The organism is Pseudomonas chlororaphis, from assembly GCF_001921865.1.
GTDB lineage: Bacteria > Pseudomonadota > Gammaproteobacteria > Pseudomonadales > Pseudomonadaceae > Aquipseudomonas > Aquipseudomonas chlororaphis_D.
This window is the reverse complement of record NZ_MSCT01000018.1, coordinates 1-113,083: the sequence shown is the minus strand read 5'-3', so window position 1 is coordinate 113,083 and position 113,083 is coordinate 1. Positions and strand designations below refer to the sequence as shown.

At 62.4% G+C, this 113,083-nt stretch carries 107 protein-coding genes and 3 pseudogenes (1 of these 110 cut by a window edge); 58 read left to right on the top strand and 52 right to left on the bottom strand.

Annotated features, from left to right (window positions below; translation table 11 throughout):
• The 7 genes from BTN82_RS19445 to BTN82_RS19415 all read right to left on the bottom strand — a co-directional run.
• Positions 1-679 carry the 5' portion of a helix-turn-helix domain-containing protein gene (locus BTN82_RS19445; protein WP_075120729.1) on the bottom strand. 290 nt of this gene lie to the left of the window's left edge, so the window shows 679 of its 969 coding nt (coding positions 1-679); it begins with the start codon at positions 677-679; its stop codon lies off the left edge, out of view.
• Positions 680-716: 37 nt separating this feature from the next.
• Positions 717-1,076: a hypothetical protein gene (locus BTN82_RS19440; protein ID WP_075120728.1), complete on the bottom strand. Its 360-nt coding sequence runs from the start codon at positions 1,074-1,076 to the stop codon at positions 717-719.
• A gap of 133 nt (positions 1,077-1,209) precedes the next feature.
• Positions 1,210-1,551: a hypothetical protein gene (locus BTN82_RS19435; protein ID WP_186828421.1), complete on the bottom strand. Its 342-nt coding sequence runs from the start codon at positions 1,549-1,551 to the stop codon at positions 1,210-1,212.
• Positions 1,552-1,791: 240 nt separating this feature from the next.
• Positions 1,792-2,274: a hypothetical protein gene (locus tag BTN82_RS19430; RefSeq protein WP_075120727.1), complete on the bottom strand. Its 483-nt coding sequence runs from the start codon at positions 2,272-2,274 to the stop codon at positions 1,792-1,794.
• The gene (locus BTN82_RS19425; protein ID WP_075120726.1) at positions 2,271-3,092 is read right to left on the bottom strand and encodes a transcriptional regulator; all 822 of its coding nucleotides are present in this window, start codon (positions 3,090-3,092) and stop codon (positions 2,271-2,273) included. Before BTN82_RS19425 ends, BTN82_RS19430 begins: the two co-directional genes overlap by 4 nt.
• A 505-nt stretch (positions 3,093-3,597) precedes the next feature.
• Entirely contained in the window at positions 3,598-4,059 is a 462-nt protein-coding gene (locus BTN82_RS19420; protein WP_075120725.1) for a hypothetical protein, read from the bottom strand.
• A 148-nt stretch (positions 4,060-4,207) separates the two neighbouring features.
• Complete coding sequence (locus BTN82_RS19415; protein ID WP_075120724.1) at positions 4,208-4,882, bottom strand: DUF3313 domain-containing protein; 675 nt, start codon at positions 4,880-4,882, stop codon at positions 4,208-4,210.
• Positions 4,883-5,317: 435 nt separating this feature from the next.
• On the opposite strand from BTN82_RS19415, the gene ggt reads away from it, so the two are divergent.
• Together ggt and BTN82_RS19405 are read left to right on the top strand one after the other, a co-directional pair.
• On the top strand, positions 5,318-7,042 hold the full coding sequence (ggt, locus tag BTN82_RS19410) for a gamma-glutamyltransferase (protein WP_075120723.1): 1,725 nt from the start codon (positions 5,318-5,320) through the stop codon (positions 7,040-7,042).
• 164 nt (positions 7,043-7,206) lie between these two features.
• Entirely contained in the window at positions 7,207-7,557 is a 351-nt protein-coding gene (locus BTN82_RS19405) for a BON domain-containing protein (protein WP_075120722.1), read from the top strand.
• Between the two features lie 146 nt (positions 7,558-7,703).
• Here BTN82_RS19405 and BTN82_RS19400 read toward each other — a convergent pair whose 3' ends face one another.
• Positions 7,704-8,390 carry a phytanoyl-CoA dioxygenase family protein gene (locus BTN82_RS19400; RefSeq protein ID WP_075120721.1) on the bottom strand — a complete coding sequence of 229 codons (687 nt, stop codon included), beginning with the start codon at positions 8,388-8,390 and terminating at the stop codon, positions 7,704-7,706.
• Between the two features lie 337 nt (positions 8,391-8,727).
• Between BTN82_RS19400 and BTN82_RS19395 the strand changes: the two genes are divergently transcribed.
• The 4 genes from BTN82_RS19395 (at position 8,728) to BTN82_RS19380 (ending at position 12,218) form a co-directional block, all read left to right on the top strand.
• Positions 8,728-9,711 (top strand): DUF1852 domain-containing protein, encoded by a 984-nt coding sequence (locus tag BTN82_RS19395; RefSeq protein ID WP_075120720.1) that lies wholly within the window; start codon positions 8,728-8,730, stop codon positions 9,709-9,711.
• A 27-nt stretch (positions 9,712-9,738) separates the two neighbouring features.
• Positions 9,739-10,767, top strand: a complete 1,029-nt coding sequence (locus tag BTN82_RS19390) for a methionine synthase (protein WP_075120719.1) — start codon at positions 9,739-9,741, stop codon at positions 10,765-10,767.
• Between the two features lie 101 nt (positions 10,768-10,868).
• Entirely contained in the window at positions 10,869-11,378 is a 510-nt protein-coding gene (locus BTN82_RS19385) for a flavin reductase family protein (RefSeq protein WP_075120718.1), read from the top strand.
• A 186-nt stretch (positions 11,379-11,564) separates the two neighbouring features.
• Entirely contained in the window at positions 11,565-12,218 is a 654-nt protein-coding gene (locus tag BTN82_RS19380) for an epoxyqueuosine reductase QueH (RefSeq protein WP_075120717.1), read from the top strand.
• Between the two features lie 446 nt (positions 12,219-12,664).
• Here BTN82_RS19380 and BTN82_RS19375 read toward each other — a convergent pair whose 3' ends face one another.
• Together BTN82_RS19375 and gloA are read right to left on the bottom strand one after the other, a co-directional pair.
• Positions 12,665-13,588 (bottom strand): alpha/beta hydrolase, encoded by a 924-nt coding sequence (locus tag BTN82_RS19375; RefSeq protein ID WP_075120716.1) that lies wholly within the window; start codon positions 13,586-13,588, stop codon positions 12,665-12,667.
• Between the two features lie 168 nt (positions 13,589-13,756).
• A complete protein-coding gene (gloA, locus tag BTN82_RS19370) occupies positions 13,757-14,149 on the bottom strand; it encodes a lactoylglutathione lyase (RefSeq protein ID WP_075120715.1) in 393 nt (130 codons plus the stop codon).
• 163 nt (positions 14,150-14,312) lie between these two features.
• Here gloA and BTN82_RS19365 point away from each other — a divergent pair, with 163 nt between their 5' ends.
• Positions 14,313-15,182, top strand: a complete 870-nt coding sequence (locus BTN82_RS19365) for a LysR family transcriptional regulator (protein ID WP_075120714.1) — start codon at positions 14,313-14,315, stop codon at positions 15,180-15,182.
• A 72-nt stretch (positions 15,183-15,254) separates the two neighbouring features.
• Here BTN82_RS19365 and argC read toward each other — a convergent pair whose 3' ends face one another.
• Entirely contained in the window at positions 15,255-16,187 is a 933-nt protein-coding gene (gene argC, locus BTN82_RS19360; protein ID WP_075120713.1) for an N-acetyl-gamma-glutamyl-phosphate reductase, read from the bottom strand.
• Between the two features lie 113 nt (positions 16,188-16,300).
• On the opposite strand from argC, the gene BTN82_RS19355 reads away from it, so the two are divergent.
• Complete coding sequence (locus BTN82_RS19355) at positions 16,301-17,185, top strand: LysR family transcriptional regulator (protein ID WP_075120712.1); 885 nt, start codon at positions 16,301-16,303, stop codon at positions 17,183-17,185.
• Here BTN82_RS19355 and BTN82_RS19350 read toward each other — a convergent pair.
• A complete protein-coding gene (locus BTN82_RS19350) occupies positions 17,182-17,553 on the bottom strand; it encodes a PH domain-containing protein (RefSeq protein WP_075120711.1) in 372 nt (123 codons plus the stop codon). The genes BTN82_RS19355 and BTN82_RS19350 overlap by 4 nt on opposite strands.
• 84 nt (positions 17,554-17,637) lie before the next feature.
• The gene (locus BTN82_RS19345) at positions 17,638-18,690 is read right to left on the bottom strand and encodes an AbrB family transcriptional regulator (protein WP_075120710.1); all 1,053 of its coding nucleotides are present in this window, start codon (positions 18,688-18,690) and stop codon (positions 17,638-17,640) included.
• A 131-nt stretch (positions 18,691-18,821) separates the two neighbouring features.
• On the opposite strand from BTN82_RS19345, the gene BTN82_RS19340 reads away from it, so the two are divergent.
• Positions 18,822-19,709, top strand: a complete 888-nt coding sequence (locus BTN82_RS19340; RefSeq protein ID WP_075120709.1) for a LysR family transcriptional regulator — start codon at positions 18,822-18,824, stop codon at positions 19,707-19,709.
• A gap of 53 nt (positions 19,710-19,762) precedes the next feature.
• Here the strand turns inward: BTN82_RS19340 and BTN82_RS19335 are convergent, their stop codons facing one another.
• Together BTN82_RS19335 and BTN82_RS19330 are read right to left on the bottom strand one after the other, a co-directional pair.
• Positions 19,763-21,025: an OprD family porin gene (locus BTN82_RS19335; protein ID WP_075120708.1), complete on the bottom strand. Its 1,263-nt coding sequence runs from the start codon at positions 21,023-21,025 to the stop codon at positions 19,763-19,765.
• Positions 21,026-21,213: 188 nt separating this feature from the next.
• Positions 21,214-22,107, bottom strand: a complete 894-nt coding sequence (locus tag BTN82_RS19330; protein ID WP_075120707.1) for a LysR family transcriptional regulator — start codon at positions 22,105-22,107, stop codon at positions 21,214-21,216.
• Between the two features lie 125 nt (positions 22,108-22,232).
• On the opposite strand from BTN82_RS19330, the gene BTN82_RS19325 reads away from it, so the two are divergent.
• The 12 genes from BTN82_RS19325 (at position 22,233) to BTN82_RS19270 (ending at position 34,888) form a co-directional block, all read left to right on the top strand.
• Positions 22,233-23,360, top strand: coding sequence for a muconate cycloisomerase family protein (locus BTN82_RS19325; RefSeq protein WP_186828425.1), 1,128 nt, complete (start codon positions 22,233-22,235; stop codon positions 23,358-23,360).
• A gap of 32 nt (positions 23,361-23,392) precedes the next feature.
• Positions 23,393-23,683 carry a muconolactone Delta-isomerase gene (gene catC / locus BTN82_RS19320; protein ID WP_075120706.1) on the top strand — a complete coding sequence of 97 codons (291 nt, stop codon included), beginning with the start codon at positions 23,393-23,395 and terminating at the stop codon, positions 23,681-23,683.
• 51 nt (positions 23,684-23,734) lie between these two features.
• Positions 23,735-24,664 (top strand): catechol 1,2-dioxygenase, encoded by a 930-nt coding sequence (catA, locus tag BTN82_RS19315; RefSeq protein WP_075120705.1) that lies wholly within the window; start codon positions 23,735-23,737, stop codon positions 24,662-24,664.
• Between the two features lie 142 nt (positions 24,665-24,806).
• Positions 24,807-25,763 carry an AraC family transcriptional regulator gene (locus BTN82_RS19310; protein ID WP_075120704.1) on the top strand — a complete coding sequence of 319 codons (957 nt, stop codon included), beginning with the start codon at positions 24,807-24,809 and terminating at the stop codon, positions 25,761-25,763.
• A gap of 346 nt (positions 25,764-26,109) precedes the next feature.
• The gene (benA, locus tag BTN82_RS19305; RefSeq protein ID WP_075120860.1) at positions 26,110-27,471 is read left to right on the top strand and encodes a benzoate 1,2-dioxygenase large subunit; all 1,362 of its coding nucleotides are present in this window, start codon (positions 26,110-26,112) and stop codon (positions 27,469-27,471) included.
• Positions 27,471-27,959: a benzoate 1,2-dioxygenase small subunit gene (benB, locus tag BTN82_RS19300; RefSeq protein ID WP_075120703.1), complete on the top strand. Its 489-nt coding sequence runs from the start codon at positions 27,471-27,473 to the stop codon at positions 27,957-27,959. The genes benA and benB overlap by 1 nt, the downstream gene beginning before the upstream one ends.
• 10 nt (positions 27,960-27,969) lie before the next feature.
• On the top strand, positions 27,970-28,983 hold the full coding sequence (gene benC / locus BTN82_RS19295) for a benzoate 1,2-dioxygenase electron transfer component BenC (protein WP_075120702.1): 1,014 nt from the start codon (positions 27,970-27,972) through the stop codon (positions 28,981-28,983).
• 78 nt (positions 28,984-29,061) lie between these two features.
• On the top strand, positions 29,062-29,835 hold the full coding sequence (locus BTN82_RS19290) for a 1,6-dihydroxycyclohexa-2,4-diene-1-carboxylate dehydrogenase (protein WP_075120701.1): 774 nt from the start codon (positions 29,062-29,064) through the stop codon (positions 29,833-29,835).
• Positions 29,836-29,994: 159 nt separating this feature from the next.
• Positions 29,995-31,332: an MFS transporter gene (locus tag BTN82_RS19285; protein WP_075120700.1), complete on the top strand. Its 1,338-nt coding sequence runs from the start codon at positions 29,995-29,997 to the stop codon at positions 31,330-31,332.
• An 89-nt stretch (positions 31,333-31,421) separates the two neighbouring features.
• Positions 31,422-32,636, top strand: coding sequence for a benzoate/H(+) symporter BenE family transporter (locus BTN82_RS19280; RefSeq protein ID WP_075120699.1), 1,215 nt, complete (start codon positions 31,422-31,424; stop codon positions 32,634-32,636).
• Positions 32,637-33,289: 653 nt separating this feature from the next.
• Positions 33,290-34,354, top strand: coding sequence for a hypothetical protein (locus BTN82_RS19275; RefSeq protein WP_075120698.1), 1,065 nt, complete (start codon positions 33,290-33,292; stop codon positions 34,352-34,354).
• A 180-nt stretch (positions 34,355-34,534) separates the two neighbouring features.
• Positions 34,535-34,888, top strand: coding sequence for a DUF1428 domain-containing protein (locus tag BTN82_RS19270; RefSeq protein ID WP_075120697.1), 354 nt, complete (start codon positions 34,535-34,537; stop codon positions 34,886-34,888).
• An 88-nt stretch (positions 34,889-34,976) separates the two neighbouring features.
• Here the strand turns inward: BTN82_RS19270 and BTN82_RS19265 are convergent, their stop codons facing one another.
• The 3 genes from BTN82_RS19265 to BTN82_RS19255 all read right to left on the bottom strand — a co-directional run bounded on the left by BTN82_RS19265 (position 34,977) and on the right by BTN82_RS19255 (position 37,049).
• The gene (locus tag BTN82_RS19265; RefSeq protein WP_222610218.1) at positions 34,977-35,858 is read right to left on the bottom strand and encodes a hypothetical protein; all 882 of its coding nucleotides are present in this window, start codon (positions 35,856-35,858) and stop codon (positions 34,977-34,979) included.
• 185 nt (positions 35,859-36,043) lie between these two features.
• Complete coding sequence (locus BTN82_RS19260; RefSeq protein ID WP_075120696.1) at positions 36,044-36,250, bottom strand: tautomerase family protein; 207 nt, start codon at positions 36,248-36,250, stop codon at positions 36,044-36,046.
• Positions 36,251-36,314: 64 nt separating this feature from the next.
• Positions 36,315-37,049: an SDR family NAD(P)-dependent oxidoreductase gene (locus BTN82_RS19255; protein WP_075120695.1), complete on the bottom strand. Its 735-nt coding sequence runs from the start codon at positions 37,047-37,049 to the stop codon at positions 36,315-36,317.
• A gap of 115 nt (positions 37,050-37,164) precedes the next feature.
• On the opposite strand from BTN82_RS19255, the gene BTN82_RS19250 reads away from it, so the two are divergent.
• The gene (locus BTN82_RS19250) at positions 37,165-38,085 is read left to right on the top strand and encodes a LysR family transcriptional regulator (protein WP_075120694.1); all 921 of its coding nucleotides are present in this window, start codon (positions 37,165-37,167) and stop codon (positions 38,083-38,085) included.
• Between the two features lie 172 nt (positions 38,086-38,257).
• Here BTN82_RS19250 and BTN82_RS19245 read toward each other — a convergent pair whose 3' ends face one another.
• On the bottom strand, positions 38,258-39,109 hold the full coding sequence (locus tag BTN82_RS19245; protein WP_075120693.1) for a CAP domain-containing protein: 852 nt from the start codon (positions 39,107-39,109) through the stop codon (positions 38,258-38,260).
• Positions 39,110-39,311: 202 nt separating this feature from the next.
• Between BTN82_RS19245 and BTN82_RS19240 the strand changes: the two genes are divergently transcribed.
• The 5 genes from BTN82_RS19240 (at position 39,312) to BTN82_RS31710 (ending at position 45,229) form a co-directional block, all read left to right on the top strand.
• On the top strand, positions 39,312-39,923 hold the full coding sequence (locus BTN82_RS19240; RefSeq protein WP_075120692.1) for a cell wall hydrolase: 612 nt from the start codon (positions 39,312-39,314) through the stop codon (positions 39,921-39,923).
• Between the two features lie 185 nt (positions 39,924-40,108).
• Complete coding sequence (locus BTN82_RS19235; protein ID WP_075120691.1) at positions 40,109-40,801, top strand: GNAT family N-acetyltransferase; 693 nt, start codon at positions 40,109-40,111, stop codon at positions 40,799-40,801.
• 215 nt (positions 40,802-41,016) lie between these two features.
• Positions 41,017-43,143 (top strand): TonB-dependent siderophore receptor, encoded by a 2,127-nt coding sequence (locus BTN82_RS19230; protein WP_075120858.1) that lies wholly within the window; start codon positions 41,017-41,019, stop codon positions 43,141-43,143.
• A gap of 298 nt (positions 43,144-43,441) precedes the next feature.
• Positions 43,442-44,938, top strand: a complete 1,497-nt coding sequence (locus BTN82_RS31715) for a methyl-accepting chemotaxis protein (RefSeq protein WP_075120690.1) — start codon at positions 43,442-43,444, stop codon at positions 44,936-44,938.
• A 243-nt stretch (positions 44,939-45,181) separates the two neighbouring features.
• The gene (locus tag BTN82_RS31710; RefSeq protein WP_315969271.1) at positions 45,182-45,229 is read left to right on the top strand and encodes a hypothetical protein; all 48 of its coding nucleotides are present in this window, start codon (positions 45,182-45,184) and stop codon (positions 45,227-45,229) included.
• Between the two features lie 78 nt (positions 45,230-45,307).
• Here BTN82_RS31710 and BTN82_RS19220 read toward each other — a convergent pair whose 3' ends face one another.
• From BTN82_RS19220 to BTN82_RS19210, 3 genes are read right to left on the bottom strand one after another with little or no spacing between them, the layout of a single operon-like run.
• Positions 45,308-46,603, bottom strand: a complete 1,296-nt coding sequence (locus BTN82_RS19220; protein WP_075120689.1) for a cytochrome c — start codon at positions 46,601-46,603, stop codon at positions 45,308-45,310.
• Positions 46,600-48,882, bottom strand: coding sequence for a xanthine dehydrogenase family protein molybdopterin-binding subunit (locus BTN82_RS19215; protein WP_075120688.1), 2,283 nt, complete (start codon positions 48,880-48,882; stop codon positions 46,600-46,602). Before BTN82_RS19215 ends, BTN82_RS19220 begins: the two co-directional genes overlap by 4 nt.
• Positions 48,879-49,352, bottom strand: a complete 474-nt coding sequence (locus BTN82_RS19210) for a (2Fe-2S)-binding protein (RefSeq protein ID WP_075120687.1) — start codon at positions 49,350-49,352, stop codon at positions 48,879-48,881. Before BTN82_RS19210 ends, BTN82_RS19215 begins: the two co-directional genes overlap by 4 nt.
• A 611-nt stretch (positions 49,353-49,963) precedes the next feature.
• On the opposite strand from BTN82_RS19210, the gene BTN82_RS19205 reads away from it, so the two are divergent.
• Complete coding sequence (locus BTN82_RS19205; RefSeq protein WP_075120686.1) at positions 49,964-50,965, top strand: alpha/beta hydrolase; 1,002 nt, start codon at positions 49,964-49,966, stop codon at positions 50,963-50,965.
• Between the two features lie 67 nt (positions 50,966-51,032).
• Here the strand turns inward: BTN82_RS19205 and BTN82_RS19200 are convergent, their stop codons facing one another.
• Complete coding sequence (locus BTN82_RS19200; protein WP_075120685.1) at positions 51,033-51,995, bottom strand: helix-turn-helix domain-containing protein; 963 nt, start codon at positions 51,993-51,995, stop codon at positions 51,033-51,035.
• Between the two features lie 208 nt (positions 51,996-52,203).
• Between BTN82_RS19200 and BTN82_RS19195 the strand changes: the two genes are divergently transcribed.
• The 3 genes from BTN82_RS19195 (at position 52,204) to BTN82_RS19185 (ending at position 56,664) form a co-directional block, all read left to right on the top strand.
• Positions 52,204-53,316: an NAD(P)-dependent alcohol dehydrogenase gene (locus BTN82_RS19195; RefSeq protein WP_075120684.1), complete on the top strand. Its 1,113-nt coding sequence runs from the start codon at positions 52,204-52,206 to the stop codon at positions 53,314-53,316.
• Between the two features lie 69 nt (positions 53,317-53,385).
• Positions 53,386-55,113: a GMC family oxidoreductase gene (locus BTN82_RS19190; RefSeq protein WP_075120683.1), complete on the top strand. Its 1,728-nt coding sequence runs from the start codon at positions 53,386-53,388 to the stop codon at positions 55,111-55,113.
• Between the two features lie 159 nt (positions 55,114-55,272).
• The gene (locus tag BTN82_RS19185) at positions 55,273-56,664 is read left to right on the top strand and encodes a formylglycine-generating enzyme family protein (RefSeq protein ID WP_075120682.1); all 1,392 of its coding nucleotides are present in this window, start codon (positions 55,273-55,275) and stop codon (positions 56,662-56,664) included.
• A gap of 235 nt (positions 56,665-56,899) precedes the next feature.
• On the opposite strand, the gene BTN82_RS19180 is transcribed toward BTN82_RS19185, so the two are convergent.
• On the bottom strand, positions 56,900-57,802 hold the full coding sequence (locus BTN82_RS19180) for a helix-turn-helix domain-containing protein (RefSeq protein WP_075120681.1): 903 nt from the start codon (positions 57,800-57,802) through the stop codon (positions 56,900-56,902).
• Between the two features lie 622 nt (positions 57,803-58,424).
• On the opposite strand from BTN82_RS19180, the gene BTN82_RS19175 reads away from it, so the two are divergent.
• The 11 genes from BTN82_RS19175 to BTN82_RS19125 all read left to right on the top strand — a co-directional run bounded on the left by BTN82_RS19175 (position 58,425) and on the right by BTN82_RS19125 (position 71,711).
• Complete coding sequence (locus BTN82_RS19175; protein WP_075120680.1) at positions 58,425-59,207, top strand: EAL domain-containing protein; 783 nt, start codon at positions 58,425-58,427, stop codon at positions 59,205-59,207.
• 1,016 nt (positions 59,208-60,223) lie between these two features.
• Entirely contained in the window at positions 60,224-60,769 is a 546-nt protein-coding gene (gene fimA / locus BTN82_RS19170) for a type 1 fimbrial major subunit FimA (RefSeq protein ID WP_075120679.1), read from the top strand.
• Between the two features lie 268 nt (positions 60,770-61,037).
• Positions 61,038-61,823 (top strand): fimbria/pilus periplasmic chaperone, encoded by a 786-nt coding sequence (locus tag BTN82_RS19165; RefSeq protein ID WP_315969270.1) that lies wholly within the window; start codon positions 61,038-61,040, stop codon positions 61,821-61,823.
• 89 nt (positions 61,824-61,912) lie between these two features.
• Entirely contained in the window at positions 61,913-64,537 is a 2,625-nt protein-coding gene (locus BTN82_RS19160) for a fimbrial biogenesis usher protein (RefSeq protein WP_081375497.1), read from the top strand.
• A 10-nt stretch (positions 64,538-64,547) separates the two neighbouring features.
• Positions 64,548-65,078 (top strand): fimbrial protein, encoded by a 531-nt coding sequence (locus BTN82_RS19155; RefSeq protein ID WP_075120678.1) that lies wholly within the window; start codon positions 64,548-64,550, stop codon positions 65,076-65,078.
• A gap of 12 nt (positions 65,079-65,090) precedes the next feature.
• Positions 65,091-65,594 (top strand): fimbrial protein, encoded by a 504-nt coding sequence (locus tag BTN82_RS19150; RefSeq protein WP_075120677.1) that lies wholly within the window; start codon positions 65,091-65,093, stop codon positions 65,592-65,594.
• A gap of 20 nt (positions 65,595-65,614) precedes the next feature.
• Positions 65,615-66,535 carry a fimbrial protein gene (locus BTN82_RS19145; RefSeq protein ID WP_315969269.1) on the top strand — a complete coding sequence of 307 codons (921 nt, stop codon included), beginning with the start codon at positions 65,615-65,617 and terminating at the stop codon, positions 66,533-66,535.
• A 187-nt stretch (positions 66,536-66,722) separates the two neighbouring features.
• Complete coding sequence (locus BTN82_RS19140; RefSeq protein ID WP_075120676.1) at positions 66,723-67,487, top strand: alpha/beta fold hydrolase; 765 nt, start codon at positions 66,723-66,725, stop codon at positions 67,485-67,487.
• Positions 67,488-67,634: 147 nt separating this feature from the next.
• On the top strand, positions 67,635-68,132 hold the full coding sequence (locus BTN82_RS19135) for a sigma-70 family RNA polymerase sigma factor (RefSeq protein ID WP_075120675.1): 498 nt from the start codon (positions 67,635-67,637) through the stop codon (positions 68,130-68,132).
• A 43-nt stretch (positions 68,133-68,175) separates the two neighbouring features.
• A complete protein-coding gene (locus BTN82_RS19130; RefSeq protein WP_075120674.1) occupies positions 68,176-69,171 on the top strand; it encodes a FecR family protein in 996 nt (331 codons plus the stop codon).
• A 95-nt stretch (positions 69,172-69,266) separates the two neighbouring features.
• Entirely contained in the window at positions 69,267-71,711 is a 2,445-nt protein-coding gene (locus tag BTN82_RS19125; protein ID WP_075120673.1) for a TonB-dependent siderophore receptor, read from the top strand.
• 385 nt (positions 71,712-72,096) lie between these two features.
• On the opposite strand, the gene BTN82_RS19120 is transcribed toward BTN82_RS19125, so the two are convergent.
• Genes BTN82_RS19120 through BTN82_RS19110 form a run of 3 tightly spaced genes read right to left on the bottom strand, consistent with a single transcriptional unit; the run spans position 72,097 to position 75,813 of the window.
• On the bottom strand, positions 72,097-73,257 hold the full coding sequence (locus tag BTN82_RS19120; protein WP_075120672.1) for an MFS transporter: 1,161 nt from the start codon (positions 73,255-73,257) through the stop codon (positions 72,097-72,099).
• A gap of 15 nt (positions 73,258-73,272) precedes the next feature.
• A complete protein-coding gene (locus BTN82_RS19115; RefSeq protein ID WP_075120671.1) occupies positions 73,273-74,508 on the bottom strand; it encodes a diaminopropionate ammonia-lyase in 1,236 nt (411 codons plus the stop codon).
• Positions 74,509-74,544: 36 nt separating this feature from the next.
• Entirely contained in the window at positions 74,545-75,813 is a 1,269-nt protein-coding gene (locus BTN82_RS19110; RefSeq protein WP_075120670.1) for a Zn-dependent hydrolase, read from the bottom strand.
• A 136-nt stretch (positions 75,814-75,949) separates the two neighbouring features.
• Here BTN82_RS19110 and BTN82_RS19105 point away from each other — a divergent pair, with 136 nt between their 5' ends.
• Entirely contained in the window at positions 75,950-76,420 is a 471-nt protein-coding gene (locus BTN82_RS19105) for an Lrp/AsnC family transcriptional regulator (RefSeq protein ID WP_075120669.1), read from the top strand.
• A 185-nt stretch (positions 76,421-76,605) separates the two neighbouring features.
• Here the strand turns inward: BTN82_RS19105 and BTN82_RS19100 are convergent, their stop codons facing one another.
• The gene (locus tag BTN82_RS19100; protein WP_075120668.1) at positions 76,606-77,031 is read right to left on the bottom strand and encodes a DoxX family protein; all 426 of its coding nucleotides are present in this window, start codon (positions 77,029-77,031) and stop codon (positions 76,606-76,608) included.
• A 147-nt stretch (positions 77,032-77,178) separates the two neighbouring features.
• Between BTN82_RS19100 and BTN82_RS19095 the strand changes: the two genes are divergently transcribed.
• Complete coding sequence (locus tag BTN82_RS19095) at positions 77,179-78,102, top strand: LysR family transcriptional regulator (protein ID WP_075120667.1); 924 nt, start codon at positions 77,179-77,181, stop codon at positions 78,100-78,102.
• A 100-nt stretch (positions 78,103-78,202) separates the two neighbouring features.
• Here BTN82_RS19095 and BTN82_RS19090 read toward each other — a convergent pair whose 3' ends face one another.
• Positions 78,203-78,919, bottom strand: a complete 717-nt coding sequence (locus tag BTN82_RS19090; RefSeq protein ID WP_075120666.1) for a FadR/GntR family transcriptional regulator — start codon at positions 78,917-78,919, stop codon at positions 78,203-78,205.
• A gap of 353 nt (positions 78,920-79,272) precedes the next feature.
• Between BTN82_RS19090 and BTN82_RS19085 the strand changes: the two genes are divergently transcribed.
• The 3 genes from BTN82_RS19085 (at position 79,273) to BTN82_RS19075 (ending at position 83,071) form a co-directional block, all read left to right on the top strand.
• The gene (locus tag BTN82_RS19085; RefSeq protein WP_075120665.1) at positions 79,273-80,625 is read left to right on the top strand and encodes an MFS transporter; all 1,353 of its coding nucleotides are present in this window, start codon (positions 79,273-79,275) and stop codon (positions 80,623-80,625) included.
• A gap of 22 nt (positions 80,626-80,647) precedes the next feature.
• Positions 80,648-82,003, top strand: a complete 1,356-nt coding sequence (gene gudD, locus BTN82_RS19080; RefSeq protein ID WP_075120664.1) for a glucarate dehydratase — start codon at positions 80,648-80,650, stop codon at positions 82,001-82,003.
• Between the two features lie 75 nt (positions 82,004-82,078).
• Positions 82,079-83,071, top strand: coding sequence for a hypothetical protein (locus BTN82_RS19075; protein WP_075120663.1), 993 nt, complete (start codon positions 82,079-82,081; stop codon positions 83,069-83,071).
• 141 nt (positions 83,072-83,212) lie between these two features.
• Here the strand turns inward: BTN82_RS19075 and codA are convergent, their stop codons facing one another.
• The 8 genes from codA to BTN82_RS19035 form a co-directional block, all read right to left on the bottom strand.
• Positions 83,213-84,466 (bottom strand): cytosine deaminase, encoded by a 1,254-nt coding sequence (codA, locus tag BTN82_RS19070; RefSeq protein ID WP_075120662.1) that lies wholly within the window; start codon positions 84,464-84,466, stop codon positions 83,213-83,215.
• 78 nt (positions 84,467-84,544) lie between these two features.
• The gene (codB, locus tag BTN82_RS19065) at positions 84,545-85,813 is read right to left on the bottom strand and encodes a cytosine permease (RefSeq protein WP_075120661.1); all 1,269 of its coding nucleotides are present in this window, start codon (positions 85,811-85,813) and stop codon (positions 84,545-84,547) included.
• A 226-nt stretch (positions 85,814-86,039) separates the two neighbouring features.
• Complete coding sequence (locus tag BTN82_RS19060; protein WP_075120660.1) at positions 86,040-86,237, bottom strand: helix-turn-helix transcriptional regulator; 198 nt, start codon at positions 86,235-86,237, stop codon at positions 86,040-86,042.
• Entirely contained in the window at positions 86,234-86,608 is a 375-nt protein-coding gene (locus BTN82_RS19055) for a hypothetical protein (protein WP_075120659.1), read from the bottom strand. The genes BTN82_RS19060 and BTN82_RS19055 overlap by 4 nt, the downstream gene beginning before the upstream one ends.
• An 87-nt stretch (positions 86,609-86,695) precedes the next feature.
• Positions 86,696-87,205: a nucleoside 2-deoxyribosyltransferase gene (locus tag BTN82_RS19050; protein WP_075120658.1), complete on the bottom strand. Its 510-nt coding sequence runs from the start codon at positions 87,203-87,205 to the stop codon at positions 86,696-86,698.
• An 11-nt stretch (positions 87,206-87,216) separates the two neighbouring features.
• Entirely contained in the window at positions 87,217-88,041 is an 825-nt protein-coding gene (locus BTN82_RS19045; protein ID WP_075120657.1) for an alpha/beta fold hydrolase, read from the bottom strand.
• 154 nt (positions 88,042-88,195) lie between these two features.
• Positions 88,196-88,552 carry a 6-carboxytetrahydropterin synthase QueD gene (gene queD, locus BTN82_RS19040; protein WP_003190259.1) on the bottom strand — a complete coding sequence of 119 codons (357 nt, stop codon included), beginning with the start codon at positions 88,550-88,552 and terminating at the stop codon, positions 88,196-88,198.
• A 97-nt stretch (positions 88,553-88,649) separates the two neighbouring features.
• Positions 88,650-89,729 (bottom strand): hypothetical protein, encoded by a 1,080-nt coding sequence (locus BTN82_RS19035; protein ID WP_075120656.1) that lies wholly within the window; start codon positions 89,727-89,729, stop codon positions 88,650-88,652.
• Positions 89,730-89,891: 162 nt separating this feature from the next.
• On the opposite strand from BTN82_RS19035, the gene BTN82_RS19030 reads away from it, so the two are divergent.
• Genes BTN82_RS19030 through BTN82_RS19015 form a run of 4 tightly spaced genes read left to right on the top strand, consistent with a single transcriptional unit; the run spans position 89,892 to position 92,498 of the window.
• Positions 89,892-90,200, top strand: a complete 309-nt coding sequence (locus BTN82_RS19030; protein ID WP_075120655.1) for a PepSY domain-containing protein — start codon at positions 89,892-89,894, stop codon at positions 90,198-90,200.
• Complete coding sequence (locus BTN82_RS19025; RefSeq protein WP_075120654.1) at positions 90,200-90,514, top strand: PepSY domain-containing protein; 315 nt, start codon at positions 90,200-90,202, stop codon at positions 90,512-90,514. The genes BTN82_RS19030 and BTN82_RS19025 overlap by 1 nt, the downstream gene beginning before the upstream one ends.
• The gene (locus tag BTN82_RS19020) at positions 90,514-91,182 is read left to right on the top strand and encodes a response regulator transcription factor (protein ID WP_075120653.1); all 669 of its coding nucleotides are present in this window, start codon (positions 90,514-90,516) and stop codon (positions 91,180-91,182) included. The genes BTN82_RS19025 and BTN82_RS19020 overlap by 1 nt, the downstream gene beginning before the upstream one ends.
• Positions 91,179-92,498 carry a sensor histidine kinase gene (locus BTN82_RS19015; protein ID WP_075120652.1) on the top strand — a complete coding sequence of 440 codons (1,320 nt, stop codon included), beginning with the start codon at positions 91,179-91,181 and terminating at the stop codon, positions 92,496-92,498. The genes BTN82_RS19020 and BTN82_RS19015 overlap by 4 nt, the downstream gene beginning before the upstream one ends.
• A gap of 221 nt (positions 92,499-92,719) precedes the next feature.
• Here BTN82_RS19015 and BTN82_RS31925 read toward each other — a convergent pair whose 3' ends face one another.
• Together BTN82_RS31925 and BTN82_RS31920 are read right to left on the bottom strand one after the other, a co-directional pair.
• Entirely contained in the window at positions 92,720-93,475 is a 756-nt protein-coding gene (locus tag BTN82_RS31925; RefSeq protein WP_410002833.1) for a methyl-accepting chemotaxis protein, read from the bottom strand.
• Between the two features lie 102 nt (positions 93,476-93,577).
• Positions 93,578-93,724 (bottom strand): annotated as a pseudogene (locus BTN82_RS31920) (HAMP domain-containing protein); the annotation flags it as partial.
• 1,670 nt (positions 93,725-95,394) lie between these two features.
• Here BTN82_RS31920 and BTN82_RS19005 point away from each other — a divergent pair.
• The 3 genes and pseudogenes from BTN82_RS19005 (at position 95,395) to BTN82_RS31910 (ending at position 98,603) form a co-directional block, all read left to right on the top strand.
• The gene (locus BTN82_RS19005) at positions 95,395-96,711 is read left to right on the top strand and encodes a Na+/H+ antiporter family protein (protein ID WP_186828424.1); all 1,317 of its coding nucleotides are present in this window, start codon (positions 95,395-95,397) and stop codon (positions 96,709-96,711) included.
• Positions 96,712-96,923: 212 nt separating this feature from the next.
• Positions 96,924-97,745, top strand: a pseudogene (locus tag BTN82_RS31915) (cache domain-containing protein); the annotation flags it as partial.
• A gap of 36 nt (positions 97,746-97,781) precedes the next feature.
• On the top strand, positions 97,782-98,603 hold the full coding sequence (locus BTN82_RS31910) for a methyl-accepting chemotaxis protein (protein ID WP_410002832.1): 822 nt from the start codon (positions 97,782-97,784) through the stop codon (positions 98,601-98,603).
• Between the two features lie 112 nt (positions 98,604-98,715).
• Here BTN82_RS31910 and BTN82_RS18995 read toward each other — a convergent pair whose 3' ends face one another.
• From BTN82_RS18995 to BTN82_RS18950, 10 genes are all read right to left on the bottom strand, one after another.
• The gene (locus BTN82_RS18995) at positions 98,716-99,624 is read right to left on the bottom strand and encodes a MurR/RpiR family transcriptional regulator (RefSeq protein WP_075120648.1); all 909 of its coding nucleotides are present in this window, start codon (positions 99,622-99,624) and stop codon (positions 98,716-98,718) included.
• A gap of 106 nt (positions 99,625-99,730) precedes the next feature.
• Positions 99,731-100,495 (bottom strand): ABC transporter ATP-binding protein, encoded by a 765-nt coding sequence (locus BTN82_RS18990; protein WP_075120647.1) that lies wholly within the window; start codon positions 100,493-100,495, stop codon positions 99,731-99,733.
• A gap of 18 nt (positions 100,496-100,513) precedes the next feature.
• Positions 100,514-101,626, bottom strand: coding sequence for a succinylglutamate desuccinylase/aspartoacylase family protein (locus BTN82_RS18985; RefSeq protein WP_075120646.1), 1,113 nt, complete (start codon positions 101,624-101,626; stop codon positions 100,514-100,516).
• 9 nt (positions 101,627-101,635) lie between these two features.
• A complete protein-coding gene (locus tag BTN82_RS18980) occupies positions 101,636-102,331 on the bottom strand; it encodes an ABC transporter permease (RefSeq protein WP_410002831.1) in 696 nt (231 codons plus the stop codon).
• Positions 102,332-102,345: 14 nt separating this feature from the next.
• Positions 102,346-103,035: an ABC transporter permease gene (locus BTN82_RS18975; RefSeq protein WP_075120644.1), complete on the bottom strand. Its 690-nt coding sequence runs from the start codon at positions 103,033-103,035 to the stop codon at positions 102,346-102,348.
• Between the two features lie 89 nt (positions 103,036-103,124).
• Positions 103,125-103,901 (bottom strand): ABC transporter substrate-binding protein, encoded by a 777-nt coding sequence (locus tag BTN82_RS18970; protein WP_075120643.1) that lies wholly within the window; start codon positions 103,899-103,901, stop codon positions 103,125-103,127.
• Positions 103,902-104,208: 307 nt separating this feature from the next.
• Entirely contained in the window at positions 104,209-105,546 is a 1,338-nt protein-coding gene (gene yegQ / locus BTN82_RS18965) for a tRNA 5-hydroxyuridine modification protein YegQ (RefSeq protein WP_075120854.1), read from the bottom strand.
• A gap of 297 nt (positions 105,547-105,843) precedes the next feature.
• Positions 105,844-106,026, bottom strand: a complete 183-nt coding sequence (locus BTN82_RS18960) for a hypothetical protein (RefSeq protein WP_075120642.1) — start codon at positions 106,024-106,026, stop codon at positions 105,844-105,846.
• Between the two features lie 113 nt (positions 106,027-106,139).
• Positions 106,140-106,334, bottom strand: a complete 195-nt coding sequence (locus BTN82_RS18955) for a hypothetical protein (RefSeq protein WP_075120641.1) — start codon at positions 106,332-106,334, stop codon at positions 106,140-106,142.
• Between the two features lie 245 nt (positions 106,335-106,579).
• On the bottom strand, positions 106,580-106,933 hold the full coding sequence (locus BTN82_RS18950; protein WP_075120640.1) for a hypothetical protein: 354 nt from the start codon (positions 106,931-106,933) through the stop codon (positions 106,580-106,582).
• A 255-nt stretch (positions 106,934-107,188) separates the two neighbouring features.
• Between BTN82_RS18950 and BTN82_RS18945 the strand changes: the two genes are divergently transcribed.
• Together BTN82_RS18945 and BTN82_RS18940 are read left to right on the top strand one after the other, a co-directional pair.
• Complete coding sequence (locus BTN82_RS18945; RefSeq protein ID WP_075120639.1) at positions 107,189-108,007, top strand: shikimate 5-dehydrogenase; 819 nt, start codon at positions 107,189-107,191, stop codon at positions 108,005-108,007.
• Between the two features lie 103 nt (positions 108,008-108,110).
• Positions 108,111-108,629, top strand: coding sequence for a cupin domain-containing protein (locus tag BTN82_RS18940; RefSeq protein ID WP_075120638.1), 519 nt, complete (start codon positions 108,111-108,113; stop codon positions 108,627-108,629).
• Between the two features lie 75 nt (positions 108,630-108,704).
• On the opposite strand, the gene BTN82_RS18935 is transcribed toward BTN82_RS18940, so the two are convergent.
• Positions 108,705-109,349, bottom strand: coding sequence for a YceH family protein (locus BTN82_RS18935; protein WP_075120637.1), 645 nt, complete (start codon positions 109,347-109,349; stop codon positions 108,705-108,707).
• A gap of 137 nt (positions 109,350-109,486) precedes the next feature.
• Between BTN82_RS18935 and BTN82_RS18930 the strand changes: the two genes are divergently transcribed.
• Positions 109,487-109,996 carry a DUF1993 family protein gene (locus BTN82_RS18930; RefSeq protein WP_053261899.1) on the top strand — a complete coding sequence of 170 codons (510 nt, stop codon included), beginning with the start codon at positions 109,487-109,489 and terminating at the stop codon, positions 109,994-109,996.
• A 112-nt stretch (positions 109,997-110,108) separates the two neighbouring features.
• Here the strand turns inward: BTN82_RS18930 and sstT are convergent, their stop codons facing one another.
• On the bottom strand, positions 110,109-111,341 hold the full coding sequence (sstT, locus tag BTN82_RS18925) for a serine/threonine transporter SstT (RefSeq protein WP_075120636.1): 1,233 nt from the start codon (positions 111,339-111,341) through the stop codon (positions 110,109-110,111).
• A gap of 282 nt (positions 111,342-111,623) precedes the next feature.
• Here sstT and BTN82_RS18920 point away from each other — a divergent pair, with 282 nt between their 5' ends.
• Positions 111,624-112,778, top strand: a complete 1,155-nt coding sequence (locus BTN82_RS18920) for an MFS transporter (protein WP_075120635.1) — start codon at positions 111,624-111,626, stop codon at positions 112,776-112,778.
• A 6-nt stretch (positions 112,779-112,784) separates the two neighbouring features.
• Here the strand turns inward: BTN82_RS18920 and BTN82_RS18915 are convergent.
• Positions 112,785-113,083 (bottom strand): annotated as a pseudogene (locus tag BTN82_RS18915) (LysR family transcriptional regulator); the annotation flags it as partial.

Genomic DNA, 113,083 nt, shown 5'->3' with positions numbered 1-113,083 from the left:
GCTGCTTTTTTGTATTTTCATGGATGTACTCGATTGCTTCCAATGCAATCTTTCTTCTTGTCGGGGGCTTGAGCGCGGAGCGCCCGACCGGTGTCAGTGCGCGTAGCAGAGAGGCCAGCAGCGCTCTTTCAGTGCCTGAAGTTTCTGAGGGACGGCTCGGCGTTGCAGGTGGCGCATCGATAACGCAAGCATTGATGGCCTGAATGGCAGATTGGATTGACTTGAAGTTTGCAGCCTGGAAGCGGTATTCCCTTCGCTTTGCCAGTAGGTCAATGGTCGAGTGTTCATCGAGGCATTGCGCATAATGTTCTAGCGTCGTGGTCAGAATGAGCAGGGTTTCATTCGGCTCGCAGGTGCAATGTACGGGCTCGCCGCTGTGCAGCACGATGATTTCGTTGGGCCGCAAGGGGTGACTGTTTACCGTGGGGCGGCGAACGGCAGCCAGGGCAATGGCAAAGGTTACGAAGCCATGGGGAACGCAGCCAGTCAGGGTGACGCCTGAATCAAACTCCAGTCGACTGCACTGGAGCCTCGGCCCCTGCACGAGTGTGTGCTGGCGAACGGTCGCTTCATGCTCTAGGGAGGTCAGGTTGATTTCCCACTGGCCAATCGTTCTAGTGGAAGAGGGTACAGGAGCCGGTGTTACATGAAGGGTTTCATCAGGGAGTTCGGTGTTCATGGCATTGAACGCTCTTCAGACAACTAAAGGGACAGTACTAAGTATTTTTTTCAGACACCGATGCCAATGACGCCGGCAGCCGTTCCAGCGCCGCTGAAAAAACGTACGAATCGTTCAAGAGCGGATCCAACAGACTTTGAAGTTTGCCCGGCTCCAGGTGCGCGCCGAAGATGGCCGAATTTTGACTGGCCGGGCCGATGGCCGCCGCATCAAAGACAAAATAATCATCGGCACGGTAGCCAGTGAGAATTTTATAACCGGGGTCTTCGCTGCTCGGCTGGTCTGGGTCGCTTTTAATACACGCCAGGTCGCAGCTATAAGATTCTTTGTCGTTGGCCATGGCCTTGAAAAAAAGCAATACGCCGACTGATACGGTTGTGAGTTTCTTGAGTAGCATTGGCGAGTTTTCCTAGTCAGGGATTTTTCCACAGAGTACCCAGTGCCCATCGTTTCGCTGTCACAGGGTTGGCCTGTTGATAGTCGCGCCCTTTACCACGGGTATTAAAATCAGAAATTCATATTTTCGAGGCTCAAAGTTGAGTCAGCGAAAGATCGCGATCATCCGTCGTATTGAGTGGCGAGGAAGGGGGCGGGTTATCGATGGCGCCTTCATCGTCGTAATGTTCGTTGTCAGCGTAAATTTTCAGGTGGGAGAGTTTTATTTTCTGGTCGGCACTCAACTCTATGACATCCAGCTCAATTTCCGTGCTGCCGATAGAGTATTCATTGTGCGCCATCGAGTAAGCGGGTATTGCCGCCAGCAATAGAACGGCCAGGATCCTGGTGATCATCGATTTGAACGCTCGCAAAAAATAGGTTTTCACGGGCTCCCCTGAAGCAGTTTTCTTGAGCGACTCATGCAACTCAAACATGGTTTTTAAACATGGCTTCGTTGGATGTCATGGGGGCTTCTTGAAGGGGGGAGCCGGATTTTTGTGCTGAGTGACAGCAGGCGTGGCTCCGGGAGCCATGGAGAAGAGACTCTGGCGAGAGGGGGCGTCTGATTCAAATCAGTAATTATTATTTTCTGCTTGAATCAGCGGCAGGAGGGGCGAGGCGCGTCAGGTCCTGTTGATGGATGAATGCAAATGAGCGGCTGGACGGGCGCTGGCTTAATGGCTCATGCAGCGCAAGCGGCTGAGTTCGTGAACGTAAAAACACAGCGTATTTTTATCGGTAACGGGGATTAATTCATAATTCAGGATCGCCCCTTCCTGCAGGACATATTGGCGTTTAAAAAAGAGCTCGGGTGTCTTTTCAATGGCGAACAGTTCGTTGTCCTGACTCAGTTTGACGTTGCTGATTTTTATCTGAACGTGATGATTGCTTTCCCGGATAACCTCCGCCGAAATAGTGGCGTTGCGAATTTTTCCATTCAGGCTTTCCAGGGTGGTTTGTGTCAGCCGACCGTGCCCGATGGTCAGGTACTCTTCAGTCTTGAGCTGATTCGAATCCTCGAGCCACTGCTGAGTGATGCTCTGGTAACTGATGTTTTCCATGTAATAAGACGGTGAGTAATTCAAGGAAAAAATACAGGCGGCGTTAATGACGACAAGCACTGTCCAGTGGGCAATCGAAGAGGTTGTCAGGTTCATAGGGTTGCTTCCAGGCATTGCCGGATCATCAGCGCCAAGTCTTTTTGGCTGCTATTCAATTGCAGGTTTGCTGTGCTCTGGTCCGGACGAATGCACGAAACGGAATAGTTCGATTTGAAGAGGCTCAGCCAGACCTGGCCTTTCAAGTCGGGTGAAGCCTGCTGAACCTGTTTAGCCGAAAGGTCTCTCAGTAATTGAGCGTCCGTGACGCTGTTGGCGACTGCGTGGATGGTCAGTTGGTTTTGTTTGACGCTGGAAATCTCCACTTTCGGCGTGTCGAAGCCCGAGTGGAAACCCGTGTAGACACATACTCCCAGGGTCAAGACATAAGCCACTAAATGAGCTTTGGTGATGTAAGTGGACTTTGTGGTTTTCTCTGGGGACGGCAGGGGACCATCACTGTGGGCGGGCGCAGGCTCTTCGGTCGCGGCCACAGAAGGTGGTGCGGCGTCATCGGCCGGCGCCGGCAAGTCTGTCTGCGCGTCGACGACGTAGTGACGGTTGAAGCAGTACCCTCTTCGAGGCACCGTCATCACAATCTCGTGGTCCCGACTGTCGTTGAGAAGGTTCCTAAGGGAGAAAACCGCCTGGTTCAAACTGCCCGAAGCCACCACGCGGTCGTTCCAGGTGTACTCGATGATCTGCTCACGGCTTTTAGTCTGCCCCGGCTCCCTGATCAGCAGCTCCAGTAGACGCGATTCAGCCCTGCCGATCGTGGAGTTTTGAACCTCGCCATGGGCCGTCGTGATGGAAAGCAAGGCGGTTTCCGGGTCGAAAAGGGCCATCGCACCATTTTTCAAGGTGAAGGCGTAGGGCATGGGAATCCTCCGTTCAGGTGGCTCTGGCTGAGTCTGGAGACGATTTTGAGGGGCAGGATGGACGCCATTCGTTCTTGTCGGAGAGAGAAGCGACTATAAGCGGACAAGCGTGGAAGCTGTAGAGAGAGACACTAGGCAATGCTGGAATAACCCATCAAAGGTCTCACCGGAATCAGTCAAGAGTAGTCCACGGGGTTTCAATCGGGGGCGCTGATGATGCTCGGTACGTGTTCTCTGCGCTATCCGAAAACTGCAAGGCGGGGCAAAGAGCACCGTTTGCGCAAACAGGCATCGGTTCATCCAGGCCTAACGGCTGTGGGGTATGAAGATGCCTGGACATGTGCCTTACGGCGAGGGGCGGGAAGTGAAATCACAGCAGGGGGAGGGCTAACGGGCATTCCAGGACGGGACGCCCAGGCTGAGGGCGGGTGACGCTTGAAGCCAGCGGTTGGCGCTCTCCGGCATGCGCCTGGTCATCCTGCTCTGCCCGTAAGCCGTTGCTGGCTCAAGGCAGAACGTTGTAGCCACGCTGTTGCAGGCAACTGCTGTACACGGAGTTGTTGGCGCTGACGTTCTGCTCGGTGGTGGCAAGGTTCTGCCTGCGTTCCTGGCGTTGCCGGGATGCCCCGATCACCGCGCCGGCCGCCGCGGCGCTGCGGGCATGGTTACGGCGATAGTCTTGCTTGATATCGTCGTCGACCCGGTCGTAGAGGTTGTCATGTTGTTGGCCACGGACCTCGGCGGCGGTGGCCCCGGCGACCGCGGCGGTGGTCGCGCCTTTTATCCGGCCTCCGGACGGCACGGTGTTCTGCAGCGGAAATTGAGCATTGGCTTGTGATTGGCAGGCGCTGGTGTCTTGCTGGATCGTCTGGGACGTCTGGTTTTTTAGCGGAACCACTGTCGCCGCCAGCGTACTGGCGCTGGCGAGCCCTACACAGGCCGACAGGGCAAAGGTCAGTATTTTCATCAAGTCGGACTCTCGTTGGACGTCGTTACCTGGCCCGACGGTTCGGTTCGCCAGGCACAGCCAGGCCCCATGCGCGTCGGCTCGCCACCCGCTCCCGAGACCCGCGGTGGCAGGCCATGCAGCGTCAGCAAGGGGGAGGGCACGGTTGTTACTGCTTGGAAAGCAGTGCCTGCATGTCGTTCGTCATGTCTTTGAAGGCAACCTTGAAGTCATTGGCAGCTATAGGCTGGCTGGCATTTTCCAAGGTTTCGCCGAAGACCTTGCGGACCACCTTGGCGACCGGCAAACCGGTTTTGGCGTCGATCAGATCGGCCTCGAGATACAACTGGGCCGTCTGATCGCGATGGCCGGTGGCGGCTTGTGTCGCCCCGACAACCGCGGCGACCGGTACGACCTCATACCAATGCATGCCCTCGTTGGTCGCGCTGACGTCGGTGATCGCCGCCTGCAGGATCAAGGTCCGGGAAGCCGGCGCTTGCTGGGTATTCGGGGCGATGTCGTAGGCGGGGGCAAGGCCGTTGCGGATACTGTTGCTGGCCATGGCTTGCAGGTCTTCCAGGGTTTGCAGGTTGACGCGTGCGGTGGGTTTGGCCGGGTACAGCTCTACCTGCTTGAACACGACTGTGGAGTAGGCGTGAGGATCGAACCCTGGCGCCACCCAGCGCAGCACCTTGTGTTCACTCGGCGTGGTTTGCTCCTCGAGCCCCTGATAATTGGGCAGGAAGCCCGAATACTGTTCTTGCTGCGTCACCTTCGAGACACAACCGACCTGAAGCGCACAGCTCAAGGCAATTCCCGCTAGCCACTTATTCGACATGCTCATGTGTTCTGTTCTCACGTAATGAAAATGATCATTCAGGTTCCGACCTGGTTTCCCCCGGTACCGACCTCGGCTCCCCAAAACTGGGGCTGGCGCGTCGGTCAATGCGCAGCGCAGGTTGCCCGCCGGGGCTGGATAATCCGAATCAATAATTCTCAAGAACGATTAAATAGCGCTGTCGATGGGGGCCGGGCTGTTGGCCGCTGTGGTTTTTATCGAGCGCTCCGAGCGCGCATGCTCTCCCGCTTCACCCAAGGAAAAACCGGATCCGTCGTACCCCTGGCCTTGGGTTTCGACTGGCGCATTCTGAGTCCGTACTTGGGGCGGCGGCAGGCCTTCGCCATTGCGCCGCTCAGGGCCGGCGAAACTGTCCTACAGTCTCAGGGGTGTCGCTCGCCGGCACGACGCTTCCCTTCCTGACAACAAGAGAGTCGCCCCATGACAGTCAAGCCCTTGGTCAAGTCGCTGATCGCGACGGCCTTCGCCGTTGGTTACGCCTGTGCCCACGCCGCTTCGCAAGCCCCGGTCGCCGCCGAGAACGGCATGGTGGTCAATGCCCAGCACCTGGCCACCCGTATCGGCGTCGATGTGCTCAAGGACGGCGGCAATGCCGTCGACGCCGCGGTCGCGGTCGGTTATGCGCTGGCGGTGGTCTACCCCGCGGCCGGCAATATCGGCGGTGGCGGTTTCATGACCATCCAGCTGGCCGATGGCCGCAAGACCTTCCTCGACTTCCGCGAGAAGGCGCCGCTGGCGGCCACCGCGAACATGTACCTGGACAAGGATGGCAATGTGGTGCCGGACCTCAGCACCAAAGGGCATCTGGCTGTGGGCGTGCCGGGGACGGTGTCGGGGATGGAGCTGGCGCGGGACAAATACGGCACCATGAAGCGCGCCGACCTGATCGCCCCTGCTATCAAGTACGCCGAGGAGGGGTTCACGCTGGAACAGGGCGACGTCGACCTGCTGGAGACCGCCACCGAGCAGTTCAAGCAGGACCAGGATGCGCGCGCGATCTTCCTGCGCGATGGCCAGCCGCTGCAAGTGGGCCAGAAACTGGTGCAAAAAGACCTGGCCAAGACCCTGCGGGAAATCTCCGGCAAGGGCACCGACGGCTTCTATAAGGGCTGGGTGGCCCAGGCCATCGTCGATTCGAGCCAGGCCGGCAAGGGCATCATCACCCAGGCCGACCTGGACAAATACCGCACCCGCGAGCTGGCGCCGATCGAGTGCGACTACCGCGGCTACCACGTGGTTTCCGCGCCGCCGCCCAGCTCGGGCGGGGTGATCATCTGCGAGATCATGAACATCCTCGAAGGCTACCCGATGCCGGCGCTGGGCTATCACTCGGCCCAGGGCCTGCATTATCAGATCGAGGCCATGCGCCACGCTTATGTCGACCGCAACAGCTACCTGGGCGACCCGGATTTCGTCAAGAACCCGGTCAGCCACCTGCTGGACAAGGCCTACGCGACCAAGTTACGGGCCGCCATCGATCCGCAGAAGGCCGCGGTTTCCAGCGAACTCAAGCCGGGGGTGGCGCCCCACGAGGGCAGCAACACCACCCATTATTCGATCGTCGACCAGTGGGGTAACGCGGTATCGGTGACCTACACCCTCAACGACTGGTTCGGTGCCGGGGTCATGGCCAGCAAGACCGGGATCATGCTCAACGACGAAATGGACGACTTCACCGCCAAGGTCGGCGTACCCAACATGTATGGCCTGGTGCAGGGCGAAGCCAACGCCATCGCGCCCGGCAAGGCGCCGCTGTCGTCGATGAGCCCGACCATCGTCACCAAGGACGGCAAGACCGTGATGGTGCTCGGCACGCCGGGCGGCAGCCGGATCATCACCGCGACCCTGCTGACCATGCTCAACGTGATCGACTACGGCATGAACATCCAGGAAGCGGTGGACGCGCCGCGTTTCCATCAACAGTGGCTGCCCGAGGAGACCAATCTCGAAGCCTTCGCCGTCAGCCCGGACACGCGGAAAATCCTCGAAGGCTGGGGGCACAAGTTCACCGGCCCGCAAGACCCCAACCACCTGGCGGCGATCCTGGTAGGGGCGCCGTCGCTGGGCGGCAAGCCGGTGGGCAAGAACCGCTTCTACGGCGCCAACGACCCACGGCGCAACACCGGGTTGGCGGCGGGCTATTAAGCACGGCGCCTGCGCGTCCTGGTCGCCGTCAGCGGCCAGGGCGGCGCACCGGGGGCGGACAGCGGCCGGACTATAATGAAGGGGCGCCTCCGCTTGCCGGTCAGGCAGAGGCCGACCAGCCAGCAGGGCGCAACGTCCCGCGGCTTACGCAAGAGGGCCCCGCCATGAAACTTCATTCCTTCCAGCATTACTCCCAAGGTCTGGAAACGGCCATGCACGACGCGTGGATCACCACCAAGGTGAGGTCGACCCTGACCTTCGCCGAGTCGACCCGCGGCCTGCCCATCCACATCAAGACCCATGCCGGCACCGTCGCCCTGAGCGGCCGCCTCGCCACCCACACACAATGCGAACAAGCCGTCGGCCTGACTCGTACGGTGCAGGGCGTGCTCGATATCGACGCCAGCGACCTGCAGACCCACATGTTCACCCCGGGCAGCCTGCCCGAAGCGCCCAATGCCGAAGAGAGCCGGGAATTCGAGGCGCCGTCGTCGATGAAAAAGGACGATCAATAACCCGCGAGTTGCCACTCGATGTTGCTGCGATGCTGAAAACGCCTTCCTGTGTGGGAGGCGTTTTTTTGCTTGGGGGGAAGGGGCGGCGCAGTGACCTGAACGTCGCTTATCCCAATGATAAGCGGCGCTCCCGCCAGCAGCCCTGGTCAGGCTGTTTGAGCGCCCAAGAGAAAGTCCGCGGGATCGAAGCGCTCGCGGGTGTCCATCCCGATATTTCGCAGGCCCGCTGTTTCCAGGTGCGACGCGTAGAGCGGTTCCGAGAAATAACTTATCAGGATCGAACGCCGGCGCGCGCCGCTGGGGTTCAGGCTGCCGGCATGCACCAGATCGACATCGAACACCAGGATGTCCCCCGCGGTGCCTGAAAGCTGCACCGAGCGCGACTCATCGTGGAAGTCGAAGGGCGGCTCGTCCGGCCCGGGGCGATGGCTGCCGGGGACAATCCGGGTTGCACCGTTTTCCGGCCCATAGTCATCGAAAAAAGCCAGGGCATTGGCGATGTCGCCTGGCCGCTGCGCCGACACGTCACGGTGCAGGCGCTGCTGACCGCCGCCGGCCAACGGCTCGCGACCCTCCACCTGCGACAGAAAGAAACGCTCCCCAATCAACTCGCCCGCCACCGCCAGCACCTGGGGCAAGCGACACACTGCCTGAACCCTCGCATCCGCCTCCAACAGCGAATGGCGCCAGTCCGCACCCCGCGGTACCGGCCATTGCGCCGACGGCCTCACTCCCGCATCGAATACCGCTCGAAGCTCCGCCAGCCACTCGGCGGGGATGGCGCGCCGAAGCAACACATAGCCCTCTTGGTGAAGGTGTTCGCGGTCAATCATGGTGGGCTCCATTCCCTTGGGTGCAGAGTTGCGAGGCGAGTGTTTAAACCAAGGTAGACGAAAATAGGGTTGTGTCTTCTGTGATGGGGGCTGGCAGTAACTCTTAAATGAAGCGGCTTCCAGGCGACCTAGGACGATGCAGTGAGTCCTGCGGGACAGCTTTGCACCCGATCATGAATCAGACTAACGACTTCAATGAAATCAATTCGTTTCCACCCAATGGGTGGGATCCATAAAATGCGTCCTAATTGTGGAGAACATAAAGACTGCTGAGTGAAAGCCAGAAAAATAATAAATAAATTCAGGCTTTATCTCAAAATCAGGGTGCCGGATCAGAATGAAAAAAGAGTTTGAATTTACGATCAAGAGTATTTGTTTCGACGAGAACTATCATCCCTCGGAGAATACGCGTATCACGACTAACTTTGCTAATCTGGCCAGGGGGGAAAGCCGCCAGGAGAATTTGCGCAACACTCTGAGGATGATTGATAACCGTTTCAATGCCTTGGCCCATTGGGATAATCCCAAGGGCGATCGCTACACGCTTGAACTTGAAATCATTTCCGTTGCAATGAATATCGATGCCGAGAGCAGTGGCAATTCCATTCCCTTGATTGAAATATTGAAGACGAATATTGTCGATCGAAAAACCAACGAACGCACCGAGGGCATTGTAGGGAATAATTTTTCCTCTTATGTGCGGGATTATGATTTTAGTGTGCTGTTGCTGGGGCACAATAAGAATCAGCCTGAATTTTGCACCCCGGATAATTTTGGGGACCTGCATGGGAAACTGTTCAAGTACTTCGTGAATTCGAGTGCTTATAAGAACAATTTCAACAAGCTTCCTGTCATATGTCTCAGTGTTTCGAGCAGTAAGACCTATCAACGAACTGAAAACCAGCATCCGGTGTTGGGTGTTGAATATCAGCAAGATGAATATTCCTTGACTGACGAATACTTCAAGAAAATGGGGTTGAAGGTTCGCTATTTCATGCCTGCAAATAGTGTGGCGCCCTTGGCGTTCTATTTTGCTGGCGATTTGCTTGCTGATTACACCAATCTTGAACTGATCAGTACCATCAGCACGATGGACACCTTTCAAAAGATTTACCGTCCAGAGATTTACAATGCCAACTCCGCGGCAGGAAAGTCCTATCAACCAAATTTGAAACACCAAGATTATTCATTAACTCGAATTGTTTATGATCGAGAAGAACGTGGCCGGCTGGCTATTGAGCAAGGACGGTTTGTCGAGGAACATTTTATCAAGCCCTACCAAGCCACTCTTGAGCAGTGGTCCGCTAATTACGCTCTTTGATCAAACCAAGACACAAGGTCGTCCATTATGAAAAAATTGCTCCCCACTTCAACGGCTGGCAGCTTGCCTAAACCTTCTTGGCTTGCCCAACCCGAAACACTTTGGTCGCCTTGGAAGTTGCAAGATGAGGTATTGGTCGAGGGCAAGCAGGATGCGTTGCGTTTGTCGTTGCAAGCACAACAACAGGCAGGGATTGATATTGTCAGTGACGGCGAGCAAACGCGCCAACACTTTGTCACTACGTTTATCGAGCACCTCGGCGGCGTTGATTTTGAGAAGCGTGAGACCGTTAGAATCCGTGATCGCTATGATGCGAGCGTACCGACGGTCGTGGGTGCTGTTTCTCGTCAAAAGCCAGTGTTTGTTGAAGATGCCAAGTTTCTACGGCAGCAGACCAAGCAACCCATAAAATGGGCGTTGCCAGGTCCCATGACCATGATCGATACGCTTTATGATAATCACTATAAGAGTCGTGAAAAACTTGCTTGGGAGTTCGCCAAGATTCTCAATCAAGAGGCCAGGGAACTGGAGGCTGCCGGTGTTGATATTATCCAGTTCGATGAGCCCGCATTTAATGTTTTCTTCGATGAGGTGAACGACTGGGGAGTGGCCGCCCTGGAAAGAGCGGTTGAAGGCCTTAAGTGTGAAACGGCCGTGCATATTTGCTATGGCTATGGCATCAAAGCCAATACGGATTGGAAAAAGACGCTGGGGTCAGAGTGGCGGCAATATGAGGAAGCTTTTCCGAAATTGCAAAAATCCAGTATCGATATCATCTCGCTGGAGTGTCACAACTCTCATGTGCCCATGGATCTTATTGAACTCATCCGAGGTAAAAAAGTGATGGTAGGGGCCATTGATGTGGCCTCCCATACCATTGAGACACCCGATGAAGTAGCCAGCACTTTACGAAAGGCTCTTCAATTTGTAGAGGCTGACAAGCTCTATCCATGCACCAACTGTGGGATGGCCCCGTTACCTCGGCGTGTAGCAAGAGGCAAGCTAAGTGCTTTAAGTGCAGGCGCAGAAATCGTCCGAAGAGAACTCTCGAACTGAAGTCGTGTGCGGAAGGCTTGAAGCGGTGGATTGAAAACTTACCGGCCTGCTTCAAGCCTTTCCTGGCACTTTTGAATTGCGCCTCATATTCAGGACCTACTATGTCACTCCCTAGTACCGCTATCGAGCCATTGAGCTTTCGCGAAGCGCTCGGGCACTACGCGTCCGGTATAACGGTGATTACCTCGCGCATCGATGATGAGCCGATTGGCTTCACTTGCCAGTCGTTCTATAGCGTGTCGATGAGCCCGCCGCTGGTGTCGTTCAGCGTAATGTCCAGTTCGGCCAGTTATCCCAAGATTCGTCAGGCAGGTCGTTTCGCAGTCAATATCCTGTCAGGTGAGCAGGTCGGGATTTCCAATCAGTTCGCGCGTAAAGGCACGGACAAATGGCACGGCGTCGAATGGCAGGAGTCGCCGCTGGGTAATCCGATCATTGGCGGTAGCCTGCATTGGCTTGATTGCGCAATTCACGCAGAGCACGCGGCAGGTGATCACGTGATCGTGATTGGCGAGGTGAGGGCGTTAAACCTGCAAGAGACTACCGCTACGCAGCCACTGCTGTATTTCAAAGGACAGTATTGCAACCTCGCCGGGCATCGCGCGGTTTGAGCGTTTACCGGTGCTGGCCTCTTTACGCTTCGATCGATCGAGCGCCTTACCCTGCCCGTGAGTGCTCTTGGGTCGTTAGAGCGGCACTCAATAAATCCAGCAAATGGCGGGGCGGGGGGGCGATCACCCTTGGGATCCCGGTGCGCCGTTTTTTCATGTCAACCGATTGACCCAGGACACACCGTCATGACCGGTATCAAAAGGCCTCGACTCAGCCTTCCCGATGGCGCAGGCAAGTTGCTGCTGCACTCCTGCTGCGCGCCCTGTTCGGGAGAAGTGATGGAAGCGATCACCGCCTCGGGCATCGACTACACCCTCTTCTTCTATAACCCGAACATTCACCCTGAGCGTGAATACCTATTGCGCAAGGATGAGAACATCCGTTTTGCCGAAGATCACAAGGTGGCGTTTATCGATGCCGATTACGATAAAGACCGCTGGTTCGAGCGCGCCAAAGGCATGGAGCATGAACCCGAGCGCGGCGTGCGCTGCACCATGTGTTTCGATATGCGCTTCGAGCGCACCGCGCTTTACGCCTATGAAAACGGCTTCAGCGTGATCTCCAGCTCCCTGGGTATTTCGCGCTGGAAAGACATGAAGCAAATCACCGACAGTGGCATCCGCAGCGCGCAAAAGTATCCAGGCATTACCTACTGGGACTACAACTGGCGCAAGGGCGGCGGCTCGGCGCGGATGATCGAAATCAGCAAGCGCGAACGTTTTTATCAGCAGGAATATTGCGGTTGCATCTACTCCCTGCGCGACACCAACCACCACCGCAAGGACCAGGGGCGGGACATTATCCGCATTGGCGTCAAATACTACGGGGACGATGAATGATCGCTTCGCCGCTTGCCCTGAGGTTGACTCGAGCGTCGCCTTGTACCGCAGAATCGGTAGGTATTCTTGACCTATGAGTGTTCTGAAAAAGGCGCTGAACGATCAGTCTTTCGTTTGCGTCCTGGAGTTTGTTCCCAAGGCTTCAGCGGAGCGTTTTGCGTCATTTGAAAAACTTTTGACCGCCCAAGACAACGTCCGCGGGAGCGAAGCGCTCGCTGACGGCCTCACCCCCGCCTCCAGATAGCGCTGTTGTCATTTGAACGTTACCGTCCCTCAGATCAGTCACTTATAGCTGACGTCTTCAGGGGTGACCCATTAGCCAGCAACTGCAGAGCATTGGCCGCTGCCAGAGACGTTGGGCCAATGGCACGACTGTTCGGTGAAGTCGAGGTCCGGCCAGCCTATCGATACGCTTTTGATGAAACATGACAGGCTCAAGGCATGGGCTATTTTTTCAACCAGTGTGTTAATTCGAATATCACGCTATCAATCGTTAGTGGGTCTTCATAGAACTGATACTGAACCTGGTCTCCCTCGAACCATATCAATGTCTTATCTTTGCTGGGAATCAAGGAAAACATTTTTTTGGGCGTTGTCGGGCCACTGGCCGCTTTATCGCTGTGGATCATCAAAACAGGCTTTTCAATGAGGCTCATGACTTCGCTTACATCGTAACTCCACACCAGTTCTTCGGACGACTGGGTGATCCGGTTTTCCCAGTTCCCTTTGTATTGCGTAAATGGACTGCGGATAGTCCATGAGCCATACCAGTCGGTGATGTGCTGAAAAGGCATGATTGCCGGAAGATTGTCAGGCCCCGGCCCTATGTTCATATAGGCCACCTCTGCATCCTGTTCAAAGCGCTGCCGCGCGTGACGACCTCTTTTGACCTTCATGTCGAGGTCTTCTTTTGATAGATAGTTTTCCCCCATCGCCGGAGATAAAAGCGCCGACGCGACGAGCATTACTTTTTTGATCCTGGGATCAATCGTAGAGGCTTCGGCAATCCAGTTGGCCCCTTGGCAGATCCCTAGGGCGTAGATTTTATCTTTTTCAACTATTTCAAGTGATGCAAGATAGTCCACCGAGGCGAGAATATCCTCGCAGCGACTTTTTCTGTCTTCATACTGCCGAGGAAGACCATCACTCTCCCCATAAAACCGAGGGTCGTAAATCAAGGTGATATAGCCTTCCTTTGCCAGTCTCGTTGCGTACTGTGTCGGACTTTGCTCTTTTACAAACGCAATCGGACCAAAAATGGTAATGGCACCCTTTGGCTTGGTCGTGGGTACGCACAGCAGGCCGACTATATTGACTCCCTGACTCGGGAAGTTGATTTTTTTAGCGCGGTATTTATAAATGTCAGTCATGATAGGTGTCGTACCCTTTCACGTTAGAGGGGCTGATTTATAGAACATCAATTCGGGTGGTGGATTTAATATTGCCTGGTGCTTTGTGTGCGGTTATGAGCTGACTGTCTTGTGGCTGGCTGTACAGGCTTGAAAGTTGCTCCAGCCATAAGGAACTCACCAGGCTCGTTAGAATTGCGTGCCTCTCTGGATCAGTTCGATCTTGTAGCCGTCCGGGTCCTGGATAAACGCAATAATCTCCGTCCCGTACTTCATTGGCCCAGCTTCACGGGTGATGCGATAACCGAATTTTTTCACGTTGTTACAAGTTTCGGCCACGTCGCTGACTTCGATCGCTATATGTCCATAGGCATTGCCCAGGTCGTAGGCGTGCTGCTCCCAGTTATAGGTAAGTTCCAAGGCCGCCTCTTTACGCTCATCTTGGTATCCGACGAAGGCGAGTGTAAATTGTCCGTCTGGGTATTCCTGTTGGCGTAGCAGTTTCATGCCCAGTGCATTTTGGTAAAAGGCGAGCGACTCGCTCAAGTTCTTGACGCGAAGCATTGTGTGTAACATGCGCATAATTTATCATCCTTCGTCGATGCGTAATGGGGTTCTTGGTTGAGCGTGCCGGAAAGTTCAACGGCTTGAAGTCACTCTTTCTCGAATGATTTGCAAGATAGGCCATCCTGCTGATAGTTAACAGTAACTAAAAGTCAGACCTGGACTTAAAAAAAGTGAACCTATGAAATTATCGCAACTCAGCTTTTTCTGCGCGGTCGTCGAGCACGGCACTATTGCGGCGGCTGCGGAGCAGCTGCACTGCGTGCCGTCAAACATCACGATACGAATTCGCGAGCTGGAACGGTTGTTGGGTACCAAGCTGTTCAGTCGTGAGCGCAACCGGCTCTACGTCACCCCCGAGGGGCGGCTTCTCTACACCAAGGCCAAGGTGCTGCTGAGCCAGGCTCTCGAGATACAGCACCTGTTCGAAGGCAGTGCACGAGCCGGAATGCTCAACGTGGGAGCTCTCGAAGGAGTGCTCAACTATCAGTTGCCCCCCTTTATTGCTCGGTACCGATCCATGATGCCGAACATCGAACTCAACCTGCATTCCGGGCATACATTTTCACTTGAACGCATGTTGACCGACGGTGAACTTGATCTGATCATTTCGGATGGACCGATCGAGCATCCGCTTCTCTCCAGTTCACTTGCGTTTCGCGAGAGCCTGAGGCTCATTACACCGCAGGATGTCATGGCACCTTCGGCAAAGAATATTTCCGCCTTGGAGTTCTATGTGTTCGGCAAGGAGTGCAACTACCGTCAGGTTGTCGATAACTGGCTGGCCGGCTTGGGTATTGCACCCCGCGCAATCCTCGAAATTGAGTCATATCCCGTGATGTTCGCGTGCGTCGCTCAAGGGCACGGCATGGCCTGTGTGCCCGAGAGCTCGCTCTCCATGTACCGGGAAGCCTACTCGGTGAACTCGCACAGGCTTGATAACGTTGGCGCGGTCGATACGTACTTCATTTGGCGCAAGTATCAGGTGTCGAGGTTGACTACCGACTTCATCGACATTGTTTCAGGAACGTATTCGGGAGAACCAAAGTAGGTTTTTATTTTTTGTTGTTATTGGTGAGGTCGGGAAACGGCGTTCGTCGTAACCCACCTCAGGTCCCTAACCTCAACCTATTGACTCACCCCCCACCATCAATCCCAAATTCTCCACCGCTGCTCCCGCCGCGCCTTTACCCAAATTGTCGAATACCGCCGCCAGCAATACTTGCCCCTCACCCTCGAACACCATCAAGCGCATCTCGTCCGTGTCATTCAGCGCCCGCGGATCCAGCCCGGCAAGTTCATGCGCCTGTTGCAGCGACATCACCTGCACACACCCGCTGTCAGCGTAATGCTGCTCCAGACAGGCATGCAGCCGCGCGGCATCCACTCCAGGCGCCAGCAGACGCACTTGCAACGGAACGGTCAGCACAATGCCCTGGCGAAACGCACCGTAGGCCGGGACGAACAGCGGCCGTTCGCTCAGGCCGCTGTGTTGCTGGATTTCCGGTACGTGCTTGTGCGCCAGGCCCAGGCCGTAGATCTGGAAGGGGGCGGTATTGGCGGCGTCCGGGCCTTCGTGGGCATCGACCGCGGCGCGGCCGCCGCCGGAGTAGCCGGAGACGGCGTTGATGCCGATCGGGTAGTCCTTGGGCAGCAACCCGGCTTGCAGCAGCGGGCGCAGCAGGCCGATGGCGCCGGTGGGGTAGCAGCCGGGGTTGCTCACGCGCTTGGCGCTGGCGATGCGTTGGGCCTGTTGCGGGTGCATTTGCGCGAAGCCGTAGGTCCAGTCGGGGTGGGTGCGGTGCGCGGAGCTGGCGTCGATCACCCGCACCGCAGGGTTGCGAATGCTGGCGACCGCGTCGCGGGCGGCGGCGTCGGGCAGGCAGAGCAGGGCGATGTCGCAGGCGTTGATGGCTTCGGCGCGGCGTTGCGGGTCTTTGCGCTGGTCGGCGGCCAGGGTCAGCAGTCGCAGGTCGTGGCGACCGCGCAGGCGTTGGTGGATCTGCAAGCCGGTGGTGCCTTGGTCGCCGTCGATAAATACCAGGGGTGTGCTCATGTGCTGTGCTCGCAAGCGGGAGGAATGGGGTCAATCTTCCGGCGGCTGCTGAAATAGAGAAAGTTGAATTTAATAACGCTAAGCTTCAGTTTTTATGAATTTGGAGCGACCCCATGCGCGAGATCAGCCTCGACCGTTTGCGCACCCTGGTGGCGATTGTCGACCTCGGCTCCTTTGCCGAAGCGGCCCGCGCGCTGAACCTGGCGCCGCCCACGGTCAGCCTGCATATCGCCGACCTGGAAGCGCGGGTCGGCGGTTCGCTGCTGTCGCGCACCCGCGGTCGGGTGCAGCCGTCGGCCATTGGCGAAACCCTGGTGGCGCGCGCGCGGCGCTTGTTGGCCGATGCCGAACAGGCCCTGGAGGACGTACAGCGCCAGGTCCTGGGCCTGGCCGGGCGGGTACGCCTGGGGGCGTCCACCGGGGCCATCGCCCAGTTGTTGCCCCAGGCGTTGGAAACCCTCGGCCAGCGGCACCCGGGCATCGATGTGCAGGTGGCGGTGCTGACCTCCCAGGAGAGCTTGAAGAAGCTCGCCGAGGGTTCGCTGGATATCGGCCTGGTGGCCTTGCCGCAAACCCCGGTCAAAGGCCTGCGCATCGAACCCTGGCGCAAGGACCCGGTGATGGCCTTCCTGCCGGCCCGCTGGCACTGCCCGGACCCGGTCACCCCGCAGTGGCTGGCCGAGCAACCCTTGATCCTCAACGACCGCAGCACCCGGCTGTCGCGCCTGACCTCGGAGTGGTTCGCCAACGGCGGGCAGCAGCCCACGGCGCGCATCCAGCTCAACTACAACGACGCCATCAAGAGCCTGGTGGCCGCCGGCTATGGCGCCACCTTGCTGCCCCACGAAGCCGCTACGCCGCTGCCCGATCCGCGGATCGCCATGCGCCCGTTGCAGCCGCCGTTGTGGCGGCAGTTGGGCATCGCCCATCGGGATGGCGATGGGGAGCGTTCGACGGAGCATGTACTGGAAGTGTTGTGGGGGTTGAGCGCCGATTAGCCCAGCAGGTGCCTGGAGATGTACTTGGAGATTTCCACCATCGAGGTCTTGCCGGTGAACTCGAACTTCACCTTGCCCAGCGACGAGAAGTAGATCTCCAGTTCGGAGTCCAGGTCGAAGGTGCCGGAGGTTTCCACCGAGTAAGCGACGATGTTTTTGTAGGGCAGGGACGTGAAGTCCTTCTTGCTGCCGGTGATGCCCTGCACGTTCACCGCGATGATGCGCTTGTTGGTAAACACCACGCCGTCGCGCATGGCCTTATAGGCGTCGATCACCTGCTCGCCCTCCAGCAGCAGCGCGCTGACCCGCTCGGCGTATTCGTCGTTTTGCTTGAGCTTGAAGAAGCCTTTGTTGTTGAAGTCGATCATCGGGTTCGTCCTTGTGCTTGATGTGTTTCCAGGAGGTTGGCGAGTACTGGCCTGTCGGTCGCGACGATCATGCCGATGTCGGGTCTAGGGTTCCACTTCCAGATTCGGTTTCGCCTCGACGGTTCGTTCCAGCCATCCGTACAGAGGCAAGCACGCCGATTGGATCAGTACCATCCGAATGATCTGCATGGCCGTGACCAGGGTCACCGAGAGCCCCAGGGCCTCGGCGGTGAGGCTCATTTCCGGGGCACTGCCGGGCATCATGCCCAAGGCCAGGGATAGAGAAGGGATGCCCAGCAGCCTTCCCAGCAGCCAGGCAGCTGCCGCTGTGGCGATGACCGACCCGATCAGCAGCAGCAACACCTTCGACAGGAAAGCCGGGGCCCGGCGAAAGAAACTGCGGTCGAAGGTGCTGCCCAGGGCACAGCCTATGAGCAGTTGCCCAAAGCCGCTCATCCAGTCGGGCATGCTGACGGACAGATCGTTGCCGCCCACGACGATCGCGCAGACCAGGAACGGCCCAAACGTCCAGGGATTGGGCAGGTCAAATCGCTTGAATACCAGGGCGACCAGCCACCCCGCCAGGAGAATCGTTGCCAGCCAGGGCCAGAGGACCGGCGCTTTGGCGGCCATAATGGCGTGCGATCCGCTGAACGTAGCGGCGGCGGGTACCGCCAGCAGAATCAGCAGCAGCCGGATGCTGTGCGCGGCAGCAATGAAGCTCGCATCGCCCTGGCGTTGGCGCCCCAGGTGCACCATCTCCGTCGAGTTGGCGGGCATCAAGGCGAAGAACGCCGTGGCGAACGCGACGCCCCAGCGGTACAGGACCAGTACCGACAGAACCGCTAGCAGCAGCGTCAACAAGATGGCCGTGACAATCACCCCAAGGTTCATGAACACCTGTTGCAGCACCGGCCAGGTGAAGTGGCATCCAATCGTTACGGCGACGATCAGTTGGCCCAACTGACGGCCGCGCGGCACCTCCGGGACCAGATATCCGCCACAACGGCTGGCAAGCACCGACAGCAGCGAGCCGATGACCCAGGGCAACGGCCAGCCCACCTTGCTGGCGAGCCAGCCCCCGACGGCGCCAAGACAAAGGGTTGCAAGCCAGGAGTGGAAGAGTCGTCGCACCATGATTCACCGGGAGGCTGAGCCAGGCGAAATACCCGGCGTGGAGAATGATGGCGAAAGGTTATAGAGTTTGATGTATCACAAAAAATATCCATTTGTGATTCGATCAATCACTGTTTGTTATGCGAGTGCCGATGAATCTCAAGGCCTTGAGGTATTGCGTAGAGGTTGCCCGGGAAAGCAGTTTCACCAAGGCTGCCCAGAATCTGCATGTGGCACAACCGGCGCTCAGCATGGCGGTGAGCCGCCTGGAGGATGAGTTGGGCGTTGTGCTGTTCAATCGGGCGACGCGCCAGGTCAGCCTGACCGCGGAAGGCAAACTGTTCCTGGCCCGGGTTGAAAGCTGTTTGCTGGGGCTCGACGGTGCCCGTCGGGAGCTGAACGACCTGAGCCAGCGGCAATCGGGGGAAATCAGGGTCGGTGTACCGCCGATGTACGGCATTCGACACATTCCCGAACTGCTCATGCAGTTTCGCGAGCAGTATCCGGGGATCGCCATGCATGTCGTCGAGGGTAGCGCGCAGGAGATCGGCGAGCGCCTGGCCAAGCGCGATATCGACGTGGCGCTACTGGAGTCGCGACGTGTGGAGCCTGCCTGGGAGTCTATCGCCCTGGGCAACGATGAAATGGTGTTGTGCATGAGCCGGCAGCACCCGTTGTCGAGCGCGTCATCGTTGTCCGCCGCCGAGCTTCAAGACCGGGAGATGTTGGTGTTCGACAGCACCTTCTTGCAGCGCCATTTGCTCGACGTTTTTTGTGCGGCCGCGAAGGTGCAATACCGGATCGCGCTGGAAAGCAATTTTGTATCGCTGGTGGTCGCGGCAACACGCAGCACCATGGGTATTTCCACGCTGCTGCGTTCAGTGCAAGAAAAGGAACCAGGCCTCATCGGGGTGTCGTTCGACCCGCCTCAGTTCATGTGCTTCAACCTGTGCTGGCGGAGCAACGAATATCTCTCGCTGGCCAACCAGACGTTCATCGAAACCGCCCGGTTGTTTTTCCAGCAGCGCGATCCCGCCTGAGTACGGGCATTGCCCTGATCGCTCGGCCAGGGTGCAGCAAGACCTCCCGCTGTTTAAAACAACTTCCAGCTATAACTCAGCAACAACCGATTCTCATTGATATCGGTCCGATAATTCGACCTCGCCACCACGTTCCTCACCTTGATCCCCAACCCGCCCAGCGGCCCGGACTGGATCACATAGCCGATATCCAGGTCGCGCTCCCAGTCCTTGCCTTCGTAGCCGTTGCCGGTGTCGACGTTGTCGCCGCGGATGTAGCGCACGGTGGTGACGAGGCCGGGCAGGCCGCGGGCGGCGAAGTCGTAGTCGTAGCGCAGTTGCCAGGAGCGTTCGTCGGTGTAGGCGAATTCGTAGGTGGGCACTTCGTTGCCCAGTGGGGTGATGTTGGCGAAGACCCGGGGGAAGGCGCTGTCGCCGAACATGCCCTGGTAGCCGAGGTAGAAGGTGTGGCCGCCGCGCTTGGCCGACAGCAGCGAAAAGAACGCCTGGTTGTCGATGGCGCCGAGCAGCTTTTTGCCGTCTTCCTCGCTGTTGTAGTAGCCGAGGTTGGCGCCGAGGATCCAGCTGCCCACCGGCTGGCTGTGTTTGAGGCCGAGGAAGCGCTGGTGGTAGATGTCTTCGAGCTGGCCGTACCAGGCGCTGACGGTGGTGCGCTTGGCGTTGAAGGCGTAGTCGGCGCCGGTGTAGTTGAAGGCGTCGCTGCTGACCGCGCGTTTCGGCACGTGGCCGAGCATGGCTTGCAACTTGTCGTCGCCAGCCTCGTTGCGCAGGCTGGTGGAACGCAGGTGGCCACCTTGCAGGGTCAGGCCGTCGATGTCGTTGGAGACGAGGCTCGCGCCCTGGTAGGACGGCGGCAGCAGGCGGATGTCGCTGAAGCTCAGCACCGGCAGGTTGGGTTGCAGCTCGCCGATCCGCAGTTCGCTTTTCGCCAGCCGCAGTTTCAGTGCCAGGCCGAGGCGGCTGTAGTCGTCGGCGGCTTCGCCATCGCTTTGCACCGGCAGCAGGCCGGTGTTGACCCGGCCCTTGCCGCTGTCGAGCTTGAGCCCCAGGGTGCCGATGGCGTCGAGCCCCACGCCGACGGTGCCGGGGGTATAGCCGGACTTGAAGTTGAGGATGAAGCCCTGGGCCCATTCCTGGGCCATGGATTGCTCGGTGCCGCGGATGTCCGAGTAGTCGCGGCTGAAGAAGTAGTTGCGGGCCTGGAGGGTGGCGGTGGCGTCCTTGATGAAGGCGCTTTCGTCGGCACGCAGGGGAAGGGGCGCACTCAGGCACACCGCGCTGCTGGCCAGCACGGCGAGGGTCTTCGCAGGTTTCATTGCTTTTTACTCTTATTGTTATGGAAAGCAGTTCACTGCCGCGCAGGCTAGGGGCGGGGGAAGGGCGGGCACTATCCGTTGCTTGCAGACCTGTATCCCTTTTCTGCAGGCCGGCCTGGGCAGGGCGGGAGGCGTCGGGGAGGCGGGCGCTACCTTGCGCCGGTAGCGCCGCGAAGGTTCGGCGGGGGTCAGGCGTCCGGGCGTTCGGCGCGCAACTGGTCGATCATCCGCAGGCAGTGGCTGAGCCCGGCGGACACGTCGCCGACCCGACGACTGACGATGATCGGCGAGGTGGCGTTGGCTTCCAGTAGCGGGCTGAAGCCGATGTCGTCGCGGTGCAGCAATTGCACCGAGGCCGGCACCAGGGTGATGCCGATGCCGGCGCCCACCAGGCCGATGGCGGTCTGCAATTCGTTGGTCCACTGCACGATGCGGATGTTCAGGCCATGGGTATTGAACAGCGCGATCACATGGTCGGCGTAGCTCGGGCGCGGGTTGCCGGGGTAGAGCACGAAGGGTTCGTCGGCCAGTTGCGCCAGGCTCACCGGCTGGCCGAGCAGCGGATGGCCGGCGGGCAGGGCGGCCACCAGCCGGTCTTCGGTCTGCACTTTCTGCACGATGGCCGGGTCGTCGATGCGAATACGCCCGAAGCCGATGTCGATGCGCCCGGCCTTGAGCGCTTCCACCTGTTGCAGGGTGGTCATTTCCGACAGCCCCAGCTCCAGGGCCAGGGTTTCGTGGCTGCGCAGGCGGCGGATCAGTTCCGGCAGCAGGCCGTACAAGGTCGAGGGGGCGAAGCCGATGCCCAGCCAGGTCTTTTCACCGTGGCCGATGCGCCGGGTGTTGTCGCACACCTTGGCCAACTGCTCCAGCAGCACGCTGGAGTGCTCGTAGAAAAACCGCCCGGCCTCGGTCAGGCGCAAGGGCCGGCCGCGCTCCAGCAGTAACACCCCGAGTTCGTCCTCCAGTTGCTGGATCTGCCGGCTCAACGGCGGCTGGGCGATGTGCAGGCGTTCGGCGGCCTTGGTGAAATTCAGGGTTTGGCCCAGCACTTGGAAGTAACGCAGATGACGCAGCTCCATAAGGCCTCCATGGATGATGGATGAATACCTTTAAGGTATTGAACCAGACCAATTCTATATTGGAACCCCGGAAAAAGCCGTACGAGAATCGGCCCCATAACGTCAAGAACCTGATGGGTATGGAAATGCTTTCAAGTGCCATTGAATCGATCGAAACGGTCATCGTCGATCTGCCGACCATCCGCCCGCACAAGCTGGCGATGCACACCATGCAGAACCAGACCCTGGTGCTGATCCGCCTGCGCTGTGCCGACGGCATCGAAGGCCTGGGCGAGGCCACCACCATTGGCGGCCTGGCCTATGGCAACGAAAGCCCGGACAGCATCAAGACCAATATCGACCGTTTCTTCACGCCGCTGCTGCTCGGCCAGGACGGCGCCAATATCAATGCCGCGATGCAGCGCCTGGAGCGCAGCATCCGCGGCAACACCTTCGCCAAATCGGGTATCGAAAGCGCCTTGCTCGACGCCCAGGGCAAGCGCCTGGGGCTGCCGGTCAGCGAGCTGCTCGGCGGGCGGGTGCGCGACGCGCTGCCGGTGGCCTGGACCCTGGCCAGCGGCGACACCGCCAAGGACATCGCCGAAGCCGAGAAGATGCTCGACCTGCGCCGCCACCGCATCTTCAAGCTGAAGATCGGCGCCGGCGAAGTGGACCGCGACCTGGCCCACGTGATCGCGATCAAGAAGGCTTTGGGCGACCGCGCCAGCGTGCGGGTCGACGTCAACCAGGCCTGGGACGAAGCGGTGGCGGTGCGTGCCTGCCGGGTTCTCGGCAGCAATGGCATCGACCTGATCGAACAGCCGATCTCGCGCAACAACCGCGCCGGCATGGTGCGCCTGAACGCCATCAGCCCGGCGCCGATCATGGCCGACGAATCCATCGAATGCGTGGAAGACGCCTTCAACCTGGCCCGCGAAGGCGCGGCTTCGGTGTTCGCCCTGAAGATCGCCAAGAACGGCGGCCCGCGGGCGGTGCTGCGCACGGCGGCGATCGCCGAGGCGGCGGGCATTGGCCTGTACGGCGGCACCATGCTCGAAGGCGGCATCGGCACCCTGGCCTCGGCCCACGCCTTCCTGACCCTTAACACCCTGAGCTGGGACACCGAGCTGTTCGGCCCGCTGCTGCTGACCGAGGACATCCTCGCCGAGCCGCCGCAGTACCGCGATTTCCAGCTGCACGTCTCGCGGGCGCCGGGCCTCGGCCTGAGCCTGGACGAAGAGCGCCTGGCGTTCTTCCGCCGCGATAAAGCCTGAACCGCCGTTGATCACGCCTTAAGGAGAACACCATGCTGTTCCACGTCAAGATGACCGTGAACCTGCCGGTCGACATGAACCCCGAGCGCGCCGCCCAGCTCAAGGCCGACGAAAAGGCCCTGGCCCAGCGCCTGCAAGAGCAGGGCAAGTGGCGGCACCTGTGGCGCATCGCCGGGCTGTATGCCAACTACAGCGTGTTCGACGTCGACAGCGTGCAGGAACTGCACGATGTGCTGATGCAATTGCCGCTGTACCCCTACATGGCCATCGAAGTGAACGCGTTGTGCAGGCATCCTTCGTCGATTCATGCCGATGATCGCTGAGCCCGTGCCAGCCCGAGCCACACTCTAATAAATACAAGATGAGGAATAACCATGAACGTCCGGATTTCCCACACTGCCAGCGCCCAGAAGTTTCTCGAGGAAGCCAGCGGCCAGTTCAACGACCAGGGCAACCCGCGGGCCAAGGCGCTGATCTACCGCATCCTGCGTGACTCGGTGAACATCATCGAAGACCTCGACGTGACCCCGGAAGAATTCTGGAAGGCGGTCAACTACCTCAACGTGCTCGGCGCGCGCCAGGAAGCCGGTTTGCTGGTGGCCGGCCTGGGCCTGGAGCACTACCTCGACTTGCTGATGGACGCCGCCGACGAGCAGGCCGGCAAGACCGGCGGCACCCCGCGCACCATCGAAGGCCCGCTGTACGTAGCCGGCGCGCCGCTGAGCCAGGGCGAAGCGCGCCTCGACGACGGCGTCGACCCGGGCGTGACCCTGTTCATGCAGGGCCAGGTGCGCGACACCGCCGGCCAGCCGCTGGCCGGGGCCATTGTCGACGTCTGGCACGCCAACACCGGCGGCACCTATTCCTACTTCGACACCACCCAGTCGGCGTTCAATCTGCGCCGGCGGATCGTCACCGATGCCGAGGGCCGCTATCGCTTCCGCAGCATCGTGCCGTCGGGCTACGGCTGCCCGCCGGACGGTCCGACCCAGCAGTTGCTCGACCAACTGGGCCGCCACGGCCAGCGTCCGGCGCATATCCACTTCTTCATCTCGGCGGACGACCACCGCCACCTGACCACCCAGATCAACCTCGATGGCGACCAGTACCTGCACGACGATTTCGCCTACGCCACCCGCGACGAGCTGATCGCCAGGATCACCTTCAGCGAGGATCAGCAGCGCGCGGCGCAGTACGGCGTCAGCGGACGCTTCGCCGAGATCGAGTTCGACTTCACCCTGCAATCGTCCGCCCAGCCCGAGGAGCAGCAGCGCCACGAGCGGGTACGGGCGTTGGAGGCCTGAGCGGCGGCGGACCGGGAGTCCGGGCCACGGGATACCCCTGGTGTCTCGTGGTTTTTGCCGTTGTCAGGCAGGATGCTGTGCGTGATGGGCCAGCGGCGACGAAGATCGCCGTCCGATAATAAAAAACCAGAGTGACCCGCTTATGGAAACGCTTCTGTTGAGTGAGCGCAGCAGGGTATTCGCCCAGGCCGATCCCTACGCTGTGTCCGGTTACGTCAACCAGCATGTGGGCAGCCACTGCATCCGCCTGCCCAAGGCCGGCAGCCCCCAGGCCAGCCTCAATCACCGGCAGTTCGCCAGCCTCGATTTGTGTTCGATCAGCTACGGCGGCAGCGTGCGCGTCACCTCGCCGGCGCTGGAAACCATCTACCACCTGCAAGTGCTGCTGCGCGGCCACTGCCTGTGGCGCGGCCATGGCCAGGAGCATTACTTCGCCCCCGGCGAGCTGCTGCTGATCAACCCCGACGATCCGGTGGACCTGACCTATTCCGACGACTGCGAGAAATTCATCATCAAGATGCCCACCCGCCTGCTGGAGTCGGTGTGCCAGGAGCAGCGCTGGCTGTACCCGGGGCAGGGCGTGCGGTTTCTGGAAAACCGCTACCGGCTCGCTGAGCTGGAAGGCTTCATCCACCTCCTGAGCATGGTCTGTCGCGAAGCCGAGGCCGCCGAGCGCATGCCGCGGGTGCAGGAGCATTACGCGCAGATCGTGGTGAGCAAGATGCTCAGCCTGATGAAGACCAACGTGCGCCGCGCGGGGCTGGATTCGTCGTCGGCGACCTTCGAGGCGATCGCCGACTACATCGAGCGCAACCTCAAGCAGGACATCGGTTGCGAGCAACTGGCGCAGCAGGCGCAGATGAGTGTGCGTTCGCTGTACGGCCTGTTCGAGCGCAACGCCCGCACCACGCCCAAGACCTACATCCGCCAGAAGAAACTGGAGCGGGTCAACGCCTGCCTCAGCGACCCCTGCTGCAACGTGCGCAACGTCACCGAACTGGCCATGGACTTCGGCTTCCTGCACCTGGGGCGCTTCTCGGAAAGCTACCGCAAGCAGTTCGGCGAACTGCCGTCCGACACCCTCAAGCGCCGGCACTGAGCCTGCCCCACCGCGTTGCCCGCATCGCCAGCAAGCTGGCTCCTACAGGGGCCAGGGCGCCCTGCTTTTTGTAGCCGCTGCCGAGCTTGCGAGGCTGCGTACGCCTGCGCAGCAGGCGCAAAACCTGCGACTGCGTTCGTCCTGGATAAATACGTTGGCCCTGTTGCGACCGCTACGCGGTCGTACGCAGCCTCGCTAGAGCTCGGCAGCGGCTACAGGGTTACAGGCCCATCGCGCTACAGGCCCCTGCAGAAAACGGATAGCGGTCTGCACGCAACGGATATTTTCGCTGTACCGCCCGCCCTAGCATGGGGCTGCCTGAATAAAAACAATGGAGGCGGCGGCCATGTCCCTGCGACCCGAATACCTTCACTCACTGCTCGAAGAAGACCGTGACCGGGGCGTCTACCGCTGCAAGCGGGAGATGTTCACCGACCCGCGGTTGTTCGACCTGGAAATGCAGCACATCTTCGAGGGCAACTGGCTATACCTCGCCCATGAGAGCCAGATCCCCAACAAGAACGACTACTACACCACCACCATGGGCCGGCAGTCGATCTTCATCGCGCGCAACAAGGACGGCGAACTCAACGCCTTCCTCAACGCCTGCAGCCACCGCGGCGCCATGCTCTGCCGGCACAAGACCGGCAACAAATCGTCCTACACCTGCCCGTTCCACGGCTGGACCTTCAACAACTCCGGCAAGCTGCTCAAGGTCAAGGACCCGGCCGCCGCGGGCTACCCGTCGAGCTTCAACTGCGAAGGCTCCCACGACCTGACGAAAGTCGCGCGCTTCGAGTCCTACCGCGGCTTCCTGTTTGGCAGCCTCAACCCCGACGTGCTGCCGCTGGTGGAGCACCTGGGCGAGTCGGCGAAGATCATCGACATGATCGTCGACCAGTCCGCCGACGGCCTGGAAGTGCTGCGCGGCTCGTCCAGCTACATCTACGAAGGCAACTGGAAACTCACCGCCGAGAACGGCGCCGACGGCTACCACGTCAGCTCCGTGCACTGGAACTACGCCGCCACCCAGAGCCAGCGCAAGCAGCGCGAAGCCGGCGAAGAGATCAAGACCATGAGCGCCGGCAGCTGGGCCAAGCAGGGCGGCGGTTTCTACTCGTTCGACAAGGGCCACATGCTGCTCTGGACCCGTTGGGCCAACCCCGAGGACCGCCCGTTGTACGAGCGCCGCGACGAACTCGCCCGCGACTTCGGCCAGGCCCGCGCCGACTGGATGATCGAGAACTCGCGCAACCTGTGCCTGTACCCCAACGTCTACCTGATGGACCAGTTCAGCTCGCAGATCCGCATCGCCCGGCCGATCTCCGTGGACCGCACCGAAATCACCATCTACTGCATCGCGCCCAAGGGCGAGAGCGACGAAGCCCGGGCCATGCGCATCCGCCAGTACGAAGACTTCTTCAACGTCAGCGGCATGGCCACCCCGGACGACCTGGAGGAATTCCGTTCCTGCCAGATGGGCTACCAGGGCAGCGGCAGCGCCTGGAACGACATGTCCCGCGGCGCCGAACACTGGGTCGAGGGCGCGGACGACGCGGCCAGGGAAATCGACCTGCAACCGATCCTCAGCGGCGTGCGCACCGAAGACGAAGGCCTGTTCGTGATGCAACACAAGTACTGGCAAGAAACCATGCTTGAGGCCCTCGCCGCCGAAGTCGCGCGCAACATTCCCGTGGAGGCTGTGTGATGACCATTGCCTACGACACCGTGCGCGACTTCCTGTACCGCGAAGCGCGCTACCTGGACGACAAGGACTGGGACAGCTGGCTGGAGCTCTACGCCCCCGACGCGACCTTCTGGATGCCGTCCTGGGACGATAACGACACCCTTACCGAAGACCCGCAGCGCGAGATCTCGCTGATCTGGTACGGCAGCCGCTGCGGCCTGGAAGACCGGGTGTTCCGGATCAAGACCGAACGCTCCAGCGCGAGCATTCCCGACACCCGCACCTCGCACAACCTGAGCAACATCGAGCTACTGGAGCAGACCGACGGCCTGTGCCGGGTGCGCTTCAACTGGCACACCCTGAGCTTTCGCTACAAGACCGTCGACAGCTACTTCGGCACCAGCTTCTACACCCTCGATGTGCGCGGCGAGAACCCGCTGATCCTGGCCAAGAAAGTCATCCTGAAGAACGACTACGTTCGTCAGGTCGTCGATGTCTACCACCTCTGAGGCGACTGCCATGACTCATCAAATCGCACTCAATTTCGAAGACGGGGTGACCCGCTTCGTTGCCGCCAACGTCGGCGAAACCGTGGCCGACGCGGCCTACCGCCAGGGCATCAACATCCCCCTGGATTGCCGCGACGGCGCCTGCGGCACCTGCAAGTGCTTCGCCGAGGCCGGGCGCTACGACCTGGGCGAGGAATACATCGACGACGCATTGACCGCCGACGAAGCCGAGCAGGGTTTCGTGCTGACCTGCCAGATGCGCGCCCTGAGCGACTGCGTGGTGCGGGTGCCGGCGTCGTCCGATGTCTGCCGTACGGCCCAGGCCACGTTCGACGCTACCATCAGCGCGGTGCGCCAGCTGTCCGACAGCACCATCGCCTTGTCGATCAAGGGCGAGGCCCTGAGCAAGCTGGCGTTCCTGCCGGGGCAGTACGTCAACCTCGGCGTGCCCGGCAGCGAGCAGACCCGCGCCTATTCCTTCAGCTCGCTGCAACACGACGGCGAGGTCAGCTTCCTGATCCGCAACGTGCCGGGCGGCCTGATGAGCAGCTTCCTTACCGGCTTGGCCAAAGCCGGCGACCCGATGCGCCTGGCCGGGCCCCTGGGCAGCTTCTACCTGCGCGACATCCGCCGGCCGCTGTTGCTGCTGGCCGGCGGCACCGGGCTGGCGCCGTTCACCGCGATGCTGGAGAAGATCGCCGAGCAGGGCAGCGAGCATCCGCTGCATCTGATCTACGGGGTGACCAACGATTTCGACCTGGTGGAGATGGATCGCCTGCACGCCTTCGCCGCGCGCATTCCCCACTTCACCTTCAGTGCCTGCGTGGCCAACCCCGAGAGCGCGCATCCGCTCAAGGGCTACGTGACCCAGCATATCGAGCCCCGGCACCTGAACGACGGCGACGTGGACGTGTACCTGTGCGGCCCGCCGCCGATGGTCGAGGCGGTCAGCCAGTTCATCCGCGAGCAGGGCATCGCCCCGGCCAATTTCTACTACGAAAAATTCGCCGCCAGCGCGGCCTGAGGTCAACACCGCTCTTCTGTAGGAGCAGCCGGTCGACGCTCCTACAAGGGGATTGCGGTGGGGCATGGAGGTTTTGAGATGAACAGATTCCAGGAAAAAATCGCCCTGGTGACGGGCGCGGCGCAGGGTATCGGCCGGCGTGTGGCCGAGCGGCTGGCCGAGGAGGGCGCGCGGCTGGTGCTGGTGGACCGCTCCGAGCTGGTGTTCGAGTTGCAGGCCGAACTGGCACCGCGGTTCGAGGTGCTGGCACTGACCGCGGACCTTGAACAGTACGCCGAATGCAACCGGGTGATGGCCGCCGCCGTCGAGCGTTTCGGGCGCCTCGACGTGCTGGTCAACAACGTTGGCGGCACCCTTTGGGCCAAGCCGTTCGAGCACTACGAAGCGCAGCAGATCGAAGCCGAAGTACGCCGTTCGTTGTTCCCCACGTTGTGGTGCTGTCACGCGGCGTTGCCCTACATGCTGGAGCAGGGCCGCGGCGCGATCGTCAACGTCTCGTCCATCGCCACCCGCAGTATCAACCGCGTGCCCTACGGCGCTGCCAAGGGTGGGGTGAACGCCCTGACCGCCTGCCTGGCGTTCGAGACCGCCGGACGCGGGGTGCGGGTCAATGCCACCGCCCCTGGTGGCACCGAAGCGCCGCCGCGACGCATTCCGCGCAACAGCGCCGAGCAGAGCGCCGAGGAAAAGGTCTGGTACCAGCAGATCGTCGACCAGACCGTCGACAGCACCCTGATGAAGCGCTACGGCACCATCGACGAGCAGGCCGCGGCGATCCTGTTCCTGGCCTCCGACGACGCCTCCTACATCACCGGGCTGGTCATGCCGGTAGGCGGTGGCGACCAGGGTTGACCCCCTCGAACCGTCGAGCCGACAAACCCTGTAGGAGCGAGCTTGCTCGCGATCAGCCGACAGGCTTTGCGCTATCGCCATCGCGAGCAAGCTCGCTCCTACAGGCCAGTACCAACGCACATCCGGTTTCTCATAAAACAACAACAAGAGTCAGATGCCATGCGAAACATAGACAGCAATCAATTGATCGACGAGGCGCGGTTCAACGCCTTCCACTGGCGCGTGCTGTTCTGGTGCGCGTTGATCATCATCTTCGACGGCTACGACCTGGTGATCTACGGCGTGGTGCTGCCGGTGCTGATGCGCGAGTGGGGCCTGAGCCCGTTGCAGGCCGGGGCTCTGGGCAGCTATGCGCTGTTCGGCATGATGTTCGGCGCGCTGTTTTTCGGCTCGCTGTCGGACCGCATCGGGCGCAAGAAAGTCATCGCCCTCTGCGTGGTGCTGTTCAGCGGTTTCACCGTGCTCAACGGCTTCGCCGGCACGCCCACGCAGTTCGGCGTCTGCCGCTTTATCGCCGGTCTCGGCATCGGCGGGGTGATGCCCAACGTGGTGGCGCTGATGAACGAATACGCGCCGAAGAAAATCCGCAGCACCTTGGTGGCGATCATGTTCAGCGGCTACTCGGTGGGCGGCATGCTTTCCGCCGGCTTAGGCATTGTGCTGCTGCCGAATTTCGGCTGGCAGTCGGTGTTCTACGTGGCGGCGATCCCGTTGTTGCTGCTGCCGCTGATTCTCAAGTTCCTCCCCGAGTCGGTGGGCTTCATGCTGCGCCAGGGCCGGGAAGAGGAAGCGCGCCAGGTGCTGCAACACGTCGAGCCAGGGTTCGTGCCGCAGCCCGGCGACCGCTTCGTCAGCGCCGTGCCCAAGGCTGCCGGGGCGCCGCTGGTGCAGCTGTTCCGCGAAGGCCGGGCGCTGAGCACGCTGATGCTCTGGGTGGCGTTTTTCTGCTGCCTGCTGATGGTCTACGCGCTTAACTCCTGGTTGCCCAAGCTGATGGCCAGCGCCGGCTACGGCCTGGGGTCGAGCCTGATGTTCCTGCTGGTGCTGAACTTCGGGGCGATCTTCGGCGCGGTGGGCGGCGGCTGGATCGGCGACCGCCTGAAATTGCAGAAGGTGCTGGTGGTGTTCTTCGCCGTGGCTGCGTTGTCCATCAGCCTGCTCGGCTTCAAGAGCCCGACCGGGCTGCTCTACGGGCTGATCGCGATTGCCGGGGCGACCACCATCGGCACGCAGATCCTGGCCTATGCCTGCGTCGCCCAGTTCTACCCGATGGCGATCCGCTCCACGGGCCTTGGCTGGGCCTCGGGCGTGGGCCGCAGCGGGGCGATCGTCGGACCGCTGCTGGGCGGCGCGCTGGTGGCTATCGAGCTACCGTTGCACTACAACTTCATGGCGTTTGCGATTCCGGGGGCGGTGGCGGCGCTGGCGATGTGTTTCGTCTACCCGCGGCCGAGCAAGGCGCTGGCGCTCGGCCAGGCCAGTGCGCCGTCGCTGTAGCGACGGCCATGAGCGGCGCCGGCGCTTGAGCGACTCGCTCGGGGGCCGGCGTCGGCGGTCCAGTCAGGCCCCAGGGCTTCGGAGTGTGCATGCAGCAGTTGATCAGGGACTTTTCATTGTCGGCGCTGGTGGCCGGACTCATCGCCACGCTGATTTCCTACGCCGGGCCGCTGGTGATCGTCTTCCAGGCGGCCAAGGCCGCCGGTTTGCCCCAGGAGGTGTTGTCGTCCTGGGTCTGGGCGATTTCCATCGGCAGCGGGGTGCTGGGCATCGTCCTCAGTTTGCGTTTCAAGGTGCCGGTGGTGATCGCCTGGTCGGCCCCGGGCTCGGCGTTGCTGGTCGGCTTGCTGCCGGGTATCGGCCTGGACCAGGCGGTGGGCGCCTACCTGGTGGCCAGCGCGCTGATTTTGCTGATTGGCCTGTGCGGCATCTTCGACAAGATTATCGGCCGGCTGCCGCCGGCGATTTGCGCGGCGATGCTGGCGGGTATCCTGTTCAGTTTCGGCACCGGGCTGTTCCGTTCGATCCAGGACAAGCCGCTGCTGGTGGGGGCGATGTTCGCCACCTACCTATTGGGTAAACGCCTGGCGCCGCGTTATGCGGTCCTGGCGGTGCTGCTGGTGGGCTGTGCGATCTCCCTGCGAATGGGCGAGATCGACCGCTCGGCGCTGGTGATCGGCCTGGCCACGCCGCACTGGATCAGCCCGGCGTTCAGCTGGAGCGCGGTGCTCAATGTGGCGCTGCCGCTGGTGGTGGTGGCCCTGACCGGGCAATTCGTGCCGGGCATCGCCGTGCTGCGCAACGATGGCTACCCCACGCCGGCCAGCCCGATCCTCACCAGCAGCGCCTTGGCCAGCCTGCTGCTGGCGCCGTTCGGTTGCCATGGCCTGAACCTGGCGGCGATCACCGCGGCGATCTGCACTGGCCGCGAGGCCCACGAAGACTCGGGCAAGCGCTATGTGGCCGGGGTCATGGGCGGGGTGTTCTACCTGTTGCTGGGGATCTTCGGCGCGACCCTGGTCTCGCTGTTCAGCGCCTTCCCCCGGGCGCTGATCGCGGCCCTGGCGGGCCTGGCGTTGTTCGCTGCTATCGGCGGTGCCTTGAGCAGCGCCATGGCTGTGCCGCGGGATCGTGAAGCGGCGTTGATCACTTTCCTGGTGACGGCCTCGGGCATGTCGCTGTTCGGTTTGTCGGCGGCTTTCTGGGGGCTGCTGTTCGGCCTGGCGGCCCATGGCGTGCTCACCTGGCGGCGGCCGTCGGCGCAACTGGCGCCAGGCGAGGTGTCGGCCCAGGCACGCCGTTGACGGCCTGTATCGAAAACCTTGCACAGGCTCGGCGGGCGTCGGCTGCCCTGTCTGCCGGGGGGCGTCGACAAATGCCGTCGAAGCGCCCGGCGACTCCGCGCAAACCTGCGCGGTTTTCGATACAACCCTTACCCATTCTTTACCTTCGTGCGGTGCTGAATGTTGCGCAGGCACTGTCTGAAAGGCCGAGAACGAGGTGGTTCTCGTCCTGAAAGAGAGTGAAGTGATGATGTTGAATCGAGTGGCAAAAGCGGCGGCGCTGGTCGCCTTGTTATCGTCCCTGTCGGGTTGTTGGATGTTCTTTGCGCCGGGCGGCGGTGGCGGTCATGGTGGTAGCGGTGGCGGAGGCGGTGGCCAGCACGGCGGTTTTGGCGGCGGCGGTGGTCCGCGCTGAGCGCCATTGACCTGACTCTGTAGGAGCGAGCTCGCTCGCGAAACAATCCCCAGGGCGACGCGGGGCACCAGGCCCACCCTGTTGCCCCTGGCGCGAGCCATCGAGCGCCGACCGGCTGCCCCGACAGCGGGCGTACCGTGAATCCGGGGCCGGGCCCCCCAAGTCCTATACTCAACCCTGATGGGCGTGCGGTACCCGGTTGAAGCCTGTCCGGTCGCGGACGGGCGGCCGCGGTCGACGCCGTGCGAGGGTTGCCATCGTGTACCTGCGTGCGCTGCTCGTGGTGATGCTGCTGGTGCTGGCCGGATGCGCCGCGTCGCAGCGCGTCCGCGAGGCCGTGGCGCCGGTGGTGGTTTCGCCCAGCACCTGGCGCCAGGTGGACCGGGACCTCGTCCAGGCTTCGCAACAGGCGGTGTTGCAGGTCAAGGTCTTCGCCCGTGGCTCCATGGAGCATTGGCGGGTGCGGGTCTATGGGGTCACGGAAGAGACCTTTATCCCCTGGTTCAGCAGCTACTGGACCCAGGAATGGATGGCCATGAAAGTCAGCTGGTACAGCCTCAGCGCCGGCGACGAGAAGGATGAGGCGGCGACGCGCCTGGCGGCTTACCTGCAAGAGGAATATCGACAACAGGTGCTGGCGCCGGTGGCGGTGGAGATCGACCCGGACGCGATTCTCGCCCAGGCCACGGAATTTTATGTCGACCTGCTGGACAAGCAGACACAGGCCATCGCCCAGCGTTACCGCGTGCCTACTGAGCAACTGAACCAGCACCTCAACGGTATCCGGGCGATTCGCCTGGGGCCGCCGCCGGCCCGCGATGCGTCGCTGTACCAGGTGTTGCGCACGCGGCCGCTGAACAGCTTGCCGGCCTATTCGGCGCTGTACCAGCAGATCCACAGCGCGCCGGCGGGCACCGGGGAGGTATCGTCCCAGGCGGGGATTGTCTCGGTGGCCCGGCAAGCCAGCGAAAAGCTCGAAGCGCAGATGGCCGGCCGCGGCATTGCCGGCGCCGCTGCGGCGGTGGCGGGCAAGGTCGCCGGGGCGCTGATCTCCCTGGGCGCCGCGGGGTTTCGCGCGATCGCCCATGAAAGCGACCGCGCCGAGACCGAGGCGCAGATGCGCCAGAGCCTGGGCAAGGCGTTCGACCAGGCCTGGCTCACACTGCTGAACAACACTGGCAACGGGGTGATGGCCGGGACCTATTACCTGGCCGGGCAGATCGAGGGCGAGCTGGGCAAACGCGCCGCGCCGCAGGCCCCGAGCGAAGTCGCGCCACCCAATGTGGCGCCGCCGGAGGGCCCGTACCGGGTGCCGGAGCCTTGAGCGGCTCTGCCCTCGGCGCCCCCTGTACCTGTAGGAGCATGTGGGATGGGGGCAATACCTTGCATTGGGCGGATTTTTTATCGGACTGTCGATTAGCCGCCCGCCCAGGCGACTAGTTCACAGATCGGCCGGCCACGGTGCCGGTCGAGTCTTCCATTCACATCAAGCAGGAGCAGGACCATGTCCTATGTCGATGGTTGTGTGCTGGCGGTGCCTACCGCCAACCGTGAAGCGTTCAAGCAGCATGCCGAAGTCGCCGCGGCGGTGTTCAAGGCGTTCGGCGCCCTGAGCGTGGTCGATTGCTGGGGCGACGACGTGCCCGACGGCAAGCTGACCTCGTTCCCCATGGCGGTCAAGCTCAAGGCCGACGAGACCGTGGTGTTCACCTGGATCATCTGGCCGTCCCGCGAGATCCGCGACGCCGGCATGCAAAAAGCCATGGAAGACCCCCGGCTCCAACCCGACGCCTGCCCGATGCCGTTCGACGGCCAACGCATGATTTATGGCGGGTTCAAGATGCTGGTGAATGCCTGAGCGGGCGTGATGCTCATGGCGGGCCGATGCGTTTGCCGCTAGTGCGAGGCATCATCGCTTTCGGCTGGGGGGCTCGGACTGAGGGCGGCTACAGGTAGGCGTCCGCCACTCTCTGCAGCAGGGCTGCGTCGGTAGTGCTGTAGTTTATGCGCAGCCAGTGTTGGATCTGGCGGGTTCTTTTCATGCTTCGTTGTTGATTTGTCAGCGCTTTGTATTCTTCGCATTCTTCCAGTTCGGCGATCAGTTGTTCGAAGGAAACTTCGGGCAATTGATCGTAGTAATGCAGGTCTACCGCGCGGGCGCATTTGATGAGCAGGGTAATGAGCGTGGTGCCATCTTTAAGCGTCAGTTTGTCCGTCTTGAAGTCGGCAAGCAGCTGATTGACATCCAGATGATGGAGGTTGTTGTAGATCTCTGTTTTCCTGGACTTGAGGAAGTCTGTCGCGGTGCTGCTGATATTCGCCGTCGACTGGGCGTGCACGATCTTGTTGCGCCAGTGGCAGCTCAGTTCTGTAAGGATCAACCATTCCCGTTCTATCGCGGGAATGTCGGCCAGGACGCTGGAGACGCGTTCGGCCTTGGATGCTTTTGAACTGGCGTCATTGAAGTTGCCCAGGCCGTTGGGCCAGTGCTTGTCGCGGCACATGCCGCCCAGGTACTCGAAGAAACTTTCAACGGCATAAACGATGGCGGAACGAACAGCGAAACGACGGGCATTTCTCGAGCTGTTTTCAACGTTACCCGGCTTCCAGGTGATGTTCAGGCCGTCGGGTGTCACGGTACTGGCTGAAAGATGGGACAGGCCGACGACGATGGTGTTGATGCAATGAACACTGTTGCCGACTTCATCCAGAAAGACTCTTAGATGTTTGCTTTCTTGGGTAGACAACAAGGTATTGGTGGCAGTGTCGGGGCTCGAACCCGCATCTCCAGATTTAAAATGACTTTTAGTTTCCGGTGTCTTGACCAATTAGACGATGCTGCCTTGCTTGTTGGTTGGCTTGATAACGCGCCGGGCATCCTAAGGGGTATCGACAATGTGTCGCAACGGATTTTTATAGCAAAAAGCCATGATTTATCGATTGACGTTCCGTGCCTCGGGTTCAGGCGGAGATTGGCAAGGAAAGGGCGGACCACAGGCTGGCCCGCTCTTGTTCATTGCCCCGTGCGCTGACGGTATTCGGTGGTGGTCATGCCGGCGTAACCCCAATTGTCGGTGTCGACTTCCTCGATGACGATATGGGTCAGTTCCGGGGCTTTGTTCAGCACCCGTTGCAGGGTGTCGGTGATCTCGCGGATCACCTGGGCTTTCTGTTCGCGGGTGACGCCGTCGCGGGTGATGCGGACGTTGACGAAAGGCATGGCTGTACTCCTTGAGGAAGAGGGGGGTGCAAGGGACGGGAGGCACGCGGGCCTCCCGTCGGGTTTACCAGGTGCCGCTGCTCATGCCGCCGTCCACCGGCAGCACTGCGCCGGTGGTGAAGCCGGCGCTGGACAAGTAAAGCACCGCGTCGGCGATTTCCTCGGTGCGTCCCAGCCGGCCGGCCGGTTGCAGGCCGTTGAGGAAGTCGCGGTGCGCCGGGTCGTGCATCGGCGTGTCGATGATCCCGGGCGCTACCGCGTTGACCTGGATATTGAACGGCGACAGTTCCAGGGCCAGGGCGCGGGTCATCTGGTTGACGCCGCCCTTGATCAACACCGGCAAGGCCGCCGGCACCGCCAGGTTCGGTTGCAGCGCGACGCTGGCGCTGATGTTGACGATGTGGCCCTGGCGCCGCTCGATCATGTGCCGCGCGGCGGCCTGGGACATGTAGACCACGCCCTTGAGGTTGGTTGCCAGCAGGCTTTCCAGCTCCTCGGCGCTGTAGTCGATAAACGGCTTGGGCAGGAAGAAACCGGCGTTGTTGACCAGCACATCGACCTGGCCGAAACGGGCCACGGCGCGCTCGACCATTTGCGTGGCGGTGCTCGGGTCGGCGACGTCGCCGACCACGCCGAGAAAACGCTCGGGCTGGCCCAGGGTGGCCGCGGCGGCGTCCAGCCCGGCCTGGGAGCGGGCGTTGCCGACCACGTTGTAGCCGCGGTCCAGGTAAGCCTGGGCCAGGCCGAGGCCGATGCCGCTGGAGGCGCCGGTGACGATGACGGTACGGGGAGTGCTCATGGCGATAATCCTGTGGTGAAAGAGAGGGTTCAGCGCTGTTGGGCAGGACTATATTTGTGTGCCGGATGCTGATAAATAGCGCTTCTGGCATTTCACTTGATACGTGGTGTAACGAATGAGTCGGCAATTCGACGATGTGCTGCTGGGCAGCATCGAGCTGTTCTGCCTGGCGGCGGAGGTCGGCAGTTTTACCGGCGCGGCGCTGGCGGCCGGAGTCACCCCGGCGGCGGTCAGCCGTTCGGTGTCGCGCCTGGAGGCGCGGCTCGGCGTGCGTCTGTTCGTGCGGACCACCCGCAGCATTCGCCTGACCGACGGCGGGCGCGACTATCACCAGCAATGCCGCGGGGCGCTGAACCAGATGCTCGACGCCGAACGCCAGTTGACCGGGCAACAAGTGGCGCCTTCCGGGACCCTGCGCATCAGCCTGCCGACCACCTACGGCCACCTGCGGATTTTGCCGCTGCTGCCGGCGTTTCGCCGGCGTTACCCCCAGGTGCGGGTGGAGATCAACCTGAGCAACCGCAATATCGATTTCGTCGAAGGCGGCTACGACATGGCGATCCGGGTGCGTGCGCAAGCGGATTCCGGGCTGACGGCGCGGTTGCTGGAGGATGCCGCGCTGGTGGTGTTCGCCGCCCCGGATTACCTGGCGCGGGCCGGCACGCCGCAACGGCTCGACGACCTGGCGCAGCACGAGTGCATCCAGTTCGAGCTGCCCAGCAGCGGCCGGCGGATTCCCTGGCTGTTCAACGGCCCCGACGGCCCCTGCGAGGTGCTGGCCGAGAGTGCCTACGTGTGTTCCGAAGACTTGCAGGGCGGCGTGACCCTGGCCAGGCACGGCGCCGGTCTGTTCCAGACCTACCGCTTCATGGTCGAGCGCGAACTGGCCGAGGGTTCCCTGGTGGAAGTGCTCACGCCGTATGCCGGGCGTTCCCGGCCCTTCAGCCTGCTGTACCCCCACGGCCGCCACGTACCGCTGCGCTTGCGCGCGTTTATCGATTTCCTGCTGGAGCAGCAGAAGGGCTGGCAGGGCTGAACGCCCACATCGCCGGCAAACCTGGCGCCCACACCGACTGCGTCAGCCGCAACGCCACCTGGCCTGTAGGAGCGAGCTTGCTCGCGATGGCGTCCGGCCTGACACCCCGCGACGCCCGCATCGCCGGCACGCCCGGCTTTGCTGTAACCCCACCCAGCCTGGAAACCGCTCTTCAGGGCGTGCCGAACATCGCGGTCCAGTAGATGCCGGCGTCGCTTTTCGGGTCGACCGCGTAGGCCGCGCCGAGCTCGCGGTACTGCGGGTTCATCAGGTTGGCGCAATGGCCGGGGCTGGCCAGCCAGCCGTCGACCACCTTGCGCACGCTGTCCTGCCCGGCGGCGATGTTCTCGCCGATCTGCTGGCCGGCGTAACCGGCCAGCTCGGCGCGGTCGCCGGGGGGGCGGCCGTCGCGGTCCTTGTGGTCGAAGAAATTGTTGTTGGCCATGTCCCGGGTATGCTCCAGGGCCGCGTTGGCCAGGGTGGCGTTCCAGGCCAGCGGCGTGGTGGCGGCGAACGCCTGGGCGCCGCATTGGCGCGGCTGGGCGCGGGCGTTGTTGAGGCTTTCCAGGAGTTTCTGGCCTTCGGCCTGCCAGTCGCCGAGGCGCGCGGCCAGCAGCGGCCGGGCGAGGACGATGCGCCACTCCTGGCCGGTGCGGCTGACGCCGATATCGACGAACTGCGGGTCCAGCACCACCTGGCAGAAACTTTCCTGCACCGCCTTCATGGCCGCTTGCGCGTCGCGCGGCCCGGACAGGCTGATGGCTTGCACGTTGACCATCGGGTAGGCGGTGCCGGCCAGGGCCTGTTGCAGGTTGCCGATGCTGTTGGCCGGCAGCACCAGGCGCGGGTCGGCGGCCAGCGGCGGCAGTTCCTGGGACGCCTGCCCGGCGCAGCGCTGGGCCTGGCTGCGGTAGCTGTTGATCGACTCCACCAGTTGCGTCTCGTCGCTCGCCACGGCGGCCGTGGCGAAGGTCAGGCCCAGCGACAATAGGGTCAGCGGCAGGGCGGGTAGTAGGCGGCGCATGGCGGTCTCCCTTGAGCGAATGGCGCCCATGATGCGCGATTTCGCCCCGCTCGAGGCAAGGTCTTTTTAGCGCCGCCGGGCACATTTCATCAGGGCATGGGCGGTTGGCCGCGGCCAACTACACTCAACGCCAGTCGCTGCCGGCGCTGTCTGCCGGCGCGGCGGCATGGGCCCGGGCCGGGCGTGCGGCAGAGGTGTGCAGATGCGCCCGACAACGATTGCCAGCAGTCTTGTAATCCTTGTGTACGTGGGGCTGGCGAGTACCGCGGAACCCGTGGCGGACCCCGCGGCGGCCGTCGACAAGGCCCAGGTCCTGGAGCGCAAGGCCGCGGACCAGCAACAGGCGCCGCGCGACGAAACCCTCACCCCGACCGAAGTCCAGGCGGTGGACCCGGCGGGCGCCGCGCCGCTGGACGATGCCATCACCTGCCTGGCGCGTTCCATCTATTGGGAAGCCAAGGGCGGGGCGAGCGCCGACATGGAGGCGGTGGCCAGCGTGGTGCTCAACCGGGTCGGGCATCCGGGGTTTCCCGATACCGTGTGCGGCGTGGTCAAGCAAGGTTCGCAACAGCATGCCTGCCAGTTTTCCTGGTGGTGCGACGGGCGCGCGGACCAGGTGCAGGAGGAGGAGCCCTATGCCGCGGCCAAGGAAATCGCGCGCAAGGCGCTGAACCAGCAGCTTGCCGATCGCAGCCATGGCGCCCTGTATTTTCACGACCGGCACGTGAGTCCCGACTGGGCCAGGGAATACCGCAAGACCGCCGAGACCGGGAAGTTCCTGTTCTACAAACCCCGCGATGGCGACGCCCGTTAGCCCGCCCACCGCCAGCCCCCTGCAGGCGCGCAGATTGCTCGCGATGGCGTCCCGCCAGGCGGCAAGCCTGGCTCCGAAAGAAGACGAGCGCGGCTACGGCCTCGGGGCGGCGACGGGTTATCATGCCCGGCCTGCCGCCAACGCCTGATGTCCAGGCGCGCCTTCACCCCGGAGCCCACCGCGCAATGCCCCTCTTCAGCCACTACCAGACCCCGTGCCCGGAGGTCGTCAACAGCCAGATCCTGCAGATGGTGGTCGACTACCTGAGCGACATCAGCGCCGTGGCGCTGCCGCCCAGCAACCCGCTGTACAACCTCTATCAGTACGCCATCGGCTATGAAGTGCACCTGTATCTGCAGGCGCTGGACGGCACCCGGGGGATTGCCGTGGAACTGTTGGTGGCCTGCGATGACGACGACCCGCAGCAGGTGCTGGGTTTCCTGCTGTACCTGCCGGTCAAGGACGACCCCGAGGCGTGCGGCGTGGCCTATATGGCGGTGCATGCCGGCCATCGGCGCCGCGGGATCGGCCGGTCGCTGCTGGCGCGGATGCGCGAGCGTTACCCCCATGCCGAGCTGACCTGCGCGGCGGGCAAGGTGCCCTGGTTCGAGGCGCTGGGCTTCCAGGTCCTGGGCACGCGCGGCCCGCAGGTGCTGATGAACACCCGCGACCACGCCACCGACGGCTTGATGGGCCTGCTGGACGCGGCCCCGATCTATCGCTCGCTGGAGGTGCAACAGATTCACAGCTATCTGCTGCAAAAGCATGGCAAGCGGGCGATGCTCGACGCCGAAAAGCAGCGCGACCGCCATCTCGACCAATTGACGCGCCAGGCCCAGGCGCTGGTCCGTGAACGCCTGGGGCAAACGCACCCTTGAACCGGCGTGCCGGCGGCACCCGCCGCCGACCGTTATCGCGGTTGTCTCGCCCAAGCTCCCTCGGCTTTGCAACGGGGGGAACAGAGCCATCCCTAAGATCATGGAGGAACGGCTAAAAAAGCGCTGAGTATGCGGGGGAGGGGGATTTACTGAGAATAAATCGCTCATTACAATGATAATCATTGCCATTAACTTCCCTTCCTCGAGTGCTCATCTTGAAGCCATCCCGTCCGCGTGCCCGCCGAACGACCCTGATCAAACGCCTGTTGCCGACGCTGTCCTGTTGCCTCGTCGCCAGCCCGTTGTGGGCCCAGCAAGCGGTGGAGTTGCCGACCACCGACATCCAGGCCGACCGCCTCAGCCAGGACACCGGCTACACCACCTCGCAAGCCAGCACCGCGAGCAAGGGCAATGTGCCGATCAAGGAGGAGGCGCAGTCGATCAATGTGGTGACCCCGCAGACCCTGGCCGACTATCAGGTGCAGTCGCTGGAGGACGCGCTGAAGTTCGTCAGCGGCGTCAGCCAGGGCAACACCCTGGGCGGCTCGCGCGACTCGCTGATCAAGCGCGGCTTCGGCAGCAACGACGACGGCTCGATCCTGCGCGACGGCGTGCGCTCCAACCTGGGGCAGAACTTCAGCGCCACCACCGAGCGGGTCGAAGTGCTCAAGGGCCCGGCGTCGCTGCTCTACGGCGCGCTGGAGCCGGGCGGCCTGATCAACGTCATCAGCAAGCAGCCGCAATACACCCAGGGCACCACGCTCAGCGGCTCGGCCTACAGCGAAGGCGGCGGCACCCTGGCCGTGGACACCACCGGGCCGCTGGGCGATACCGGCCTGGCCTACCGCCTGGTCGCCGAGCGCGGCCATGAAGACTACTGGCGCAACTACGGGGTCAACGAACACACCCTGGTGGCGCCGTCGCTGACCTGGACCGGCGAGCGCGCCAGCCTGACCCTGAACTACGAATACAACGACTATTCCAACCCCTTCGACCGCGGCACCGTGTTCACCAACGGCCACCCGGCGGACATCGACTACGACAAGCGCCTGGACGAGCGCTGGGCGAAAAGCGTGGGCATCCGCGAAGTGGCCAGCGCGCGCTTCGAATACCAGCTCAGCGACGCCTGGAAGACCCGCGTCACCTACGGCTGGAACAACGACCGCTACAGCCTGTCGATCGCCCAGCCCAACAGCCTGACCGGGAATATCCTGCGCCGCGCCGCCAACGGCGCCCACTACGACGACGAAACCCGCTACGCCAGCTGGGACTTCATCGGCCAGCAGGAGCTGTTCGGCCAGCGCCACGACCTGCTGGTGGGCGTCGACAGCGAGCACTCCGACCAGTACCGCGGCAAGACCTACCGCAACACCGCCCAGGGCGGTTTCAACATCACCGCGCCGGTCTACGGCAAGCTGGCCGAGCCGAGCCTGGTCAGCGCCACGCAAAGCAACCTGCGCAACCAGCTGACCTCCAGCTCGGTGTACTTCAAGGACAATTGGCATCTGGATGACCAATGGATCCTGGTCTTCGGCGGTCGCCAGCAGCATTACGACCAGTACAGCGACCAGGGCCTGGGGCGCAGCTACACGGTCAACCGCGACAGCAACGGCGACGCCTTCGTGCCGTTCCTCGGGCTGGTGTTCAAGGCCACCGACAGCCTGTCGCTGTACGGCAACTACAGCCGTTCGTTCAAGCCCAACGACACCGTGGACGACGCCGGCAACACCTTCGATCCGGAGGAGGGCCGCAGCTACGAAGTGGGCGCCAAGTACGACCCGCTGCCGGGCCTGAACATCAACCTGGCGCTGTACGACATCGAGAAGAAAAACGTGGTGACCACCACCACGGTCAACGGCGTGAGCCTGGCCGAAGCCGCCGGCAAGGTCGGCTCCCAGGGCGTGGAACTGGACGTCACCGGGCGCCTCGCCGAACGCTGGGACCTGATCGGCACCTACGCCTACAACCACACCGAGATCCTCGACGACCCGAGCAACGAAGGCCATCGCCTGGCCAACGCGCCGAAGCACACCGCCAGCCTGTACCTGAGCCACCACTTGAACGTACCGGCCGAATTCGGCGCCTGGCATGCCGGTGGCGGCGCGCGTTACGTCGGCGAGCGCGCGGCCAACAACGCCAACGACTTCTGGCTCAGCAGCTACACCGTGGCCGACGCCTTCGTGCGTTGGGAGTCGCCGCTGTTCGGTTACCAGACCAGCCTGCAGTTCAACGTCGACAACCTGTTCGACAAGCAGTACTACCCGTCGTCCACCGGCAGCCAGTTGCAGGTCAATGTCGGCGAGCCGCGCACCGCGCGCCTGAGCGCCAGCGTGACCTTCTGAGCACACCCGGATCGCGGCGCGTCGCCCAGCTGGGTGGCGCGCCAGCGAGCTTCCCCGCTGTCCTCCTTGCCTCGCACATTCCGCCCCTCATGGCATTCCCGCCAATCTCTCGACTTTGCCCACTTACGGCCCGATTCCGCGTGGCCCATCGTCAAGAAAACCCTGGCCATGTCGATAGTCGAAAGGCGAACTTGGCTATTTGCCACTATCGTTGACAACCGAACCGCTCACAGAAAGCGGCTACCCCTGCCGGCCTTTGCCCGCTGTCTTTCCTCTCACGTACATGGAGTAAGAGTGAATGGCCTTGCCCCCGCGATTTCTTGAACACTACCGTAAAGCCGACCGCATCATGATGGGCCTGATCTGGCTGATGTTCGCCTATGCGCTGGGCCTGGCGTTCTGGCACGACACCTTCGGCCAGGCGTTGGTGGTCGGCGGCGGCACCGCCCTGGTTCTGAGCCTGCTGTACCGCGCCATCAGCGGCACGCGCCTGATGCGCTGCTGCATCGCCGTCGGCTTCATGGTCCTGGCGGCGTTGCACATCAACCAGGCCCAGGGCCTGATCGAGGCGCACTTCGGCATTTTCGTGCTGCTGGCGGTGCTGACCTTCTACCGAGACTGGCTGCCGATCCTCCTGGCGGCGGTGACCATCGCCGTGCATCACGTGGTGTTCCATGTGTTGCAGCACCAGGGTTTTGCGGTCTACGTCATGGCCCACCACGGCGGTTTCGGCATGGTCGCGGTGCATGCCTTCTATGTGGTGGTGGAGACGGTGATCCTGCTGTACCTGGCGCTGCGCAGCCATGCCGACGCCGTGGAGAGCCAGGACATGCTGGACAAGATGCTCGCTGCCACCTCGCAGCTGACCGTCGAGGTTCGCCAGGGCGAGACGGGCAAGGCGCATGTCTCCCTGGCCCAGCGCTTCGATCACTTCATGCAGCAGATCACCGCGCTGGTGGATGGCGTGGTGCACGACACCCACGGCTTGCGCGAACTGGGCCAGGACCTGGCGAAAACCAGCCAGAGCCTGGAGCAGGGCGCCCAGCATCAACTCACGGAAATCACCCGGATGACCGGCTCCATGCAGCGTATGGGCGATGCCATGGGCGACATTGCCGTGCACGTCGAGCAGGCCGTCGAGCGCGCCGGCCTGGCCAGCGCGCAGATCAGCCGCGGCCAGCAGAGCGTCGATCGCGCCCAGGTGGAAATCGTCCAGCTGGCCTCGCGCATCAACGGCACCAACGAAACCGTGCAGCGCCTGGCGGGGCAGGCGGAACAGATCGGCAATGTGCTGGAGGTGATTGGCGGCATTGCCGCCCAGACCAACCTGCTGGCCCTGAATGCCGCCATCGAAGCCGCCCGCGCCGGCGAGCAAGGCCGCGGTTTCGCGGTGGTCGCCGACGAAGTGCGCAACCTGGCCCAGCGCACCGCGCTGTCGACCCAGGAAATCAAGACCATCATCGACGCCCTGCAACAGGGCAGCCGCGAGGCCGCCGAAGCCATGCACGACAGCCGCGAAGGCGCCCAGCGCTGCGTCGAAGACAGCCGCCAGGCTGCGGCGATGTTCCAGGCGGTGGGCGCCGATATCTGCCACATCGACCAGCTCAACGGCCGTATCGTCAGCACCACCCGCGAGCAATCCAGCGCCAGCCTCGAGATCGTCGAGCGCCTGCACTCGGTCCAGTCCATCGCCCAGAACACCGCCGACGACATGGGCAGCCTGTCCCTGAGCAGCCAGCGCCTGCCACCGATCGCGACTCGCCTGGAAGCGTTGGGGCAGACGCTTCATCGCTGAGCGGACCCCGCCCGCACCGCTGCCATGCTTGGCAAGCAGTCACAGACATGGATGACGTATTTCAATGAAGAACAGCATCACTTATCTGAAAGAGCAGCTCGTTGCCAACAAGACGGCAACTGACGAGGTCTTGGACGATTTTCTGGAGCAGTTCTGAGCGATGACTGGCCATCCAGACGGCACTAACCTGATCGACTATCCGGAGGGCGGTTCAAGGACACTGCCGAAGACGTTGCGCGAGTCGTGAACGCATGGCGGGCCGCGAATGGCTTGCCTGGCTTCAAGGCGTGATGCCGAGCCTTGTTGAGCTGTAAACGCAAACGATAAAAAGCCCCGCATTCACGGGGCTTTTTCATGGGCGGGAACCGATCAGCCGGGTGGCAGGCTGGCGCGGATGTGGCCGACGCGTTGTTTCACGCCTTGCCACGTTGCCTGGCCTGCCAGGTCCTGGCGCAGGAAGCCCAGCAGGTCGGCGATCTGCTGGTCGTCGAGGCTGTAGCGAAAGGCCGGCATGTAGCCCAGCGCCGGGTTGGCCGGCTGGGCGATGCCTTCGAGGATCACCCGGATCGCGTTGTCGGGCGTGTCGGCGTAGAGGTTGCTGTTGAGGGCCAGGGACGGGCGCACGCCGGTCAGGGTCGGGCCTTTTTCCTGGGCATGGCAGGCCATGCAGGCCCCGGAGAACAGGCGGGCGCCGGGGGAGGCGAGGGGCTCGGTGCGCTGCTCGGCCTGGTGGTTCAGGGTGGCGGCGTCGGGCTGTTCGCCGGGGGCCGGTTGCAGGCTGTGCAGGTAGTGGGCGATGGCTTGCAGGTCGGCGTCCGGCAAGTGCATCAGGCCGTCGTGGGTCACTGGCGCCATGGGGCCGGCGGCGACGCCGTGGCGCGGGCTGTAGCCGTGGCGCAGGAAGTCCAGCAGGTCCTGCTCGGTCCAGGCCAGCGGCGCGTTGCCGCCGGCCAGGGCATGGGCGCTCCAGTCTTCGGCGATGCCGCCGCTGAGGTGGCGGGCACCGCCGCGCTCGCCGAACAGCGGGTCGCGGGGCGAATGGCAGGCGCTGCAATGTCCCAGGCCTTCGGTGAGGTAGGCGCCGCGGTTCCACAGGGCATCGCGCCGCGGGTCGTCGACCATGGCTCCGGGCCTGAGGTAGAGCCAGTTCCAGGCGAGGATGCCCGGGCGGATATTGAAGGGGAAATGCAGGTCGGTCCGAGGCGGCTGGTGCTTCACCGGGGGCTGGCTCATCAGGTAGGCGTAGAGCGCCTGGAGGTCCTCGTCGCGGGTCTTGGTGAAGGCGGTGTAGGGAAACGCCGGGTACAGGTAGCGCCCGGCGCGGTCGATGCCGTGGCGCATGGCGCGCTCGAAGGCCGGGTAGGACCAGTTGCCGATGCCGGTCTCCGGGTCGGGGGTGATGTTGCTGCTGTACAGGGTGCCGAACGGAATGGTCATGGCCAGCCCACCGGCATTGCGCGCACCCCCTGGCGCGGTGTGGCAGACCGCGCAGTCGCCCAGGGCCGCGAGCTGTTCGCCCTTGGCGATTTGTGCGTGGCTGAAGTATTGCGTGTCGTGGTTGTCCAGCGGCGCGATCGCCGGTTGCCAACTGAGGAAGATCCCAGCGGTGACCGCCAGGCTCAGGGCGATCAGGCTAGCGCCGGCGAGGGTCTTGAAGCGGCTCATGGGCGAGGCTCCTGACGGTTGGAGGCCTGGGCATGCAAGGCCTGCAGCAGCCGTTGTGGGGTGAAGGGAACCTGGCGCAGGCGTACGCCCACCGCGTCGAAAATCGCATTGGCGATGGCCGCGGCGCTCGGCACCGAGGCCGACTCACCGGCGCCCATGGACGGCTCTTCCGGGCGGTCGAGCAGTTGCACGTCGACCTCGGGCAACTCGTCGAAGCGCAGGATCGGGTAGCCGCCCCACTCCAGCGAGGTGCTGCCGGAGCGGTCGAAGCCGACGTACTCCTTGAGCACTCGGCTGCACGACTGGACGATGTTGCCGTGCACCTGATGCCGCACGCCGGCCGGGTTGACCATGCGCCCGCAGTCGTGGCTGACGAAGATCTTGTCCAGGCGGATCTGCCCGGTGCGCCGGTTGACGCTCAGGTCGCAGACCCAGGCGGCCCAGGCGGCGCCGAAGCCGGGGAACTTGCTGTGGAAATAGCGCGCATAGGCAAAGCCGCGCCCCTTGGCCCACTCCTGTTCAGGCGGGGCCGGGTAGCGATGGGCGCTGCCGTCTTGCCAGCCTGCCTGCTGCTTCAGGGCTTCAATCAGCGCGCGTGCGCGCGGGTCGTCCAGATAGCGCAGGCGAAAAGCGATCGGGTCCTGCTGGGCGATGTAGGCCAGTTCGTCGATCCACGATTCGTGGGCGAAGACGTTGGGCAACGCCGACACCCCGCGCAGCCACGACGCGCGGACGATCGGCGCGGCGTCCTGGCAGACGATGCGCATCCGCGGGAAGCGGTATTGCGGGATCGCCGTGCGGTCGCCCATCTGCAAGACCTCGGCCTGGTTGGCGACGCTGCCGGTGAGCAGCAGCGCCAGGGTGCGGGCGCCGTTCGACGGGTAGCAGGTTTTCAACTCGTAGGCGGCGACCCGACGCTTGCTGTCGAGGCCGCCGCGCACCTGCATCAGCTGGGCGGTGCCCTTGGGTTCCCAGCCGGCTTCCTGCTCGCGCATCAGTTGGACCCGCACCGGGCGGCCGACGGCTTGCGCCAGCAGGGCGGCATCGGCGGCGACGTCGTCGGCGCCGTTGCGGCCGTAACAGCCCGAGGCCTCCATCCGGTGGATCGCCACCTGTTGCGGCGCGCGTTTCAGTAACAGGGCGATGTCCTTGCGCAGCTCATGGGGGTTCTGGGTGCCGCTCCAGACCTCGGTGCGCTCGGCGTCGATCCTGGCCACGGCGCAGGATGGGCCGATGGAGGCATGCAGGTGAAAGGGCCATACGTAGTCCACCTCGAGGGCGCTGTTGAGCGTCTCCAGGCTGCGCTCGAAACCGGGGTCGTCGCGCAGCACGCGGTCCTTTTTGGGGTGGGCCAGGAGTGTGGTATGCAAGGCCTCGGGCCGCAGGTCGGGCAGGGCGTCCCAGGGTTTCCACTGCACCTTGAGCTGGCGCATGGCGTCTATGGCCTGCTCCTCGCGCTCAGTGACGATGCCGATGAAATCGCCGATCACCACCAGTTTGACGATACCCGGCAGGTGCGCGATGGAGGTGTCGTCCACCGCGATCAGCGCCTGGCCCAGGGGCGCGCTGGCGTCGGCGCCGGTGTAGGGAGGGCGAACCACGCGGCCGTGGAGCATGTCCTCCAGGCGCAGGTCGTGGACGTAGGTCAACTGGCCGGTGACCTTGGCCGGGATGTCCACCCGCGGCGTGGACTGGCCGACATAGCGGCCGGCGCCGACGGCCTTGAGCTCCGTGCGCGGATCCAGGGCCAGATGCAGGTCCTGCCCGCGCGCCAGTTCGGCATAGCTCAGGCGTCGTCGTGGCTGAACGCTGGCGTGGATCTGCCCTCGTTCGACCTGGAGCCCGGCCAGGGGCTGGTCGAGGATTTCGGCGGCACGTTCCAGCAGTAGTTGGCGCAACTGGGCCGCGGCCTGGCGCAGGGGCAGGGCGCTGACCTGAATCGTCGCGCTGGCGATGGTCGGGCCCTGGTCCGGGGTGCGGGCGGTGTCGCCGAGGATCATCTGCACCTGCTCGAAGTCGAGGTCCAGCTCGTCGGCGACGATCTGCCCCAGTGCGGTACGGACCCCGGTGCCGAGGTCGACGTGACCGCAGAAGGCGGTTACCTGGCCGTCCGCGCCCAGGGCGATGAAGCTGTCGACATGCTCGGCCGTCGGGTCCGCCGGCAAGGTCGCCGGGTGGCCGGCCGCCACGGCCAGCAGCGGTTTGGGCAGCAGGGTGCTGATCATGATCAGGCCGCCGGCCTGGAGCAGGCGGCGCCGCGTCAACGTCAGGTCGTTCATGCTTGGCCTCGCTCTGCCAGCAGCTGGCGGGCCCGGGCGGCGGCCCGCAGGATCTCGAAGTGCGCGCCGCAACGGCAGAGGTTGTAGGCCAGTTCGTTTTTGATCCGTTGCTCGTCGGCCTCGGGTTCGCGCTCGAACAGCGCCACCAGGGTCATGATCATGCCGTTGCTGCAATAGCCGCATTGCGCGGCCTGCTCATCGATAAAGGCCTGCTGCACCGGGTGCAGGCGTTCTTCTTCCATCAGGCCTTCCAGGGTAGTGACGTGTTTGTCCTGCACGCTGGACAGCGGCAGGGTGCAGGAGCGCGCGGCGACGCCGTCCACCAGCACCGTGCAGGCGCCGCATTGCCCCAGGCCGCAGCCGTACTTGGGGCCGTTGAGGGCGAAGTCGTTGCGCAGGACATACAGTAGGGGCGTGTCCGCTGGCAGCGGGTCCAGTGAAAGCGGGCGGCCGTTGAGGGTAAAGGTCATGGCGGCTGGGGTCCTCTGGTGAGTGGCGCGGCGCGTAGAGAGAGCGCCGGCGTCCAGGGCTGGTTCGAGTCGGCAAGGCTTGGCTCAGGGTTGGGCAACAGCGTTGCGCCCGGGTGCCAGGCAGGTTTGCGGGGGGGCAAAGCATGCGGGTTTGTTCTGGGGGGATAAATAAGATGTTTCTGAATGGTGTTCGGAGAAATCCACTGGTTGCAGATTGATCGGGCGGGGCTGTCAGGGCGTTGGGCTTCCGGCAAAGGGCTGCTAATCCCCCGGATACAAGCAAAGACTTTGCGTGCAAGTTCTCCTCGGTTGATTGAAGGAATGCAGGGGTTGGGAGAAGTGGATTAGAGACGAAGAAGAGATGACGTTAGATGGTTTTGGATAAGTTCGATGAGGCGTTACTCAAGAGCGTTGAATATAGATTCCTGATGCAATGAGCGATAAGGAAGCAAATGGCTATTTGTGCTTCCGGACATGCCGATGCGCGAGTTGTAGTGCACGCTCAGGCAATACCCTGTTCTTTTACAGTCAAGCAAGATCGAATCGATGGTCTTTATCATTACTGGATAGCTACTGTTAAAAACCCAGTTGGGTGACGAGACAAGTAACTTATGGAAGTTGAGAAACCATTGCGTGGACAGGTCCACACACCGCTACCGTTCGACCCGGAACTTGCTGTCGCCCTGAAAGCCATCGCGCCTCAGATCCCTGTGTTCGATAGCTTGAGCAGTATCGAGCGGGGCCGAAAATACAGCCTGACCCCGAGTGCTCTGGATTTGACCCGTGATGGCTTGTATCGGGTCGAGGAGCGCAAGATCAAGGGGTTGGTTGGTGCGCCGGATATTTCGCTCTTGTTGTGCCTGCCGGTGGAGCAGACCGCCGATGCACCGCTGTTTTATTATATCCATGGCGGCGGCACGATCAGCGGCGACAACCGCAATGGCATCGAGGCGGCGCTGGAAATGGCCGCTCGATTTGGCGCGCCGCTAGTCTCCGTCGAATATCGCCTGGCGCCCGAAACGCTCTATCCCGGCCCCGTTTCAGATTGCTACGCGGGCTTGGCGTGGGTCAGCGAACAGGCCCGGGAGCTGGGCAGTGATCCATGCCGTATCGTTGTCACAGGTGCCAGCGCGGGCGGGGGCCTGGCGGCAGCCACTTGTCTGTTGGCTCGGGACCACGGTGGCCCGGCGATTGCCGCGCAACTCCTCATGTATCCGATGCTGGATGATCGTAATGACAGTATTTCGGCATTTCAGATGGAAGGACGCGGTGTTTGGGATCGAGTTTCCAACCATACCGGTTGGACGGCATTGCCGGGCTCGTCACGGGGTGCCGCCAATGTCTCCGCTTACGCGGCGCCCGTTCGTGCGACCGATTTATCACACTTGCCGCCGACATTGATCGATGTCGGGTCGGCCGAGACTTTTCGCGACGAGGCGGTGAGTTACGCCAACCAGATCTGGTATGCCGGGGGCGAATGCGAGTTGCATGTCTGGCCGGGTGGGTTTCATGGATACGACAGCTTCGTGCCCGATGCCGCGCTTTCGCGCGATACCCGAAACGCGCGTATTCGCTGGCTCGTTCGAGTGCTGGGCCACCGGCAATCCTGCTGAGTTTTTACCGCGGCATGATCGATTGACCAGGGCGCTGTCGGAACGGCCTGGTTATGCCGTGCGCCGATCAGCCTTCCCCACTGGCCATGCTTCGAAAATCGCGGGGACTCATGCCGACGGCAGATTGAAACAGCCGACTGAAGTGCGCAGAACTCTTAAACCCAAGGGAGTGGGCGATATCGGTGATCGAGCGATGGGCATTGGCCGGTGCCGCCAGCGCCCGCCGTGCAGCATCTACACGTTCCTTCCAGATCCAGGCATTGAGCGTGGTCGGCTGGCTGTCGAACAGGGCATGCAGGTGGCGTTTGGAAAGCTGCAGTGCAATGGCGATGCGCTCCACGCTCAGGTCCGGGTCGGCCAGGTGGGTTTGAACGTACAAGCGCAAACGTTGCAGATGGTACTGCTGCAGGCTGCTGTTCAGAGGTATTTCATCCATTGGTGTGGCGAGCAGGGCCGCGCATAGCAGGTCAACCGTGGCATTGGCCACTGAAGAGGCACTGCGCTCATCCAGTTCGGGCAGGGTCGTGCGCAATGAATCGATAAAACTCATGAACAGTCGGCCCGCGCCTTTCTGATTGGGCACGGCCAGCGCCGTGTAGCGTTCTGGCGTGCGTAAAGCGTGACGCATGATGTTGCCGGGAATCATCAGCACGTCATGGTGGAACGCGAGGGGCATATTCATCGAATAAGGGCTGCAACTGTGACACAACACCAGGTCACCGGGACGCATCAGAACCGAACGGCCGGCCTGCTCGATCTGGCTGGTGCCGTGGCGTTGGATCAATAACAGGTAGTAGTCGTCATCGCCATCCATCTGGCCCGGTACTTTGCGGACAACGGTATGCCCGTCTGAAACTACTTCGGAGAAGGTAATCGGGCCGTCGGCATGTTGAATGAACTGGGCAGCGAAAGAGGGCGTCTCGCTATTGAGCTTCATATCGAAACGTATGAAGTAGTCATTGATCGCTTCGCGCCAGAACTCCAATTGAAGATCAGCGGGAATACCATCGGTAGATACCTTGTGAACCATGACATCACTCCTGGACAAGTTTCAGCACATCCATGGACAAGCATGGGGTACGGCGAATGATTACTCTCTTCTGCGCTATAGCAGTGTGCCTTGCATATTACGGGAAAAAGATTTTCCGAACATTTTTAATTGAATAACGGATTGCTCTGATGGAGCGCCGTATTTATTCAGAACACCTATAACCTGATAGTCGACAAGTGGACAGACCATGAAAATTCTTGCCGCAGTGGCAGAGCAGAAACAACAGGCTCTGGCAATCCGTACGCTGGATCTTGAAGAACCGCGAGACAGCGAAGTGCGAGTGAAAATCGTCGCCGCCGGCATCTGCCGTACGGATCTCGACGTGCGTGACGGTTACCTGCCCACTCCGCTTCCAGTCGTGCTCGGACATGAGGGCGCGGGCATCGTCGATAAGGTCGGCGCCGCTGTCACTGGGTTCCAGCCTGGCGACCATGTGGTGCTTTCGATTGGCCGGTGCGGCCAATGCGAGCCGTGCAAGCAGGGGCAGCCGGCGTTCTGTGTTCACCACATGGAACTCAACTTCAGCGGCGCGCGCCGTGACGGTAGCGCCTGCCTGCACAATGGGGCGAGTGCGGTGCACAGTCACTTCTTCTGTCAGTCGTCGCATGCGACCTATGCCGTGGCTGATCAGACCTCGCTGGTAAAGGTGCCCAGGGAGGTCGATCTCAAATTTCTGGGGCCATTGGCCTGTGGCGTGATGACTGGCGCCGGTGGGGTACTCAATACGCTCAAGCCCACCGCCGACAGCAGCGTCGCGATCTTTGGCGCAGGCACCGTGGGACTCAGTGGACTGATGGCGACGCGAATCATTGGTTGCGCACGTCGCATTGTGGTGGACAACAAGCAGGCGCGGCTGGACTTGGCCAAGGAGCTGGGGGCGACCCATACCGTGCTCTCCGAGCCTGGCGTCGATGTGGCGTCGAAGCTACGCGAGCTGACCGATGGCCAGGGTGTGCACTATGCCTTTGAGTCCAGTGGTGTGCGTCCAGTCATTGCTACCGCCTTCGACAGCCTCCGCGAGATGGGCACCCTGGTGATGACCGGTGTATTGCCGCAGGGTTCGACGGTTGAGTTCGATGCCTGGAAGCTGCTCCGCGGACGCAAGGTCATTGGCAGCGTCATGGGCGACACCGACCCGGACACCTTCATCCCGCAGTTGGTGGAGTACTACCGTAAAGGACAACTGCCGCTGGAAAAAATCAGCCGGATCTACCCGCTCGAGTCGATCAACGAGGCCATCGCCGACGGCATCAGCGGCAAAGTGGTAAAGGCCATCGTGACCATGCCCCATGAGCATTGATCGCCCCTGATTCACCTCTACCCCCCGCGTTCCCTTTCTTGCCTGCACTGAATAACAGGAGACTTCGGCATGTCCGATAATCAAGAGTTGCACCTCGACAATCCATCCAACGCCGATATCAATGCCCGTGAAGATCGTCGTGACTTCATCAAGCGTTCGATGGTGGTCATGGCTGCTGGCGCGGTAGTCGCTGGAGGCGCGACCGATATCGCTTCGGCCAGCCCGGCAGTGGCTCCCGTCAGTCGTCTCAAGCGCAAAGAGGCCATCGGCAATACGTTCGATTACCTGATCCTGGGCGGGGGCTCCGCGGGCGCGGTGCTGGCCGCACGACTGAGTGAAAATGGGAAGAAGAGCGTATTGCTGGTCGAGGCCGGTCCTTCATTCGACCCGGAGCAATATCCGGAAGAGCTGTACAGCAGCAATATCATCGCGGCCAATGCCGACCCGCGTTACGAGTGGGGATACTACGCGCTGCCGGATAAACAGGAACAGCCGGTATACACCCCGCGAGGCAAGGTCATCGGCGGCAGTTCCGCCATCAATGGTGCCGTTGCTTGTCGTGCGCTGCCTTACGATTTCGAGCGAATTACCGCCAAGGGCCTCAAGGGCTGGAGCTACGAGGAGGTCCTGCCGTACTTCCGCAAAATGGAGACCTATCACACGGGGCGTGACGAGATCCATGGCCGTAACGGCCCTTTCCCGATCCACCAGTTGACCATGGACTACATCACCCCGGTGCAGAAGGCCATGGTCGAATCTTCCTGGAAACTGGGTTACGCCAAGGTCAGTGACTTCAACGATCCGACCGCCAACAACGGTGCCGGGCCCAACCCTATGAATGTCGTCAACGGGGTGCGGGTCAACACCGGCATGGCCTACCTGAGCCGCGAGGTGCGCGATCGGAGCAACCTGACCATCCTTTCCGACGCCTTGATCGACAAGCTGCGGTTCAAGGGCAATCGGGCACAGGCGGCGTTGCTGGCCGACGGCCGCGAAGTGTTCGGTAAACAGGTGATCCTTTCTGCCGGTTCCTATGGCACAACGGCAATCCTGTTGCGTTCGGGCGTCGGTCCCAAGGCGGACCTCGCCGCGATGAATATCCCCTTGGTAAAAGATGCTCCGGTGGGAACCCAACTGCTGGACCATGCGTTTTACTGGATGAATTTTGCCGCGCGCGCCGAACTCAAAGGAAAAGAACATCCGGTCGTGGGCGCCCAGGTATGGACGCACTCATCGTTTGCCAGTTCGGCACGTGAGCTGGACATCGCCGTTTCTCCTTCGCACTTGCTCGATCCGGCCATCAGCAAGACGGGCGTGGCGTTTTCCCTGGGCCTGGAACTGATGAAGGTCAAGTCCACCGGTACAGTGAAGCTCAAGAGCCGTGATCCGAAAGAGGCGCCAGTCATCCAGTTCAATCACCTGAGCGACAAGGACGACATGCGGCGCATGGTCGAGTGCTTCCGCCTCGCCCGCAAACTGGCGCGTACCGAACCGCTCAAGAGCCTGATCGTGGAGGAGATCTATCCGGGGCCTTCCGTTGGCGACAGCGACGCGCAAATCAGCGAGGCGCTGGCCAAGGGCGTCGGCACCTTACAGCATCCTTGCGCCACCGCACGCATGGGCCTGGCCAGCGATCCGCTCGCGGTAGTCGATGGCGAAGGCCGGGTTCATGGGCTGGAAGGGCTGCGGATCGTCGACGCGTCGATCTTTCCGGAAATCCCCCTGATCAACCTCAACCCCAACGTGATCATGATGGCGGAGAAAATCTCCGACCGGATTCGCGGTGAAGAGGCCTGATTGAGCTGGCGTGGCCGGGGACGGTCGCGCCTGTTTCTCTATGCACGAGAAGCTATTTTTATTTTTTCAATGGTGAATACAGCGGTCTGAGCCTTTTAAAAACACTTGAGTTCATCGAGTTAGCGCTTGCTTCACCATTGTCGTAAAGGGCTAATTTTTATGAAGTTGCATAATTTGATGGCAGTGGCGGCATCCTCCGTTGTCCTGTCGGCATGTAACGATCACCATGGGTTCAACGAAGACTTTAAAAGTGCGGTGGGCAGGGAGCTAAGCGGCCTTTCTAGCGCATTGAAGTGGAATGGATTGGCGCAGTGCGGTTCGACCAATTCCGCTATATCCGTGGCCGCGCAGGCAGCGAGAAGGAACATTCATCTGCATCGCCAGCGCATCGGTATTTCTGTGCAAACGACTAACTTCGTCGATCGTGACATCTTGCCTTCGCTCCAGAGCCTGTCCGAGGAGTCAGCGTTTCTGGCGCAGCGCTGCGCAGCTGCGGACTATGACAATACGGGGTTCAGTCCGGAGCGAGAGATTCGGTTGCAGCAATTTGTCCAGGAGTGGAGGAGTGCAATCGATTTTTTCAGCCAGGGGATCGAGGAGGACTACAGCTATAACTTGGATGGGAAGTCGGGCCGGCAGGCAAAGAAACTTCCTGTAGTCATGCCGACCAAGTCATTTACCGATTGCGACGAAGCGGTGTGCGAGCGAATGGTAGTTATCCCGACTGGTCAGTTCGTGATGGGCGGATCTGCCGAAGAACACAAGGAGTTTGACATCACGCCACAGACCGTCGCCTGGGAAACGCCCCAGCACCCGGTACAGGTCACCCAGGCGTTTGCCTTGGGCGCGCATGAAGTGAGCCTCGGGAATTTTCTAACGTTCATGCAGGAAACTGGTTATCGGATTCCGGATGGGTGCACTCAGCTCAAAGGGGATCCGTTGAGCCTGGTATTCGAAAGCCGCGCAAATTTGAAAAACGTCGGGTTCCCGCAAAATAACGATCAACCCGTTACCTGTGTCCGTCGCCAGGATGCCGAAGCCTATACCCAATGGCTGTCCAGAAAGACCGGAGAAACCTACCGCTTACCCACGGAGGCAGAATGGGATTACGCCGCTCGCGCCGGAACACAGACTGCTTATTTCTGGGGTAGCAAAGCCGACTCACAAGCGTGCAAGTTCGCCAACGTCTACGATCTGGAAAGCGATGAGGTCAATCAGTTTGGCTTCGCTCATTTTCCGTGTACGGATGGTTATGCCTATCTGGCTCCGGTCGGCAGTTTTCAACCTAATGATTTCGAGTTGTTCGACATGATTGGCAATGCGCGGGAGTGGGTGGCGGATTGTTGGCATGGCAATTTTGTCGGGGCTCCGGCCAATCAACGCGAGTGGGGCAGCGAGGAGGGCGGCCTGTGCCATTTTGCGGTCTTGAAGGGTGGAGCATGGCCCTACAACACATTTAATGACCGGATCGCTTACCGTGATACGTATTACTCGTCTCAGTTCCGTGCCTACATGTATGGCTTCAGAGTCGCACGGGATATCCATCCATGACGCTAAACAGTGCGGTCCTGGTCAGAGAGCTGCGTTGAACATCCTTGCTTGAGTTCTGGATGTTCAGGCATGTCGCCTATGCCTGAGGCCCGCTCCTGCTGATGGGGGTGAATACCGCCTTCGGGAGAAGCTTGGGCCCGACAGTTGGGCAGGTCATTCGCTGCGACTGAAATGTGTCATGGGCCGGCAATGCTCATCAGTACTCAGTGGGCCGGGGAGCCCTCCGGAGGGAGACTCATATCAATGATTGCCGTCTTCTGAACTCGATGGGCGAGACACCCTTGTTTTTCTTGAAGGCGTAGCTGAATTGCGAAGCACCCTGGAAGCCACAGGCCAGAGCGATATCGATGATCGGTTGCAAGGTATGGACCAGAAGTATTTCAGCCCTTATAAGGCGTCTCTGGATGATGTACTGGTAGGGCGTAAGATTGAAAGAATTTCTGAACAGGCGAATGAAATGGAAGGTGCTGATCTGAGAAAGTTCAGCCAGATCGGCGATCTTTATTTCAGCATCCAGATACTCTTCGATGTAGTCTGCCAACATATCCTTGAGGTGTTTCGGCAAAACACCCTGTCCACTATGGCTGCTTTCGGTTTGAAGCTGAGTGGAATGGGAGAGGATCGTCAACGCCAGTGTTTCTTTAAGCAAGGCAGAGTCGGTTTTGACAAACTCGCCGCAGGCGGCGAGCAGGAATTTGTCCGTCATGTAGAACCTGGCCCTGATGAGGAACAGGTCGCGTCGGGATGGGATCAACGAGATAAGCTCATCCGAAAAGCTTATGGCGGTCAAACGTATTGGTGGGCCTATATAAGTACTTATGTATTCGGCATCTTTGGGGATAAGGTCCATTTTGCCGCGTAGTACTCCCCGTCGATAAACAGGCTTGCCATCGAGCGTGGCCCGGCCTCGCTCGTTTTCCCCGTCTTCGAACACGAAAATAGTGTGGTTGTTTCTCGTGACCTTAACGTCGTGATCGCCCTCGACCACAATCTGGTCGGTCCTGCCAAAAGACCATTGGGTGGTGCGCGTGATGAGTTTACAGTCGGAGTCATAAACTATGCCTGCCAAATCAAGTGATCTGGCACTGGGGTGATGGATGGGCTGATTGCTCTCTTGTATAAGTTTTTTTTTCTTCATGGGGGGGTTGTTCCTGGCACAGCAGAGGCGAAAACACCTTGTTTTTACATGGTGGTCGTTTTTTTATCGAGATTAGTGGAGGTTTTGAGTTGCGGTAGTGAAGCTGGGGTAAAAAAGGGCCGGTACTCTATCAGAAGTAGCAGCAGTCAGGTGGTTGTTAATGATGAGTTGCAGTTCCGTTGTAATGGACTTGAAGTTGATCGGCTAGTCAAGAATTAGCATGTGTGTTGCGGCGGCTATAAAGTTGTAAGGGTTGGTATGATTGTCTGGCAATAAAAAAGAGAACCAATATTATTGCGGGGCTTGTGTGTATGAATGTGATTGACCAGCAAGAGTAGATAAGATGGATTTGCTATAAGGTGTGAAGCGATGGTCAGGTATCCGGAGGGCTCGCCTCCAATGTGACTAAATAGATGGTTCACGAGGCAGCGCAAATATTATGCAATCATCACAATAATTATAAAGGAGGGGAATGTTACTGCTGTTATGATTCGCCAAATCCAGCACGCAGTCGATGATGTAAATCATGGGTTTTTTGTAGTTTATTTTAATGTGCAAATAATTGATTGGCGATTTACAGAGTTGGCTCGGCTGAAGGTTTGCAGAGGGCGATGAAAAAAAGATGTTTAGCGAGAGAGATATTTATCTGGGGTTGCAACGCAAGGAATTTTTGCCTTATTTACAACCGATATTTGATTTGATTGATGGCAGTTTTATCGGGGCCGAAGTACTGGCGCGCTGGATTCATCCCGAGCGCGGGATGCTCATGCCCTCGGCTTTTCTCGATACGGTGATTGAGAAGGGCATGATGGATGAGGTGTTTTTCGAGCTGTTGGAGCAGGGCTTGGATGTGCACCGCTACAGTACCTATGGCGCGCTCCCGATGAAACTGGCCTTTAATGTCCATCCGGTGCAGCTTGCCAACAAGGGTTTTGCCATTCGGGTCAATTCTGTTTTACGCAGCCACGCCGTTTCTGCGTCGAATGTGTCTTTTGAACTGACCGAGTCTGGATCGCTGGATGATGACTCCAGTACTTTTGAGAACCTGTACAATCTCAGGGTCATGGGTTGTGGACTGGTAATCGATGACTTTGGTGTGGGTTACTCATCATTACAGCGGTTGTTCGAGTTGCCGTTCACTGAACTGAAGATCGATGCGTCATTCGTAGCCAGTATTCTCACTTCTCCGCGATGCTCCGATATTGTCGAGTCGATTCTAGCGTTGGCTAACACTCTGGAAATGACCGTGATCGCGGAAGGTATCGAGACAGAATGCCAATTGAGCAAGCTCAGGGAGCTGGGTTGTGCTTTTGGGCAAGGTTATCTGTACTCCAAGCCGTTGAGCCCTGATGAAATGTTGTGTTGGCTGGAAGAAGGGGAAGGGCGTGCCTGGCTACCGTTGTAAGGTTGCTGTTATGGAAAAGGCAGGGGTTATGATAACAACCCGACTTTCCTTTCCCATGAATAGAGCATGCGCTGCTCCTGAGATTGATATCCGTCCTATGGTTGTTCCTGGCGTTGGGCAAGTCAGGATTGTCGAATCGATTCGAATTTTTCTGATGCCCTGATCATTGTGTAATGCCTCGCACTCGGTACCTGTGCTGCAGCCATTTTGATGTGGTTAAGCGCGTTGTTTTAGGTATCTTGCCATGTGCTGGGAATTTTCCGCCTGATATATCTTGTTGTAGAACTGGTGTGTCAAGATTCTCGTGTGACGCGACTGTTATCGTCCTCAATGATTCATGCAAGCCTTTACCGGGCCTGCAATAATCATAATTCTCCCATTCTCCCATTCTCCCATTCTCCCATTCTCCCATTCTCCCATTCTCCCATTGCGAGTGTTTGATCAGGTTCATTTCTTGATCATTCACAGGGGGGGGCATGGTGTCTTTTTTGTAAATTCCTATGAACATCATCCTTCTGCCGAATGGTCAGCTGGGAGTTATCTATGGATTGTCCGATATTTCTGGTTTGCCTATGCGAAATGGATTGGTGTGGTGATTGATTGCAGTCAGAAATTCAAGATCCAATGAATAATATCCATGGATTTGATAGGGCTGGCTAAAGCAATTTTTATAAAATTTTCGCAGTTATTCTAAAGCACTCTTTTGCGAGATCTATAATATTGTCGTCACAGCTTGGTATTGAGCAACGACTCTTCTATTAATATGAGGCTCCTTGTGCTGTTTGCTTTTTTTGCGTTCAGCAATGCGTGGGGTTATGTGCAAGTTAGGCTGGAAAAATTCCAGATTGCTCGTTGGTTATAGAGAGTCGAGCGCCATCTGTAAGAGCATGTTGTATCCCAATTAAATAAATATTGGGGGTGTGCGCTTTCGGTAGCTTCGGTATCTGGTGCGATATTGCATTCGTTGCTGTAGCTACTGGTTTAGTTGAAAAATAATCTATTGAAAGGAATGTGCTATGAAAATCAAAGGTTCGGCAATTCTCATGCTGTCGGCTCTGTCCCTGGGTTCTACGCTGGCTCACGCTACCACCACTACTAGCGGTGGTACTGTACACTTCAAAGGCGAAGTCGTTAATGGCGCTTGTGCGGTCGATGCGGGGTCTATTGATCAAACTGTTCAATTGGGCCAGGTACGTTCCGCGTCACTGGCCGCTACAGGGCAAACCAGCAGCGCGGTGGGGTTCAATATCCAGCTGAACGACTGTGATATTACGACCCTCAAAACGGCAGCCATCGGTTTTTCTGGCGCTGCTGTTAATAGCACTAACCCGAATATTCTGGGGCTTCAAGGTTCTGCGGCCGGTGGTGCAACCAATGTTGGGGTACAAATTCTCGACAACACTGGCAGCCCGATGACTCTGGATGGCAGTGCCGCCGGTGCTAAATACACCCTTAGCGAAGGCACCAACATTCTTCCCTTCCAGGCACGCTACTTCGCAACAGGCGTCGCCACCGCTGGTACTGCTAATGCGGATGCCACCTTTAAAGTTCAATACGATTAATTAGTTCGTCAGGCAGGGAGGAGCGGCCAGGGGGTGATAACGATGCTGAGAGTGTATCGAGCCTGGCGGTTTCCCTGCTGACGTCTCTTGCACCGATAAGTAATCATTAGGCGGGCATTATTATTGAGTTTTTTCATGTTCAGTTGAGAACCCGAAAGATAATGGTTGATATGGCCAGATAAGTTGCCGGTTTCACTCGGCAGAGGATACTAAGTTTGCCCTCCTGATATTTATTTACTGCAGCGGCCCACGGTCCACAGTGGTACTGATGGCCTACCCATCCTTCAACGATACGATGGAAGAGGCTGGCCGAAAGCAGGAGTCAGTGGCAACAACAAAAGGTGAAAATGTGAGCAAAACAACGGCGATAACTCGCTGCTTATTAGTGATGTTACTAGTGACTTCCGTAACCGGATATACAACCGGTGCCGCAGCAGGCGTGGCGCTGGGGGCTACTCGGGTAATCTATCCCGCGGGACAGAAGCAAGTACAATTACCTGTCACCAATAATGACGAAAAAAGTACTTATCTTATTCAGTCCTGGGTGGAAAATGCCGGCGGCCAGAAAGATGGACGTTTTGTGATTACTCCTCCACTGTTTGCCATCCAGGGAAAAAAAGAGAACACGCTGCGTATTATCGATGCAACCAATAATCAGTTGCCTCAGGACCGCGAAAGCCTGTTCTGGCTCAATGTCAAGGCTATTCCTTCCATGGACAAGTCAAAGTTGAGTGAGAATACACTACAGCTGGCGATTACCAGCCGTATCAAACTTTATTACCGCCCAGCGAAACTGGATTTGCCTGCGGACCAGGCGGCGAGTCAACTGCGTTTTCGCCGTAGCACGAGCAGCTTGCTATTGATCAATCCAACACCCTACTTCCTGACGGTCACGGAGCTCAGGACGGGTACCCAGGAATTGGAAAATGCGCTTGTTCCCCCAATGGGGGAAACGTCGGTCAAGTTGCCATCAGGCTCTAGCGGCGAGATCAGCTATCGCACCATTAATGACTATGGGTCATTGACCCCGCGGGCGAATGGCGTGACGCAGTAGTCCGAGCGGGACCGATACCGCACCTAACCGAGTGAAAAGAGGAACCAAATTCCGGACGATAGAGTCGGCCGGGAAGAGGCATTTCATATATGAAAAAAAGTTACTGGCTGTTTGGGCTTCGGGAGGAATGCCTATGCAAACGTTATCTGTCTAGTGTTGGTGTTGCGCCGATATCGCTTGCCTGTTTTATCACGTTGCCGATTGTTCCGGTACAGGCAGAACTCTATTTCAATCCTCGTTTCTTGTCAGACAACCCCGATGCGGTGGCGGATCTGAGTGCATTCGAAAGTGGTCAGGAAGTTCCGCCGGGCAAATACCGAGTTGATATCTATCTGAATAGCGGGTTTATGGTCACTCGCGATGTGGTCTTTAACGCAGGCGAGAAAGGCCATGTTTTAGTACCTTGTTTGACCCGTGGGCAATTATCCGGCATGGGCGTGAACACCGGGGCGGTGCCCGGAATGGACGAGATCGCACTCGATGCCTGTGTGCCATTGGCCGACTTGATCAAAGATGCTACGACTGACTTTAACGTTGGCCAGCAGCGATTGAACCTGACCATCCCGCAGGCGCTTATGGGGAATCAGGTGCGCGGTTATATTCCGCCAGAGTTGTGGGATCATGGGATCAACGCGGGGCTGATCAACTACAACTTCACCGGTAATAATGTCCATCTTGATAATGGCGGAACTACCAACTATGCCTACCTGAGCCTGCAGAGCGGGATCAATCTGGGGGCGTGGCGGTTACGCAATAACACCAACTGGAGTTATAACGATGGCGGCGGATCGGCAACCTATGAAAACAAATGGCAGCATGTTAATAGCTGGCTTGAGCGTGACATTACGCCGCTGCGCTCGCGACTGACGCTCGGAGACCGTTATACCAGCGGTGATGTTTTTGAAGGTATCAACTTCCGTGGCGTGCAGTTGGCGTCCGAGGAAAACATGCTGCCAGACAGCCAGAAAGGTTTCGCGCCGGTGGTTCGCGGCATCGCGCACGGCACGGCACAAGTGTCTGTCAAGCAGAACGGTTACGAGATCTACCAAAGTACCGTTCCACCCGGACCGTTCACCATTACTGACCTCTATGCGGCAGGCAGCAGTGGCGACCTGGAGGTCAGCATCAAGGAGGCCAATGGCAGTGCACAGGTCTTTACCGTGCCCTATTCCTCCGTCCCGCTGCTGCAGCGTGAGGGTCATACACGCTACTCCCTGACCGCGGGTGAATACCGCAGTGGAGTGGATGAACAGGAAAAACCCAAGTTCCTGCAAAGCACCGTATTACAGGGCCTGTCGGACGGCTGGACAGTGTACGGCGGTACACAACTGGCGGACCGTTACCACGCGCTTAACCTGGGCGTAGGCAAGAACATGGGCAGGCTGGGCGCCATTTCGCTGGACATGACCCAAGCCAATGCAACGCTGCCCGATGACAGTAAGCACCAGGGGCAGTCGGTGCGCTTTCTGTATAACAAGTCGCTCGATACGGGCACTAACATACGATTGGTGGGCTATCGCTATTCCACCAAGGGTTACTACAACCTGGCCGATACCACTTACAAACGGATGAGCGGTTATAACCTGGAGACCGAGCCGGGGGTAATCCAGACGAGACCGAAACTTACTGACTATTACAACCTCGCTTACAACAAGCGTGGCAGGGTCCAAGCCAGTGTCACCCAGCAAATAGGGAGCAAGTCCACGTTTTATCTGAGTGGCAGTCACCAGACCTATTGGGGCAGTAACAAGGCCGATCAGCAGTTGCAGGCCGGATTGAACACTACGGTTGGCGATATCAGCTGGACGGTGAACTACAGCCTGACCCAAAGCGCCTGGCAAAGCGGGCGTGACCAGATGCTGGCGATAAACGTGAACATTCCGTTCAGCCACTGGACCCGATCTGATAGCAAGTCCGCCTGGCGCCATGCGAATGCCAGCTACAGCATGTCGCATGATCTTAAAGGGCGGATGACCAATCTGGCCGGGGTGTCCGGCACGCTACTCGAGGATAACAACCTCAGCTACAGCGTGCAGAGTGGCTATGCCGACGGCGGGAACGGCGGCAGTGGCGATAACGGTTATGCGGCGATGAATTACCGTGGGGGGTACGGCAACGCGAATGTCGGCTACAGCCACAGCGACGGCTATGACCAGTTGTACTACGGCTTGAGTGGCGGAGTATTGGCCCATGCTGATGGCGTCACTTTCAGCCAGCCGTTGAACGATACGACTGTCTTGATCAAGGCCCCTGGTGCGAAAAGCGTGAAAGTGGAAAACCAGACCGGTGTCCGCACCGACTGGCGCGGTTATGCGGTCCAGCCTTACGCCACGGAATATCGGGAAAACCGAATAGCCCTGAACACCAATACGTTGGCCGACAACGTGGATCTGGATGACGCCGTAGTAAGCGTCGTGCCTTCCCATGGCGCCATTGTACGGGCCGAGTTCAAGGCGCGGGTGGGGATGAAAGTGCTCATGACGTTGACCCGAAACGGCGAGCCTGTGCCCTTCGGCGCCACGGTAGTTGCCGACAACAACCAGAGCAGCATCGTGGCCGATAGCGGGCAGGTCTATCTGAGTGGCATGCCGCTGGCGGGACAGGTCCGAGTGAAATGGGGAGACACCGCGGGCACCACCTGCGTCGCCGATTATCGTTTGCCAGAGGAAAGCCAGAAGCAGGCATTGAGCGAATTGACGGCAGCCTGCCTCTGAGGAACCAACCATGAAGAAAAAACACTCTGTTCTTTCGGGACTCGCATTGTTGCTTGTCGCAGGCCACAACCTGGCGGCGGACAGCACCCTGACGGTCACCGGTCGGGTCCGGGATAACGCTTGCGCGGTAGCGACGGCATCGAAAGATTTCAGCGTCGATTTGCTGGAGAACACGACGAAGCAATTCCATAGCGTTGGAGCCACTTCTCCCATGGTGGCTTTTCGTATCGTGCTTTCACCCTGTGGCGCCGCGACCACGGCGGTAAAGGTCGGGTTTGCCGGGGCGGCGGATAGCGACAATACCAACCTCCTGAAGTTGGATGGCGGCAGCTCGCACGCATCGGGAATGGGCATCCAGATACTGGACAGTACTCAAGCGGCGCTACCGCTCAATGCCGCGTCGTCAACGCTGCCCTGGACGACGCTGAAACCCGGCCAGGCCAATACATTGGGCTTCCATGCCCGGCTGATGGCCACCCGGGTGCCAGTCACCGCCGGCCACGTCAACGCAACAGCGACATTCACGCTCGAGTTCCAGTAACCGGAGGCTGATATGAAACGGACCCATGCAAAGTGGTGGGTGGCCGGGATCCTGGCCATGGCTTCCACCGTATTACAGGCGGCCGATGTCACTATTACCGTCAACGGCAGGGTGGTGGCGAAGCCATGCACGGTTTCTACCACCAACGCGACCGTCGACTTCGGCGATCTTTACACCTTCAGCCTGTCTCAACCGGGCTCCGCCTCGGCCTGGCACAGCGTGTCGTTCGATTTGACCAACTGCCCGGTCGGGACCAGCAAGGTCACGGCCACCTTCAGCGGCACGACGGACAGTACCGGCTATTACAGGAACCTGGGGACGGCGGGAAACATCCAGCTGGAGTTGCAGGACGATGGCGGTACGACGCTGAACAACGGTACGAGCAAAACGGTACGGGTGAACGAGTCGACGCAGTCCGCTCGCGTTCCGCTGCAGATCAGGGCATTAACAGTGAACGGTCGTACTACCCAGGGAAGTATTCAGGCTGTGATTAACATTATTTATACCTGGGCATGAACCAAATAATGAGGTTGCACATGAACTGTGCTCGAAGAGTTTTAGCTGATTTTAATTTTTACATTATGATGTTGGTGATTGCATGTTGGTCATCCAGCGGATGGGCATTCACTTGCCAAGCTCTGGGGAAAGCTATCAGCGGTTCTGGAACTCTTAGCGTTTATGTGAACTTGCAGCCAGCGATAAGCCCAGGCCAAAATCTTGTTGTTGACTTATCTCAATCTATTCAGTGTAAAAATGATATGCCTTCTGTTTATAAAGATCCTATCAGGGTAGGAAGTGGATCGGCGTATGAGGGGGTTCTCGCTTCGTTTAGCGGGACTTTATCTTATCATGGGGCAAATCAGCCATTTCCTCTAAGGTCGCCAACTTCATGGGTTAATACGCCTTGGGGTACATTTCAGGGGTGGAGAACTGTTTTATATCTGACGCCTGTAAGCTCAGCCAGTGGGGTGGTTATCCAGGCTGGGCAGTTATTTGCTTCGCTATCCCTTCAAAAACAAGGGCCTGGGGGTAGTATTTCACAAACAATTATCTGGAACCTGTATGCAAATAATAGTGTTGTGGTTCCTACTGGCGGCTGTGATGTCTCTGCTCGAAATGTAACGGTGACACTACCGGATTATCCAGGGTTGGCTGCCATTCCAGTGGCTGTACACTGCGCAAAAAGCCAAAAGCTGGCTTACTATTTGTCCGGTACGACGACTGATACTGCCAATACGATATTTACCAATTCTGCTTCTGCTTCAGCAGCTCAAGGTGTGGGTGTGCAGATTTCCCGTAATGGCAGTGTGCTTGCGGTAAACAATACGGTATCCCTCGGCTCTGTCGATACCTCGCCAGTCAATCTTGGGCTGAGTGCTAGTTACGCCCGCACCAGTGGGCAGGTTGCCGCCGGTAATGTGCAATCTATTATTGGTGTGACTTTTTTATATGAGTAGCTGGCTCGCTTGTTGCTCGGGATGCGAATGCTTGTTTGTCAGTAGGTTTGTGCCTAATTGATTTTATTCAAGTGCTCTTCAGGAACAAGGGTTATTCAGGCGGTAAGTTTGGTTTTGCAGGAAATTACAAAAATTGCTTGGTGGCTTCAGATGCATTGAGTGTGAATTGAAAATATAGAGAGTCTGTATGATAGAACATATAAAACTCGGCAATGGTCCCAGGCGAGTCATCCTATTACACGGTTGGTTTGGCGATCATCAAATCTATAAGTCGATTTTCCCTTACCTGGACATAGAGCGTTATACCTACGTCTTTCCCGATGTACGTGGCTATGGGTTGTCCTGGCACATCAAGGGACAATTCACCTGCGAGGAAATACTCGCGGATGTCATGGCGCTGGCCGATAACCTGGGCTGGAAACGTTTTCATTTCGCCGGCCATTCGATGGCTGGCAAAGTGGTGCAACTGGCGTTGGCTCGTTATCCCGCACGTATTATCAGCGGCGTAGCGATTACGCCGGTACCGGCCTGCGGTGTGCCTTTCAATGCCGAACAGTGGAGCCTGTTTTCCGCAGCGGTGGACGATGACGAGTTGCGCTACAAGATTATCGATGTAACGTCCGCCAGTCGCTTGCCTCAGCGATGGATTCAAGCATTGGTCAAGCACTCGCGACTGACTAGCACGCGACCGGCCTTCGAGGGCTATCTGCATGCCTGGGCGCGCGAGGACTTGAGCGCGGGGCTTGCCGGAATGACGCCGTTGTTGGTGCTGGTGGGCGACGCCGACCCGGCGCAAACCCAGGCGATCATGCAAGAAACCTGCATGGCATGGTTTGCCAATGCGTCGTTGCAGGTTATTCCCGGCAGCGGGCACTACCCGATGGAGGAGGTGCCGCTGCACTTCGTCAAGCTGCTGGAGGATTTCCTTGCTCGGCATTCCGCCCAATCCTGAGCCCGTACCGCTCGGGCTGGCGGGGTGACGGTCCGGTGCTGGGGGCCTGGAGGTGGGCACGGGCGATAAGGATCTCTCCTCGAATCCATTGCCCTCTCTTAATAAGAAGCATTACTATTCACGCCTCCCCACCCTCAGCACGCCGCAATGACCCCCAAGCCTTCTGGCCGACCAGGCTTTTTCGAGCACTACGAAGAGTTGATCGGGACCTGGACGCGTCGGCTGAAGAACCGTTCGCAGGCCGAGGACCTGGCCCACGACACCTTTGTCCGGATGCTGGAGTCGGACGCGGCGGCGGTCGAGCAGCCGCGGGCGTATTTGCATCAGACGGCGCGCAATATCGCGGTGGATGCCTATCGGCGCGAGGACCGGCGCGGTGCCCTGGAGCTTGAGGCGGTGTATCAAGGCACGTCGCCCGGCGACGACCCGGAGCATTTCATGCATGCGATCCAGCTGGCCGACTCCATCGAACGGGCCCTAGGCGAATTGCCGTTGAACTGCCGCAAGGTGTTCGTCTGGCAGAAGATCGAAGGGCTGACCCAGGCCGAGATTGCCCAGCGCCTGGGGTTGTCAAAAAACATGGTGGAAAAGTATATGATCCGCACCCTGCGGCATCTGCGCGAGCGTGTGGACGGGCCGTATTGATGATCGCCCTGACTTTTTCACTTCCAGCCCAACAGGATGTTCCATGACGCAGATTCGTGAGTGCGCGTGCGGGCAGGCGACGGTTCGCGACGAGGCGGCGCTGTGGTTTGTGCGCCTGCAAGAACCGGCGATCGATGCCGAGCAGCGGCAGCGTTTCGACGCCTGGCTGGCGCAGCACGACGCGCATCGGGACGAATTCCAACTGCTGCAATCGCTGTGGGCGGCCACCGACCTGGTGCCCAGGGAACGTTTGCAGGCCCTTTGTGCTACCGCGGACGCAACTCCCGTCGTTTCCCTCAAGCGCCGTCCGTTGCTGCGTTACGCGGTGGCCGCCAGTGTGTTGGCGGTGGCGCTGGGCCTGGGGCTGTTCAGCGGCCTGGGCCGCTCCGGCGTCTACAGCGCCGAGTTCGCCACGGCCCTGGGCGAGCGCCGGCATGTGGCCTTGCCCGACGGCTCCCAGGTCGACCTCAACAGCCGCAGCCGCTTGCTGGTGCGCTTTGAAAAGGGCCAGCGCAGCGTCGAACTGAGCGAGGGCGAGGCGATGTTCAGCGTCGAGCACGACAGCAGTCGGCCCTTCGTGGTGGCGGCAGGCCCGGGCAAGGTCACGGTCACCGGCACGCGTTTCGACGTGCGCCGCGATGCCACGCAGACCCGGGTGGCGGTGGAGCAGGGCACGGTGAAGGTCCAGGGCCGCGAAGCCGCCGACGGCGAGTTCGTCAGCCTGACCGCGGGCCTGGGCACCTCGGTCGATGCCCAGGGGCGGGTGGCCGCGGCTTATGCGGTCGATGCGCAAGCGTTGACGGCATGGCGCAGCGGCAAGCTGGTGTTCAACAACGCCAGCCTCAGCGAGGTGGCCGCCGAAGTCTCGCGTTATCGCCAGCAGCCGCTGCGGGTCGGCAGCGAGGCGGTGGGCCGCTTGCGCCTGACCAGCGTGTTCAAGGCCGACGACACCGACGCGCTGCTCAAGGCCTTGCCGAGCATCCTGCCGGTGGCGGTGCAGACCCATGCCGACGGCAGCCAGGAAATAATTGCGCGATAGATTCAGGTTTTTTTCGAGTTCTTCGTCTTCTGTCCAACTGCAACTGGTTTGCATTAACAGCCGCATCTTCTTGCGATCAACAGGACTGCTCGAACTTGAAACGCCTCGACCTGAATAACAACAATCCGTCTCTGTCTTCCACTCGCTGGTTGCCGCTGGCCCTGGCCCTGGCGGTCAGCGCCGCGCTGCCCCAGGCCTATGCCGAGCAGGCGCCGAGCGCCATTCATATCCAGGCCCAGCCCCTGGGCGAGGCGCTGAGCCAGCTGGGGCTGCAAACCTCGCTGCAGGTGTTTTTCAGCCCCGAGCTGGTGGCCGGCAAACAGGCCCCGGCGGTGGACGGCAACCTGTCGCCGGAGCAGGCGTTGCGCCAGTTGCTGCAAGGCAGTGGCCTGCAATATCAGATCGACGCCGGCTCGGTGACCCTGAGCCCGGCGCCGTCGGCCGCGGCGGGCGCCCTGGAGCTGGGCGCCACCAGCATCAGCGTGGTCGGCGACTGGCTGGGCGATGCCAACGAGGCGGTGGTGCAGAACCACCCCGGCGCGCGCACGGTGATCCGCCGCGAAGCCATGGTCGAGCAGGGCGCGATGAACGTCGGCGACGTGCTGCGCCGGGTGCCCGGGGTGCAGGTGCAGGAAGCCAACGGCACCGGCGGCAGCGACATTTCCCTCAACGTCGGCGTGCGCGGCCTGACCTCGCGCCTGTCGCCGCGCTCCACCGTGCTGATCGACGGCGTGCCGGCGGCGTTCGCGCCTTACGGCCAGCCGCAACTGTCGATGGCGCCGATTTCCTCGGGCAACCTCGACAGCATCGACGTGGTGCGCGGCGCCGGTTCCGTGCGTTATGGGCCGCAGAACGTCGGCGGGGTGATCAACTTCGTGACCCGGGCGATTCCGGAGAAGGCCACCGGGGAAATTGGCACCACCCTGGAAACCTCCCAGCGCGGCGGCTGGAAGCATATCGACACGGCATTCCTCGGCGGTACCGCGGACAACGGCATCGGCGCGGCGCTGCTGTACTCGGGGGTCAACGGCAACGGTTATCGCGGCAGCAACAACGGCAACGACATCGACGACGTGATCCTCAAGACCCATTGGGCGCCCACCGACCAGGACGATTTCAGCCTCAACTTCCACTACTACGACGCCAAGGCCGACATGCCCGGCGGCCTGACCCAGAAGCAGTACGACGCCGACCCGTACCAGTCGGACCGCGACTGGGACAACTTCAGCGGCCGGCGCAAGGATGTGTCGTTCAAGTACCTGCGCCAGATCGACGACCGCACCCAGTTCGAGGTGCTGACCTACTACTCCGACAGCTTCCGCGGCAGCAACATCGCTGCTCGCGACCAGAAGACCCTGGGCTCGTTCCCGCGCACCTACTACACCTTCGGCATCGAGCCGCGGGTGTCCCATGTGTTCGACCTCGGGCCGACCACCCAGGAAGCCAGCGTCGGCATGCGCTACCTGAAGGAAGGCATGCACGAGCAAGCCAGCCGCCTGGCCCTGGTCAACAACCAGCCGGTGGTACGCCCGGGTTCCGACGGCCACGTGTACCAGGACCGCACCGGCGGCACCGAGGCCACGGCTTTCTATATCGACGACAAGATCGACGTCGGCAACTGGACCGTCACCCCGGGCATCCGTTTCGAGAATATCCGCACCGAATGGCACGACCGCCCGGTACTCGGCACCAACGGCGTGCCCGTCGAGGAGAAGCGCCGCGAGATCAACAGCAACGAGCCGCTGCCGGCGCTGAGTGTGATGTACCACCTCTCCGATGCGTGGAAGCTGTTCGCCAACTACGAGACGTCGTTCGGCAGCCTGCAGTACTTCCAGCTGGGCCAGGGCGGGGTGGGCGACCAGACCGCCAACGGCCTGAACCCGGAGAAGGCCAAGACCTACGAGATCGGTACGCGCTACAACGATGAAGTGTGGGGCGGCGAGTTGACGGCGTTCTACATCGACTTCACGGACGAGTTGCAATACATCAGCAACGATGTCGGCTGGACCAACCTCGGGGCGACCAAGCACCAGGGGATCGAGGCGTCGGTGCACTATGACCTGGCCGCGCTGGACCCGCGCCTCGACGGCCTGACCGCCAACGCCGGCTTCACCTACACCCGGGCGACCTACGAAGGCGGCAGCTCGGCGTTCAAGGACCGCGACCTGCCGTTCTACTCGCGCCAGGTGGCGACCCTGGGCCTGCGCTACGACATCAACCGCTGGACCTACAACGTCGACGCCTTCGCCCAGTCCAAGCAGCGTTCGCCGGGCAGCATGGTCAACGCCGATGGCAGCTTCAACAACAACTACATCACCGAAGGCACTGCCGACGGCCAGTACGGCGACATACCGGGTTACGTCACCTGGAACCTGCGCGGCGGCTATGACTTCGGCTCGCAGCTGTCGAACCTCAAGCTCGGCGCCGGGGTGAAAAACGTCTTCGACAAGCAGTACTTCACCCGCTCCAGCGACAACAACGCCGGCATGTACGTCGGCGCGCCACGGACCTTCTTCGTCCAGGCCAGCGTCGGCTTCTGACCGACCGCATCGCCCCCATCGCGGGCAAGCCTCGCTCCTACGGAGATGTGGTTTGTCCGCGATTTTTTATGCCTGTCACCTAACCCTGTAGCCGCTGCCGCAGGCTGCGATCGAGCGACACGCTCGTGGGGACCTCAAGGACGCTGGAGACCCTTCGGGTCTAGCGCAGGCTGCGCCAGCGGCTACAGGGAATGGCGACACCCTCGATATTCCGTCATGGCCGATGCGTGTGGCCGCTGCCGCAGGCTGCGCCAAGGCCCGCAGGGCCTTTCAGCGATGGTGAAGCCACGGCCGGGTGTGTCGGTTGGACGGGCTTTCGCGAGCAAGCTCGCTCCTACAGGTCAGTGGCGTGTCTTTGTAGGAGCGAGCTTGCTCGCGATGGGGTTCAGACCTTCAACACCTTGCCGCTGGCCGCCACGCCGATCAGCATTGCCGCGATCAGGCCGAAGGCCAGGCTCAGGCTGCTGGCGTGGGCGATAAAGCCGATCACCGCCGGGCCGGCGAGGATGCCGGCGTAGCCCAGGGTGGTGATGGCCGGCACGGCGATGGCCTCGGGCATCAGGGTCTGCTTGCCCACCGCGGTGTACAGCACCGGCACGATGTTCGAGCAACCGGCGCCCACCAGCGCGTAGCCCACCAGCGCCGCCTCCCAGGCCGGCGCCAGGGTCGCCAGCAGCATGCCCGCCGCGGCCAGCGAGCCGCCGATCACGATCACCCGCTTGGCCCCCAGCTTATGCACGATGGCATCGCCGGTCAGGCGGCCGACGGTCATGGTCAGGGCGAAGGCGGCATACCCCAGGCCGGCATAAGCAGCGTCGACCTTGCGTTCGGCGCTGAGGAACACCGCGCTCCAGTCCAGCACCGCGCCTTCGGCGAGGAACACCACGAAACACAGGCAGCCGATAAACAGCACCACGCCATGGGGCACGGCGAAGGCCGGGCCGGAACTGCGGCTGCCGTAGGGCAGCATGTGCGGCGCGGCCTTGAGCAAGGCGACGACCAGCAAGGCCACCACCATCAGGGTCGCGCCCAGCGGCGACAGGCCGAGGCCGAGCAGGGCGCTGACTCCAGCCGCGCCGACGATGCCGCCGAGGCTGAACATGCCATGGAAGCCCGACATCATCGGCCGGCCGCTGGCCCGTTCGACGATCACCGCCTGCAGGTTCACCGTGGAGTCCACCGTGCCCAGCCCGGCGCCGAACAGAAACAGCCCGACCACCAGCAGCGGCAGGGTGCTGACCGTCGCCAGCAGCGGCAAGGCCAGGCAGATCATGAGGCTGCCGGCGGCCATCACCCGGCGGCAGCCGAAGCGCCCGGCGAACACCCCGGCGATCGGCATCGCCAGGATCGAGCCCACCCCAAGGCACAGCAGCAACAGGCCCAGGGTGCCCTCGTCGAGCCCGGCCCGGGCCTTGGCGTAGGGCACCAGCGGCGCCCAGGCGGCGATGCCGAAACCGGCGATGAAAAAGGCGATGCGCGTGGCCATCTGTTCGAGGCGGCCGGGGCGGATCTGTTGGGGCGTGGCGTGGGTGTCGAGGGCTGTCATAAAAATCCTTGGCGGTCATCCCGGAGCGTTTGGCGCCTGTCGCCATTGCTGCTGCCGCTGGAGGACCGAATGTGCCGTTTCACCGACCAATTGTTGATACACCGTCGGCGACGTGGCGCCTTCGGTGTTGATAAGCAGGACGCGCGAATGGGCGTCGAGGTGCACGGCTTTGCGCCGCGCGACATCCTGGCACATCAGGCTCAGCCCCGCGAGGCCCGCGGCGCCGGATTCGCCGGCCACCAGGGGAATGTCCCCGGCGCTGCCGGCGGCCAGTCGGCGCATGGCGTCGACGGCGAGCGCGTCGGGGATTGTGACAAAACAATCGATCGAAGGTTGCAGGAATCGCCAGGCCAGGGGCGAGGCGGCGCCGCACGCCAGGCCGGCCATCAGCGAATCCACGCTGCCGCTGGCCCGCGCCGCGTGGCCGGCCCTGGCGCTCTGGTACAGGCAGTCGGCCTGTTCGGGCTCGACCACCAGCAACCGCGGCCGCGCGGCGCCGTGGAATTGCCACAGGTAACTGGCCACGCCCGCCGCGAGGCCGCCGACGCCGCCTTGCAGCAGCACATGGCTGAACGCCGGCTGCGCCGGCTGGCTGGCGCTCTGTTCGAGGACCTCGGCCGCCAGCGTGCCGTAGCCTTGCATCACGTCGCAGGGGATCTGCTCGTAGCCGGCGTAGGAGGTGTCGGCAATCGCCTGCCAGCCATAGGCCGTCGCCAGCCGCGCGGCTTCGGCGACCGACTGGTCGTAGTTGCCGCGGATCCGCACGATATGCGCGTCATGGGCGGCAATCGCCAGTTCCCGCTCCAGGCTGACCTGGGCATGCAACACGATCACGCAGCGGCAGCCGATGCTCTGCGCGGCCGCCGCCAGCGCCCGGCCGTGATTGCCGTCGGTGGCGCTGATCACCGTGAAGTCCTTGAGCCGCGCGCGGTATTCGCCGCTGAACAGCCCGGGCGCGCTCAGGCCCTGGTCCGGCCAGCGTTCGAGGATCTGCCGGACCAGGGCGACCGGCGCGCCCAATGCCTTGAAGCTGCCCAGGATCGAGCGCTGGCTTTCGTCCTTGACCCAGAGCTGCGCCAGCCCCAGTTGCCGGGCCAGGTCCGGCAACGGATGGAGCGGAGTCGGCAGCGGGTTGAGCAGAGAGCAGTTGGCCAGCCAGTCGCGGCTCTGCGCGGCGCGTTCGATGCTCAGCCACTGCCGCAGGTTTTCGGGGTAGGGCGCGCGGACGGCATGAGGGTTGACGTATGGCATGGGGGCTCCTTGAGGTGGCAAGGGGAACGGTGCGCTTCAGGCCTGTTCCAGGCGTCGCTGGACTACGGCCAGCAGCACCTGGGCACCGTCGAGCAGTTGCTGGTCGTCGGTGTGCTCCCGCGGGTTGTGGCTGATGCCGCCGCGGCTGGGTACGAAGATCATCGCCGCCGGGGCGATGCGCGCGATCATCTGCGCGTCGTGGCCGGCTCCTGAGGTCATGGGCCGCTGGCTCAGGCCCAGTTCGCGGGTGCAGGTCGCGATCAGCCGCGTCAGCCCGGGGTCGAACACCACCGGTTGGAAACGCGCCAGGGTTTCATGGGTAACCGTCACCCCTTCGCCGGCCGCGGCATCCGCGAGAAACCGCGCCAGGCGTTGTTCGGCGGCCAGCAGGCGCTGCTCGTCGGGGTCTCGCAGGTCGACGCTGAACACCGCCCGGCGTGGGATGACGTTGATCACATTGGGTTCCAGTTGCAGGCAGCCGACGGTGGCCAGGGTGGTGCCGGCGGAGTCCTGGGCCAGCTCGCGCAGGAACACCGTGGTGGCCGCGGCCACCCAGCCGGCATCGTGGCGCAGGTGGGTAGGGGTGGTGCCGGCGTGATTGGCGCTGCCCTGCACAGTGATCTGCTGCCAGGAGATGCCCTGCAGGTTCTCCACCACGCCGATCTGGCAGTTTTCCGCCTCGAGGATCGGCCCCTGTTCGATATGCAGTTCCAGGTATTCGTGGGGCCGCAGCGCCCCGGGCTCCATGTCTCCGGCATAACCGATGCGCGCCAGTTCATCGCCCAGCCGGCTGCCGTCAGTGCCGACCAGGTCCAGCGCCTGATCGATGTCCAGGCCGCCGGCGTACACCAGCGAGCCGAGCATGTCGGGCTGGTAGCGCACGCCTTCTTCGTTGGTGAAGGCGGCGATGCAGATCGAGCGCCGTGGCGTCACCCCGGCTGCGCGATAGGCGCGCGCCACCGCCAGCCCGGCGAGCACGCCATAACAGCCGTCCAGCGCGCCGGCGTTGGTCACGGTGTCGATATGCGAGCCGATCATCAGCACCGGCTGTTGGCCCAGGTCGCCGTCGGCGCGCAGGGTGCCGAAGATATTGCCGATACGGTCGATGCGCACCTGCAAGTCCAGGGCGCGCATCCAGCCGACCAGCAGGTCGCGGCCGGCCTTGTCGGCATCGCTCAAGGCAATCCGGGTGCGTCCGCCTTGTTGCGGGTCGTGGCCGATGGCCGCCAGTTCTTGCAGTTGCTGGAGCAGGGTCGCGCCGTCGAGGCGCAGGGTAGGGGTGGTCGACAAAGAGGCGGCAGGCATCTCAGGCAGGTTCCAGGTGGCGGGTGGGAAAAGGGACCCGGAAATAATATTGCGTGGCTGGCGAATTTATTTCGCATAATCGCCCGTCTTTGCACAATTTCATTCCATTGTTTTCCGCCCACGGATTGCCCGCGCCATGACCACCAGCCTGGATACCTACGACCTGAAACTGCTCGCCGAGCTGCAACGCGATGCGCGTACCCCGCAAAGCGAACTGGGGTTGCGGGTGAACCTGTCCACCGCGGCGGTCAACCGACGCCTCAAGCGCCTGGCCGACGAAGGGGTGATCGAACGCTACAGCGCGATTGTCGCCCCGCAGGCGCTGGGCTATGAGCTGAGCATCATTGTCGAGGTGGAGGTGGAGAGCGAACGCATCGATCAGCTCGATGCCCTCAAGCGCAGCTTCCAGGCCTGCCCGCAAGTGCAGCAGTGCTACTACGTGGCGGGGGAGTGCGATTTCGTGCTGATCTTCGCCGTGCGCAACATGGCCCAGTACAACGAGCTGACCCGCGAATTGTTCTTCGAGAACAACAACGTCAAGCGCTTCAAGACCCTGGTGGCGATGAGCCGGGTCAAGGTCGGCCTGGACGTGCCGATCGCCCCTTGAAACACCTTGATTCCTTGTAGGAGCGAGCTTGCTCGCGATCAGCCGCCAGGCTGAAAGACATGGCGCTGTATGCGGAATTTTTATCGCGAGCAAGCTCGCTCCTACGGGAGGGCCAGGGGCTCTTGTCACGAAACAGAACGACGACGCGGCGCCCTTGGGCGCCGCGTCGTCGTGATCGGGATCGATCAACCCTGGCGGCGGGCATCCAGGCTGAAGCGACCGGCGCCGAAGGCCACCACTTGCAGCAGGCCGCCGGCCATGGCGATGTTCTTGAAGAAGTGGATGAACTGGTTCTGGTCGCCCAGGTTGTTGTGGAACGCCAGGGCGGTGGCCACGCTGAACACGGCCAGGCCCAGGGCTACCAGGCGGGTGCGGTAGCCGGCGATCAGCAGCAGGCCGCCGCCCAGTTCCACGGCGATGGCGATGCCCAGGGCCAGTTGCGGGAAGGGCAGGCCGACCGACTGGATGTAGCCGACCATGGCGGCCGGGGCGGCGACTTTCGAGAAGCCGGAAAGAATGAAGATCGCGCTGAGCAGGATGCGCCCGATCAAGCTGATGCTGGCATTCGTGTTCGAAGTTGCGGACAGTGCGTTGTTGGCGATAGCGGTCATGAGGTTGCTCTCTGAAGTTTCGGCCTCACCACCCTTGGTGCGCCGTGATGGAGGGAAGTTTGCCACTGGCGTTACGACCGCAATAGCCGAATAATTTCGAGTATCAGGTTCGATTTTCCAGAACATAACGCTCGCGAGAACGCCACCATGTCCAGCAACCCCGGCACGCCCACCCTCGATCAACTGCGGATTTTCCTGACCATCGTCGAGGTCGGCAGCTTTGCCGGCGCGGCGCGCAAGCTGCACCGCGCAACTTCGGTGATCAGCTACGCCATGGCCAACCTAGAGGCGCAGCTGGGGGTGAGCCTGTTCGACCGCAAGACCACCCGCAAGCCGCAGCTCACCGACGCCGGGCGCACGGTACTGGCCGAGGCGCGCAGCATCTACAACGGCATCGACGGCCTGCGGGCCAAGGTCAAGGGCCTGTTGCAGGGGCTGGAAGCGGAAGTCCACCTGGTGATCGACGTGATGTTCCCGGCGGCGCGCATCGTCGATGCGCTGAAAAACTTTCGCCGCGAGTTCCCCACGGTGCAGTTGCACTTGCACATGGAAGCCTTGGGTGCGGTGCCCGAGATGGTGCTGGAGGGGCGCGCGGCGATTGGGGTGGGCGGCATGGTGCATCGCAGCGTTGCCGGGATCGAGCGGGTGCAGGTCGGGTTCGTCACGCTGGTCCCGGTCGCCGCCCCGCAGCATCCCCTGGCGCAAGCGCCGGCCAACCGGCCGGGGGCCGCTCGCGAGCATGTGCAACTGGTGCTGTCGGACCGCTCCAGGTTGACGCGCAACCAGGATTTCGGCGTGGTCGGCACCCACAGCTGGCGCCTGGCGGACCTGGGTTCCAAGCACATGCTGCTCAAGGAGGGGATCGGCTGGGGCAACATGCCGATGCCGATGGTCGAGGAGGACCTGGTCGCCGGCCGCCTGGTACGGCTCGACCTGCCGGGGAACCAGGGCCTGCCGTATGGCTTCGACGCCATCTACCGCCTCGACACGCCGCCGGGGCCGGCGGCGTCCTGGCTGATCGACTGGTTGGCGGCCCAGATGAAGGCCGAGGCGGGGCCGGCGCAAGGTTGAACGGTTCGCCGCCGCGCGGCATCGCGAGCTCGCTCCTACAGGAAATGGGTTGTTGTAGGCGCGCGCTTGCTCGCGAGAAAGCCGGCCCATTCCGCGGGGATCACCCCGCCGAAAACCGCTCCCGGCTATTGCTCAAATGCGTCCACATCGCTGCCCGCGCCGCGTCCGGGTCCTGGCGGCGGATAGCCGCATAGATGGCTTCGTGTTCGTGGCTGGCCAGGGTCGCCAGTTGCGCCAGGTCGACGTCGCCGCGCTCGGCGGCGCGCACCCGGGTGCGGGGGATCAGGGCGTTGCCCAACGATTGCAGGATCTGCACGAAATACGGGTTGCCGGTGGCTTCGGCGATCAACAGGTGGAAGCGCTGGTCGGCGTCCACGCAGCTGTCGTTGTTGGCCAGCGACTGTTGGTAGGCGTCCAGCGCCTGGCGCATCTGCGCCAGTTGTTCGGCGCTGCGCCGGCGGGCGGCGAGCGCCACCGCCTGGGTTTCCAGGCCCAGGCGCAACTCAAGGATGTCGCGTACGCCGAGGGCGGTATCGACGTTCAGTCGCAGGCCGTGGGTGTCCTGGCGTTCGAGGACAAAACTGCCGACGCCGTGGTGGGTCTCCACCCAGCCGGCGGCTTGCAGCTTGGAGATGGCTTCGCGCACCACGGTGCGGCTGACCCCATGGGCGCGGACGATGGTGCTTTCCGACGGCAGCTTGTCGCCCGGCTTGAGCAGGCCCCGCAGGATCTGCTGGGTCAGGTCGCTGACCAGGTCATGGGCCAGGTTGGTGGAGGGGCGGCGACGGCCTGGGGCGATATCGGATTCGGTGCTCATGGAAAGGCCGGTGTGAGGAAAGCCGGCAGCTTATCACCGAAGGCCCGGGGCAGGCGGTCACTTGTCTGACATGTATGACAAGTTGTCGGATGAGTCGTTAGTTGGGCTTCGTGAAAATTCCCGATGGGGAGATATCTGAAAAATATTCGTCTCGCTGGAATTTTTATTTAATCGAATAAAATCAATAAGTTGATTTTATTAAAAGCAATATTTTTCACTTCGCTAGCCCTTTTTCGAGCCTGTTTCTCTCCGGCATCGACTTGTGAGGCTATTTTTCTACTTGTATGATGACTGTCAACTGCGGCGCTCGCCCAGTCACCCGCACACAACAACAAACACGTGGGAGAGGCATCGTGAACACCACCCTTAATCCATCCGGGGACGATTCCCCGCTGGCCAGCGCCGTGGCCAAGGTCAAGCGCCATGTGCTGCCGCTGTTCGTCGTCATGTTCATCGTCAACTACATCGACCGGGTCAACATCGGCTTCGTGCGTACCCATCTGGAACACGACCTGGGCATCGGCGCCGCGGCCTATGGGTTTGGCGCTGGCTTGTTCTTCATCGGCTATGCGCTGTTCGAGGTGCCGTCCAACCTGCTGTTGCAGCGGGTTGGCGCGCGGATCTGGCTGACCCGCATCATGTTCACCTGGGGGCTGGTGGCTACGGCCATGGCCTTCGTGCAGAACGAAACCCAGTTCTATGTGCTGCGTTTTCTCCTGGGCGTGGCCGAGGCCGGGTTCTTCCCCGGGGTGATCTACTACTTCACCCGCTGGCTGCCCGGGGTGGAGCGGGGCAAGGCCATCGCGATTTTCCTCAGTGGTTCGGCGGTGGCCTCGCTGATTTCCGGGCCGTTGTCCGGAGCCTTGCTGCAGATCGAAGGCCTGGGCTGGCACGGCTGGCAGTGGATGTTCATCGTCGAAGGCCTGGCCTCGGTGCTGCTCTGCGGTTTCGTCTGGTTCTGGCTCGACTCCACGCCCAGGGACGCCAAGTGGTTGAGTGCTGTCGAACAGGAAGCGCTGGTGCAGGCCATCGACAGCGAGCAGCGCGAGCGCGAAGCGGCGATGCCGGTCAAGCCATCGCTCTGGACCCTGCTCAAGGACCGGCAGATCCTGCTGTTCTGCCTGATCTACTTCTGCATCCAGCTGACCATCTACGCCGCGACCTTCTGGCTGCCGAGCATCATCAAGAAGATGGGCGACCTCAGCGATTTACAGGTGGGTTTCTTCAACTCCATTCCCTGGCTGATCTCGATCATCGCCATGTACGCCTTCGCCGCGGCGTCCGGCAAATGGAAGTTCCAGCAGGCCTGGGTCGCCACGGCTTTGCTGGTGGCCGCCGCGGGGATGTTCTTGTCCACCACCGGCGGGCCGGTGTTCGCCTTTGTCGCCGTGTGCTTCGCCGCCATCGGCTTCAAGTCGGCGTCCTCGCTGTTCTGGCCGATTCCCCAGGCTTACCTGGATGCGCGCATCGCCGCTGCGGTGATCGCCCTGATCAACTCCATCGGTAACCTCGGCGGCTTCGTCGCGCCGGCCACCTTCGGCCTGCTGGAGCAGCGCACCGGCTCGATCCAGGGCGGCCTGTACGGCCTGGCGGCGACCTCGATCCTGGCTGCGATCATCGTGTTTTTCGCCCGCACCCGACCCAAGGCCAATGCCGCGCCGGCGCCCCAGGGCGAGGCCGGCTCGCTGTTGAACAAATCCCACTGACCTCTGCCGACAGGAACCGCCCATGACTCTTCTTTCTTCCCCCGCGACGGCCGGACAGGCGCCGCTCATCACTCGGCTGCACGTAGTGCCGGTGGCCGGACACGACAGCATGCTGCTCAACCTCAGCGGCGCCCACGGCCCGTTCTTCACCCGCAATATCGTGATTCTCACCGACAGCGCCGGTAACACCGGGGTCGGCGAGGTGCCGGGCGGCGAGCGGATTCGCGCGACCCTGGAAGAGGCCCGCGACCTGCTGGTCGGCCAACCCATCGGGCATTACCAGAAGATCCTCAATCAGGCGCGCCAGCGCTTTGCCGGGCGCGACGCCGGCGGTCGCGGCCAGCAGACGTTCGACCTGCGCGTGGCGATCCATGCGGTGACCGCCCTGGAGGCGGCGCTGCTCGACTTGCTCGGCCAGTTCCTCGGCGTGCCGGTGGCGGCGCTGCTCGGCGAAGGCCAGCAGCGCGAATCGGTGAAGATGCTCGGCTATCTGTTCTACATCGGCGACCGGCGCGCCACCGACCTGGCCTACCGCAACGAGGCCGAGGCCGACGACGCCTGGCTGCGCCTGCGCCACGAACCGGCGCTGGACGCCGAGAGCATTGTGCGCCTGGCCGAGGCGGCCCAGGCGCGTTACGGCTTCAACGACTTCAAGCTCAAGGGCGGCGTGTTGCGTGGCGAAGAGGAGATCGAAGCGGTCGCCGCCCTGGCCGAGCGTTTCCCCCAGGCGCGCATCACCCTCGACCCCAACGGTGCCTGGTCGCTGCAGCAGTCGATCGCCCTGTGCCGCGACCAGCATCAAGTGCTGGCGTATGCCGAAGACCCCTGCGGCGCGGAAAACGGCTACTCCGGGCGCGAGGTGATGGCCGAGTTCCGTCGCGCCACCGGGCTGCCCACCGCGACCAACATGATCGCCACCGACTGGCGCGAGATGGGCCATGCGATCCAGCTGCACGCGGTGGACATTCCCCTGGCCGATCCGCATTTCTGGACCATGCAAGGCTCGGTGCGGGTGGCGCAGATGTGCCATGAATGGGGCCTGACCTGGGGTTCCCACTCCAACAATCACTTCGATATTTCCCTGGCCATGTTCACCCACGTGGCTGCCGCCGCGCCGGGCGAGATCACCGCTATCGACACCCACTGGATCTGGCAGGACGGCCAGCACCTGACCCGCAACCCACTGCGGATCGTTGACGGCTGCGTGGCGGTGCCGCAGACCCCGGGGCTGGGGGTGGAACTGGACCTGGATGCGCTGGCCCGCGCCCACGAGCTGTACAACGCTCGCGGCCTCGGCGCGCGCGACGACAGCCTGGCGATGCAGTTCCTGGTCCCGGGCTGGCGCTTCGACAACAAGCGGCCGTGCCTGGTGCGCTGAGCGAGCCGCGGGGCTTGGCCGGGCCGCTGCATTCGCAGTACTGTCAGCGGCCCGTCTGCTTATGGAGCCCTGGCAATGACCTCTTTCTACGATGCGCGCGGCAATCTTTACGGCGTGGTGGCGCCCGAGGCTGTGCGCCGGTTGGGCATCCCCTTGCCGGCCAGCGCGGCCGAGGCGGCGCAGGGCCGTGCCAGCTGGAGCGTGCAGGCTGTCGAGGCCTTGTGCGGCTGGGCGCCCGGCACCCGGCCGGAAGGGGCCAAGGCCCATCGCAGCGACGGCTTGCTGGTCGGGCCGTTCCAGGACGCGCCGCCGTTCGACCTGCTGATCGTCAACACCGACGGCACCCTGGCCGAGCGCAGCGGCAACGGCTTGACCATCTTTTCCCAGGCCTTGAGCGAGCAGGGCTTGCTGCCTGCCCAAGGCGCCAGCGAACTGCGGGTGCATCACGACAAGCCGGGCGCAGGCTCGCCGGTAGCGACCCGGGTCGAGCCGGCCCGGGTCGCCGATGACCAGGGTTTCTGGCTGGAGCTCGGGCAACCGGCTTTCGGTCCGCAAGCGGTAGGCGCCGAGGAAGGGGTCGACAACGACGGTTCGAGTTGCGTCGACTTGAGCCGGGTGCGCGGTCTCGCGCAGTTGCACCCGGGCTGGCAACGCAGCCAGTTCGTGCGGATCGGCAACCCGCACTGCGTGACCCTGGTGGACGATGCCAGCGCCTTGCCGAGCAACCGGCAGATGAGGGATGCGCCCCTGGCCGCGGCCTTGACCCGCATCGCCTACGCCATGCCCGTCGGCGGCGGCGAACCTTGCCCGGCGGGGGTGAACCTGCAATGGGCGTGGCTGGAAGAGGCCCAGCGCATTGCCGCCCGAGTGTTCGAGCGCGGCGAGGGGCCGACTGCGTCTTCCGGCACCAGCGCCAGCGCGGTGGCCTGCGCGGCGTGGCGGGTCGGCTGGATCAAGGCCGGCGATGTCGAAGTGGCCATGCCCGGCGGCACCGCGCCGCTGCGCCTGGAAGAGCGGGGCGGGGAGTTGGTGCGGGTCAGCCTGTTCGGCACGGCGCGGGCCCTGTAGCCGCTGCCGCAGGCTGCGTAAAGAGCCGCAGGATCTTCCGGCGTCCTTGAGATCGCTATCGCGAGCCAGCTCGCTCCTACAGTGGACACGATCGACGCCACCTTGTAGGAGCGAGCTTGCTCGCGATGGCATCAGCGGCCGTTACACAAACCCCGCGTCACCCGGCAGCTCCACCTGGGGCATCTGCCGCTTCATCAGCACCTTGCCGTCGCGGATCGAATACAGCGGCAGGCCCTGGCTGCGGATCATTTCGTAGTCGCTGTCGGCCGAGAGGATCAGCAGGTTGGCCGGGCGGCCTTGTTCCAGGCCGTAGCGCTCGCCCAGGGCCAGGGCCTTGGCGCTGTTGTCGGTGACCAGGTCGAGGGCGCTCTGCAGGTTGCGGTAGCCGAGCATGTGGCAGATGTGCAGGCCGGCTTCGAGCACCCGCAAAATGTTGCCGTTGCCCAAGGGGTACCAGGGGTCGACGATCGAGTCCTGGCCGAAACACACGTTCATCCCGGCCTCCAGCAGCTCGTTGACCCGGGTCACGCCGCGGCGTTTGGGGAAGCTGTCGAAGCGCCCTTGCAAGTGGATGCTCTCGGTGGGGCAGGACACGAAACTGATCCCCGAATGGCCCAGCAGGCGGAACAGCTTGGCGCAGTAGGCGTTGTCGTAGGAGCCCATGGCGGTGGTGTGGCTGGCGGTCACCCGCGCGCCCATGTCGCGGCTGCGGGTTTCTTCGGCCAGCACTTCGAGAAAACGCGATTGCGGGTCGTCGGTTTCGTCGCAATGCACGTCCACCAGGCAGCCGGTGCGCTCGGCCAGGTCCATGAGGAATTTCACCGAGCTCACGCCCTGGTCGCGGGTGTACTCGAAGTGCGGGATGCCGCCCACCACGTCGGCGCCCAGGCGGATCGCTTCCTCCATCAGCTCGCGGCCGTTGCGGTAGCTTTCGATGCCTTCCTGGGGAAAGGCGACGATCTGCATGTCCACCAGGTGCGCGCTTTGCTCGCGCACTTCGAGCAGTGCCTTGAGCGCGGTCAGTTGCGGGTCGGTGACGTCGACGTGGGTGCGCACATGCTGGATGCCGTGGGCGGCGAGGGCGCGGATGGTTTTCCGGGCGCGGGCCTTGGTGTCTTCCTCGGTGATGGTGGCCTTGCGCTCGCCCCAGCATTCGATGCCCTCGAACAGCGTGCCGCTCATGTTCCAGCGCGGTTCGCCGGCGGTCAGGGTGGCGTCCAGGTGAATGTGCGGCTCGACGAAGGGCGGCACCACCAGGTTGCCGCCGGCGTCGAGGTCGTCGGGGCCCAGGATCGGGGCCTCGGTCTGCCGGGCGATGCTGGCGATGCGGCCGTTTTCCAGGTGCAGTTCGTGCAGGCCTTCACGGTTGCGCAGGCGGGCGTTGATGATGAGCATTGGCGCGGTTCCTTGTTCGATCCAGGCGGTCAGGGTACGGCCCTCGGGCCGGCCGCCGCAACGTCGCGTGGCCCGGGCTCATGCCTGGATATCCAGCGCCGCGGCGCGCGAACCGAGCAGGCTGCACAGCAGCATGTAGCTCAGGGCGGCGGCCGCGATGCCCACCAGCGGCGCGATCCACGGCGAGCCGAAGGCGGCCACGGTGCCGATGGCGTAGGCGCCCAGGCCCGCCCAGTTGAAGGCCGGCAGGCGGCTGTCGGCCAGGCGCGGGTACTGGCCGCGATAGCGGTAGAAGAAGTCGGCCATGATCACCCCGCCGATCGGCGGGATCACCGTGCCCAGCAGGATCAGGTACGGCACTAGCAGGTCGTACATGCCCAGCAGCGCCAGCAGGGTGCCGAGCACCGCGCCGGCCAGGGTCACGGTCTTGCGCCGGTCGGTGCGCAGCAGGTTGCAGCCGGCGACGGCGAAGTTGTAGATGGTGTTGTCCTGGGTGCTCCAGATATTCAGCAGGAGCATGGCCATGGCCGCCATGGCGAAGCCCTGCAACAGCAGCACTTCGACCACGTCCGGCTGCTGGTAGACGATGGCGCCGTAGGCGCCGATCAGCACCATCAGGCCGTTGCCGATGAAAAAACCGATCAGGCTGGCCAGCACCGCGACCCGGGCCGAGCGCGAAAAACGCGTCCAGTTGGTGGCCTGGGTGGCGCCGCTGACGAAGGTGCCGAACACCAGGGTGATGGCCGTCGACAGGTCGAGGCTGGCGCTGGGCATCACCGCCAGCAGGCCGTCGAGGCCGCCGACCTTGACCGTGGCCACCCACATCGACAGCAACAGCAGCAGGGCCATGGCCGGCACCGCGATCCAGGAGAGGATTTCCAGGCCGCGGTAGCCGACGTAGGCGGTGGCGCAGAACACCAGGCCGAACAGCACCATCAAGCCCAGCACCGGGCCCTGGCCCAGCTCGAAATACTTGCCCAGCACCACCGCCGCGGTGGCGGTGCCCCAGGCGTACCAGCCGATCTGGGTGAAGCCGAGGATCAGGTCGCTGAGCTTGCTGCCCACCTCGCCGAAACAGAAACGCCCCATCAGCACCGAGTTGAGGCCGCTCTTGAAGGCGATATAACCCAGCCCCGCGGCGTAGAGGCCCAGCAGCAGGTTGCCGAGGACGATCACCCCGAGCATCTGGCCGAAACTGAAGGCCACGCCGAGCTTGCCGCCGGCGAACATGGTGGCGGTGAAAAAGGTGAAGCCCAGCAGCACCATGGCCGTCGAAGCCAGGCCCTTGCGGGCGTTCATCGGCACTTCGCTGAGCGGGTAGTCGTTGCCTGGAGCGTTCTGCGTCATCGGTCTTCCCCTGATCGGCCCGGGCGTTGCCCGGTGCGTAAGCGACGCAGGCCCGTTGCAGCCGCCGTGCCAATGCCCGCGAGGCCAGGGAAGGCCCGGCCGGCGTTGCGCAACCTGCAGTGGATTTATAGACAAGCAGAGGATTTTTGCGTTGTGGCGGGGCCGATTCACCCGGGGCCGGCGCAAAAGCGGTGCGCCGGCGAGGGCCAATCGGGTCGTTGGCCGCTCAGTCTTCGGGGGCCTGGAAAATGCCTTCGATGGGCAGGCCGAAGGCTTTGGCGATCTTGAAGGCCAGGGGCAGGCTGGGGTCGTAGCGCTCGGTCTCGATGGCGTTCACGGTCTGCCGCGAGACGTCCAGGCGCGCGGCCAGTTCCGCCTGGGACCAGCCTTGCGCGGCGCGCAGTTCGCGCAAACGGTTGATCACTGGTAGCGCCTGTTGCCCAGCAGCGTGGCGATCAGCCACACGCTGCCCATGATCGGCCAGACCATGAACATCGACAGCCGCGGCAGGCCGGCGATTTCCAGGAAACCGTAGCTGAAGGTGATCAGCGCGGTGCAGACGAAGGCGATGCCCAGGGCGTTGAGCTGGATGCGCTGGGCGAGTTCGTCCAGGCGCCGCAGTTGACGGATGACCACCACCGCCATGGCGATCATCGGGGCCACCGGAATCAGTGACACCGCGATGCGTCCGGCGCTGCTGTCCATGCCCGTCACCAGGTAAGTACTGAGCACCACGGCGACAAGGTACGCCAGCAGGGCGAGGGTGAATTCCACGAGGTAGCGTTTGGCGCACATGGCCGACTCCTGAAGTAAAGGGTGCTTTACATTAGGCAGTCGATTTTGCGATGTCAAGGACGCTTTACATGCGTGCCAGCCCCTCTCCTACACAGAGGGTGCTTGATTCTGGGCGAGGTAGGCGGCCAGGCGCGGCAAGGCTTCTTCGGCGCTGCGGCTATGGCCGGCCCAGGTGCAGGCCAGCATCAGGTTGCGCGGCAGGTTGAAGTCTTCCACCAGGAAACCTTCGGCGTCGCGGCCCTCGGGGTCGTGGGGCACTTGCTGGCGCAAGGTCGCGGCGGCGTCGAACCAGGCCCACACCGGCTTGCCCAGGGCCACCGCCATGCCCACCTCGAAGGCGGTGCCGGAGTCCGGCTCCAGGCCGCGAAAGTCGTTGAGGTTGGCCAGCACCGCATCGCAGTCGCGGATCATCTGCAGGTTCTGCTGGCAGATCAGCCGGGCGGTCTGTTCCGGCGTCGATTGCGCCGGCACCTGATTGTCGAAGGGGTAGAGGCCTTGCAGGCCCTGGGCGCGGCACAACTGCTTGAGGTCGTCGCCGCGGGCAATGGCATCGCGGCGAAACACGTCGAAGCCGGCGAGGTAGATGCGTGGAGGCATGGGGGCTCCTGTCAGGTGCGGGGCAGAAAACGCAGCAGCGCCGCGACCACGGTTTCCGGCGCGTCCTCCTGCAACAGGTGGCCGGCGTTGGGCACCGCTTCAAAGCGCGAACCGGGGATCAGGCGGTGCAGCTGGCGCCCGCGCTCGATGGGAATCCATTGATCGTCCTCGCCCCAGAGGATCTGGGTCGGGCAACGGATCTGCGGATAGAGCCCGGCCACCTCCGTGGTGTAGCGCTCGTCCATCTGCGCGATCTGCCGGTAGAACGCCGCCTGGCCGGTTTCGCCGAGCCAGGGCTGGACGTAGGGCGCAAGCTCGTTGTCGGGGATCTGGCGCTGGATCGCCCCGCGAATGTAGGCCGGCACTATGGCGCGCTGGATGTAGTCCGGCACGCCGGCGAAGGCCGGTTCATGCTGGCGCACGTGCTGCACGAACGGCGAACCCCAGGGCGACAGGGCCACCGGGTCGAGCAGGGTCAGGCTGCGGTAATCCTTGCCGTCGAGCAGGTGGGTGCGCAGGGCGGTGGCGCCGCCGAAATCGTGGGCCACCACGTCCGGACGCTCCAGGCCCCAATGCTCCAGCAACTCGGCCAGCAGCCGGTTCTGCACGCCCAGGGACACATCCTGGCCGGCCGCCTGTTCCGACTGGCCGTAGCCCAGCAGGTCGAAATAATGCACCCGGTGGCTGGCGTGAAAGTGCGGGGCGATGCGGTGCCAGACGTAGGAGGAAAACGGCGTGCCGTGGACGAAGACCAGGGGCGGGCCGTCGCCATGGATGGCGTAGCGGACGGTGTGGCCGTTGAAGCGGTATTGCTGATCGAGCAGCCAGTCGGTCATGGCGATGTTCCTCCGGGCACAAGAGGAACAATCATAGGCCAAAACGATGGGTTATCTGTAGGAGCGAGCTTGTTCGCGATAAATCTACGAGGGCGATGCGGTTTTCGAGGGCCTCATCGCCAGCAAGCTGGCTCCTGCAGGGGCAGGCTGTGGGTTACTCGCCGCGATAGATGCAGCCGCTGGTGCAGGTTTCGTGGATGCGGATCGCGCTCAGCTCCGGCAGCAGGGGTTTGAGCTCGTTCCAGATCCACTTGGCCAGCACTTCGCTGGTGGGGTTTTCCAGGCCGGGAATGTCGTTCAGGTAGTTGTGGTCCAGGCGCTCGTAGAGCGGCTTGAAGATGGCCTTGATTTCGGAAAAGTCGCGAATCCAGCCGGTGTGCGGGTCGAGGTCGCCGCTCAGGTGGATGGCCACCTTGAACGAGTGGCCGTGCAGGCGTCCGCACTTGTGGCCTTCGGGCACGTGGGGCAGGCGGTGGGCGGATTCGAAGGTAAATTCTTTGAAGATTTCCACAGTATCGGTCAGCTCGGTCAGGTGGCTATCGCCACGGGCGATGTCAGGCAGGCGGCGAGTTTATCAGCTTGGTTGCGCGCTTGCGGGAAAACACTGACTAAAGGGTCAGAAGGCGTTCGCCGATGCAACCGCTGCCGGCCAGTTCGAGAAATTCGTCCCCCAGCCTGCGGCTTTCGTCCATCGCGTTGCGCCAGTATTTCTGGCGGCTGGCGTCGTCGCCCATGAAGCGCTTGAAGTCGTTGCGGTCCGGCAGCTTGCCGTGGGGCAGGCGCGCCAGGTACTCCTTCGACGGCGCCAGCAACAGCACGTCTTGCAGGCGCCCGGGGTTGCCGCGGCGCCAGGGCAGGGTCTTGTCGAACCAGCCGGGAATCACCCGGTCGGTGAAGTGCGGATAGAGCACGATATCGTCGCCGCTGTAGGGCAGGTCGAGGTGGTAGTCCAGCAGGCCGCCGTCGCGGAAGGTGCCGGCCCCGGCGCCGGGCAGGTCGCGCACGCCTTGCATGACCATCGGGATCGAGCCCGAGGCCAGCAGGGCCTGGCGCAGGTTGCCGGTGTCCAGCGGCACGAAGCGCGAGGGGAAATCTTCCAGCGCGTGCAGCGGCGGCGCCAGGCGCGGGTCGTGCAGCACCAGGCGCTCGAAGTGCCGCGCCAGCCGCGCCCGGCCGCGCAGGTTGTCGGCGATCACCGAGGACAGCCCCAGGCCCAGGCGCCCGCGATGGTCGTCGGCGAGCAGGCCGTGGCTTTTCACCACCATGATGTTCAGCCGGTAGTGCGGGTTGGCGAGAATGCTCGCGTCGCGGCCGTCGAGCAGCTCGTGGAGCATGCGCTGCGAGCTCTGGCTGATCTGGGCCATGGTCACGCCCTTGGCGAAACGCTGTTCGTTGTACAGCTGGCCGAGGCGCCGGATGCCTTCGGCGGCGTCCGGCAGGCAGGCGCTGGCGAAGCGCCAGGAGCCCACCGAGGCGCCGATCAGCGAGCGCTCCCGGGGCGCTGCCGCCAGCCACTCGCCGAACAGCGCCAGGTCCAGGCCCTGGATGCCCAGGGCTTTCGGCCCGCCAGCGGCGCCGGGCAGGATGCCGACGTCGGCCGCGTCCAGGCCGTGGGCGCGGATGCGAGCCAGGGCGCGCGGGCCGGCCTTGAGGGTCAGGGCGGGGAACTTGATGTGGATAGCGGTCATACCGGTCTCAATCTCGAGCGAGCGGGTGAGTATAAAAGCCCACGGCAGCGACGCCGAATGAAACCTGCGCGGTGTCGATGATGGCTATTCAGTTTCAATTAAGTTCAAGCGTCTATCGTGAGTCCCCGCAGCACCCCATAACGAGAAAGCCGGAGACACCCGATGAAAACCTTCACTGCCCTGTTCACCGCCAGCGTCATCGGCCTGACCGCCAGCCTGGCCCATGCCCGCGACCTGGGCCCCGATGAGGCCCTGAGACTGCGCGACGCTGGTACCATTGTGTCCTTCGAGAAACTCAATGCCACGGCACTGGCCAAGCACCCGGGTGCGACCATCACTGAAACCGAGCTGGAAGAGGAGTACGGCAAGTACATCTACCAGGTCGAGCTGCGCGACGCCCAAGGGCTCGAGTGGGACCTGGAATTGGACGCGGTGAACGGTCAGGTGCTCAAGGATCATCAGGATACGTAATGAAGGTGAATCTACGCGCCAGTAGTAAGGTAGCCCTGGCGCTCCTGGCTTTTTGCTCGGTGGCGCTGGCCCGCGACCTGGATCAGGACGAAGCCCTGCGCCTGCGCCAGCAGGGGGTGATCCTGCCGCTCGAGCAATTGCTCCAGCAGGCCCTGGACCGCTACCCCGGGGCCAAGCTGCTGGAAGCCGAGCTGGAAGAAAAACACGACGTCTATATCTATGAAGTCGAGCTGCTGACCGCCGAGGGCGTGGTCCGCGAGCTGGACCTGGAGGCCGCCACTGGCCGCTTACTGAAAGACAAGGAAGATGACTGATGCGCCTGCTCCTGGTGGAAGACCACGTCTCCCTGGCCGACGAACTGCTGGCCGGACTCAACCGCCAGGGCTACGCCGTGGACTGGCTGGCCGACGGCCGTGACGCGCTGTACCAGGGCGCGAGTGAGCCTTACGACCTGATCGTGCTCGACCTCGGCCTGCCGGGGGTTCCGGGCCTGGACGTGCTGGCGCAATGGCGCGCCGGCGGCCTGGCGACGCCGGTGCTGATCCTCACCGCGCGCGGTTCCTGGGCCGAGCGCATCGAGGGCCTCAAGGCCGGTGCCGACGACTACCTGACCAAACCCTTCCACCCGGAAGAATTGTTCCTGCGCATCCAGGCGCTGCTGCGCCGCTCCCATGGCCAGGCCAACCAGCCGACGCTGCAGGCCGCCGGGCTGCACCTCGACGAGGGCCGCCAGTGCGTGGTGCGCGACGGCGTGGACATCCAGCTGACCGCCGCCGAGTTCCGGCTGTTGCGCTATTTCATGCTGCACCCGGAGCAGATCCTCTCGAAAAGCCATTTGGCCGAACACCTCTACGACGGCGAAACCGAGCGCGACTCCAACGTGCTGGAAGTGCACGTCAACCACCTGCGGCGCAAGCTGGGGCGCAGCGTGATCGAAACCCGCCGCGGCCAGGGCTACCTGTTCGGCGGGAGCGCTCAGTGAGGTCGATCCAGCGCCGCCTGAGCCTGGGCCTGATCAGCGTGATGGTGATTGTCGGCCTGGTGCTGGCGCAGACCAGCCTGTGGCTGTTCGAGATGGGCCTGCAACGCTACCTGGAAGCCGGCCTGCGCAACGACAGCGAAAGCCTGCTGGTGGCGCTGGTCCGTGGGCCGCAGGGTTTGCAACTGGACGAGCGGCGCCTGTCGCCGGCCTACCAGCGACCGTTTTCCGGGCATTACTTCCGCATCGACTTCGACGACGTGCACTGGCGCTCTCGCTCGCTGTGGGACCAGGACCTGCCCAAGCTTGCGCAGACCGGGCTGCACAGCAACCTGCAACTGGGCCCGGAAGGCCAGCAATTGCTGGTCTTGCGCAGCGACTACCGGCGCCTGGGGCAGTCGATTTCCATCAGCGTGGCCCAGGACTACACCCCGGTGCGCGAGAGTTTCCGGCGCATGCAGCAGGTCGGCCTGGCCCTGGGGCTGGCCGGCCTGCTGCTGATCCTGGTCCTGCAACGGCTCACCGTGCGCCGTGCCTTGCGCCCCTTGGAACAGGCCCGCGAGCAGATCGCCCAATTGCAGCGTGGCCAGCGTTCGCAACTGGACGCACAGGTGCCCCAGGAGCTGGAACCGCTGGTGGCGCAGATCAACCATCTGCTGGCCCATACCGAAGACAGCCTGAAGCGTTCGCGCAACGCCCTGGGTAATCTCGGGCATGCGCTGAAGACCCCGTTGGCGGTGCTGCTCAGCCTGGCGTCCAACCCGAAACTCGATGCCTACCCGGAGCTGCGCAAGATCCTCCAGGAGCAGCTGGAACAGGTGCAGCAGCGGCTCAACCGCGAACTCAACCGCGCGCGCCTGGCCGGCGATGCGTTGCCCGGCGCGCTGTTCGACTGCGACACCGAACTGCCGGGGCTGCTGGCGACCCTGAACATGATCCACGGCGAGCACCTGGACCTGAGCTACCAGGCGACCCCCGGCCTGCAACTGCCCTGGGACCGCGAAGACCTGCTGGAACTGTTGGGCAATTTGCTGGACAACGCCTGCAAGTGGGCGGATGCCGAGGTGGCGCTGAGCGTCTGGCAGACCGCGCAGGGTTACGGCCTGGCGGTGGACGACGACGGGCCGGGGATTCCCGAGGAACAGCGCGCCCAGGTGTTCAGCCGCGGCGCGCGCCTGGACGAGCAGACCGACGGCCATGGCCTGGGCCTGGGCATCGTGCGGGATATCGTGCAGAGCTGGGGCGGGGAGTTGCGTCTACTGGAAAGCCCGCAGGGCGGGCTGCGGGTGTTGATCGAGTTACCCGGACGCCAGTCCTGACGGCGCTGTCTGTAGCCGCTGCCGAGGCACGAGGCTGCGATCGGGCGCGAAGCGCCCGCAAAACCTGAGTCCCGGGTGTATCTGGGCGACCGAGTAGCCCGGTTTACGGCTGCTTCGTCGGAATGCCGCCCAAGCCGATCGCAGCCTCATTCTTCGGCAGCGGCTACACAGGTCGATTTCCGGCAGGTGCCCCCTCGTCGCCGGGAGGAGGGGGCTGGTGCTCAAACCCGGAACTGATCCATCAGGCTCTGCTGCTGGTTGGCCAGGCTGTTCAGCGACTGGCTGACCCGGGCCGATTCGTTGGCCTGTTCCGACAGCGACTCGGTGACATCGCGGATGGTCGCCACGTTGTTGTTGATCTCCTCGGCCACCGCGCTTTGCTCTTCGGCGGCGCTGGCGATCTGCAGGTTCATGTCGCTGATCACCGTCACCGCCTCGCCGATCTGCCGCAGGGCGGTGACCGCCTGGCCGACCTGTTCGACGCTGCCCTGGGCCTGGCGCTGGTTGTTGCCCATCGAGCCGACCACGTCCTGGGTACCGCTTTGCAGTTCCTCGATGACCAGGCGGGTTTCCTCCACCGACTCCTGGGTGCGTCGGGCGAGGTTGCGCACTTCGTCGGCGACCACCGCGAAACCGCGTCCGGCTTCCCCGGCGCGGGCGGCTTCGATGGCCGCATTGAGGGCCAGCAGGTTGGTCTGCTCGGCGATGGCGCGGATCACTTCCAGCACCGAACCGATCTTCTCGCTGTTGGCGGCCAGGCCTTCGACCTGGGTCATGGCGGTGTTCATGTCGGCGGCCAGATGATCGATGCTCGTGGTGGTGCGGTCGATCACGGCGAGGCCCTGGCGCGTGGCCTGGTCGGCGTCGCGGGCGGCTTGCGCGGCCTGGGCCGCGCTGCGGGCGACGTCCTGGGCGGTGGCGCTCATCTCGTGGGAGGCGGTGGCCACCTGGTCGACCTGGCGATACTGCTGCTCCATGCCGGCGCTGGTCTGGGTAGCGATGGCCGAGGACTGGTCGGCGGTGCCGCGGGCGTCCTGCACCGAGCGTTTCACGTCGGCGATGATCGGTTGCAGCTTGTCGAGGAAGCGGTTGAACCAGCCGGCCAGCTGGCCCAGCTCGTCCTGCTTGTCGTAGGCCAGGCGCCGGGTCAGGTCGCCTTCGCCGCTGGCGATGTTTTCCAGCATCTGCGCCACGCCGAGGATCGGCCGGGTCACGCTGCGCGCCATCAGCCACACCAGCAGCAGGCCGAGCACCGCGGCGCCAAGGCCCAGGCTCAGTTCGATCAGGGTACCGGCGTTGTTGCTCTGGTCCAGCTGGCTTTTCAGCGCCTCGGCGGGGCCCACCAGGACCCGCTCCGGCACTTCCAGCAACACGCCCCAGGGCTTGCCGCCGGGGATCGGGGTGAAGGGTGCGAGCACCTTCAGTTCATGGTCGTTGTGCAGGCTCTGGGTCTGGGTGCTGGTCGAGAGCCGGCGGATCAGTTCGGCACCGTTGGCCGGGTCCAGCTGGTCGAGGCGCTGGCTGAGCTTGCCGGCGTCGGCGCTGTAGCCGGCGAGCAGGCCGACCGGGCTGATGATGCTGACGTCGGTCTGGCCGTCGTAGAGCTTCTTGCTCGCCTGCTGGCTGGTCGCCTGGAGGCTGTTGAGGTTGATGTCCACCGACAGCGAGGCGATGACTTTGCCGTCCACCTGCAGCGGGAACACGATGCTGGTCATCAGCACGTTCTGGCCGTCGATCACATAGAAGTAGGGCTCGATCACGCAGGGCTTGAGGGTGGTGCGCGGGCAAGTGAACCAGGCATTGGCCGGCTGGCCGCTGGGGCCGGTGGTGGTGTCGCTCATGTCGCTTTCCGGCAGCGCCATGGCGGTCAGCTTGCCCGGCGTGGGCTGCGACCAGTACAGGGCGAAGCGGCCCTTGTCGTTGCTGCCCAGTTCGTGCTGGCCGGTGAACAGTTCGTCCTTGCCATCCAGCGCGTTGGCTTCGAAGACCAGCGACAGCCCCAGCAGGTCCGGGTTGGCCTGCAACGCCGCCTTGACCTGGCGGGTCAGGTCCTCGCGCAGGTCGAAGGCATCGAGAAAACGCTTCTCGGCCTGTTCGCGCAGGAACAGCACCTGGCGCGAGAAGCCGTGGCCGTATTGATAGGCGTCCATGAACTGCTGGCGAATCCCCAGCGCCTGGACTTCGCCCTGGGCCTCGATGCGGGCCTGGGCGGCTTCGTTGAGCATCTCCATGCTCGAGGCCTTCACCAGTTCGGAGCTGTGCTCCATGCGGTACAGCGAAAGCCCGACCAGCAATGTCACGATACCGGCCAGGCAGAGTCCGGCGAGCAAGGTGATTTTCCACTGGATGGAAAGTTGTCTGAGCGACATGGAGGCGTCCTTTATTCGATATTTATCTGAGACTTTGCACCGTATCGGCCGATGAACGGCTTTCTTTAAACGCTTGTTCGAATGCCGCTCTCTGTAGCCGCTGGCGCAGCCTGCGATCGAGTGCGCAGCACTCGCAAAGGCACGCAATGCGATTCGCCTGGAAGACTCGACCCTCAGACCCGGCGTCCGCTGCGCGGCCGAACGCAGGCTGCGCCAGCGGCTACAGGGACTGCGGACTCTTGCCCGATCGGTGTAGCCGCTGCCGGAGGCTGCGTACGAGCGGCACGCTCGCAGCAATCTTGCAGACGCCGCAGACCCTGCGGGTCTTGCGCAGCCTCGCGGGCTCGGCAGCGGCTACAGAGGGCGCAGGCGCAACCCTGGGTTTTGACAAGCGCCGCCCGCTGCTGCAAAGTGCGCGCCCTCTAATAAGACCCTCCTTTTCCATCCGGCGTCGGCAGTCGTTGCCCTCTGGCCGGACTCATTCTGTTGGCGGCGTTTTCGTGCCGCCGTGCCATGAGGTAACGATGATTAATGCAGTAATTGCCGCGGTCGGCGTGATGCTGGTCCTCAGCCTGTCCCGCGTGCATGTGGTGATCGCCCTGATCGTCGGCGCGCTGGTGGGCGGCTTGACGGGCGGCCTGGGCATCGAGGCGACGCTCAAGGCGTTCAACAACGGCCTCGGTGGCGGGGCGACGGTGGCCTTGTCCTACGCCTTGCTCGGCGCCTTCGCGGTGGCGATCGCCAAGTCCGGCCTGGCCCACGCCCTGGCGGACAAGATCCTGCTGCTGGTCGACCGCCAGGACAGCCACGGCGGCGGCAGCGTCAAATGGCTGCTGATCGGCCTGTTGTGGGTGGTGGCGATCGCTTCGCAGAACATCCTGCCGATCCACATCGCGTTCATTCCGCTGCTGGTGCCGCCGCTGTTGTATGTGCTGAGCAAATTGCAGCTGGATCGGCGGCTGATCGCCTGCGTCATCACCTTCGGCCTGATCACGCCGTACATGTTCCTGCCGGTGGGCTTCGGCAACATCTTCCTCAACGAGATCCTGCTGGCCAACGTCGCCCGCAGCGGCGTGGACGTAAGCAATATCAACGTCACCCACGCCATGGGTATTCCGGCGCTGGGCATGGTCTTCGGCCTGTTGCTGGCCTTCGTCAGCTACCGCAAGAAACGCGTGTACGACCTGGAGCTGATCGAAAAGGTCGAGCAGGTGACGGTGCAGTACAACCCGCGCACGCTGCTGGTGGCGGGCCTGGCGATTGTCGCGGCCTTCGTCATCCAGTTGCTCCTGGACTCGATGATTATCGGCGCGCTGTCCGGCTTCCTGATCTTCTCGGTGTCGGGCATCGTGCGCTGGCGCGAGACCGACGACCTGTTCACCGAAGGCATGAAGATGATGGCGATGATCGGCTTCATCATGATCGCCGCCGCGGGTTTCGCCGAGGTGATGAAGGCCACCGGCGAAGTGAAGAACCTGGTGGAGGCTTCGGCCAGCTGGATCGGTCACAGCAAAGCCGTCGGCGCCTTGTTGATGTTGCTGGTGGGGCTGCTGGTGACCATGGGCATCGGTTCGTCGTTCTCCACGGTGCCGATCCTGGCGACCATCTTCGTGCCGCTGTGCGTGCAACTGGGCTTCAGCCCGCTGGCGATCGTCTGCATCGTCGGCACCGCCGGCGCCCTGGGCGACGCCGGCTCGCCCGCCTCGGACTCGACCCTGGGCCCGACCTCCGGCCTGAACATCGATGGCCAGCACCACCATATCTGGGACACCGTGGTCCCGACCTTCCTGCATTACAACCTGCCGCTGCTGGCCTTCGGCTGGGTCGCGGCGATGGTGCTCTGAGGGCGCGGGTCTTAGTTACACCGCGTTGTCCCCATCGCGAGCAAGCTGCGCTCCTACAGTTGAGGCTTTTGTAGGAGCGCAGCTTGCTCGCGAAAAATCTCACGGGCGATGCGTAGTTTCTGATTAAACGCGTCGCTGGCGAGGCTCAACTTTTGATTCGGCGTGCCGTTAATGGCTGTACTACGCCCAACAAAATCGAGAGTGAGCCTCCTATGCGTCTAAGTCTGAAGGGCAAAGTCCTGTCCCTCGCGGTCCTCCCGGTCCTGTTGTTCGCGCTGGTGATCAGCCTGACCACGGTCGTCATGCTCAAGGAGCAAGCCCGCAAAGAAGTGGACGAGACCCGCCAGCGCCTGCTCGGCGAGGCCAAGACCACCCTGCAAAGCTATGTGGAAGTCGCCCTGAGCACCGTCAAGCCGCTCTACGACGCGGCGGCGCCCGGCGATACGGCGGCTCGCGCGCAAGTGGTGAAGCTGCTGTCGAACATCACCTACGGCAAGGACGGTTACTTCTTCGGCTACGACTCCGAGACCGTGCGCCTGTTCAAAGGCAACAGCCCGGACGGCGTCGGCAAGAGTTTCAAGGACAACCGCGACCCCAACGGCGTGTACGTCAACCGCGAGCTGGTCAAGGTCGGCAAGGACGGCAGCCACTACGTGCAGTACAGCTCGACCCAGCCGGGCAGCGACGTGCTGGTGCCCAAGCTGGGGTATACCGAATACCTGCCCAAGTGGGACATGGTCATCGGTTCCTCGGTGAACCTGGACGGCATCGACGCCCAGGTGGCCGAGGTCGAGGCCAGCGTCAACCAGCGCATGCAGGGCATGGTCCTGAGCATCATTGGCATTGCCGGGGTGGTGCTGCTGGTGATCGCCGCTATCGGCATGTTGGTGGCCAATACCATCCTGCGGCCGCTGAACCTGATGAAGATCAACCTCGACGATATCGCTGCCGGCGAGGGCGACCTGACTCGCCGCCTGGCCATCACCAGCCAGGATGAACTGGGCGACCTGGCCGGCTCCTTCAACCGTTTCGTCGACAAGATCCACAGCCTGGTGCGGCAGATCACCGAGATGACCGGGCAGTTGACCGGCCTGGTGGCCCAGGTTTCGGAACAGGCCCAGCGCTCCGAACAAGCCATGGAGCGCCAGCGCCACGAGACCGACCAGGTGGCCACGGCGATCAACGAAATGTCTTCGGCAGCCCAGGAAGTCGCGCGCAGCGCCCAGGGCGCGGCGGTGGCGGCGCAGCAGACCGATGAGGAAGGCCAGGCGGCCAAGCGCGTGGTGGACGGCAGCATCCAGCAGATCCATGCGCTGGTCAGCGATATCCGTAATAGCGGCACCTCCCTGGACAGCTTGCAGAAGGACGTGACGTCGATCGTCAGCGTGCTCGACGTGATCCGTTCGATCGCCGAGCAGACCAACTTGCTGGCCCTCAACGCCGCCATCGAGGCGGCGCGGGCCGGCGAAGCCGGGCGTGGGTTCGCGGTCGTGGCCGACGAAGTCCGGGCGCTGGCCAGCCGGACCCAGCAGAGCACCCAGGAAATCCAGGGCATGATCGACCGCCTGCAACAGGGCACGCGCACCGCCGTGGAGGCCATGCGCCGCTCCAGCGATGCCGGCGACGGCACCTCGCACCAGGCCAACGAGGCCGGGGCCTCGCTGGACGCCATGGCGCAGTTGATCGGCACCATCAACTCGATGAACGCGCAGATCGCCAGCGCCGCCGAAGAACAGACCGCGGTGGCCGAGGAGATCAACCGCAGCGTGCATCAGATCGCGGTAGCGGTGGACAGCGTCGCCGACCAGACCCAGCTCGGCGCCCAGACCTCGCGCAGCCTGGCGGACCTCGGCCAGCACCTGGGCAGGCTGGTGGGGCAGTTCCGTATCTGAGCCATTGAGGTGGCTATCGCGAGCAAGTGCGCTCCTACAGGGTTTGTAGGGGCGAGCTTGCTCGCGATGGCGTCCGTAGCCTCACACCCACAACCCTGCCAATAACGCGACCTTATTGTTTTCGCGGTTTACCGCTCCCCGGGATATGCAGGTAGGACATCACGCTTTCCGTCAATTCGGTGGCCAGCTTGACGGCTTCCTTGTTGCGCGCCATCACACCTGCCACCAACCCCTCGATCAGGGCCAGCACGGCGATGTTGGAACTGGTCATGACCGGATGGTCGGCAGGGGCGAACAGCACATGTTCGGCGATGCCGGCCAGCGGCGAGGCGGGTGAGTCGGTGATGGCCAGCACCGAGGCTCCGCGTTCATTGGCGAACCGCGCCAGTTGCAGGGTATCCAGGGAGTAGCGCGGCAGGGAGATTGCCAGCAAGACATCCTGGTCGGTGATCGCCGCCAGCCGGTAAGCGGCATTTTCGTTGCCGCCTTCCATACTGATGGCGCAGGCGTCGGCACAGAAGGGCATCAGGGTCGACGCGGCAAGACCGGCGAAGTAGACACTGTTGCCGAAGCCCAGGATGTAGATCTTGCGCGCCTGGGTCAGGCGAGTGACGAAGGCATCGAAGGTCTGTGCATGGTTGTTGGTCGCTGCGGTGGCGAGGTTGCTGCTGGCGCTCTGGATCTGCTCGTGCAGGCCAAAGGCGCCGCCGGGACGATGAGCCAGTTCGTTGCGCAGCTTGTCGACCGGAGACACCATTTGCTGCAGCGTCGCCACCAGCTCGGTCTTCATTCCGGTATAGCCACCGAGGTCCAGGGTCTTGGCCAGGCGGTTGACCGCCGCCGCCGAGGTCGACGTTGCCTGCGCCATCTCCTCGATGGTCAGGGTCGCCGCGCGCAAGGGATGTCGCAGGATGAAATCCGCCACCTTGCGCAGCGAGGGCGGCAGGTCGGTTACGATTTCCGCCAGTTTGCGCATCACCGGAGCGGCATAGACCGTGGTGTCTTTCATTGGGCTCGGCATATCCGGCTCGACATTTCCAGAGAGGTGAGGAAGGGGGCACAAGGCAGTCGGAAGTGTATCTGAAGCCGCCCCCTGGCGTGCAGCGTCGATCCAGGGGGCGGGCGGGTCATTTCAGGTTGTTGGCGAGAAATTGCCGCAGGCGTTCGGACTGTGGCTTGAGCAGCACTTCGCGCGGGTCGCCGCGTTCCTCGACCAGGCCCTGGTGCAGGAACACCAGTTGGTTCGATACCTCGCGGGCAAAGCCCATTTCATGGGTCACCACGACCATGGTGCGACCTTCCCGCGCCAGGTCCTGCATCACCTTGAGCACGTCGCCGACCAGTTCGGGGTCGAGGGCCGAGGTCGGTTCGTCGAACAGCATGACTTCCGGCTCCATGGCCAGCGCCCTGGCGATTGCCACGCGCTGTTGTTCGCCGCCGGACATGTGGGCCGGCCAGGCGTCCTTGCGGTGCGCCACGCCGACCTTGGCCAGGTAGTGCTCGGCTTTTTCCCGGGCTTCGGCCTTGGACACGCCCAGCACATGCACCGGTGCTTCCATGATGTTTTCGATGGCGGTCATGTGCGACCACAGGTTGAAATGCTGGAACACCATCGACAGTTGCGAGCGCATGCGTTGCAACTGCCGGGGTTCGGCCGCCTTGAGTTCGCCGTGTTTGTTGGCCCGCAGTTTGAGGGCTTCGCCATTGAGCACGATGTTGCCCGCGCTGGGCTGCTCCAGCAGGTTGATGCAACGCAGGAAGGTGCTCTTGCCCGAACCGCTGGAGCCAATGAGGCTGATCACGTCGCCGGCTTTGGCTTGCAGGGACACGCCCTTGAGCACTTGGTGGGAGCCGTAGCTTTTGTGCAGATCCTGGATTTCAAGTGTGTACATGGTGGCTATTCTCTGAAATCAGTCGCTGAGCAAGCGACCCTGGCGAATGGGGGTATTGCCGGCCACTTTGGCCAGCCACAGACCGGGTTGGGCAAAGCGCAGGCGTTCGCGGGCATAGAGGATGCCGTCGGTGGCGGCCTGGACCAGGCTGTGGCGATCGGTCAGCGGGTCGATGACTTCGAACAGCGGATCGCCGACCGAGACCCGCGCGCCCAGGGGTTGCAGGTAGCTCACCACCCCTGGGTGCGGCGCGTAGGCGTACTGCGCGCCGGCAAAGGGGGTCGCTTCGCAGATGCAAGGCGGCTCTGGCGGCCAGTCGCCGGTGATCAGGCCCTGGTCGGCGAGGTAGCCGAGAATGGCCTGGGCGCTGTCGATGCAGGGCTCGCGCTCGGTGTCCGCCATGCCGCGCAATTCGATGGTGGTGGCGACGCATGCCAGTGGAATGTCGGCCTCTGGAAAATGCTCGGCCAGTTGCAGCCAGGGGCTGGCGCAGGCTTCGTCGAAGGCGCTGCCGCCCGCGGCTTCGGCCAGCAGGGCGACCCCGGCGTACAAGCGGGCGGCCAGCGAGCGCAAACGTGGCCAGTTCTGCGGCATGGCGTACAGCAGCATGACCGACTCGAAATCGCAGTGCAGGTCCAGCACCACGTCGGCGTCGCAGGCATGCTGCAACAACAGACGGCGCAAGCCATCGAGTTCCGATGCCGGCGCTGGCAGCTGTTCGAGGGCTTCGCCCATGGTGCGGCGGATGAGCGCGACGTTGGCGCCGGCATCATCGCCCAGGCGTCCGGCGAGTAACGGCACGATGGCGTCGGTCAACTCCGGGAAATCGCGATTGAAGTTCTTGCCGCTGCCGAACTCGAAGCGGCCTTGGTGGGTCGCCTGGAACATCTGGGCGATGCCGATCGGGTTGGCGATCGGCACCAGTTCGATCGTGCCGTTCAGGCGGCCCTGGGCTTCCAGTTCGAGCAGGCAGCGCTTGAGCTCGACGGCCACCCGCATGCCCGGCAGTTCATCGGCATGCAAAGAGGCCTGGATATAGGCCTTGCGCGGCCCGTTGCCAAAACGGAACAGCGACAGCAGGCGTTCGGTGCCAGAGGCGCTCCATGGCAAACGGTATTGAATGTGTTCCATAACAACTCCTCAGTGCTTGCGCGGCGCCTGGTACGCCAGCCAGCGGCGTTCGGCCAGCTTGAACAGGCGCACCAGAATGAAGGTCAGGACCAGATAGATGAGCCCGGCGGTGATGAACGCCTCGAACGGCAGGTAGAACCGCGAGCTGACAGTGCGCGCGGCCCCCGTGATATCGACCAGGGTGACGATGGACGCCAGGCTGGTGGTCTGCAGCATCATCAGGACTTCGTTGCTGTACTGCGGCAGCGCCCGGCGCAAGGCCGATGGCAAGAGAATTCGCCGGTACAGGGTGCTGCGCGACATGCCCATGGCCCGGGCGGCTTCGATCTCGCCATGGGCAGTGGACTTCAGGCTACCGGCCAGCAATTCGGCGCTATAGGCACCGGTGTTGAGCGCGAAAGCCAGGCAGGCACAGAAGGTCGCGCTGGAGAGGTAGGGCCAGAGCGCACTCTGGCGGACCGCCTCGAACTGGGCCAGGCCGTAATAGATCAGGAACAGCTGCACCAGCATCGGCGTTCCGCGGATCACGTAGGTGTAGAGCCAGGCCGGGACGTTGAGCAGCGGCGAGCGCGACACTCGCATCAGGGCCACGGGGACGGCCAGCGCCAGGCCGCAGGCCAGGGAAACCAGCAGCACTTTCAAGGTCACCAGGACGCCGCCGAAGTACAGCGGCAGGTTGTCCCAGATCAGGTGGTAGTCGAGCATCACGGAGACTCCAATCACAGTTCGGCGGCTTTGATGCCGACCGAGTAGTGTTTTTCCAGGTAGCGCAGCACCAGCAGCGACAGGCTGGTCAGCAGCAGGTACAACGCCGCCACGGCGAGAAAGAAGGTGAAAGGCTCATGGGTGGCGTCCGCGGCGTTCTTGGCCTTGAACATCATGTCCTGCAGGCCGATCACCGAGATCAGCGCGGTGGACTTGGTCAGCACCAGCCAGTTGTTGGTGAAGCCGGGAATGGCGAAGCGGATCATCTGTGGCACCAGGATTCGCCAGAACACCTGCGTGCCCCGCATTCCATAGGCCACGCCGGCCTCGGCCTGGCCCTTGGGGATCGCCATGAAGGCGCCGCGGAAGGTTTCCGAGAGGTAGGCACCGAAAATGAAGCCCATGGTGCAGACGCCGGCGATAAAGGGGTTGATGTCCAGGTAGCGGGTGTAACCGAGTGCCAGGGCGATGCGGTTCACCAGATCCTGGCCGCCATAGAAGATCAGCAGGATCAGTACCAGGTCGGGGATCCCGCGGATCAGGGTGGTGTAACCCTCGCCCAGCAGCGCCAGCCATCTGAGCGGCGACAGGCGAAAGGCCGCGCCGATCAGGCCCAGGACAATGGCCAGGGCCATGGAGGTCAGGGCCAGGTGAATGGTCAGCCAGGCACCATCGAGAATGCTCGATCCGTAGCCGTGGAGCATGATGAAGTTCCTCAAGCGAGCGCCGCGCAGGCGCAAAACAGGCCCGAAGCGGCACCGCGACGAGGCGGTGCCTGGGCGATGGACAAGGCTTATTTGCCGTAGATATCGAACGCGAAGTAACGGGCCATGACCTGCTGGTACTTGCCGTTGGCGCGAATGGCGTCGATCGCTGCATTCAGGCGGGCGACGTTGGCGCTGTCGCCCTTGCGCACGGCGATCCCGGCGCCCCGGCCGAAATAGTTCGGGTCGGTGATATCCGGTCCGACCAGGGCGAAACCTTTGCCCGCCGCTGTCTTGATAAAGCTCTCGTCGGTATTGACGATGTCGGCGAGGGTGGCGTCCAGGCGCCCTGCGGCGAGATCGAGGAAGGCTTCGTTCTGCGAGGCGTAGCGCACCACCTCGACCCCGGCATCCGCCAACTGCTCGGTGGCGAAGCGGTCATAGGTCGAGGCACGCTGCACACCGACTTTCTTGCCCTTGAGGTCGACCCGCGGATCGTTGAGCACGTTGCCGGCCTTCATCGCGAACTTACCCGGCGTGTGGTAGTACTTCTGACTGAAGTCGACCGACTTCAACCGGTCTTCGGTAATCGACATCGACGACAACACGGCATCGATCTTGCGCACTTTCAGTGAAGGAATCATGCCGTCGAATTCCTGGATGACCCACTCGCATTTCACCTTCATCTCTTCGCACAGGGCGTTGCCGATGTCGTAGTCGAAGCCGCTGACGTTGCCCTCCGGTGTCTTGAAGGAGAAAGGCGGGTAGGCGGCTTCGATACCGATACGCAGGCTGTCGTCGTCGGCGTGGGCCAGGAAGCTTGCGGCGCATAGCGCCAGAACACCTAGAAGTTCTGTCTTGTTCATCTTGTTGACTCCTTGGGGGTGGGCATTGGGGTGGTGCGGGCCGTCCGCGCTGGCCGGATGCTTCAGTCCTGGTGATGGGTGCGAGGCTATAAATGACATGTATTATTTCATAAATCTATATTCTGAAAATAATAATGTCAATTCGGGGCGTGCAAAAGCCCGACGGTGTCGGTCGACACTGACGCGGCGGAGGGCTTCGCGGGTTGGTATTCGGGGTTGTTATGTCAGGGTGATCGCGGACCGATTGTTCTGGCAGGCGTGGGGCTGGCCTGCGATGGCGCCAGGCAAGACGCCATGTCGACCGGGATTACCCCGCGCTATTCGGCGTGACGTCGCGCATCAGCAAGGCGAACCGCAGGTCCACCGCGTCCGGGATCGGCAGGTACACCGTGTGCCCGTCCCCCGGCGCGACCTCGATCGGCTCGCCGCGCACGTTCTGCAACTGGTGCAGGTCGAAGTGGAAATTGCCCTTGGGGGTCATCAATTCCATGTGGTCGCCCAGGGCAAAGCGGTTCTTCACCTTCACCTCGGCCAGGCGGTCACGGCGCTCGCCGGTGAGTTCGCCGACGAACTGCTGGCGCTCCGACACCGAGCTGCCGTTCTGGTAGTTCTGGTATTCGTCGTGCACATGGCGGCGCAGGAAACCTTCGGTGTAGCCGCGCTGGGCCAGGGATTCCAGGTCGCTCATCAGGCTGCGGTCGAACGCGCGGCCGGCCGCCGCGTCGTCGATGGCCCGGCGATAGACCTGGGTGGTACGGGCGCAATAGAAGTGCGACTTGGTGCGGCCCTCGATCTTCAGCGAGTGCACGCCCATCTGCGTCAGGCGGCCGACGTGCTGCACCGCGCGCAGGTCCTTGGCGTTCATGATGTAGGTGCCGTGCTCGTCCTCGAAGGCCGGCATCGCCTCGTCCGGGCGGTTGGCTTCGCGCAGCAGGAACACCTGCTCGGTCGGCGCGCCCAGGCCGAGGGTCGGTTCCGGCTGGAATGCCTGGACGATGTCGCCGACAACGTTCTCGGTGGCTTCCTGGGCCTGGTATTTCCAGCGACAGGCGTTGGTGCAGGTGCCCTGGTTGGCGTCGCGCTTGTTCATGTACCCCGACAGCAGGCAGCGCCCGGAATAGGCCATGCACAGGGCGCCGTGGACGAACACTTCCAGCTCCATGCCCGGCACTTGCTGGCGGATCTCCTCGATCTCCTCCAGGGACAGCTCGCGGGACAGGATGATCCGGCTCAGGCCTTGCAACTGCCAGAACTCGACGCTGGCCCAGTTCACGGTGTTGGCCTGCACCGACAGGTGGATCGGCATCCGGGGGAAGTGCCGGCGTACCAGCATGATCAGCCCCGGGTCGGACATGATCAGCGCGTCCGGGGCCATTGCGATCACCGGCGCCAGGTCCTTGAGGAAGGTCTTGAGCTTGGCGTTGTGCGGGGCGATGTTGACCACCACATAGAAGCGCTTGCCCTGGGCTTGGGCCTCGCGGATGCCGAGGGCCAGGTTGGCGTGGTCGAATTCGTTGTTGCGCACCCGCAGGCTGTAGCGCGGCTGGCCGGCGTATACCGCGTCGGCGCCGTAGGCGAAGGCGTAGCGCATGTTTTTCAGGGTGCCGGCGGGGGCGAGCAGTTCGGGGCGGGCGAGGGGCGTCATGGCAAGGGTCGGCGGCAAAAGAGCGCGAGGGTAAGCCCAGGGGCGGCGGGCTTCATTGACCTGGATCTATGCCGGCGAATAAAACAGGGCACTCGGCACACGCAGGGACCAAGACCTTAAGTGCTTCGCGACGCCTTGACGACATGGCGCGGACCCGAACCAGAATGCGGTGCAAAACAAGCGCCTGCGGCTTTTGCTGGCCGTCGTGCTTATCTGGATCCTGTTGCCTTTCTACTACAGAGTGTCGAACCGGGCGCTGTTCGTCGCGATTTGGCCGCGGGCCCGACGGCCGTTGCCTTAGGCGCGCAGCAATGGGCGCTCCAGCTTCTGCGACAGGGCCTGGGCGGCGGTCAACGAGGTGAGCGGGCCGCTGACCGGCTCGCCGTCGCGCACCAGATACCAGCAGGCCAGCAAGCCCAGCTCCCTGAGCGAAGCGGGAACGGCGCTGCCGATAACGGACATGATCTGAACCTTGGGCATGAGTAGGTACCTCCATCGATCTATGGAGCTACCTTACGGATCGCCAGGTGCTGCGAAAAATCAACGCGCTCGATAGTGGACATTGATCGGGCCGAAAAAGCCCGATGGCCCATTCAGTCGACGACTTGATCGAGCATATGGACCACTTCCGGGTCATGCAGCAGGCCCTTGCGCACCAGGTGCTCGGCCAGCAGGGCCAGGAACTTGGCATTGCGATGGCCTTCCAGGTGCTTGAGCTCGGTCAGGGCGCTGTACACCTTGCTGGCGGTTCCCAGGGTGGGGGAGTGGTGGGGGTTCTGTGTCGGCATGGGAATCGTCCTTGTTGTTATCGGGCCGTTTTATGGACAGATCCGATCTTGCGGACCTGAAATGACATAAATATGACAGCCGTGGACCTGCGCGCTCGGGCTGCCGCTGTCACTACTATTGCCGGATTGAAACGCAAAAACTGTTCCGGCAGCGACCTTTGCGAGATTTATTCAGACGTTTGGGTGATGGCAAAATGCAACAAGCCCCGCTGGCAAGGGCGGGGCTTGTTGGGCAGGCACCTGGCTTACCAGCGGCCAGGACCGTAATAGTAATGGCGCGGCGGGCCGTAATAGCCGCGAGGCGGACCGTAGTAGACCGGAGCCGGGCGGTAGTAGACCGGTGGAGCTTCCACGTACACCGGTTGCGGCGGGTAGTAGACCGGTGGCGGCGCGGCATACACCGGCTGCGGTTGAACATAGACCGGTTGCTGCACGTACACCGGACGGCTCTGGTTGGCGATGACCGAACCCACTACCGCGGCGCCGACCACGGCACCGAACACCGCCGGCCCACCCCAACCACCACCGTGGGCGGACGCTTGACCGGCGACAGCGAGTGCACCAATGAGCAAGGCTATCTTGGGGATTTTACGAATCATGGCTATTCCTCGGTTCCGACCCCAGCGCTCGTTCTGCAATAGAAACGAGGACTGTCGCGGGGATACTTCTAAGACAGCGTTTCCCTGAAAAACTGCACAGCCGCTGGGTAAATTTTGTGTAAGGTCGTGTACCGGTTTCTTTACCCGAGCCCGTGGCGCGGCGGGCCTGTTTTTCAGGTCGCGTCGACATGATCGGGCAGAACCCGGGAGCTGGCTAATCCCGCCCATCCGAAAGTGCCTTGCAAGGAGATCCACATGCAGATGAACCCCAATAAAGACACCCAGTTGTGCATGTCGCTGTCAGGGCGTCCGGGGAATTTCGGCCTGCGCTTTCATAACCATCTGTACGAGCAGTTGGGGTTGAATTTTTACTACAAGGCCTTCAGCAGCCAGGACCTGCCAGGCGCCGTGGGCGGGATCCGCGCCCTGGGCATTCGCGGCTGCGGCGTGTCCATGCCGTTCAAGGAGGCCTGCATTGCCCTGGTGGACGAACTGGATGCCTCGGCCAGCGCAATCCAGTCGATCAACACCATCGTCAACACCAACGGCCACCTCAAGGCCTACAACACTGACTACATTGCCGTCGCCCAGTTGCTCGACAGCCACAGGATCCCCAAGGACACCCGCTTCGCCCTGCGCGGCAGCGGCGGCATGGCCAAGGCGGTAGCCAGCGCCCTGCGCGACGGCGGTTACCGCGATGGGGTGATCGTCGCGCGCAATGCCGGGGCGGGGCAGGCGCTGGCCGAGTCCCTGGGTTATGTCTGGCAGGCGGAACTGGGCGAGCTGCGCCCGCAGATGCTGATCAACGTCACCCCGATTGGCATGAGCGGCGGCGCGGAAGCCGACCAGCTGGCGTTCCCGGCCGAGGCGATCGAGGCCGCGCGCACGGTGTTCGACGTGGTCGCGATCCCCGTGGAAACCCCGTTGATCCAGCGCGCCCGGGCCGAAGGCAAGCAGGTGATCAGCGGCCTGGAAGTGATCGCCATCCAGGCGCTGGAGCAGTTCGTGCTGTACACCGGCGTGCGCCCCAGCGCGGAGCAGTTCCAGCAGGCGGTGGCCTTCGCCAGGGCTTGAGCGGAGTTGACAAGGGCAGGTTGGGCGGATGGAACCCTGCCTATACTGGTCGCCAGCAAGCAAAGACTTGCCCTTGTTTCCTGTCACCGTGATCGAGGTCTGTATGCCACCTGCCATTCTCAATCTGGATCAGGCGGACCTTCAGCCGCTGCCTGAAGCGCTTGCCCCAACCGGCGACACTGCCGGCCGTTATCAACAGCGCATCGCCCGTATTGGCCAGCAACTGGGCGCCCGGAAACTCGGCTACCGGCTGATTGCTCTGGGCCCGGGGATGCGTGCCAGTCCCTTTCATAACCATCGCGTCAACGAGGAGATGTTCTACATAGTCGCGGGCGAGGGCGAGATTCGCCTCGGTGCCGAGCGTTTCGCCATCCGCGCCGGCGACGTGATCGCCTGCCCGCCGGGCGATATGGACACGGCGCACCAGATCATCAACAACAGCCAGGGCGAACTGCGGTATCTGGCGGTTAGCACCCAGGAGGCGCCGGAGATCTGTGAGTATCCGGATTCTGGCAAATACGTGGTGATGAAGGATTTCCAGATCGACGACCAAGGCAAGGCGTCAGGGTTCGTCGCAGTGGCGCGGCATACGGATGGGGTGGATTACTGGGAGGGGGAGTAGGCGGCATCTCTGCGACTCAGCTTCGATCGCAACCTGGGGCAGCGGCTACAAGGCGCTGCCCCAGTTCCGGGGCGATCAGCCTTCGAGCTTCGCCAGGCGTTCTTCGAGGGCGGCGATGCGGGCTTCCAGTTCCTCGATGCGCTCGGCGGACACGCCGCTGGCGGAACTGCGCTCTACCGGGTTCTGCCGGGCGGCGAGGATCGCCTCGATATCCGCCGGGTCGCCCAGGGCATGCATGTAGCGGTCTTCCCGCTGGCCGGCCTGACGTGGAATCAACAGCGCCAGCTCGCGGGCGATCAGGCGCTCCAGTTGATGCACCACTTGTTCGCTGTCTTCGAAGTCGTGCATGCGGCCGCTGCGGGTCAGCAGTTCGTTGACGGTCTGCGGGCCGCGCAAGAACAGCAGGCCAATCAGCGTCACCTGGGCCGGCACCAGTTCCAGCACCTTGTCCAGGCGATGCTCCCAGCGGTCGGCGCGGCTGCCCATCACCAGGCGGGCGAAGCCGCGGTTCTCCAGGGCCCGCAGGCTCTGGCCGACCTGGCCCTGGGTGAGGTTCATCACCGGTTCGCGGCTGGTTTTCTGGTTGCAGGCGATGACCAGCGCGTTGAGGGTCAGCGGATAGGTTTCCGGGCTGGTGGCCTGTTTCTCGATCAGCGAGCCGAGGATGCGCAGCTCGGTGCCGGTCAGTCGTTCGCTGGAGTGTTCTTGCTCGATGCTCATCGCGCGTTCCCTATGCTGTCGAAGGCGACTAGCCTAATCCTTGCTGGATAAAAGACAAGCCGCCCCAGGGCACCAAGCCGGTCTATAATCGCGCCACCTTTGTTTCCGCTTTTTTCCGTCAGCCTGTCGAGACCCTCATGACCATTTCCCTGTACGCCGCCTCCGTTCCTGTCTTCAAGCAAATGCTCAATGCCCTGAGCGATGTCCTGAACAAGGCCGAAGCTCACGCCACGGCGAAGAATATCGACCCGAACGCTTTCCTGCAGGCTCGCCTGTACCCGGACATGTTCCCGCTGATCCGCCAGGTACAGATCGCCGTGGATTTCGCCAAGGGCGTTTCCGCGCGCCTGGCGGAAGTCGAACTGCCGAAATACGACGACAGCGAAACCACCTTCGCCGAGCTGCAAGCGTTGCTGGCCAAGGTGCTGGCGTTTATCGACGGTATCCAGCCGGCGCAGATCGATGGCAAGGAAGGCATCGAGATCGTGACCCGCCCGGGCACCCCGAAAGAGAAGCGCTTCAGCGGCCAGTCCTACCTGCTGACCTATGGCCTGCCGCAGTTCTTCTTCCACGTCACCACCACCTACGCGATCCTGCGCCACAATGGCGTGGAAATCGGCAAGCGCGACTACATGGGCGCCTTCTGACAGGCGTTTCCCGGACAGCTGTGTCCTGAAAAGCCGGGCGTAAACCCGGCAGATAAAAAAGCCCGGCCAGGTGAACCTGGCCGGGCTTTTTCTTGCGCGCAGCTTGCAGCGATCAGGCGGCCTGCTGGGCCTTTTCTTCTTGGGCCATGCACGCGGCGGCGGTGAACAGCACGTCGGTGGAGGAGTTCAGCGCGGTTTCCGCCGAGTCCTGCAGTACGCCGATGATGAAACCGACCGCGACCACCTGCATGGCGATTTCGCTGGGGATGCCGAACAGGCTGCACGCCAGTGGAATCAGCAGCAGCGAACCGCCGGCCACGCCGGAAGCGCCGCAGGCGCAGATAGCCGCGACCACGCTGAGCAGCACGGCGGTCGGCAGGTCGACGGCGATGCCCAGGGTATGCACGGCGGCCAGGGTCAGCACGGTGATGGTGATGGCGGCGCCGGCCATGTTGATGGTGGCCCCCAGCGGGATCGATACCGAATAGGTGTCTTCATGCAGGCCCAGGCGCTTGCTCAGTTCCAGGTTGACCGGAATGTTGGCCGCCGAGCTGCGGGTGAAGAAGGCCGTGATGCCGCTTTCGCGCAGGCACATGAGCACCAGCGGGAACGGGTTGCGGCGGATCTTCCAGAACACGATCAACGGGTTCATCACCAGCGCGACGAACAGCATGCAGCCGATCAGCACCGCCAGCAGGTGCATGTAACCGAGCAGGGCGCCGAAGCCGGAGGTGGCCAGGGTCGAGGCCACCAGGCCGAAGATGCCCAGCGGGGCGAAGCGGATCACCACCCGCACGATCAGGGTCACGCCATTGGACAAGTCGTCCAGCACGGTGCGGGTGGTCTCGCCGGCATGACGGATCGCCACGCCCATGCCGATGGCCCAGGCCAGGATGCCGATGAAGTTGGCGTTCATCAGTGCGCTGACCGGGTTGTCCACCACGCTCAACAGCAGGCTTTGCAGGACTTCGCTGATGCCGCCGGGGGCGGAGATGGCGACGTCGTGGGTGCTCAGCACCAGCGAGGAAGGGAACAGGCTGCTGGCGATCACCGCGACCACCGCCGCGGCGAAGGTGCCCAGCAGGTAGAGCCAGAGGATCGGGCGGATATGGGTTTCCTGGCCGTGCTTGTGGTTGGCGATGGAGGCCATCACCAGCACGAACACCAGAATCGGCGCGACGGCTTTGAGCGCCGAGACGAAGACCTTGCCGATAAAGGCGGTGTCTTTCGCCAGTTCGGGGGCGAACAGCGCCAGGGCGATACCGGCGACCAGGCCGATGACGATCTGCGTGACCAGGCTGGTGCGTTTGAGTTTTTCCAGGAGCGACGGGGGCGAAGCAGTCATAGCGGTATCTCTGATTTTTTTAATAGACGCGGCGTCGCACAAGGACACGGCGCTGACGAATTACTGAAGGTAGTGGATGGTGCGGCAGGGGGCGGACTTTATCACACGGGGTTCCTGCACGGATGTGACGATCCGCCACCGGCAATGTTAAGGGGTTGAGCGGTTTTTTCGTCGCGACCCACCCATGGCCGGACACATTCTGTTAGGATTTGCCATCCTCTTTTCATCTCCTGTCAGCGGGCCTCGTGGCCATCGCTGATGTCGTCGTTTCCGGAGTTTTCCATGCTGTTGCCCATCCTGCTGTTGTCGGCTGCCGGTTTTACCGTGCTGACGACGGAGTTCATCATTGTCGGCTTGCTGCCCTCGATTGCTCGCGACCTGCACGTCAGCGTGCCCCAGGCCGGCTTGCTGGTGACGCTGTTCGCCTTCACCGTAGCGGCGTTCGGGCCGTTCCTGACCGCCTATTTCGCCCGCTTCCAGCGCAAGCGGCTATTCATTTGCGTGCTGGTGATATTCGGCCTGGCCAACACCCTGGCGGCCCTGGCGCCGAACATCTGGGTGATGGCCGTGGCGCGCCTGATTCCGGCGCTGGGGTTGCCGGTGTTCTGGGCCCTGGCCAGCGAAACCGCGGTGGATATCGTCGGCCCGGACTATGCCGGCCGGGCCATCGCCAAGATCGGCTTCGGCATCGTCTGCGCGACGGTATTCGGGATTCCGGTGGGCACCCTGATTTCCGATGCCTTCGGCTGGCGCAGCGCATTCGCCATCCTGGCGCTGGTGGCCTTTGCCAAGGCACTGCTGCTGTACATCTACCTGCCGCAAACCCGGGTGCACAACGAGCAGGCCAGCCTGCGCTCGCAGTTCGCCATCTTGCGCAGCCCGCTGATGCTCGGGCACGTGTTGCTGTCGATCCTGGTGTTCAGCGGCATGTTCACGGCCTACACCTACTTGGCGGATATCCTCGAGCGCCTGGCCGGATTCAACGGCACGCTGGTCGGCTGGTGCCTGATGGGCTTCGGCGCGGTAGGGCTGATCGGCAACTCGCTGGGCGGCCGGGCGGTGGACCGCCACCCGTTGCTGGCGTCCATGGGGTTCTGCACCCTGATGATCGGCGGCATGGTGGCGCTGGTGCCGAGCATTCACTCGCCGCTGGGGCTGGCCGCGGCCATGGGCATCTGGGGCGTGACCCAGGCGGCGCTGTTCCTGGTCAGCCATGTCCGCCTGATCAAGGCCGCGCCTGAAGCGCCGGCGTTCGCCGCGTCACTGAACATCGCCGGAGCAAACCTGGGGATCGGCCTGGGCGCCATGGTCGGCGGCCGGGTGATCGACACCCTGGGGTTGGGCAGCCTGGGCTTTGCCGCCGCGGGCTTCATCCTGGTGTCGGTCCTCCTGGCGCTGCTGTTGATGACCCTCAAGCCCCAGGCTCGCTGCGCCTGACGCCCCTCAGGCGCCCATCGCGGTGAACAGCTCGCGGCGGGCGCCTTCGGTGATTGCCACGATGCCCGGGTGCTTGACCTTGCGCTCCACCGAAATGGCGTAGAACGACTCGCTGACCGCATCGGTCTGGCCGATCAGTTGCACGCCGTACTGGCGCCGCACTTCGTCGGCGATCACGCTGGGACCGATAAAGATCCCGCTGCCGGACTGGCCGAATGCCTGCATCAAGGCGCTGTCGTCGAACTCGCCGATGATCCTCGGTTGTATCTGCTGCTCGGCGAGCCAGCGCAGCAGGCGGCTGCGCA

Coding starts and splice junctions, on each gene's coding strand:
- BTN82_RS19440 (WP_075120728.1), bottom strand. CDS start 1,076: ATGCTACTCAAGAAACTCACAACCGTATCAGTCGGCGTATTGCTTTTT.
- BTN82_RS19435 (WP_186828421.1), bottom strand. CDS start 1,551: ATGTTTGAGTTGCATGAGTCGCTCAAGAAAACTGCTTCAGGGGAGCCC.
- BTN82_RS19430 (WP_075120727.1), bottom strand. CDS start 2,274: ATGAACCTGACAACCTCTTCGATTGCCCACTGGACAGTGCTTGTCGTC.
- BTN82_RS19425 (WP_075120726.1), bottom strand. CDS start 3,092: ATGCCCTACGCCTTCACCTTGAAAAATGGTGCGATGGCCCTTTTCGAC.
- BTN82_RS19420 (WP_075120725.1), bottom strand. CDS start 4,059: ATGAAAATACTGACCTTTGCCCTGTCGGCCTGTGTAGGGCTCGCCAGC.
- BTN82_RS19415 (WP_075120724.1), bottom strand. CDS start 4,882: ATGAGCATGTCGAATAAGTGGCTAGCGGGAATTGCCTTGAGCTGTGCG.
- ggt (WP_075120723.1), top strand. CDS start 5,318: ATGACAGTCAAGCCCTTGGTCAAGTCGCTGATCGCGACGGCCTTCGCC.
- BTN82_RS19405 (WP_075120722.1), top strand. CDS start 7,207: ATGAAACTTCATTCCTTCCAGCATTACTCCCAAGGTCTGGAAACGGCC.
- BTN82_RS19400 (WP_075120721.1), bottom strand. CDS start 8,390: ATGATTGACCGCGAACACCTTCACCAAGAGGGCTATGTGTTGCTTCGG.
- BTN82_RS19395 (WP_075120720.1), top strand. CDS start 8,728: ATGAAAAAAGAGTTTGAATTTACGATCAAGAGTATTTGTTTCGACGAG.
- BTN82_RS19390 (WP_075120719.1), top strand. CDS start 9,739: ATGAAAAAATTGCTCCCCACTTCAACGGCTGGCAGCTTGCCTAAACCT.
- BTN82_RS19385 (WP_075120718.1), top strand. CDS start 10,869: ATGTCACTCCCTAGTACCGCTATCGAGCCATTGAGCTTTCGCGAAGCG.
- BTN82_RS19380 (WP_075120717.1), top strand. CDS start 11,565: ATGACCGGTATCAAAAGGCCTCGACTCAGCCTTCCCGATGGCGCAGGC.
- BTN82_RS19375 (WP_075120716.1), bottom strand. CDS start 13,588: ATGACTGACATTTATAAATACCGCGCTAAAAAAATCAACTTCCCGAGT.
- gloA (WP_075120715.1), bottom strand. CDS start 14,149: ATGCGCATGTTACACACAATGCTTCGCGTCAAGAACTTGAGCGAGTCG.
- BTN82_RS19365 (WP_075120714.1), top strand. CDS start 14,313: ATGAAATTATCGCAACTCAGCTTTTTCTGCGCGGTCGTCGAGCACGGC.
- argC (WP_075120713.1), bottom strand. CDS start 16,187: ATGAGCACACCCCTGGTATTTATCGACGGCGACCAAGGCACCACCGGC.
- BTN82_RS19355 (WP_075120712.1), top strand. CDS start 16,301: ATGCGCGAGATCAGCCTCGACCGTTTGCGCACCCTGGTGGCGATTGTC.
- BTN82_RS19350 (WP_075120711.1), bottom strand. CDS start 17,553: ATGATCGACTTCAACAACAAAGGCTTCTTCAAGCTCAAGCAAAACGAC.
- BTN82_RS19345 (WP_075120710.1), bottom strand. CDS start 18,690: ATGGTGCGACGACTCTTCCACTCCTGGCTTGCAACCCTTTGTCTTGGC.
- BTN82_RS19340 (WP_075120709.1), top strand. CDS start 18,822: ATGAATCTCAAGGCCTTGAGGTATTGCGTAGAGGTTGCCCGGGAAAGC.
- BTN82_RS19335 (WP_075120708.1), bottom strand. CDS start 21,025: ATGAAACCTGCGAAGACCCTCGCCGTGCTGGCCAGCAGCGCGGTGTGC.
- BTN82_RS19330 (WP_075120707.1), bottom strand. CDS start 22,107: ATGGAGCTGCGTCATCTGCGTTACTTCCAAGTGCTGGGCCAAACCCTG.
- BTN82_RS19325 (WP_186828425.1), top strand. CDS start 22,233: ATGCTTTCAAGTGCCATTGAATCGATCGAAACGGTCATCGTCGATCTG.
- catC (WP_075120706.1), top strand. CDS start 23,393: ATGCTGTTCCACGTCAAGATGACCGTGAACCTGCCGGTCGACATGAAC.
- catA (WP_075120705.1), top strand. CDS start 23,735: ATGAACGTCCGGATTTCCCACACTGCCAGCGCCCAGAAGTTTCTCGAG.
- BTN82_RS19310 (WP_075120704.1), top strand. CDS start 24,807: ATGGAAACGCTTCTGTTGAGTGAGCGCAGCAGGGTATTCGCCCAGGCC.
- benA (WP_075120860.1), top strand. CDS start 26,110: ATGTCCCTGCGACCCGAATACCTTCACTCACTGCTCGAAGAAGACCGT.
- benB (WP_075120703.1), top strand. CDS start 27,471: ATGACCATTGCCTACGACACCGTGCGCGACTTCCTGTACCGCGAAGCG.
- benC (WP_075120702.1), top strand. CDS start 27,970: ATGACTCATCAAATCGCACTCAATTTCGAAGACGGGGTGACCCGCTTC.
- BTN82_RS19290 (WP_075120701.1), top strand. CDS start 29,062: ATGAACAGATTCCAGGAAAAAATCGCCCTGGTGACGGGCGCGGCGCAG.
- BTN82_RS19285 (WP_075120700.1), top strand. CDS start 29,995: ATGCGAAACATAGACAGCAATCAATTGATCGACGAGGCGCGGTTCAAC.
- BTN82_RS19280 (WP_075120699.1), top strand. CDS start 31,422: ATGCAGCAGTTGATCAGGGACTTTTCATTGTCGGCGCTGGTGGCCGGA.
- BTN82_RS19270 (WP_075120697.1), top strand. CDS start 34,535: ATGTCCTATGTCGATGGTTGTGTGCTGGCGGTGCCTACCGCCAACCGT.
- BTN82_RS19260 (WP_075120696.1), bottom strand. CDS start 36,250: ATGCCTTTCGTCAACGTCCGCATCACCCGCGACGGCGTCACCCGCGAA.
- BTN82_RS19255 (WP_075120695.1), bottom strand. CDS start 37,049: ATGAGCACTCCCCGTACCGTCATCGTCACCGGCGCCTCCAGCGGCATC.
- BTN82_RS19250 (WP_075120694.1), top strand. CDS start 37,165: ATGAGTCGGCAATTCGACGATGTGCTGCTGGGCAGCATCGAGCTGTTC.
- BTN82_RS19245 (WP_075120693.1), bottom strand. CDS start 39,109: ATGCGCCGCCTACTACCCGCCCTGCCGCTGACCCTATTGTCGCTGGGC.
- BTN82_RS19240 (WP_075120692.1), top strand. CDS start 39,312: ATGCGCCCGACAACGATTGCCAGCAGTCTTGTAATCCTTGTGTACGTG.
- BTN82_RS19235 (WP_075120691.1), top strand. CDS start 40,109: ATGCCCCTCTTCAGCCACTACCAGACCCCGTGCCCGGAGGTCGTCAAC.
- BTN82_RS31715 (WP_075120690.1), top strand. CDS start 43,442: ATGGCCTTGCCCCCGCGATTTCTTGAACACTACCGTAAAGCCGACCGC.
- BTN82_RS19220 (WP_075120689.1), bottom strand. CDS start 46,603: ATGAGCCGCTTCAAGACCCTCGCCGGCGCTAGCCTGATCGCCCTGAGC.
- BTN82_RS19215 (WP_075120688.1), bottom strand. CDS start 48,882: ATGAACGACCTGACGTTGACGCGGCGCCGCCTGCTCCAGGCCGGCGGC.
- BTN82_RS19210 (WP_075120687.1), bottom strand. CDS start 49,352: ATGACCTTTACCCTCAACGGCCGCCCGCTTTCACTGGACCCGCTGCCA.
- BTN82_RS19205 (WP_075120686.1), top strand. CDS start 49,964: ATGGAAGTTGAGAAACCATTGCGTGGACAGGTCCACACACCGCTACCG.
- BTN82_RS19200 (WP_075120685.1), bottom strand. CDS start 51,995: ATGGTTCACAAGGTATCTACCGATGGTATTCCCGCTGATCTTCAATTG.
- BTN82_RS19195 (WP_075120684.1), top strand. CDS start 52,204: ATGAAAATTCTTGCCGCAGTGGCAGAGCAGAAACAACAGGCTCTGGCA.
- BTN82_RS19190 (WP_075120683.1), top strand. CDS start 53,386: ATGTCCGATAATCAAGAGTTGCACCTCGACAATCCATCCAACGCCGAT.
- BTN82_RS19185 (WP_075120682.1), top strand. CDS start 55,273: ATGAAGTTGCATAATTTGATGGCAGTGGCGGCATCCTCCGTTGTCCTG.
- BTN82_RS19180 (WP_075120681.1), bottom strand. CDS start 57,802: ATGAAGAAAAAAAAACTTATACAAGAGAGCAATCAGCCCATCCATCAC.
- BTN82_RS19175 (WP_075120680.1), top strand. CDS start 58,425: ATGTTTAGCGAGAGAGATATTTATCTGGGGTTGCAACGCAAGGAATTT.
- fimA (WP_075120679.1), top strand. CDS start 60,224: ATGAAAATCAAAGGTTCGGCAATTCTCATGCTGTCGGCTCTGTCCCTG.
- BTN82_RS19165 (WP_315969270.1), top strand. CDS start 61,038: ATGGCCTACCCATCCTTCAACGATACGATGGAAGAGGCTGGCCGAAAG.
- BTN82_RS19160 (WP_081375497.1), top strand. CDS start 61,913: ATGAAAAAAAGTTACTGGCTGTTTGGGCTTCGGGAGGAATGCCTATGC.
- BTN82_RS19155 (WP_075120678.1), top strand. CDS start 64,548: ATGAAGAAAAAACACTCTGTTCTTTCGGGACTCGCATTGTTGCTTGTC.
- BTN82_RS19150 (WP_075120677.1), top strand. CDS start 65,091: ATGAAACGGACCCATGCAAAGTGGTGGGTGGCCGGGATCCTGGCCATG.
- BTN82_RS19145 (WP_315969269.1), top strand. CDS start 65,615: ATGAACTGTGCTCGAAGAGTTTTAGCTGATTTTAATTTTTACATTATG.
- BTN82_RS19140 (WP_075120676.1), top strand. CDS start 66,723: ATGATAGAACATATAAAACTCGGCAATGGTCCCAGGCGAGTCATCCTA.
- BTN82_RS19135 (WP_075120675.1), top strand. CDS start 67,635: ATGACCCCCAAGCCTTCTGGCCGACCAGGCTTTTTCGAGCACTACGAA.
- BTN82_RS19130 (WP_075120674.1), top strand. CDS start 68,176: ATGACGCAGATTCGTGAGTGCGCGTGCGGGCAGGCGACGGTTCGCGAC.
- BTN82_RS19120 (WP_075120672.1), bottom strand. CDS start 73,257: ATGACAGCCCTCGACACCCACGCCACGCCCCAACAGATCCGCCCCGGC.
- BTN82_RS19115 (WP_075120671.1), bottom strand. CDS start 74,508: ATGCCATACGTCAACCCTCATGCCGTCCGCGCGCCCTACCCCGAAAAC.
- BTN82_RS19110 (WP_075120670.1), bottom strand. CDS start 75,813: ATGCCTGCCGCCTCTTTGTCGACCACCCCTACCCTGCGCCTCGACGGC.
- BTN82_RS19105 (WP_075120669.1), top strand. CDS start 75,950: ATGACCACCAGCCTGGATACCTACGACCTGAAACTGCTCGCCGAGCTG.
- BTN82_RS19100 (WP_075120668.1), bottom strand. CDS start 77,031: ATGACCGCTATCGCCAACAACGCACTGTCCGCAACTTCGAACACGAAT.
- BTN82_RS19095 (WP_075120667.1), top strand. CDS start 77,179: ATGTCCAGCAACCCCGGCACGCCCACCCTCGATCAACTGCGGATTTTC.
- BTN82_RS19090 (WP_075120666.1), bottom strand. CDS start 78,919: ATGAGCACCGAATCCGATATCGCCCCAGGCCGTCGCCGCCCCTCCACC.
- gudD (WP_075120664.1), top strand. CDS start 80,648: ATGACTCTTCTTTCTTCCCCCGCGACGGCCGGACAGGCGCCGCTCATC.
- BTN82_RS19075 (WP_075120663.1), top strand. CDS start 82,079: ATGACCTCTTTCTACGATGCGCGCGGCAATCTTTACGGCGTGGTGGCG.
- codA (WP_075120662.1), bottom strand. CDS start 84,466: ATGCTCATCATCAACGCCCGCCTGCGCAACCGTGAAGGCCTGCACGAA.
- codB (WP_075120661.1), bottom strand. CDS start 85,813: ATGACGCAGAACGCTCCAGGCAACGACTACCCGCTCAGCGAAGTGCCG.
- BTN82_RS19055 (WP_075120659.1), bottom strand. CDS start 86,608: ATGTGCGCCAAACGCTACCTCGTGGAATTCACCCTCGCCCTGCTGGCG.
- BTN82_RS19050 (WP_075120658.1), bottom strand. CDS start 87,205: ATGCCTCCACGCATCTACCTCGCCGGCTTCGACGTGTTTCGCCGCGAT.
- BTN82_RS19045 (WP_075120657.1), bottom strand. CDS start 88,041: ATGACCGACTGGCTGCTCGATCAGCAATACCGCTTCAACGGCCACACC.
- BTN82_RS19035 (WP_075120656.1), bottom strand. CDS start 89,729: ATGACCGCTATCCACATCAAGTTCCCCGCCCTGACCCTCAAGGCCGGC.
- BTN82_RS19030 (WP_075120655.1), top strand. CDS start 89,892: ATGAAAACCTTCACTGCCCTGTTCACCGCCAGCGTCATCGGCCTGACC.
- BTN82_RS19025 (WP_075120654.1), top strand. CDS start 90,200: ATGAAGGTGAATCTACGCGCCAGTAGTAAGGTAGCCCTGGCGCTCCTG.
- BTN82_RS19020 (WP_075120653.1), top strand. CDS start 90,514: ATGCGCCTGCTCCTGGTGGAAGACCACGTCTCCCTGGCCGACGAACTG.
- BTN82_RS31925 (WP_410002833.1), bottom strand. CDS start 93,475: ATGGAGCAGCAGTATCGCCAGGTCGACCAGGTGGCCACCGCCTCCCAC.
- BTN82_RS31910 (WP_410002832.1), top strand. CDS start 97,782: ATGACCGGGCAGTTGACCGGCCTGGTGGCCCAGGTTTCGGAACAGGCC.
- BTN82_RS18995 (WP_075120648.1), bottom strand. CDS start 99,624: ATGCCGAGCCCAATGAAAGACACCACGGTCTATGCCGCTCCGGTGATG.
- BTN82_RS18990 (WP_075120647.1), bottom strand. CDS start 100,495: ATGTACACACTTGAAATCCAGGATCTGCACAAAAGCTACGGCTCCCAC.
- BTN82_RS18985 (WP_075120646.1), bottom strand. CDS start 101,626: ATGGAACACATTCAATACCGTTTGCCATGGAGCGCCTCTGGCACCGAA.
- BTN82_RS18980 (WP_410002831.1), bottom strand. CDS start 102,331: ATGCTCGACTACCACCTGATCTGGGACAACCTGCCGCTGTACTTCGGC.
- BTN82_RS18975 (WP_075120644.1), bottom strand. CDS start 103,035: ATGCTCCACGGCTACGGATCGAGCATTCTCGATGGTGCCTGGCTGACC.
- BTN82_RS18970 (WP_075120643.1), bottom strand. CDS start 103,901: ATGAACAAGACAGAACTTCTAGGTGTTCTGGCGCTATGCGCCGCAAGC.
- yegQ (WP_075120854.1), bottom strand. CDS start 105,546: ATGACGCCCCTCGCCCGCCCCGAACTGCTCGCCCCCGCCGGCACCCTG.
- BTN82_RS18960 (WP_075120642.1), bottom strand. CDS start 106,026: ATGCCCAAGGTTCAGATCATGTCCGTTATCGGCAGCGCCGTTCCCGCT.
- BTN82_RS18955 (WP_075120641.1), bottom strand. CDS start 106,334: ATGCCGACACAGAACCCCCACCACTCCCCCACCCTGGGAACCGCCAGC.
- BTN82_RS18950 (WP_075120640.1), bottom strand. CDS start 106,933: ATGATTCGTAAAATCCCCAAGATAGCCTTGCTCATTGGTGCACTCGCT.
- BTN82_RS18945 (WP_075120639.1), top strand. CDS start 107,189: ATGCAGATGAACCCCAATAAAGACACCCAGTTGTGCATGTCGCTGTCA.
- BTN82_RS18940 (WP_075120638.1), top strand. CDS start 108,111: ATGCCACCTGCCATTCTCAATCTGGATCAGGCGGACCTTCAGCCGCTG.
- BTN82_RS18935 (WP_075120637.1), bottom strand. CDS start 109,349: ATGAGCATCGAGCAAGAACACTCCAGCGAACGACTGACCGGCACCGAG.
- BTN82_RS18930 (WP_053261899.1), top strand. CDS start 109,487: ATGACCATTTCCCTGTACGCCGCCTCCGTTCCTGTCTTCAAGCAAATG.
- sstT (WP_075120636.1), bottom strand. CDS start 111,341: ATGACTGCTTCGCCCCCGTCGCTCCTGGAAAAACTCAAACGCACCAGC.
- BTN82_RS18920 (WP_075120635.1), top strand. CDS start 111,624: ATGCTGTTGCCCATCCTGCTGTTGTCGGCTGCCGGTTTTACCGTGCTG.